The organism is Agrobacterium sp. K11 (assembly GCF_059429395.1).
The window spans coordinates 286,900-402,242 of the sequence record NZ_JCAHRB010000008.1 but is presented as its reverse complement, the minus strand read 5'-3'; the positions used below and the strand labels follow the sequence as shown (position 1 = coordinate 402,242).

Genomic DNA, 115,343 nt, shown 5'->3' with positions numbered 1-115,343 from the left:
GCCGTAGACTCATAACGATCTGATCCAGATTCTTGCCGCTGCCAATTTGACGGCGGCGAGAAAGTTCATGGGGTCTTTGTCGTAACGGGTAGCGATTCCTCTGAACTGTTTGAGTTTGCTGAAGAAACGCTCGACGAGGTTGCGCTGCCGGTAAACCCATTGGCTGAAAGGGAAGCTTTCCTGCCGGTTGCTCTTGGCAGGAATGTTGGCCCATGCCTGCCTTTGCTTTGCAAATGCTCTGATTGCGTTGGTATCGTAGGCCTCGTCCGCCAGCAGGATCGCACCCTTGGAGATTCTCTGTAACAATGGTTCCGCCATGCGGCCATCATGGGCTTGACCGGCTGTGAGTGCGAAACGGATCGGGCGGCCATCGGCATCGACAACGGCGTGGATTTTGGTGGTCAAGCCGCCACGGGAACGTCCCATGCAGCCATCGTCTTGATCCCCCTTTTTCCCGTCGCCGCATGTTGATGAACGCGGACACAGGAGCTGTCGATCATGACGATATCGCCATCGAAAGCCTTGGAAATCTCGCCCAGGACATGATCCCAGACACCCGCCTTGCGCCATCGCACAAACCGATTGTAGCAGGTGGTATATCGACCATATCGATCCGGAACATCGGCCCAGGGCGAGCCTGTCCGGAACCGCCACAAGATGCCATTGATCACCCGCCGGTCGTCAACCCGCGGCACGCCGCGCGGCTTATTCGGCAACAAGGGTTGAATAACAGTCCACTCGAAATCGGTGAGATCAAACCGGCGACGGGTCATCAAAGGCCTCCAAATCAAGGCTTCAGTGAATCAAAATCAAACCGATTTGCAAACCCGGTTTATGAGTGCGCGGCCTAGTCGATTCACTTCACTAATAATCGCGTCAATATGTTCAGTCACCAGATACATCTCCTAGAAATCGTTTGCTCGGTTTATCCAATACGTCCGCCGCCAGGAATTAAATTGGGTACGGTTGATGCCAGATGGAATTTCATTGGTATTGACATGAATAACCTTGGAATTTGTCTTATGAAAGGTTTGGGTCATTTCCGCGTATCAGTAAATCTGAGGCATTCCTACCGATGGTCGGCCGTACTGATCGAGCCGGGATAGGTTTCGGCCCTCCAGGTTGAATGTGTATCGATATCAGCGGATTTTCCGGAGACGCCCAAGATCAGGGAAGAAGAGCAAACCATAACCCATCATGATCAGGCACAAGTTTACCAGCCTTCCAATCACTAATGATTTGCATCGCCATTTCTTCATGAGATCCGTGATATTTCATTTCAGGAACCCAACCTGGGAGTTCTGATGAGCTTTTGACCGGAACCGCTCCTCGTTTAAGAAGAGCCACCACGCAAAGATATCCAAAATCTTCGAGTTGCTCGTCCGATAAACCAAAGCTATCAATGCCCACCGGAATAATCTGCCATAACCCGACGGCATCCACCTCCAATTCGTTCGCAACACGGGCGATCCACTCGCTGATCGGTGTTCCAAAATACTTTTCAACAGGCTCTTGGATCATTGCTGGTGTACCTTAAAACCCTTGGGATAGCCGGGAATATCAATATCCAACGTTACCCCGGAATTGTTGGAGGTTCGGATACCCACCCGTCCTCCGCTTGGGAGATCGTACCAAACGCCCTTCCCCCCCGCGTAGGGTCTAGACATTGTGGCTCCATTCAGCAAATCATTTTTCAGAGTGTTGAACTCACTTAAAGAAAGAGTTCGAATGTTTGGTGTGGCTCCTTTGTTAACGGTCCCAACAAAGTCACTATGCGGCCTTAAGATATCATCTATGCTTTTGACAGCTTGACCAGCGGTGCCATCAGACCCAGGGCTTCCTGGCCTCGTCTGCCCCAGCTTTTCCGCGATACCAAAAGTGAGGACAGCGATAGCTGCATTGGCAATTGATTGATTAACAAATCCGCTGAGAGCGGCTTGAACGGAATCAGGGTATCGCGTCAGCAACTCGATGGTCCGAAGGCGTTCTGCGTAGATGGCCGCGGCGAGCTCCTGGTTCGACAAGCCGCCAAACGCACCATTGACAATCGCTTCCTCTCCGGAAGTGATGACGAGATCGCCGCCGGCCGAGACGCTGAATCGGCCGCCCAGTCGTCGGTTCCCGCTCCGCTATTTCATGCGTAATCGCTCTTCTTCGTAAAAGTGGGTTAACGCCTCTGGCTCTCGCTCCAACAGGGCATCGTAGTGCGACGGATCAGTGATGAGCCGCTCATATCCCCAAAGAGCTTCCAAGCCGCTAGCCTCAGTAAGGCTTGCAGTAAATAGCCAATCGGGGGGGAGTCTCGGATGGGTATAAGAGAAAAGTTCGGCCGGAAACCAGTTGGGCAAATGATGATCATCTGCAAGTAACATCAAGAGCGTACCCTGCCATAACGCCATGGCAAAGATATCGTATTCCTTACCAATTGACACAGTAAAGGCCGAATTCACTGTGTATCCAATAGCGAAATGCCGATCCGACAGGACCCGGCCACAATTATCTAGGCACGTTACACGCATGGATCGTCACTTGAATTTAAAATCGTCGACATCGCCAGTCCTTGTATTTCGAACATAGTGGATTTCGATCCCGTTTACATTCTGCGTCATTTTCACCCACCCATTTGTCGCCGGCCAGCGGGAATCGGTCATACTTTTCCGTAGTGGAACGACCGTGCCTGCGGCTGGATTTGACATGGCCTGTTCCATCGCTAGTTTTTCGTTGAGGTTATTGGGGGTGGTTCTGCCAGTCGAGCCTATTCCAAGTGGCTTTAGTCCGCCAGTGACCCCACCCAGGATCGACATCGCAATAATGGTGCTGACGTCAATACCGGTCTTTTCGAGCTGGGCGGATTTTGCATCCCACGTTAGCGACGAGTCGTTCCAGATCGCCCAGCGCTCAGGTCCGAACTCTTCCGCGAACCGTGCACCTTCACCCGTTCCTTCAAGATAGGCCTTGAGACTGCCGCCATAAGGCTGCCCGTCAAGCTTGTCGATGGCGTTCAGCAGCCACCAAGACATCATTGCTCCCTCGCCACTCGAGGAAATACTGCTACCGGCCGCAAACCCGGCGGAGCGCAGGACTTGCACTCGTTCAGCTTGCGTCAGGTTATTCAAATAGGCGTAGATTGCATCCTTGCATTCTTCGTAGGTCTTGATCCCAAGCTGGATGAAGGTGCCGTCCGCCTGGCGGATCGTGCAGTTCGTCTCGTAAGCATAGGCGGGTGTGACGATCCAGTTGAACAGGTTGAACCCCTGCTTCTGGCCGCAGCCAACGAAGGAGCCACCATTGGCGAGCGCCTCGACACCTGCCTTGACCTGAGCCTGCTCCTCCGCTGTCAGTTCGCGGCCGAGCAGGTACTTGTCAATGAAGCCACCCGGCGCAACCATTTCCTTCAGTCCGGAGCCAATCGCATTGAGACTATTGGTCGACAGATAGACCTCAAGACCGACATGCTTGTCTTTGGTGATTTCGTAGGCGTTGTCGGGATCGCGGTTGAGTTCGTCGAGCGGCAGGGTGGAGGCGCCGTCCGCCTCCAGTGCCGCCTGCTGTTCCTTGTCGCGAATGACGATTTCTCCTGGGCCGACGGTGGCGCGCACCGTCTGGCGGGTATCGTCGAGCTGGTAGGAACCCTCCAGCGTCGAATTGCCGACTGGATTGGAGGTCGAGCCCTTGCCGCCGGTGAGATCGAGACCGAGATTGGCGCTGAAACCCTCATACTGCTTCTGGCCCTCGAAGTTCTCATAGGTCAGTGTGCCGGTGTCGAGCGTGAGATCGCCTGAACCCGAGACGATCTTTCCGGCGCCAAGATGGGTATTGCCGCCGACGGTCACGTCCATCGTATCCGCGGAAACGAGGCCCGACTGTTCGGAAACCCAGTTCGTAGACCCGGAGCCCGCGCCGCCACCAAGCTGGATGCCGGAGAGGAGGCTCTTCCCGCCGCCCAGGCTGAAGCCGCCGGAGGTGGATTTGTTCGTCGTCTCGCCGGTATCGGGAACGGAGACGATGGTGAGATCGCCGCCGATGTCGGCCGTCACCGTTTGACCGGCAATGACGGCGCCGGCGAGCGTCATGTTGTTGCCGGACTGGATGACGATGTCGCCGGTACCGGTGACGTGGCTGTTGACCTGGGTGGTTCCGTTGGCATTCGCCTTGGCCGTCGAGGCATTGGCTCCGCCTGTCAGACCGACGCCGACGCCGCCCGACAGGCTGACACCACTCCCGATGCCGATGCTGGCGCCTGCCGACGTGCTGCTGGACGACGAGCTTTGTGTCGCCTCGGCGCTTTCAAGGGTGATATCGTTGCCGGCTTTCAGCGTGATGTCGCCGGCCTTGTCGTCGTTACTGTCGACCGGCAGGCCATGGGCATCGTAGCCGGCCGAGATCTGCACGCCATGGCCGGTGATATCCCCGGATGTGGCTTCGATCGTCACCGAGCGGCCGGCATTGATGTCGGTGGTGACGGGAACGGAACTCGTTCCGGCGGCCTTGTCTTTTGTATAGTTGAAGCCAACCGTGAGCGAGGCCGAGGCGACATTGCCGTTGACGACAGTGTCGAGCGCATCATAGGCCCTGAGCGAGGCAAAGGCAGCGTTGGCCGCGGAATATCCGTCGTTGATGGTCGTAAGCTTTTGAGCTGCGCCGCTCACACTGGTGGCTGCATTTACCACGGAGGTTGACACCGAGAGGCTGATGCCCGCGAAGAGCTCCTCGTGCAGGCTTTCATAGTTGGACTTGTCCTGCGCGGAAAGCAGATTGACGTTGCGCTCCGCAAGGATGGCGACATCGCGGTCTGCCGACACTTGAGCCGCCTGCAGGTTGGCGTCGCGGCCCGCTGATATCGTGAGGTCACGACCGGCAAACAGGATGGATCTGGCGTTGGTCTGCGATGACTGGCTGGTCTGGTCGACAGATTTACCGTAGCCGATACCGATGGATGCGCTGCCATTGCCGGACTTCACCTGAATACCGAAACCGGAACGCTGCTCCTTCTGCGCCGACGCGAAACTTTCAGCGCCTGGCGTGATATTGACATCACGGGCAGCCTCCAGCGCGATGTCACGCCCCGCCATGATGGAAGAGCCGATGACATTGGCGTCGTTTTCGCGTGCAGTGAGCGTGACATCGGTTCCAGCGCTGAGCGCGGAGCCAACGTTGAGGGCGGACGACTGGCTCTTTTCTTTCTGCTCCTTGCCCCAGAGTGAAAGGAAGCCACCGCCAGACCCCGCAAACAGACCGGATTTCTTGCTGCTGCTTTCCAGCGCATGCTGCTCCTCGGCCCCGATGACGGCGACGCTGTCACCCGCGACGCTGATCGCATCGCCTGCCGTTATGTTCGAGCCGGCGATGACAGCGTTGCCGCCAGCATCCAGTTTGATGTTGCCAGACGCGGAAAGCTCGGAGCCGACTGTCGCTTCGTCGTAGTTGTACTGCGTGGAGCTTTTCTTGGAGAGGAAACCCTTGGCTGATGAACTCTGCTCGAACTCCGACGTATTCTTGCCCGACGCGATCAGCAGATCTCCACCTGCGCTGACGTTAATATCGGCTTTGTTGGTCTCATCGCCGGCAGTCACCGTCGAGGCCGAGAGGACGGTATCTCCACCCGAAGTAATGGCCACACCCTTCCCGCCGCTGACCGATGATCCGACAACGGTCTGCGTTTCCGTGTGGCTCGTCGTCTGTTTGCTTCCGCCGAACAGACCGCCCTTTTTCTTATAGGCGTAGTCAATCGTGGTAGTGTCGACAGCCTCAGTGATCGTCACATCACCGGTCGCTTTCAGACCAACGGTTCCATCGGCGGCAATCGTGCTGCCGATGACGTTAAGGTTGCCGCCTGAGTTGGCTGAGGCCGATCCGCCCGCAGTGATCTCGGAGCCCTGACTTGTGGTTCTCACAACGGTTGTCGAACTCCGCTTGTCGCGCAAGGTGCTGGTTGTCGACCGTTCGGTCACGGAGATGTTGATGTCTCCATTCGATGTCAGGCCCAGATTGCCACCTGCTTTCACCTTTGCATTGGCCAGCAGAATGCTCTCGTTCCCCGTCAGCGAGGCATTGCCACCCGCCGTGAAGGTGCCGCCGATCGCCGCAATCGACGAACCGGAAACGGTAAGATCCCCGGTCGATGCAATCATCCCTGATGTTGCAAGCAGACCAGTATCGATCGTCACCTGATTGCCCGCGATCAGCGCTCCCGCAGAATTCAATCTTTCCCTGTCATTGGCGGCAAGATGCAGTACCGGCGCAAGTACGGTCGTACCGTTCACCGTCTGCCATTCATAAACGACAACGGATTCGGTGAGGCTGGCGATCTCCTCAGCCGTAAGCGGTTGGCCGAGCGGGCGCTGCTGCGCTCCCAGATAGGCGGCTCCGTTGTCGAGCAATTGCTTTATCTGAGCGATTGAATCCTGCCCGGTGAAACTGGAGCCCGTCGCTAGTCTGAGCTGCTGTTCAATATATTGGTTCTCGAAATAAGCGTCGCCGAGGAACTGGATCTGGCGATCCGGTTGGTAGCCAATGCGGCCAAGGAAATAGCTGGAACCGTAGAATTTCGAGATGTCGAGGAAAGCAGCACGGGTCTCATAGAGGAAAGACTGACCGGGAACGGTGCCGCCAAAGCCGCCGGACTGCGGGCTGGCGACGGAGCCAAGTGTGAACAGCGCTCCGCTTGCCGTCATGCCAGCGAGCAATCCGGTGGGATCGCTCGAAGGCGCAGCCGCTGCTACGCTGACATGATCTGCGATCGTACCAGCGGCAGCGGTATTGTTAACGGCACCAAAACCGGTAATACCCAGCGCTCCGCCAGAGCGGATCGCCGCGGGAACACCGCCGATCGCCTCGACACTTTCCACGGTCCGTCCCGGCCCGATATCCTTTGACGCATCCCCCGTCCCAAAGGGACTGGGACCAGGCATAGAGACCTGCCATGAGCTCTCGTGGCCTCCAGTATCGCCCGTTGTCTTCGTTTCCTGCCACTCATAGATGACATCGGGAAAATACTGGCAGCCGCCTTGTTGGTTACAATTGAGCGAAGTGGTACGCTGCAATTGCAAACCGAGATTGTTAAGCGTGCCGGAGCCAACAAGTGTCATGCCGGAGCCGGCTTCGATGTTGCTATAGGCATTGGTAAGATCGACGGTATCGACAAAAAGCGTATTGCCCGCCTTGATTGTCGCTGCAGGGCTACCAGCCGATGTGAGACGGTCTTCAGTCACATCACGATAGACATGGCGAATGGGCGCACCAATGACGAACTGCTTGCCAGCAAAAGAGACGGGAGATGAACAATCTCCACATTCGCGTCCATAATAGGTGTCATAAGCCGACACGAGTGCGTTTGAGATTTGCTGGCTCGTATAGGTCGGGGCCACGCTTTTCTCGTTACGCAGATTTGCCGTCAGGATCGAGATATTGCGACTAGCGGAAATTAGACCTGAACTGTTGACCGTAGCAGCATTGCGCGCGCCAGAAACACTTCCAGCAATTGTGAGGTCACGACCTGCGACAATCGCCCCCTGATCATTGGCAAGCACGCCGCCCACGAAAAGTGCTGCGTCGTTACCGGCATAGATGAGCCCCGCGGCGGTGTTGGTGAGGTTGCCGGCGATATTGAGGGTAAGATCATTGCCAGCAGCCAGCTGACCGGCGTTGGCAAGTTGCGAAAGCGACAGCGTCAGATCATGGGCCGCAAGAATATTGGTGGCGTCATTCGCAATGAGGCTACCCGCTTGGATCGCGATGTCACCTGACCCCTGAACGGAACGAGCTGTGCTGCTCGCGGTGACAGCATTGAGCCGCGCACCCGTCAGATCTGTCGTTCCAGATGAGGTGAGATCAATACCACCTGACGTTAGCGTGCTGTTGGTGAGATTAATATTATTGGCATCGATGTAGAGCGTGCCGGATGTGGCAAGTCTGCTCCTGTTATTGGAAAGGTCGGCATTTTGCTGCCTGATCCTGATGTCGCCCCCGGCGGCCGTACGTTTGTCGAAGCTGATGACACCATTTGTCGAAGACAGCAAAACGTCTCCGTTTGCCTCGAGACTGTCATAGCGGATGTCGCTGCCAGCCGAAGCCTGCAAATTCCCTTCTGCAAGCACGAGCCCGGAAATCCCGAGATGAAGGCCGGAAAGCAGCGCCAAATCGCCTTTCGAAAGCAGCGAGCCCGCTGTGATCGCGCCTGAAGCCGCCGTTAGCGACATCGCCGTGCCAGACTGGGCCGTGCCGCTGATGGCAATGGAGCCAGCCCCGGACCACAGCGAAACGGGTCCGGTAGCCGACGCGTCGGCCAAGGCAATACGCCCATCTGCCAGAAGGTTGACTGCACCACTGGCCCCGAGAGTACCGGCGACATCTATGAAGCCGGCCCCACCATTGATCAGAATATCCTCTTCAGCACCGATCGAAGCAACCTTGGTGTCCTTGCCCGCCTTAACCGACACCGACTTTTTCGAGGTCAGACGACCAGTTGAAACACTTCCCTTAGAGGAAATGTTCACACCGTTATTGCCAGAGGCATTGCCGATCGAGATTTTGCCGTCGGCCGACAGCGAGAGCTCCCCGGCATTGGCGGCCATGTCTCCGCGCATGCGAACGCCAGCGCCCTTTTCCGTGACGACCATCTTGATACGGCCGGCCTGCATGGCCCCGAGTGCTGAACCGTCGATTGCGTATTCAGGTGTTCCGGAGGTCGCATCAAGTGGAGTTGCATCCCCCGTGGCATAATCGAACTTGCTCTTGCCGGCCGTCAGGCGCAAATCCTCGCCATAAATCGTGCCGTCAATATGGATGGTGCGGGATACGATATCGAACAGATCGACTCTCCCGTCCCCTGTCGCAAAATTCGCTCCCTTCGGACCAAACGTAACGTCTCCGCTATTGACCGTGAAGCCATTGAGACGTCCATCAGCGCCGATGTCAGGCACACCCGTCGTCAGCGTGGCGCGTGGCGTGTTGATGAAACCGCAGCCGTCGCAGGTGATCCCGTTCGGATTGGCGATAATGACGTCGGCGCGGCCGCCGAACACTTCGGTCGGCCCGACGAGAGAACTGCGATTTTGCGACGTCACCTCATTGAGGATGACCGTGGCAGCACCCCTGCCTTGAAGGTTTGGATTGCCAGGTGTCGCGCCACCCAGCTTCGACGTACCGATCTCACCATTGTAGTTGTTGAGAATAACGCCCGGCGTGCCGACGTTGAAATTGTTGTATTTGTTGTGCGACAGACCCTGGCTGTTGGGTCCGACGATATCGATGAGCGGCACGCCGTTCGGAGCAGCCCCTATCCCGGGGCGATTTGCAAAAGATCCTCCAACTTCCGGCGATATGTCCTGTGCGTGAAGAAGCACTGGCTGAAGCACGAGCGTAAAACTGACAACGGTGGCAATGAATTTTTGAGCCAGCGTCCCGGCATTGGCGAACAATGCGCGGTCGGTTGTTTTGCGTGGAAGACGCTTAAACTGTGATGTCATTGTTGTTCGCCTCTCGTGGCAGACGGAATTTGGGGCTTAGCGGTCTTTTCTGCTCGTGTCGGCCTGGGACGGCTTGGCGTCGAGTTTCTTGTAGACATCCGCCAGCTTCGACTGCGGGGCCGGGCATTTTTTGCTTTTGGCAATCTCGCCAAGGACCTGATTGCGGTTACGCAATGCGTCGATCTCCAGTTTCTCTGGCGATTTCGGATCCATAAAGAAAAGAGCCGGCCAAAACAGAAGAACACCTGTCGCACCGAGGACGACGTTTTTACCCTGCGCATCGGATCGTTCTTTCACCGTTGCCAGGACCTGCCGTTCGTTAGCCTCGAATTCGCGCTTGATGCCGGCGCAATCGAAAGCGCTGTCGGCAGGGTTTGTCGAGGCAACCGGATGCGCTGCCCGGCCACCGCAACCGGAAACGACACTGGCAGTCGCCACCAGCGCGAATAACAATTTGGGGGCGTGAAAAGAAGATCTGACCATAATATTCTCTTTTGAAGCCTACCAGCGTGCCGTCACGCTGGCGAAAATGAGATTGCCGCGTCCGTGACTGACGCTGCTGGAAAATGCCTGGGAGTAGCCGAAATCGGCACTGATGTTTCCGCCAACGAGTTTCGCACCAACGGTCCAACTCGCGAGATAGCCGTCTGGAATATCGAAGCGATGCTGCGAGAACACGCGGCCATAATCGAGGGCCAGATAGGGGCGTAATTCGCCCAGAACGGGCGCCAGACTTGTGCCCTCCCATGGCATTGTCCGCCAAACCAGTTCGTTGCGGCTGAAAAATCCGTTGTTACCGAATATGACGCTTTCCCTTGAGCCCCGTACGTTGCTGGAGCCACCAAGCCCGATCTGTTCTGCGCCAAACATGTTATCGGGCGAATATTGGGCATTGAGGAGCGTCGTTAACTCGAACCGCTGGCCAGCCGCCTCGAACGGCCGCGTCGCGCTGACGGTCGTGTTGAATTTCAAAAACCGGGGATCCGCCGTGCCCGCCCCCGGCTCTCCGGCCTCCACGGCGTCGAAGAGATCAAGACCCTTATCAAGGGCAAAATCGAGAGCGATGACGCCACCCAGAATTCTCTGTGAACGCGACAAGCCCAGACTGCCAATCGTGTATCGACGGCTTCCCACCTCAATTCGATTGCCGAGAAGAAAGTTGTCGGTCTGCTTGTAGGTGAGACCGCCTCTAAGGGTCGTGATAGAATCCTTGCCGCGCAGAATGACGCGATCTATGCCAAATCCAACCTGACCGGAATTGCCCGAGGTTTCGATCGGCCCAAAATTGCCGGGAATGGTGCTGTTATATTCGTACCAGGAGCCATTTGTTGAAAACGTCCAGTATCCATAAGGTACGCTTGTATTGACCGAATAGCTGTTGCTGTGCCCGCGGCCATCGTCGTCCCAAGGATAATCCGGGCCGCTCCGACCGTATGAGAACCCCAATTGATCATTGATGCCCAACAGGTCGTCGAAGCCGACGGAAACATTGGTCTGGGAGTAACCGGTACTCTCTTGACCGAGGTTGTTGTTGGAAATGCTCGCGTACCAGCGCTTGCGCGGCTTGTTCTCGACGTTGAGGATGGACGTGCCGTCCTCTTTGCCCGGCAACATGGAGGTTTTCGCGTCGTTCGATGACAGGCGGTTGATCTGGTCCAGCCCCTGTTCAATATCGCGAATATTGGCGACATCACCCTTCACGCCGGGAAAAGCCGTCGCGAATGCGCCGTTTCTCGCGACCGGGTGGCCATTAAGGTAGATATCCGAGATCGTGCCTTCGACTACCACCAGCCGCAGCAATCTTGTTCCGGCAATATCCTGTGGGGGAACATAAGCGCGCGAAGTCACAAATCCCTTGTCCAGATAGAGGTCGGTAATGGCCTTGAGCAACGTGGTAATATCCGCAACGCCGACGCAGCGATTATCGTAGCGCTTCGTGACTTTTCCGAGCGCAGCGCCAGACAGACTTGCAGCACCTTCTATCTCTACACGCGAGATATCGAAGCATGGACCAGCTGATTTTGCGTCGCCTCCCGGCGCCCGGCTGTCACGACCAGCGACGCTATCAGGAGTTATCTGTTTCAGGTTTTCAAGCCGCTGTAACTGCTGTTGCTGGTCCTGCCGGCGGGAAAAATCATCGGCGGGCGACTGTGCAGTTGCCTGCCCTGACGCGAGCAGGTTTGCAAAAATCGCAATGGCAAAGGTTCGCTTGAAACCATTCGCCGCGCTCCTCGGGGAATTGGCTGAGATTTGAGCGTCCGGCACAATTGCGAGACAAAAGTCAGGAGAGACTAGCCGTCGGAAACCAGGAATGAAAGCAGCAAGTGGCATATTTCGGAGGCCTGCATTTGAAATGAAGTTTGTCGCGGCAATGCCGCCCATGCTTCACTCTGCAGCTGTCCTTGCTGTCGATCCCCTACCGGGTACATAGATCAGTTCATCTGATCCAAGAAGCGTTAAAGTAGTAACTTTCTTTACGAGACGATAGCCTCTAGTCATCTGCTAAAAGAACCGTACACATTAAAAATTCGCGTAATAATCAATCCTGCCAACACCATGGCATGGATATTATTTTTCATCCGTGAATTTTAAGCGCGACCCGCCAATTTCATGCCCTTTGGTTCTTCGAGTCAAATAACAACCAGAAGTTACTGCAATGCGCATCTCCTTGCAAGACCGAGATGAAGACCAAAGTTAAGGAGAAACTAAAATTGTTTCTGGGATGGGTGTGAAAAGGCGATGAGACTCGCGACAACAGTGACTAGAACCGGTACGTCAACCCGACAACCGGTCCACTCAGCCGTGAATCGAAGACATAACCATCGCGCGAGTAATCAACGTCGAGCACCTTATAGCCTGCCGAGACCGACAATGTGTCGGTAAAGATGTAGTTCACCGTCGCGAGTGCTGACCAGGTGAGATCGGAACCCGCGCCGAAACCGCCGATATCCACCTGCCCCTGAACGGACAGCTTGTCCGTGAGGCTGAAAAATGCGCGCGCGCCGATGACGGGATCCACCCAGCCGAAACTCTCCCTATGACTGGCGGAAACGCTGCCGATCAGTGGGTGGCTGGCAGTAACCGCAACGTCATTGGAAATATGCCAGAAGCGCCCGCCGGCAAGCGCGTCGAGAGAAAATCCGTCCGCGTCGATAAGACGATAACCCGCCTGCAGTGTTGCCATGAATTCCTGTGTGTCGACAGTCGCATCAATGGCGGCACCGGCAGGCAAGGTTGGCAAACCCGGAATTTGCAGCGCCGGTAGCGGACCGGCTGCCTTGCTGTCGGTGGTATCGACATACATCAAATCGCCGGAAAGGACGAAACGGTCGTAACGTCCCCAGATGTTGAGAAACCCACCGAAATTGAGATCATCCATGACATCTGAAAAGGATTTCTCCACATGGAGGGTCGGGGCACGTTGGAACGGCGACACGTTGCCATTCAAGCCGGTCGCCCAGAGATAACCCGTCGCCTGAAATGCCCAGTCTGGTGCCACATCAACCGGCGCGGGTGTGGCAACAACGTCGTCCGCAGCTGTGGCCGCGGTTGCGGAAAAAGCCATAAGGGCCGAAAAAATTGGTAATTTTAGCAATGCCTTCCCCCCCGACAATCGTCCGCAGCTAAGCCTATTTGACTTCCGGCAACAAGTCCGATTTTCTATCATACGCTGTATCTTGTGCCGCGAACACCGGAGGCTTTTCCATGCACCTGAAGACCTTGCCGATTTTTTCCGCCTGCACCGCCGCGATATTGTCTGTCGCCACACTGACAACATCTGTGGCCGAAGCCTGCACGCGCTTCGTCTATCTGGGCGAAAATGATCAGGTGATGACGGCCCGGTCGATGGATTGGAAGACGGATGTCGGAACCAACATCTGGGTATTCCCGCGCGGCATGGAACGCTCCGGCGAGGCCGGGCCGAATTCGGTCAAATGGACCTCGAAATACGGCAGCGTCATTGCTTCAGGTTACGATATTTCGACGACAGACGGCATGAATGAGGCAGGCCTTGCTGCAAATGTTCTCTGGCTGGTCGAGTCGAGCTATCCCGCTTATGACGGGAAATCGCCGGGCCTCTCCATCGCCGCCTGGGCGCAATATGCGCTCGATAATTTCGCAACGGTGGACGAGGCCGTCAGCGCGCTCGAGAAGAACCCTTTCACCATTGTCACCGACAATGTTCCCGGCGAAGAACGTCTGGCGACCTTACACCTTTCCCTTTCGGATGCGACCGGTGACAGTGCGATCATCGAATATATTGACGGCAAGCAGGTCATCCACCACGGTCGTCAATATCAGGTCATGACCAATTCGCCGACCTTCGATCACCAGCTGGCGCTCAACGAATATTGGAAGCAGATCGGCGGCACCGTCATGCTGCCGGGCACCAATCGCGCCGCGGACCGGTTCGCCCGGGCTTCATTCTACGCCAATGCCATCCCCAAGAGCGAAAATCCGGTCGAGGCGATAGCCAGCGTCTTTAGCGTCATCCGCAATGTTTCCGTTCCCTACGGTATCACCACGCCGGACCAGCCGAATATTTCCTCTACCCGCTGGCGCACGGTGATAGACCACAAGCGCAAGCTCTATTTCTTCGAATCCGCATTGACGCCGAACATCTTCTGGATCGACATGACAAAACTCGACGTTTCGAAAGAGACTGGTAAGGTCAAGAAACTCGACCTGGGCCCCAATCAGATGCAGATTTATTCGGGGATGGCGAATGAGAGCTTGAAGGACACCAAGCCTTTTAAGTTTCTCGGGCTTTGAGGGCGGAAACCGCGCAGTTAGGCCGGGAGCAGCTGGCACGGTCTGTATCGACCATTCCTCGCCACCTCACTAACATCATGAACCCGAGAGCATCACGAGAAGCGGTAGTGCAATCGAACGCAGCCCTTTTCGATTGCCGTTGCGCTCACGAGAGTGGGACTGGCCCGATGCCCGGTGAGCGGAAAAAGGGGCTCACCTGAGCCAAGGATTTCCGGGATGACATAAATCTCGATCTCATCCAGTGCATCACGCTCCAGAAAGGCCATCTGCAGCTTTCCACCGCCCAGCATCCAGACATCGCCATCATCGAGTGCGCGCAATTCCTCGATCAACGAGCCCACATCGCTGCGCGCCTCCAGAGGTCCCTTGGGGCCTTCGATCGGCCTTGAGGTGACGACGATAACGCGTTGATCTCCGTAAGCCCAGGGCGCCTGTTCACCGGCGATGAAATCATAGGTCGCCCGCCCCATGACCACCGTTCGAATTCCTTTCAGGAAAAGGCGATAATCGTGTTCGCCGAGGACCATATCATCATATTTGTAGAGCCAGTCCAAGGAGCCGTCTCCAGAAACGATCCGCCCGTCCAGACTCGCCGCGATATATCCGCGAATGACCGCCATATTTTCCTCCTTGATTTATAAATGAATATACGTTTATATACATGTCATGCCAAGACACAAGTCGATTTCAGATGATCAGGTGCTGGATGTCCTGCTGCCCCTCATGTTGCAGACAGGCCCCGACGGGCTGACTTTTGCCGCAGCCGCCAAGGCCTGCGGCCTATCTGCGGCAACCCTGGTGCAGCGTTACGGCAAGCGCGAAGACCTTGTCGAAACCGTGCTTCTGCGCGCATGGGACAAGCTGCAGGCGGAAACGGAAAAAGCCGATGAGGAGGAACCATTGACGCCGCAGGGCGCCATATCCCTTCTCATGCGCCTCATGCCCCCCGAAGCCGCAGAACAAAACGCCAGTGACGGGTTGCTGCTGCTAAGAGAAGACATTCGCAATCCGAAGCTGCGCGCGAGAGGAGCACTCTGGGGCCACACCCTAGCCCAGGCGCTTGGCTGCCGCCTTACCCACGACAAGGCTAGAGAGGAACGGCTTGGCTGGCAGATGGCCGCCTTGTGGCAGGGCGCACATACATGGTGGGCATTCGTCCGCGGGGAAGATGCGAATTCGGCAATTCGCAGGGCACTCGACGAATGGGTCGCCGCGGTGAACGTCGACGAGCGATAATCCGCGCCATCGTGGCGCATGTTTCATAAGCCCGCCAGCTCGTGGATTTATCCCCCCAAAAACCGCTTGACCTCAACTGTGATTGAGGTCCTAGAATTATTGTCACCTTGTTTTCGCAAGGCTTTTTCCATGCTCTTGAGCAAACAGTGACAAAGGAATACCCCATGGCTTTCCAGCTTCCCGACCTCCCCTATGCCCATGATGCGCTCGCCCCTTCTGGCATGTCCGAGGAGACGTTGAAGTTCCATCATGATCTTCATCACAAGGCCTATGTCGATAATCTCAACAAGGCGATATCAGGCACAGAATGGGAAAACAGCAGCCTCGAGGAGATCGTGCGCGCCACCTATGAAAAAGGTGCGGTCGCGCAGTCCGGCATCTTCAACAATGCCTCCCAGCACTGGAACCACAATCTCTTCTGGGAAATCATGGGGCCACAAAAACATGCGATTCCCAAGGTGCTGGAAGATGCGCTGACGCAGTCTTTTGGCTCGGTGGCGCTGTTCAAGCAGAATTTTGCCCTCGCTGGCGCTTCGCAATTCGGCTCGGGCTGGGCGTGGCTGGTGGCGGATACCGATGGCACACTGAAGATCACCCGCACGGAAAACGGCGTTAACCCGCTGTGCCTCGGCCAGAAGGCGGTTCTCGGCTGCGACGTGTGGGAACACAGCTATTACATCGATTTCCGCAACAAGCGTCCGGCCTATATTGAGAACTTCCTCGACAATCTGGTGAACTGGCAGGCAGTGGCCGCCCGCCTCTGATTTGAGCCCCACCGATCCGACCGGTCCCGCTGCCCTGGGGGCCGACCGGGTCAGGCGCAGCCGGACAGCCGCCATCCGGCTGCAACTCCATGCGAGCATCCCCATGTCCTATGTCGTCACCGAAAACTGTATCGCCTGCAAATACATGGACTGCGTGGAAGTCTGCCCGGTCGAATGTTTTTATGCAGGCGAGAACATGCTCGTCATTCACCCGGATCAATGTATCGATTGCGGCATCTGCGAGCGCGAATGTCCGGCCGCGGCAATCCGGCCGGATACCGAGGCGGGTCTGCATGTCTGGCTTGACCTCAACCGCCACTATTCCGGCATCTGGCCGCGCGTGCACCAGAAAAGAACGCCGCCTGATGATGCCGACATCATGAATGGTGCTGCGGCCAAGTTTTCCATTTTTTCGAAGAACCCGGGAGCGGGCGAATAGCCCGGCACTGCATGTCTCATAATTTCATGCTGATCGATGGTGGTGTGGTCAATCACGTGCATGTCCCGCTGAAAGCACCCCCCTCTCCGACAACCTCGCCGCGTGAATTCAAGGACGCTATGGCGAGCCTCGTCTTCACCGTGGCCGTGGCCACGGCCTCCCATGCGGGCGAGCGGATCGGACGTACGATCACGTCCTTCATGCCGCTCAGCGCCGAACCGCCGCTTCTAATGATCTCCATCGATGCCAGCAGCCGTATGGTCGATCTTGTCGCAGCAAGCCGGCGCTTTTCAGTCACGGCGCTGTCCAGAGGGCAGGAGGAGATCGCCGATGTGTTCGCCGGAAAAGGAAACCTGCTGGACCGGTTTTCCGTCGGCCACTGGGATGTCTGGCCGTCGGGAAGCTCAAGGCTTGCTGACGCGCTGCTCTCGATGGATTGCGAACTCGTTGGCTCCATTGATGCCGCCGACCACGTCCTATTTGTTGGATCGATCATCGAAGCGAGCTTCGATCCGCTGCGCAAACCCTTGCTCTGGAGTGAACGCAATTATCTAGGTACGGAGGTAAGCCGTTAGCTAAACCATAGACTTACCTTCCCATGATCTCATGTGCGCAGCGTCTTTCTTCGCCTTCAAGGGCAAGGCCTTTCGAATTGGGGGCGATAGCGGACGACAAACACAGCCAACGAGCGGTGGAATTTTCGCGGTTGTCACTTCGAAAGACGGACAGCTTCGAAATACTTTTCGGCGCGAATATCTCTTCACCGCGCCTTCATGCACACCACGGTCCTGTCGTCGCTGAATTCGCTCGATGTTGACCCCTTCACCGACGGGTACTCGTTGATCTTGTGAAAATCTGCCGCCTCGACGCGGTCAAATTCCGCTTCCCAGTCAGCGACATCGGTTCCAGCCGGCAGAGACAGATAACCGTCGGAAAAGATTTCAAGGCTCACAAGCGTGTCCTTGGCGATGCTAAGATCGACCGTCCCCTCTTCTATGACCGTTCCGCCATTGACCGAGGCGTATCCCAGTACGTGTCCCTGCCTGTTTGCGAATTGCGGCTGGACGCGAATTCCTCCCATCAGGAATTCCTCGACCGCTTCGATATCGCTCTCAAGACCGCTCATGCGGGCTGCGGCAATGACAACATTCTCCGCCTCCTGCGCAGTCATGATGCCGTTTTCGACAGCGGAACGCAGGCCGGAAAAGATGGTCGCGCGCGTGCGTGCCTCGGCTGCATCACCATCCCCCATAAAGGCAAAAAGCTGCTTGAAGACAAGGATGCGCGCCGATGTACTTACCTTGTCTATAAGCTTGGCATGCTGCAGCAACCGGGAGCCGTTGATACGCACACCGGAATCGCCGGCCAGAAGAAGGCGGAAACTGTCTCCCAGGTCGGCAACGATTGCCAGGGTTGTCGACGGTGGATGGCTGGCATTGATGCGCTCGGCCTCCTGCTTCAAGATATCGCTGATGTTCTGAAAGAGCTTGGGCGCGGCAATTGTTTCCAGCGTGCCATCGAGGCCCATTTTCGCCACGGCATTTGCGGCAGCAAGTGCTGCGATACGGCCCGAGCTCAAGCCGCCGTAACTTGCACCGGTCGGGTCGGTCGCACCGTCAAAAACGGCCAGAACCCTTCCCGGTATGATCAGCGCCACATCGTCCCCGGGCGTTGCGGCGTTCTTGTATTTCGATTGCGAAAAGCTCGCGATATTCATCGTCGTGTATTCCTTGCAGAGGGAGGCTGGGCAGAGGGAGGCTGGCGGCGACACGTCTGTCGCCGCTCCTGCAGGCTTTTGGTGAGGGCTGGTATGGTTTCAGACGAAAGAGGCTTCTTTGTCTTCCGAGAGGCGGAACACGATGAAGACGCAAAGTCCGGTGCTGACCAGAAGGACGGTTGAAAGCGCCGCAGCCGTGCCAAACTCGCCGTCAATCACCTGAACATAGATGAGAACCGGCATGGTGATCGTTCGTGCCGTGTAGAGGATCAGCGTCGAGGACAGCTCGTTGATAGCCGTTATGAAGCTCATCAGCGAACCGATGATGAGACCGGGCAGCATCAGCGGCACCGTCACCGACACGAAGGTCTTTGCCGGCGAAGCCCCGAGATTGACCGCAGCCTCCTCGATGGACGGTTTGATCTGCCTGAGGATCGATGTTGTGGAGCGGACGCCGTAGGGCAGTCGGCGGATAAACACCAGGACGATGATGATGAGCGCCGTCCCAGTGATATCAAAGGGTGGATAGCGGAACGTCGTAACGTAGCCGATCGCCATGACAACGCCGGGAATGAGGTAAGGCACCATCAGCAGGAGATCGAGCGAGCCGGAGACCGCATTGTCGCGTCGCACCACGATGAAGGACAGCAGGCCGGAAACGATCGCAATCAGTACCACGGCAGCCAGTGCAAACGTGAAACTGTTGGCAATCGCCTGCGGTGAATCACGAAGGATACGGGCATAGCTGTCTAACCCGAAGCCGCCGGTAAAGACGGGACCGCTGGTTGCGAGGAACGAGGTGTAGATGACCGTGAGCGACGGCAGCATGGCGATGAAGACGACCAGATAGCAGAAGCCGTGCACGATGAACGACTTCAACGGGCGCATGGACTGCTTTACCGGCCTGTTGGTCAGTGAACTGGCGTAACGGCGCTTGGCAAGAATGTGCCGCTGCAACAGAAGTGCCGCCATCGAAATTGCAATCATCACCATGGAAATCGTCACCGCCATGGTTGGCGTACCGGCCATTTCGGAGGTGTATTGCGCATAGGCGATTGTCGAAAGCGTTCTGATGCCCTTGCCGAGGATTGCCGGCGTTCCGAAGTCGGCGATGGACAGCACGAAGCAGATGATCGCGCCGGTGCTGACTGCAGGAAAGACCAGCGGCAAGGTGATCTTGCGGAAACGCTCGAACGCCGTGCAGCCGAGATTTTCCGCCGCGTCCTCATAGGACTTGTTGATGGTGTTCAGCGCGTTCTCCGTCATCAGGAAGATGTAGGGAAAGAACTTCAGGCTGAAGACCATCACGATGCCCGGGATCCCGTAGATCGTCGGCAATGAAATGCCGGCGAAGGACAAGAGATTGGTGACAGCACCGTTGGCACCGAACAGCATAATCCAGGCGTAAGCACCAATGAACGGCGGTGCGCACAGAACCAGAACCGCGAAAGTGGCAATGAAAGTGCGCCCCTTGATGCGATAACGGGACGTGCAAAAGGCAAGCGGAATACCGAGAAGGCAGGCGCCCAGCATGCCCAGCACGCCGATCAGAAGCGTATTCCAGAGTGCGACGGTGTAAAAACGTCGCGTGAACACTTCCGCATAGTTGCTGAGACCGAAGGCCCCGGTTTTGGCATCGAAGAAACTGATGAAGAAGACGCTGAAAATCGGCAGGATCAGGAAGATCGCCAGCAGGATGACGGCAAATACCGTCACGCTTGTCCAAAAACCTGGCAGTCGCAGGCGGAAACCGCCGGGAGTTGCAGTCGCAGTCATATCCGTCATGACAGGCGCTCCCCGGTTACGCCCTCGCCGAACAGCTTCGCATCGGCCGCGCGCCAGGAGAAAGTGGTCTTCTGGTTGGGCTGCAGTGCAATGATCTCAGGCGATGGCTTGGTGATCGCCTCGATTTCCTCGCCCGACGAGAGAACGGCTGCAACGTTCATCTCACGCCCCGTGAAGCTGACCAGTCTTATGGTCACGGGCAGTTCGATGCGCTCGTCACCATCGATCGCGGCAGGACCGACAGAAATCGCCTCCGGGCGGATGGCGGCGACGATCTTCCGCTGAGGGGAAATCGCATGCGCCTGCGGCAATGCGACCTTGTGGCCGGAAATGGATGTCTGCCCACCTGCACGGTCAAGCGTCAGGAAGTTGTTTGCGCCCACGAACGACGCGACGAAGCGGTTGGCGGGATTGTTGTAGACTTCCCAGGGTGGTGCAGCCTGCTGAATGACGCCGCCATACATGACGCAAACCAGATCGGACATGGCAAGCGCCTCTTCCTGATCATGCGTGACATAGACCGTGGTGATGTTCATGGCCTGCTGGATTTCACGGAGTTCCCGGCGCAGGTCCACGCGAAGTTTGGCATCGAGGTTGGACAGCGGTTCGTCCATCAACAGCACTTTCGGGTTGATGACGAGTGCGCGTGCAAGACCCACACGCTGCTGCTGGCCGCCGGAGAGTTCGTGAGGCATACGCTTGGCATAGGGAGCGAGCTGCACGACATCGAGAATCTTGCCGACCCGTTCGCGGATCTCGGCTGAAGACGCCTTGCGCTGTTTCAGACCGAAGGCAATGTTGTCAAATACCGAAATATGCGGAAACACCGCATAATCCTGAAAGACCATGCCGACATCGCGCTTGTGGGCGGGCACATGTTCGATCGCCTGTCTTTCGATGCTGATGCTGCCGCTATCCTGCTGGTGAAAACCGGCAATCGTGCGCAAAAGGGTCGTCTTGCCACAACCGCTGGGTCCAAGAAGCGTAAAAAACGATCCGGAGGGAATGGAGATGTTGATGTCGGAGAGGGCAACGACATCCCGGTAACTTTTCTTGATGCTTGTAATTTCTACGGCGGCCATGTGCTGCTCCATGACATATCCTGCGCGGCACGCGACCACGGTGGACGGAACGAAAATGCTGTTGTGAAAGCGGTAAGCAGGGGACGGCTGCCTGACGCACCGCCCCCGGCAATGTTCTTACTGGACGTCGAGCAGGATCTCGTTCCACTTTTCCATCAGACGCGAGCGGTTGTCCGCAGCCCACTTGAAGTCGTATTTCGCATCCGGAACATCGGACAGCGGAACGAGCGCCGAATTGGCAGGAACATCGGTTCTGACCGAGCGACGACCGGCTTTCACCACGACTTCCTGCGCTTCCTTGGAGACGATGAAATCGATGAAGGCCTTGCCGTTTTCGGCGTTCGGCGCACCCTTGACGAGCGCCATGCCGTCAGGCGCGATTGCCGTGCCTTCTTTCGGATAAACGATCTCTACCGGGGCGCTGCCAAGCTTGTAGCGCAGGGCGGCGTCTTCGAGCGTGATACCAACCGCCTGCTCGCCATCATTGACGAAACGCGGAACAGCGCCTGAAGAGGTGGAAAGAACGGAGTTGCCGAGAATGCCGGTATAAACTTCCCAGCCCTTCTCCTCACTATCGAAATCCTGCAAAACCGTCGCCATCTGGATATAGGCGGAGCCGGACTGATCGGCACGGGCCGAGGAAATCAGACCCTTGTATTCAGGCTTGGCAAGATCGGCCCAGGATGTCGGAACCGGCGCGCCTTTCAGCGCTTCCTTGTTGACGATGAAGGCCGTAACGACTGCGGTAAAAGGAACCCAGTTGGTGCTCGGCGAAAAGGCAGGGTTGATCGATGCTGCCTCGACAGGCTTGTAAGGTTCGAAGAGGTCGGCGGAAAAGTCGATGACGGTGCCATCAACACTCCAGATCACGTCGCCAGCCGCCTTGCCGCTTTCCGCCTTGATGCGGTTCATCAGCTCGCCGGACCCGGCTTTGACAAGCTCGACCTTGGTGCCGGTCTTCTTTTCAAACATCGGCAGCAACTCATCCATGAGCTGCTGCGGCGCTGCCGAATAGACCACGACGGTACCTTCCGCATGGGCGAAAGCCGCACTGGCAAGGAAAGTTGCGCCAGCAACAAGGCGCGCGAAAATAGTGCATGATTGACGCATAAAGGGTGCTCCGTTTTTTTGTTCCCTGACTGGCAAGGCAGTACGACATAATTTCTTATTGATTTTGCGTGTCGCTACCCGCCGTCTGTTATTTATTTTCTTTACGTAAATTAATTAGTCAAGCTGCAATTTATCTTGAATACAAAAATCCAATATCCGTCTGAAAAAACTCAACATTTGAAGACAGCCGCGCTTAATCTGCGAACCTGAAAAGTCAGGACGTTCCGGAAAACAAGGTGCACAGCCCCTGAAATTGCGCTAATCATCCGACTTAACTTCTCGTGGGAGACTTGGTTGATCGACCTCGGCTACAATGAACGGCGTCTGCTCGAAATCCTGCGCGGCAAGGGAGGCATGTCGCGCATCGAACTGGCGCGCGAGATGGATGTTTCCGCACCGACCCTCACCCGCCTGACGGCCAATCTTCTGGAATCCGGCCTGATCCTGGAAGCCGAGGAAGCGCGCAGCGAAGGCAAACGGGGGAAGCCATCCACTGCCATCGAGATAAATCCGAACGGACTTTTCACGCTCGGGGTCTATTTCAACCCGGACGATCTGCGTGTCTGCCTGGCCGATCTCAACGGCACGATCAGGCAGGAAATCAGGTCCGAGCTTGAGGGACACAGTTTCGAGCATATCATGGAGATGGCCGAGACGGCCGCCCGACAGGTGGTTGAAAAGGCAAAGATCAAAAAGAAGGATGTGCTTGGCTGCGGCATCAGCTTTCCAGGCCACTTCAAACGTGATCGAGGCCATGTCTTTCGCATCAAGCAATTCGAGAGCTGGCGCGACATCGACGTGGACAAGGACTTCCAGCCCTATTTCGATTTCCCGGTCTTTCACGAAAATGACGGCAATACCGTCATCCTCTCGGAGCTGTATTACGGAGCGGGTCGAAGCATCCGCAATTTTGCGATGATCTGGCTGACATACGGCATAGGCGGCGCCGTTGTGGTTCAGCGCCATCTCTATCGCGGCACGAACGGCAATGCCGGCGAGTTTGGCGGCCTGTTTCCCAAATCCCATCCACGTCCCTCTGGACAGGACCTTTGCGACACGCTGGCCGCCCACGGAGTGGGCATCCGGCGTTTGAAAGATATTGATGAAAGCTATTGCGACCACCCCGCCGTGGTTGCCTGGCTGGAAAGGGCGACCGACCAGCTTCGTCTGCTGGCGCTGACGGTTGCCCGAACGATGGATCCCGGCGCCATCATTTTTGGCGGATCGCTACCCGACTGGGTTCTTGAACACATCGTGCAGCGCATCGGCTCGCTGGAAATGCTCGGCGAAGACTTTTTCGTCGAGCCGCCTGAAATACGCAAATCGATGATGAGCGACCTGCCCCATCTCGGTGCCGCCAGCATACCGATCTACCGCGCCACAACGCCCAGCTATTATTCCGGCCGGGCGCTGAAGGGTTGGGCATAACCGCCAGTCGTCAGAGGCTTTTCGGTCCAGTTGCCGGTGGAAGGCGCCGGGTGTATGGATCTCTCACCCGGCACCGGTTTTTATGGGAATTTCAGGCAAGTTCGGCCGGCACCAATTCCGCGATCTCCGGCCAGAGCGTTTCCGTCACGGCCATCAATTCAGGCGTTGCGGCGACAACCCAGGGAATGCCGGTTTCACCGCGCGTTCCAATCCGCACGTCAAGACCCGCCTCCCTTGCCAGAACAACGCCACCGGCGATGTCCCACATGGTCGTAAGTTTTTGCAGATGGCCATCAAAGATACCGCGCGCTGCAAAAACCAGTGAAATCGAGGTCGAACGGATGGATTCCACCACCCAGCCGGCATACCTCAAACCGACATTGAGCGCCGCCACCTCCGCGGCATCGGCAGACGCGCTGTCACCGAGCGACATCACCTGCACTTCCTTAAATGGAACATCGCGCGCGAGCGGCTTGCCGTTCAGCAGCAACCCTGTTCCTTCGGCAGCCGAATAGATTTCCTGGAAGACTGGCATGGCGACGACTCCGATTTCCGGGACGCCGTTGCGCACGAAGCCCAGCGAGATGCCCCAGAGCGGTGAGCCGCGCAAGAAGTTTGCGGTGCCGTCGATGGGATCGATGATCCAATAGGCGTCATCTGCGATCCCGCCCATCTCCTCGCCGAGAACGGTTTCACCCGGAAATGCCGCCGCCAGCCGGTCGCGCACCAGCCTTTCAACCGCGGTATCCGCTTCCGAGACGAAGTCCTGAAAACCCTTGGTGCGGGTGGCGATGCTGCCGCGCGCTTCGAAAAAGCGAAGGGCAAGCCCCATCGCCTCCTCTATGATGCCGGCTGCACGCTCGAGGCGCTGGTTCATCGTGTCCATGACCTGCCCGTCTCGCCTGCATCCGCCTTAAGCCAGCCCGTGAAGGCCTCGACTTCATCCGTCTGGATTGCACCGACGCCGACCTGCGCCAGTGCGCCCCACACACTTTCTGCATCGGAAAGTGCGCGCGTGTCGTTGAGATCGAGGCAATGGGAAACGTCGAGCGTGTTGATCCAGAGACGGATATTCTGACGCTCCATTTCGGCGCGGCCTTCGACCAGATCAGCAATATCGGTAAATTTTACCTCGATCATCGGCGCGCGCAACGCTTCGATGCGGCGCAGATCCTCGGCAAACTTGCCCTTTCTCACCGGAAACATCGGCATATGCGGGATTTTGCCGAACCAGTCGGTATCCAGCACATCGAAATGCGCGGCTTCAGGATCGATATCGGTTTTCACCAGAACCTGATCCGCGACGCCGAGGCGCAGTACGGTTTCCATGACCTGAGGCAGGTCACGGGTAAACTTGGTATCGATATTGACGGTGATTTTGCCACGCGCCTCTTCCAGCAATTCTTCCAGCGTCGGTACGCATTCCTCCGTCACATCGGCTGCATCGCCGCCAGCACCTGCCTTCAGCCGTGCGGAACGGACGACATCAAAGGCCAGTTCGCTCACTGTCCCCCGCCCCGTCGTCGTGCGGTCGAGCGTCTCGTCGTGAATGACGACCAGCCGGCCATCGGCTGTCGCCTGCGTGTCGATCTCGATCATCTCGACCCCGGCAGCGACCGCTGCGCGAACCGAAGCCAGCGAATTTTCAGCGGTCGCGGTCCAGAACCCACGATGGGCGATGGTGAGGATCGCGGGATTGTCGCGCGAGCAGAGGGCGAGAACGTTGCACGGACTGGAGACTTTTCGTTGGGCTGCAAGGGCTTGAGGCATTTTTTTCACTTTCGGATGTTGCGTTTACCGGAGTTGGGTTGCCCGGATCAGATTTTCCCCATGCCCGCCGCCATCAGGTCGTCACGCAGAATGCGGCCGGCGATGATGAAAACGACGAGTGCGGGAAGAAGCAGGATGAAGGAGACGATGGAGGCGAGCGGGATCTGCATCGAATAGGGGTCGAGATACATGTAGAGCTTGATCGGCAGCGTCTGCACGACAGGCGCACCGACGATGAAGGACTTGTCGAATTCCTCGAAGCTGCCGATGAAGGACATCAGGCCACCGGCCAGAAGGCCGGGCACCGCAAGCGGCAGGATGATGTGGATGACAATGCCGGCCGTTCCCGCGCCGAGCGAACGGGCGGCATGAATCAGGTCGTCGGGAATGGTTTCTAGCGTCGCCGTCATCAGCCGTATCATCAGCGGCAGCGTGCCGACGATCTGCACAAGGATGACCCCGGTCACCGAATAAGCGAGACCGAAAAGAAGAAACACCTGGCCGATGCCGACAGCGACGACCAGCCCCGGAATGATGATGGGAGCCAGAATGAAGATCTCCACCAGCCGTTTCAGCCGGAAGGGAAAACGGGCCATGGCCCACGCGGTCGGCAGTGCGATCGCGGCCGTCGAGAAAGTCACGACGATGGCGATGAGGATGCTGTTGGCGGCGGCCTGGATGAGGCTTGCATCGCCAAGAATGCTCGCCCAGCGCGTGGTGGTGTAATCCTCCGGCACGACCAGAGGCGGCGTCCATCCATCGGCAATGCTCCACAGGAACATCAGCGCCAGAGGCACGGCGATAGCGAGCGCCAGCGCGGTAAAGAGCCCGATGGAGACGAAAATCCGGTCGTCCGGCGTGAAGGTGCGGCGACGAGTCATGGTGACGGGATCGAGGGCAATGGCGCTCATTATGCGTCTCCTCGGGTTTGGCCGGGGCCGATGCGGGATGTCAGGGAGTAATACAGAAGCAGGACGGAGACCGCGAAGAGGCTCAGCACCATGCCCATGGCATAGACCTGATTGAACCGCCCCTGATTGAACTCCGTGACCATGAGAACCGAAAGCGGCCGGGCAGTGGGCGGACCGACAATATCGGGAATGGCGTAGGAGCCCATGGAGCCGATGAAGGTAAGAAGGATGGCGGCGGTGATGCCGGGCATGGCAAGCGGAACTTCGACGAACAGAAAGGTCTTCAGCCGCGAGGCGCCGAGCGTGCGCGACGCGTAACGGATGTCCTCCGGAATGGCGGCAAAGGCACTGGTGATGATCAGCGTCATGAAGGGTATCTGCTTCCAGACACTGGCGAGAATGACGCCAATGCCCCAGTCGTCACGCACGAGTTTGGGCAATTCAAGCCCGAGCGGCGCGACCAGCCGGTCGAGAAAACCGCCCCTTTCGAAAACGACGATCACCATCAGGCCGACGATGATGCCCGGCACCGCCATCGGGAGCTTGTAAAGGCCGCTGAACAGCTTGCGGCCGAGAAAGCTCTTGCGGATCAGAAGCGCCAGCGGCACCGAAGCCGCAAGCGACACCATCACCGGCACGACACCGTAATAGATGGACGTCGTCAGGCCGCGGATCATCGACGGACGTGTGAAGATCCGCTCGTAGAACATCAGCGTGAAGCTGCCATCGTCCTGCCTGAAGCTGCCGATCAGTGCCGAAAGCAGCGGACCGCCGAAGAAGATCAGCAAATAACCCACCCCCGGCGCAAGCAGGACCAGCAGCTGGGCGCGCCTGTCGCGAAGCACCCCGCGCATCACGCCGCCTCCCCTGCCTGCCCGTCATCGAGCAGATGCACCGATCCGGGAAAACGCAAGGCGACCCTGCGTCCCGCATCGATAAGATTTTCCGCACCGGACTGGCTGATCTTGATCTGGTGGCTGCCGATTTCGACCGTATAAAGCGCATTGGCGCCCATGAAGGAAACGGCAGAGACCGTGCCGGCACCCGCCTCGTCGGCGCTGATGTGGATGTTTTCCGGGCGAACCGAAATCTGTGCGGAGCCGGCAGCAGTCGCATCCAGCGTTACGGACTGCTCCCAGGGCAATTGCGCCTGCCTACCCTCAGCCAAAACCGGCAAAAGGTTGGTCTGCCCCAGAAAACCGGCAGTAAAGGCGTGTTTGGGCGCACGGTAAAGTTCGAGCGGCGTTCCCACTTCGACGACGCGGCCGGCATTCATCACCACGATCCGGTCCGACATCGCCATGGCCTCGGCCTGATCATGCGTCACATAAAGGCTGGTCGCGCCGATCCGGCGGTGAAGTTCAGTCAGTTCATGGCGCAGCGTGTCCCGGAGCTTGGCGTCGAGGTTCGAGAGCGGCTCATCGAACAGCAACAGACTTGGCTGCATGACAATGGCGCGCGCCAGCGCAACGCGCTGCTGCTGCCCGCCGGACAATTGCCGCGGCATGCGGTCCACCAGGCCGGCAAGATTACAGATTTCAAGCGCATGGGCGATGCGGCGCGCGCGCTCGTCCTTCGGGACCTTCTTCATCTTCAGGCCGAAGCCAAGGTTTTTGGCAACCGACATATGCGGGAAAAGCGCATAGGACTGGAATACCATGGCGATGTCGCGCGCTTCCGGCGGCGCCTGATCGATACGCTTGCCGCCCAGCCGGATTTCGCCTCCCGAAGGCTGGCTGATGCCGGTGAGGATGCGCAAAAGCGTGGACTTGCCGCAGCCCGAGGGGCCGAGAATGGTGACGAATTCGCCCCGCTCGACAGTGATCGACACGGGATGAAGCGCCCGGCTCAAACCGTAATCCTTGCTGATATTGCTGATCTCGAGTTCACTCATGGCGAGGCTCCCTCATGGTTTCGACCAAGGCTCCCGGACCGTTTGGCGGTTTCCAGCCCCACGGTCCGGTCGATCCGGGAAGGTGTTACTGGTTGAGCACTTTTTCATCGAGCGCTTCGGCAAGGGCCGTCGACATGTCCCAGAACGCCGGAACCGACAGGCGCGGATAAACGCTTTGCGGCAGAACATGCTCCTGTACGGCTTTGGGCATCAGGTCGTTGGTGACATCCGCCCGCGGAGAGCGCGAAGCCTTGTTCTCCAGCTTCCAGAGCTGGAACTCCTTGCTCATCGCCATATCGATGAGAAGGAGCGCGGACGCGACGTTCTTGGCATTTGCCGGCACGAAAATGGCATCGCCCGAGCCGACCTGGCCTTTTTCCAGCAGCGTGACGCGGAAACTCTCCGGCAGCTGCTTGGTGCCGAGGAAGCTCATGACCTGATCTTCCCAGACGGTGCCCATGTAGAGCTGCTGGTTATTGATCAGGTTGAGCGTGTCGGCGTTGCCGTTTGTCAGTTCAGCCACGGCAAGAAGGCGACGGTAATAATCCCAGACCGGCGTAAGGCACTCGGACGTCATTGCCCAGTCTTCGGCCTGCTGCAGCGTCTGATTATAGTCGGTAAGCTGCTTGCGGCAGTCGCCGGTGAGATAATTGAGCGCCACCGAATAGATGAAGCCGCCGCCTGAGCCGCCCTTGGCTGGCAGGGTGACGCCAAGGCGCTTCGGGTTCTTTTCAGCCCAGACGAGAAGATCGTCGAAGCTCTTCGGCACGTCTTCGGCTTTCACGAAGGCGGAATCGTAGCCGAGTGCGGTCTGGTTGAGATGCACAAGAGGGAAGCTGCCGCCATGCGCCTTGCCGAAGACGGTCTCGGCCAGTTCCGGATTGTAATTGGCCATGTTGGGCAAGATCTTCGTCAGCGGAATATTGCCGACGACGCCCTTGGAAGACAAAAGCGGATAACCGCCACCGCCAGCGAAATAGGCGTCGACGGGTGAATCCTGCCCAGCCGCCTGCACGGCGATGAGCTGCTGGTTCGCCTGATCACCCTTCACGTCGCTATAGGTAACCTTGATGCCATATTTGGCCTCGAACCGGGTGATCAGTTCCTTCCACGTATCCGCGAAACTGCCGGCGAAATTGTACATCGTCACCGTGCCTTCCGCTTTGGCAGCGGGAACGACGATGTCATAGAAATTTTCGCGCGTGACCTTCGACAGATCGAAGTCGAGGTTCTTCATGTTGGTATCCGCCGCAAGGCAAGGCGCTACCGTCGTCGCCAGCGCAAGCGCGGCGATCGCAATAAATTTCATGCTCATTGAATGGTTCCTCCTGGGGATCCGTTATTGACCGGCTTCTTATTACTACACTCTAAGTGTATTATTTGTGACAGTCCAGTGAAAAATGCCGTCCCCGGCGCGCGGCCCGAGTTGCGAAGGCCTTGTGCAGCCGCTATCCAAGGCCATGACAACAGAAAAGACACCGCGCCAGACCTTCGACCGCCAGCCGCTTGCCAGCGAGAATGAGCGCCTCATTCTCGATATCGTGCGCCGCCACGGCCCCATTGCCCGTGCAACAATCACTGGTCACACGAACCTGACGCAGCAATCCGTGCATCGGTTGATCGAAGGCCTGCTGGAACGCGGCCTTTTGCGTACCGGCGCACCGCTTAAAGGAACGCGTGGCCAGCCGAGCCCGACCATTGAACTGGTGCCTGAGGCGGCCTATTCGCTCGGAATTTCCATCAACACTGACTCCGTGGTGATCTGCATCGCCGATTTCCGCTGCATGGTGGTTGTCGAAGAAAAATTGCGGATGCTTCCCAGCGATCGCGAAATGACGCTTGCCGCATTGTCGCTCGCTCTGGAACGGTTGCTGGCGGACCACGGCATCCCGCGCGAACGCCTGCTCGGCCTCGGCTTTTCCATGTCGGGATTTTTCGTGTCGGAAGATCGGGCGTTCAACGCGCCGGAACCATTGCGCGACTGGTCGCTGATGGACCTGAAACCGATCCTTGAAGAGAAATTCAGTCTGCCGGTCTGGCTGGAAAACAACGCAACCACCGGCGCGATCGGCGAAAGCCTTCGCGGCGTGGGACTGTGGTGCCAGACCTTCGCCTATCTATCCTTCAACTATGGCTTCGGCGGCGGCCTCATTCTGGGAGGTCAGCCTTTCTACGGTTTTCACGGCAATGCCGGTGAATTCAGCGGCATCTTCAACCCGGATGAAGCCGACAGGCGGCCGGCGCTGCAATATCTGATCGCGACGCTGCAGAAACACGGGAGCGAGATAGATTCGATCGAAGCGCTCTATCAGCATTTTGACCCTGCCTGGCCGGGCGTCGAGGAATGGCTTGAGCGGACCATGCCGCAGGTGGACCGGCTGGTGGCGAGCCTGATTGCGGTTCTCGATCCACAGGCGATCGTCTTTGGTGGACAATTGCCGCGCGCACTCGGCCGGATGATGATCGAACGTGTACACATGCCCTCGCAACGCGAACACCGTTACGGCATCGGCCCGCAGGAAGCAAAACTGGTGCTCAGCGAGACAGAAGGCGATTCCTCGGCACTCGGCGCCACCCTGCTGCCGCTCAGGGTCCGTTATTTCCTGTAACCGGGCCGGCCGGGCGCGGCGATTAGACCGCGCCCGCGAAACCTTGGCCTCGCAGCCTATTCGACCACCACGGACAGCGACGAGCCGGTATAAACCGGCCGCACCTTCACATTGCCCGCGTCGATCGCAGCGAAGGTGCCAGTCAGGCCGTCTGCGGCGATGACGTTGAAGCGCGTGCCGGCAGCGGGTGCGGCGCCATCGAAGGCGAGCCGCAGGGTTGCGCCATCAAGCGTCGCGTTGCCCTTGACCAGCAGCGGAGCCTTTTGCGGATCAAGCGCCAGCGTGCCGCCCGTCTGGGCATAATCGCCGCCAATGACGATGTCACTTTCACCGTTCAGCAAAAGCGTTCCGCCGGAGACCAGCACGCCACCTGTACCAAGCGCATTGGCGGAGGATGCCACAAGCGTTCCGTCCTGCAAGACGGTGCCGCCGCTATAGCTGTTGGCGCCGGTGAGCGCGAGCGCGCCACTGCCTGATTTGACGAGACGCCCTGCCCCGGCAATATCGTGCGTCCAGCGGTCAGCCGCATTGAACCCGCCGGCCGCAGCATCCATCGTCACGTCGACATCGCCGTTAAAGGCACCGTAACCGGCAGCGGCGGCCACCAGATTGATCCGGCCCCAGCCATTGCTGTCGTCAAGCAGCGGATAACCGGCCTCGATACCAGTGGAGAACAGGACGGCGCGGCGTTGCGCGGCATCGAGATAAGGCAGGCGTGTCTCCAGCAGAACCTCGGCACCCTTCGGCACCACCATAGGCGCATCGCCAACGGTTTTGTCGCGGCTGAAGGACATGGTCATACGCCGGCGATAATCAGCCTCGTTGGTCGCCGCATCCGCAAAAGGGTCTACATCCGGTTTCGCGCTATGGGCAAAGTCGATCAGGGACTGTCCCGCTGGTAAGCGTTTGGCAAAATAGGCCTGCAATTCATCATGCGCGGCCTTCTTGAGATCGGCGTTTTTCGGATCTTGCAGAATAGCGGCGGCTATGGCGGTGGCCGTAATGCGGCCGCCGATCACGTCGACTGGCGAATGCATCCCTGCAACGATACGGCTTTCGCCGAGCTCGGAAGCGGCAGTCAGCAATTCGGAAAACCGCTCCGGCACTACGTAAGCATAAGTGATGGCAGCGAGATAGGCGGCATTGGTGTGACCGCTCGGAAAGCCGCCATCCTTGCCGCGTCCACGGTTCTCGCGCGCATATTTGAGCGCGGGCACAATGACGCCGGGATCGGTTTCGTAAGTTTCAAACTTGCGGTCGCCGATGGTCTCGGTGCCTGTCTCTATCACCTCGCCCTTGGCATTCATGCGCCATGGGCGCGGCGTGGAATAGAAATATTTCGCTGGCGACGTCGTGCCTTCCGGGCCACGCATTACCTTCATGAGGGCCACGACATCCTTCAGCTCGGAATCGGCCGCTCCAGCCTCGGTGCCCTTGTCCTCTTCCTTGCGCGTGATGACCTCGTTCGGATCGAAATCCGCCAGGGTGTGGTTGATGGTCGTCGTCGCGCCCGCGCCTTCGCGATACCACGGAGCAAGCGGCCCCATCCCGTCGATCATGCTGTAACCCTGCGAGCGGCGGTCTTTCATATAGGCGTTCAAGGCCGCGGCGGGGGTGCGGTTCTCACCGGTTACGGAAAGCACGTAACGCATGTTTTCCTGCCACACAGCGGGATTGACGGCCTTCACATGGCTGAAATCACTCGGACCGTCGCCATTGGCGCCGCCATCCGCCCATTTTTCATCGCCCAGCGTCCAGATGCGATTAAAACCCGAGAGGATTTCGATGACGGGATTGTCGCGGTCGTCATAGGCACGGACGTCTTCGCCCCTGGCGTTCTTGCCAGTCTGGTTGCGATAGGTGTCGGAAAGCGGCAGCGGATATCTTGCTGCGGGTTCGGGTACCGTAATGGCATAACCCTGACCTGCGGGTTGAGTGCGCTCGAATGCCTGTGCGTTCGGGACAAGAACCAGCAATGCGACGGAGGCAAGCAAGGCCGACCGCACGAACGGAAAAGACGACATCTTCAGTTTAGCCATGACGAATCCTATGATTTCAGCGGATGACGCGTGACGAAGCGCGCACGCAGTTTCCGGCGCGCCTAGCCGTCAGCTTTTATGCCGGGCGTATTGCAGTTTTTTTTCGACTTGCTGATTAAGTCAGATCGCATGTGCCACGACAGCCGGCGAACAAGCGGCGAAGTATGCCCGGAGCATAACTCCGGGCAGATCGAGAGCATCGTTATTTCGTGATGAAAGAACGGGCGCTCATCATTTCTTGACCGCAACGGCCTCATTGATCTTGGCGACATCGTCTTCCAGAACCTTGTAGGTCTGGTCGAGCGTCAGTTCGCCGACGATGAGCTGGCTCATGCGCTGGACGATCTGCTGATACATGGCAGTGCCACCCTTGGCATGCTCGAATTCGCGGGCGGCCTGCGGCACATTCTTCTTGTTGTCCAGGAAGACCTTCATCGCCGCCTTGGCGTTTTCGCTCTTCAGCTTGTATTGCGGATCGACGATTTCGGCGCCCGTCAGGATCACGTAATTTTCGGCGATTTCCCGCTGCACCTTTTCAGAGCCGAGAAATTCGACGAAATGGGCGACATCTTCGGGATATTTGGTGCGCTTGAAGCCGACAATCGCCGTGCCGCCGGGCATGGCATAGCAACCGGCATCGCCGCAGGGGGCGTTGATCGCGGTCCATTCGAAGCTGTCACCGATCTTGTTCTGGAATGGATTGACCATCCAGTTGCCGGCCAGATAGGTCACGACATTGCCGTTGACGAATTCATCGCCCATGTTCTTGTATTGCGAGCCACCCGCAGCACCCCACATTTCCTTTGGGAAGCTGCCGTTCTGCGTCCATGAATAGATGTCGGAGATGTATTTTTTCGCCGCGTCGTCGGGGAAGCTGAACTTGCCGTCCTTCACATAGGTCGCACCATAAGCGAAGGCGCCGCCGGAGAAGCGGTGGCCGGAGCGGTCCATGGTGAAGGGAATCTGCACGCCGGTCGACTTGGCAACGCGCGCGGACGCCTCGACAATCTCGCTCAATTTCGCGGTTGGGCCGGGCAAGGGTTCACCCGCCTGCTCGAACAGCGTCTTGTTGACGAAGGGCAGGTTCAGCGTCTGCGAGGCCATGTAACCGTTGATCGACTGCGGATCGTTGACACCAGGCAGACGAAGCTGGGCAAGGCTCGAACCGTGCAGTTTGGCAAAGCCATCCGCATCCTTCATGTAGGGGCGCATGTCGAGATAGTAGGAAGCGAGCTGCCAGTCGGTGATCTTGGCAACATCCGGCCCCTCGCCCACCGCAAGCTGTACCGGCAGTTGCTTGGAAACGGCATCATAACCGGAAGACACGAAGTTGATCTTCACGCCCGGATTGGCCGCCTCGAACTCCTTGCTGAGTTCAGACATGCGCTGCACATAACCCTGGTCGTCATCCGTAAAAAGGAACGTGATCGTTCTTGTCTCGGCCTCTGCGACCGAAAGGCCGGCGATAGAGGCCAATACGAGGGCACTGACGCCCGAAAACAGTTTCAGCATGCTCATCCTCCCAATGAAAAACTTTTCACAAATCGAATTGAAGCTCCTCGTCTTAATTCGATTTCGCTTGTTTTGCGACTTGACAGAATAAACGTCAAGCTGTTTGTTTCGGCTAAATCGCACAAATCGATGCAACAAAGCGAAAATAGATTTGTGAAAATAATTTCATAAAGATCGACGGGAGGCGATCCATTATGACGGATGGACCATTGGCGACGGGCTTGTCGCAGCCCACATATACCGTGCCGCCAGGCGAAACGGTTACCGCCTGGATCGTCTCGGATCTGGTGGAAACCTCATTTCCGGGAATTGCGGCACCGGCGGAAGACCGGGTCGATTATCGCTTCATCAACGGCTTTGTGGATGTTGGCGACCTGCCCTGCCGCAAGGCCTTTCAACAGACGATGATCGGCCGTGACATCGCGCCCGACTGCAGCTTTACGGTTTCGCACCTCAACCTGCCGGGTTCTAACCGACGCGTTGAATTCACCGGTTTCTGGCATGTTCCGACCCATGTGCAGCGCTGGCTGAAGGGCACGTTCCGCAGCGACACCACAAGACAGGCGCATTTCCGGCTGCGCACCTGCGGCGGCGTGCGCATCTGGGTGGGCGGCGTGGAGCAGGTCCGCTTTGAGCCCTTTATCCGCAATGTCGAAAGCAGCCGCGATATCACGCTCGAACTTGCGGCCGGCGATAACGAAGTGCTGCTGCTTTGCGAAGATCTGGCGGAACGTGACATCATCTGGTTCTTCGAGCTTGAGGTTACGGACGCCACGCCGCTCACCGTCGTGCTGCCGGTGCCGCTCGACCGGGAAGAAACGAAACGTCTTGCCGCACTGGTGCGCGATGTTCGCCCCGCACGCGACGTTTTTTCCGGCGCGGCCCTCGAGCTGGTTTTCGGGGCAGCACCTGCCAGCGACCTTCCCGTCCACATTGCGGTGAAAAGCCACGGCCACGAGCGCGCCGCCCTTGCCGAGGTCGATACCGTGCTGAAAGCCGGGCAATCGACCCTGACGATCCCCGAGACGGCAGGCATTTCGGACGGATATCATGGCGTCAGGATCACCATCGGCTCAGGTGCCGGAACCGTGACGCGCGTCATCGACGCAGCCTTCATGTGCGATATGGCGCCACAACCGGCCGCCACCGATATTGCCGAGCGAAAGAAAGCGGCATTGTCCTTCAGCGCCCGCTTTGGTGCATGGCGCATCGGCCGCGCGCTGGCCATGGTCGCTACCGGCAGCGGTGACATGAAGACGATTTCCGGCATCGTCGACGCAACGCTGCGGTCCATCGACCGGCGCGAGGATTGCTCCGATTTCGTGCTGGTGCCGCTTCTCTGGCTGGTGCGCGCCTATGGTGACCGGCTTCCCCCTCAGATGCTTGAGCGGATCAACTCTTCTATTCTCTCCTATCGCTACTGGGTGGACGAACCCGGCAACGACGTCATGTGGTTCTGGAGCGAAAACCACGTTCTGTGCTTCCATACCAGCCAGCTGCTCGCGGGAGACTATCTGCCGGACGCCATCTTCAGCGCCTCCGGGCGCACCGGCAGGGAGCAGGCGGCGCTGGCCGCAGACCGGCTGCAACGCTGGTTCGACAGCGTCGAGGCGCACGGTCTCGCCGAATGGAATTCGGCCGCCTATTACCCGGTGGATTTCATCGGCCTTCTCGCCATCGAACATTGGGCCGAACCGGAACTTGCCGCCCGCGCCCGCCACCAGCTCGATCTCATTTTCGAAATGATCGCTCTGCACACGCTTGGTGGCGTTCCCTCCGGTTCCCAGGGCAGAGCCTATGACAAGGAGCTGCGCGCCGGGCCGCTGACCGAACTTGCACCTTTTGCGCAAGTTGCCTTCGGTCAGGGCTGGCTCAACAATGGCGTCGCCTCGCTGCCGATGTTCTGCTGTGGAGATTACCTGCCGCCACCGCATCTTGCCGCCCTGTCGCAACTGACAGGCGGCCGCATGGTCGAGGCGCGTTATGCGCAGGGACTGGAGCCGGGCAAACTCGTGCTTTTCAAGAACGAAGCAGCCCAGCTTTCCACTGTGGTGGACCACAAGACAGGTCGCAAGGGCCACCAGCAGCACGTCATGGACATCAAGCTTGCCGGCCATCCGATGGCGCGGCTGTGGGTCAACCATCCCGGCGAAGATGATCCGTGGGGCACACAGCGCCCCTCTTATTGGGCCGGCAGCGGCATCCTGCCGCGCGTGGCGCAGCACCGGGATATCGCCATGATGATCTTCGATACGGATGATCACCGCAATGATTGGACCCATGCCTATCTCGGTCGCGACGGGCTGGACGAGGTGGTAACGAAGGGTAACTGGCTCATTACCCGCGCGGGCCGCGGCTTTGCAGCACTTTATGCGACCAATGGGCTTGAACCTGTAACAGCAGGCGCCACCGCCGACCGCGAGATCAGATCACCTGGCCGCCGCGCTGGCTGGATCGGCATTATCGGCTGCGGAGATACGAACGCATTCGCGCACTTCCGCGAAAGAATTCTCGCCACGCAGGTCATGTTCGACGCCGACAGGCGCCTGCTGTCTGTCACGCCACCCGGTGGCCCCGAACTCTCCCTCAACTGGGAGGGCAACTTCACCATCGGCGGGCAAGGCATGGCCTTCGACCACGAGCAGCCACAGCCACAGATCACCTTCGACAGTGCCAAAACCGCCGCAGGCAACGGCGTGGCACAGCCATTTTACTCCTAAGCGGAATGACCAGATGAACCAGCAAAGCATCGAGAAAGACACTCTCAGAACGACGATCGACAGCGTCGCCGCCGCCTTCAGCCGCCTCAAGGGCATACAGGAAGGCCTGGCAAGCGGTAGTTCCGACGGCAAGATCCAGTTCGATGAATGGGATTGGGAAGTGGGCGTTGGCCTTTACGGCTTCCTGCGCCGGGCGCTTGCCGCGAACGACCAGAAAGCTCTGGACGATCTCGTGACCTGGTACGGCTGGCAGATCGATCGTGGCCTGCCGCCACGCCAGATCAACAGTTCCGCGCCAATGCTGCCGCTCGTCATCCTCACCGAACATGTCGACCGGCCGGATTTCCGGGCGCTGGTAGAAGACTGGGCCGACTGGCTTGTGCACAAATTGCCGAAAACCGAAGATGGCGGCTTCCAGCATGTGGTCAAGGAGCGGCTTAACGAGGGTGAACTCTGGGACGACACGCTGTTCATGGCTTGTCTGTTCCTTGCACGCGCCGGTGTGGTCTGCAAACGTCAGGACTGGATCGATGAGGCAGTCTACCAGTTCATGATCCATGCGCGTTACCTGTCAGACCCCGTGACCGGGCTGTGGTATCACGGCTGGACCTTCATCGGACGCCACAATTTTGCGCATGCCTTCTGGGCACGCGGCAATTCGTGGATCACCGTTGCAATCCCCGAACTCTTCGAACTGGTGCCGACGCTTGCCGAAAAGGACAAACGTTTCCTCGCCAATGTGCTTGCAAGCCAGGTGCGTTCGCTGCGCCAGTATCAGCGCGAGGATGGCATGTTCCACACGCTCCTCGACGATCCGACTTCGCCGGTCGAGACGTCGGCAACCGCTGGCATCGCCTATGGCATTCTGCGCGGCATCGAGGCAGGTATTCTCGGCGAAGAAAACCGCGCCCATGCCGAGCGGGCGCTGAAGGCGGTGCTGGGCAATATCGATGATGAAGGCGTCGTGCACGGTGTGTCGGACGGAACGCCCATGGGCCACGACCTCGATTTCTACCGCCGCATTCCCAATTTGCCGACACCCTATGGGCAGGCGCTGACGATGCTGCTGCTGATCGACGTCTTTCTGAAGAGGCCGCAGGCATCATGAGTGCTCACACCAATATCACCATAGCCGCCGAGGGCCGTGACGCCACTGCCGATATCCAGCAGGCAATAGATACAGCATCGGCTGCAGGCGGCGGCGTCGTGTCGCTCTTGGCCGGACGGCATGTCAGCGGCGGCCTCCATCTTAGAAGCGACGTGGAACTTCACCTTGCACAAGACGCTGTGCTCGCGCCGATTTCCGACTACGACGCCTATGCCCATACGTCCGTTTCTGTCATCGCCGAGGATTCCGATCGCGGCATGATCGTCGCAAAGGGCGCGAGCAACATCGCCGTCACCGGCCCCGGCCGTATCGAGGCTGGCGGTGAGAACTTCATCATCGGTGACGACGAAGCCATGGGAACCTATGTGCCCGCGAAAAAGAGGCCGCGTGTCATGGTTCTGGAATCCTGCCGCGACGTTCGCCTTGAAAACCTCGTCGTCAGCGGTTCGCCAATGTGGACCCTGCACATGGTCGATTGCGAAGATCTGAGTTTCCGCAACATCCGTGTCGAAAACGATCGCCGCCTGCCCAACACCGACGGCATCGTGCTGGATGCCTGCCGGCGCGCACTGATCGAGGATTGCTCCATCTCCACCGCCGATGACGGTATCTGCCTGAAGACCAGCGCCGGACCGGATGGCAAGGCTGTTGGCGCCTGCGCCGATATCACGGTTCGCCGCTGCACTGTCTCAAGCATGAGCTGCGCCTTGAAGCTCGGCACGGAATCCTTCGGCGATTTCACCGATGTGGCGTTCGAGGACTGCAAAGTCATCGCATCCAATCGCGGCATCGGCCTTTTCTCCCGCGATGGCGGCGCCATGCGCAATATCCGCTTTTCGCGGATCGAGGCGGAGTGCCACGAAACGCCGGGCGGGTTCTGGGGATCGGGCGAAGCCGTGACTGTCACCGTGGTAGACCGCCGGCCGGAACGTCAGGCCGGTAAGGTTGAAAACCTTGTGGTGGAAGACCTGAGCGGCTCGATGGAAGGGGCGATAAACCTCGTCGCCACCTCGAGCGCCGGCATCCACAATGTCACGCTCGCGCGCATTTCACTGTCGCAGCAGCCCGGCAAACTCGGCACCGGCCTGCAATATGATCTTCGCCCGACCAATGCGGACATTGCACCAAGCCCGGAAGCTGCCGGCCGCGCCAATGCCTGGACACGCAGCGCCGACGGCAGGATCGTCGGACTTGAAGATTACCCCGGCGGCATGCCTGCGGTCTATCTGTCCGGCGTTCACGGATTTTCTGCGCGCGACGTTGCCATTGGAAGAACGATGCCCTTACCCGAGGGCTGGAATGCAAAAGAGATCGTCGCAGAGACGACCTTGCCCGAAGGGAGCAGGTAATGGGAAGTCTAAAGCTGGAAAACCTCAACAAGGCATTCGGTGCCGTTCATGTCCTGCATGATATCGATCTTCAGATCGAGAACGGGGAATTCGTCGTTTTCGTCGGTCCTTCCGGCTGCGGAAAATCCACGCTGCTGCGCATCATCGCCGGCCTTGAGGATGTGACGTCAGGCACCATCGGCATTGGCGGACGCGATGTCAGCGCGCTCTCGCCGGCCGAGCGCAAGATCGCCATGGTCTTCCAGTCCTATGCGCTCTATCCACATATGAGTGTGCGCAAGAACCTCGCCTTCGGCCTTGAAAACCTGCGTTTCAAGCGGGCGGAAATCGAAAGCCGCATCAACGAGGCGGCACGCATGCTGGCCATCGAACCCTATCTCGACCGCAAGCCGAAACAGCTTTCCGGCGGCCAGCGCCAGCGCGTCGCCATCGGCCGCGCCATCGTGCGCGAGCCTGACATTTTCCTGTTTGACGAGCCGCTGTCGAACCTCGATGCGGCGCTGCGCGTGCAGACCCGCGCCGAAATCACAAGGCTGCATCGCGATATCAAGACGACGATGATCTATGTGACCCACGATCAGGTGGAAGCCATGACCATGGCCGACAAGATCGTGGTGCTGCGTGCAGGCCGCATCGAACAGGTTGGCAGCCCGCTCGAGCTTTTCGACAATCCGCGTAACCTCTTCGTCGCCGGCTTCCTCGGTTCACCGCGCATGAACATACTGAAGGGCACATTCGTCGCTGGCAGCGACGGCGGTTTCGCAATCGACACCGGATACGGCGTGTCCCTGCCCTGCCTCGTCGATCCCGCCGTGGCTACCCCCGGAAAGGCAGTTCTGGCGGGCATCCGCCCCTCGCATTTTGTCATCACGCAGGAAAAGGGCCTGCCCTTCGAAGTGCAGTATCACGAGAGCCTCGGCACCGAGACCTATCTCTACGGCAATCTTCAGGGCCAGAAAGAGCAGATCATCGTGCACCAGGCTGGCCACTTCGCACCCGCTTCAGGCTCAGTTCTGAACATCATGCCGGCGCGCGAAAGGGTGCATGTCTTCGACCCCGAAACCGAACTGGCGCTGCCCCGCCTTGACAGCCACGGGAGAGATTAGCATGGCCAATCCGACGCTTGCGAGACTGTCCGACCGCGTGCTCGACGCCGTGATGGCGATTGCCGAAGTGCCGCTCAACCTCATAGAGCGGCTGATCGGCAAAAGACGCATGCCCTATATTTTCCTGATGCCGAACCTCGTTCTCTTCGGCATCTTCACCTTCCTGCCGATTGCCATTGCCGTCGGTTACGCCTTTACCGGCGGCACCGAGCTGCTGATCACCGACCGCCCCTTTGTCGGTCTGGAGAATTTCGGCAAGCTGCTCGATTGCCAGAGCTATATGGACCCCGGAAGCTGCCGGGAATCGCTGTTCTGGACAGCGATCTGGAACACGCTCTGGTTTGTCGGCTTCAACGTTGTCGCCACGCTGTTCGTCGCGCTGGTCACGGCCCTCATTCTTAACAGGGCGATTGCCGCGCGCGGCTTCTTCCGCGCCATGTTCTTTTATCCCGTGCTGCTGTCACCTGTCGTCATCGGCCTCATCTGGAAATGGTTTCTTGACCGCAACGGACTGCTGAACGCCTTCTTCCAGATGCTCGGCGTGCCGCCGGAAATCTTCCTGCTGGATGTCGGCTGGTCGCGCTTCTTCGTCGTGGTCGTATCCGTCTGGTTCCACATGGGCTTTTACACGCTCATCCTGCTGGCCGGGCTGCAGGCCATTCCCAAAGACCTTTATGAGGCAGCCGCAATCGACGCCGCTTCGCCCCGACGCACATTGCTGCGCATCACCCTGCCACTGCTGGCTCCCAACCTTCTCGTCGTACTGATCCTTTTGATGATCCGCTCAGTGCAAATATTTGACGAAGCGTGGGTTTTGACCAATGGCGGCGGGCCGGGCACGGCCAATACATTCGTGGTGCAATATATCTACCAGATGGCCTTCGGCAGCGATCTCAGGCTCTTCGGCCTCGCATCCGCCGCATCGGTTCTGATGGGCCTTGTTCTTCTCGCGCTGACGCTCGTGCAACTGCGCCTCGGCAAAAAGATGGAGTCCTGATCATGTCCGGCAATATGAACGCAGTCACTTTCCTGACGCGAACCCGCCGCCCCGGCAGGATCGGTCTCACCGATATTCTCTCCTGGGTGTGGCTCATCGGCGGCACGCTCGCGGTGTTGATACCCGTCGTCTGGGCCGCCATGTCCTCGCTGAAGCCGGAAGCCGAGATCACACGGTTTCCGCCGAGCCTTCTGCCGCGCGCCGCCGTGCAGGTGGAAGTTCCAGGTTATGACAGGCCGCTCAGCCTCTGGACCGTCACCATCGACGGCATGGAGCGGGAGATGGCCATGGTTCGGCGCGTTGGCATCAAGGCGCAGATGGTGGATCCGGCCAATCCCGGCCCGCCGGTCAGCGTCGACACGCGCGAAATGTCGCCCGTCCAGAAACTGACGATCGCGACGCAGAATTTCACCGATCCCTTGACCCAGTTCAACTTCCTGACTTTCCTGAAAAACTCGGTCTTCGTCACTGTTGTCGCGACGGTTTTAACCCTGATCGTCAACGCCATGGCGGCGTTTGCTCTCTCGAAATACCGCTTCCGCGGCGAGAAGGCGATTTTCGTGCTGATCATCTCCACGCTGATGATCCCTCTTACCGTCGTCATGGTGCCAGCCTATCTTGTTATCGTCGGTGTCGGCCTCGTCGACAATCTCTGGGGTGTCATCATTCCCACCGTCGCGACGCCAACCGGCGTGTTCCTGCTCAGGCAATACATGCTGACGATCCCGGACGAACTGATCGAAGCCGCACGCGTCGATGCGGCCAGCGAATTCCGCATCTTCTGGCGCATCATCCTGCCGCTGACGGCACCTGCACTAGCGGTTCTCGCAATCTTCTCGGTGCTGTGGCGCTGGAACGACTTCCTCTGGCCGTTGATCGTCCTCAGCAGCCGCGAGAACTTCACACTGCAGGTGGGCCTGAACGCCTTCCAGGGCGAGTTCTCGGTGCAATGGCACTATATTCTCGCCATGACCTTCCTCAGCCTGGCGCCGGTTACCGTCGTGTTCCTGTTCCTGCAACGCTATATCACGACAGGCATTGCTGGGACGGGCATGAAGTAAAAGCTCGGTATCACTTGGGGGGCGGTGCGATGCTGCCCCTCAGCACAAGTCGACAGCCAAGTTCCAGCCGGTGCGCAGGCCGGGTCGGGTCGGCGGCGACAAGCCGCTGCTCCAGCAGGGAAAGTGCCGCACCACCCAGCCTGTCGGCGGGCAATTGAATGGTGCTGAGCGGCGGCGCACTGAAGGCCGCCGGCATGATATCGTCAAAACCCAATACCGAAACGTCATCGGGAACCCGGACACCGGCTTCCGTCAGCGCTTTCAGACAGCCGAGTGCCAGATTGTCGGCCGCGCAGAAAATCGCCGTTGCATTTCTGAGCGGGCGCTCCTCGGCCAGCAGGCGACGAATGGCGGTTTCGCCCCATTGGGGTTCATAACTCTCCACCTCAATGACCATATCCGCAGGCACCGGAAACCCCGCCGCAAGAAATGCGTCGCTATAGCCGTCGTAACGGCGGCGGATCGTCGTGCGCCCCTTCCAGGTAATGTGCAGAATATTGCGATGCCCAAGGGAAAGCAGGTGCTCGATGCCAAGGCGGGCGCCGAAACGGTTCTCGGCCGTTACCGTATCGACGATCATGGCCGGGTCCTCGCCATTGATCAGCACCACCGGTTTGCCGAGCGCCGAAAGCGCCTGGACCAGTTGCGACCGGTCATCGTTCAACACCACGATGCCATCCACATTGTCGGCATCCGCCGCCTGCGCCACCGCGACAGGGTCAAGCCGGCTTGTGGCGCTGACGAAGGGAACGATGCGAATGCCGCGCCGTTCGCATTCGCGCCGGAAGCCGTTCAGCATCGTCCAGCTGACCATGTTGAGATCACTTTGCGGAGCCGCATCGTTGGTCATTGCCAGCAACACCACGCGCAGGGTCGCAATCGTCGCCTTCTGCCGGCGGTTTTCGAGATAACCGAGCGAACGGGCCGCTTCCAGCACCCGCTCGCGCACCAGCGTGGTCAGGGGGGCCGTGCCGTTAAGGGCGTGCGAAGCGGTGCTGAGCGAAACATTTGCCTGCTGCGCCACATCCTTAAGCGTCGTTTTCCTGTCTATTTTCATAAAAGGGAAATTCACCCGCTCTTTTAAGGATGGGGCGGGCAAGAAACCGGCACAAAGCAGTTGATTTCAAGAATACCCGAGCCCGATTGCTGCTCTGTTTTGTCATGCAAAGATTACAGCATCATCCGTAAAAGCGGAATTGATTTCTCTGTGTTTTCTACCAATCAGCGCGTATTCGAACGCAAGCACCGCCTGCAGCAAACCGCAGGCGGTGAGGCGGTCATAGCGCCTGGGAGATATGGTCGATACTGTCTCTGACGGCAGAAGCCGGGTCTTTCAGCTCGTGCACTTCAGCCGCGAAAGGCTCGAAGCTGTAAGGCCCCTTGTAGCCAGCGGCCTCCAGCGTCCTGATCTGGGCAAGATTCTCCAGCCGGTCGTCGCTATCCACCAGAACGCGGTGGGCGTCCAGCATGTCGGCGACGGAGACAGCGGGGTCTGTCACGCCTGATATGTGGACGAGGCCGGTGCGTTCGGGGAAAAACACCGTCTCTCCTGCCAGATGATGATGGAAAGTGTCGTGCACCAGCCTATAGACATCGCCTCCATCTGCCGTGTCAATCGCCTTGACGGCCTCAGCCTTGGTGCGCAGCGACGAGACGGGGAAACCGAGCGGTTCGACAAGGCCGGTCAGCCCACGTTCCTCGAGGATGGGCTTCATGGCCTTCAGCGCGGCCACGAGATCGTCGAAGGGTACCCGTCGGCCCTCGTTGAGCGGGCACATGACAAGCGCCTTCGCGCCACTTGCGGCGGCGTAATCAGCCATCACGACTGCCCTTTTTGGCAGATCGCCCGACCAGACGTTGAATGGGTATAGCGCGTTGATGGAGATGATCGTCACACCGGCCTTTTCGGCCGCAGCCTTCACGGCAGCCGGGTCCACCGTGCCGACGATGTCAGGCAGGTCGTTGCGGATTTCGACTTCGCTAAGGCCAAGATTGCGCGCTGTCGCGAAGAAGTCCTCGAGGGAGAGTTTTGGTGCGGTGATGTGGTTGATGGCAAAACGCATGAGATATCCTCACTTATAAAGGGCAGGACGCGCGGGAAGGTCGATGGCGACCGCAGCGCCACCGGTTTCCTGCGCGGCGACGCAGGCATCGGATGTGATGGCGGCCACGTAACCGTCCCAGGAATTAGGTCCGGCCGCGGTGCCCTTCGCCGCCGCATGGATGAAATCCTGCAGCTCGACATCATAGCTCGCGATAAAGCGATCCTTCCAGTCTGTCAGGATATCGTTCTGTAGCTTGGCGCCAAGGCGGGTCTGGACGGACATCGGTTCTGGCAGGCTGGCGATGCCATCCTCTCCCACCACCTGGCACTGAATATCATAGCCATAATGGCAATTGACGAAAATTTCGACGTCGATGAGCGTGCCCCTGGTGGTCTCCAGAATGACGATCTGCGGATCCTTCAGCTGCGCATGGCTTCTGGCCGCCGAGCGGGGAAAGAGAACCCGCGCCGAAACATAGTCATCGTCGAGCAGCCAGCGCAGCACGTCGATCTCGTGGATCATCGTGTCGTGGATGGCCATAGCAGTCACATATTGCTCCGGAACCGCCGGATTGCGATGGGCGGCGTGCACCATGATCGGTGCGCCGATCTTGGTGTCGACGGCCTGTTTCAACGCCACATAACCGGCGTCATAACGGCGCATGAAGCCCACCTGAACCAGCCGCTTGCCCTGCGCCACCTCGGCGTCAACGATGCGTTTTGCCCCTTCCGCCGTTGTCGCCAGCGGCTTTTCGCAAAAGCAGGGCTTGCCGGCGGCAATGGCGGCCAGCACATATTGCTCATGCGTGGCACCCCAGGATGTCACCAGAACGGCGTCCACATCCGGCGATGCAATCAGTTCCTCGCCGGTGGCGAAAATGACGGCGTCCGCAGCAATGTCGTTCTTCACCGCCTCGGCGGATGCAGGGTTGACGTCACTCAGCGCCACGACCTTTGCGCCTCCGAGGACCTTGTTGATGCGGCGGGCATGGTCACGGCCAATCGCCCCGGTGCCGATGACACCAATTCTCACAGTCATGGGAAAAACCTCACTTGCGGTATTTTTCGATATAGTTGTTGATCTCGGCGCACATGAACCTGCCCGATTCATCGGCCCTGTCCTCCCACGCGAAAACACAGGAGGTCATGATGCCGTCGAAGCCGATTTCGGAAAGCGTGCCGAAGAAGTCGTCCCACGGCACCTCACCCTGGCCGATGTTCAAGTGCTGGTGCACGCGCGCCTGCGTGCCGGGCGGGTTGAGAATGTAGCGCAGCCCTGAACTGGCCTTGTGATTGAAGGTGTCACCGACATGCACGTGGGCGAGCACATCCTTCGCTTCGCGCAGCATCGCCTTGGTGTCGTCGCCGAAATAGAAGGTGTGCGGGGCGCAATAGAGAAACTTCACATTCTTCGAATTGACGGTGCGGATGATGTCGAGCGCCGGCTGAAGTGTCTCGCACCAGTCTTCCGGATGCGGCTCGACATGCAGATTGATGCCTTCGCGCTCGAAGATCGGCACAAGTTCTTCCATTGAACGCCACCAGGCATCCTCGCAGGCCTCGATCATCGAGCCGGTATGGCAGCAATAGCAGGAACCCTTGTCGGGATGCGGTCCACGGCCAAATTCGGAGTTCATCGTGTCGACCTCCAGTTCGACGGCGATCTCGATGGCGCGTTTCCAGTGTTTTACTGCCGCCTGCCGCTCGGTCTCGTCATTGGAGGCCCAGCGATACATCGGCAGCAGCGAGGCAATCTTGACGTTTTCGGCCGCCAGCGCCTTCTTGAACGAGCGTATCCTTTCGGGAAACACGCGCGGCGCCTTGAACCATTCGAGGAAATCGGCGCGCGGGCTGAGCTCGATCCAGTCGTAGCCGAGCTCCCTAACTTTGGCGGGAAGGGCTTCGAGGCTGAGATGGCGGTGCATGAACGGGTCGATGGCGATGCGCATTTACGCTTCCTTGTCGTCGGTATCTGTTGAGGTCGTTGCGGACCGGTTAGGCCGCGGTCCGGGAGAAGAGACCGCGGCCTTGGGCCTGCTTTTCCATGAGCGGCCCCTGGTTTATTGCCGGCTTTCCCAGTGAATGCCGAAATCAGTTCTTCGCCTGATAATCCTTGAGGTTGGCGGGTGTAACGAGTTCGAAGGGCACGAAGACCTTCTTGTCGATCGTCTCGCCCTTGGCGAGTTTCAGCGCGGCATCCACCGCGCCCTTGCCCTGGCCGGCGGCATTCTGGAAAACACTGACATCCAGTTCGCCCGCCGCCATCGCGGCAAGTGCATCCTGGGTCGCGTCGATGCCAGCGATGATGACGCCATCCATCGGCCGGCCGGTCGCCTTCAACGACTGGATCGCGCCGATCGCCATCTCGTCATTGTTGGAAATCACCGCATCGAACTCAACGCCAGCCGAGAGCCAGTTGGTCATCAGGTCCGACCCCTGCGTGCGCGACCAGTTGGCGGATTGCTCCTCAACGAGCTTGATGAAGCTGCAATCCGGAGTGGCGACGACCTCCTTGATGTCCTCAGTCCGCATGCGCGCTGCCTGGTTGGAGAGTTCGCCCATCATCACCACGGCCTTGGCTTCCGTCTTGCCGGCAGCCTTCAGAAGCCGGCAGACTTCCTGCGTCTGCAACGTTCCCGACTGTTTTTCATCGGAAGCGACGAAGGCCTGCTTGTCCGGCAGGTTGTCGAGATTGACCGGCTGGCGGTTGACGTAGACAAGCGGAATGCCGGCTGCGGCAGCCGCCTGCGAAAGCGCCACCGTAGCATCCGTATCGACGGGATTGACGATGATGGCGTCGACGCCAGCCGCGACAAAGTTCTGCACCTGGCTCAATTGTTTGCCGACATCGTTCTGGGCGTCCTCGATCTGCAGCGAGACACCGTTCATGCCCTTCGAATAGTCGATCATGCCGTTACGCAGCACGGTCAGGAAATTGTCGTCGAACAGGGCCATCGAAACGCCGATGGTCTGAGCCGAAGCCGTGGTCGCCAGCATGGTGGCCAGAGCCGCAATCGCAAAATGTCTTTTCATGTCATCCTCCTCCGAAACTCTTGAAAAGAAACCGGTCGCACAGCCGCAAGTGCATCGCGCCACAGCCGATCGCCGGCAAAAGGATACCCTTCGCCGAAGATGGAAATCTGCGGCGTTTGGCAACCTTGAAACATCGTTATTGTCGTGGATCAGCCTCCTGCCCGCTCCACATGCCGGCAACATGATCCTAGTCCGGGGCCGGCGTCAACGCGTCTTCGGCGGGCAAAACCATCATGGCTGATAGAAATAGACGCGGCATTTATGATAGAATCTATCAAACGATCAAAGGCTCTCAGGAACCCATAGATGAGCGGGCACAAATCTCTGTCCCGGCGTTTCCGCCATGCCGTGTTCGATGGTGTGAACCATCGTGGCAACAAGGTCCGTGCATAGTTCGCGAAGCGGTGTCTGGAACACGCCGGTAATACGCCGCTCAAGCAGCGCCTGACGGGATTCCGGCGTCAACTCGTTGACGAGGCAGACGATGGTTTCCTGGCGGTTCTCCTGCTGCAAGGCCTCGATCACACCTTCCATGCCCCCGCCGATGCAATAGATGCCGACGAGATCTTGGTGTTTGGCGATGGTGTCCATGACAAGCTCGTAGGTCAGCCGCCGCGTTTCCAACGTGATCAGCGCATCCATCACCTCGAACTCCGGCGCATATTCCCTGATATAGCTGCGAAAGCCGGTTTCCCGCAGCGAATGACCGTGAAAACGGTGGCCACCGAGCAATAGCAGCACCTTGCCCTTGCTGCGCGCCAGCCGCGAGATCATCCACGCCGCCGTGCGCCCAACCTTCATGTTATTCGCGCCAAGATAGGCCTCCCGCACACCCTGCGCGAAATCGGAAAGCAGGGAAAAGGTGGGAATACCCTTCGCCTTCAGAGCCTCAACGGCCGCCGTAACGTCATGATGGTCAGGCCCGGTGGCCGCAACGGCCTGCACCCGACCTTTCATGGCCGTCAGAAGGCCCGCAAGCTCGCTCGGCTCGCCCGACTGCGCAAATTCGATGCGCAGGTTCAGATGGCGATCCCTCACGTTGCGCGCCGCAAGCTCCAGCTCGTCGGCAAATGCCTGGTAAAAGGAGTGCCGTTCTTTCCGCAGAATGATTCCGAGATTATATGACGGCAGATCGGCCAGCATGCGCTGGCGGATGATGTTGGTGGCATGAAAACCGATCTTTTCCGCCGCCTCGAACACCCGCCGCGAAGTTTCCTCCCGCACCGGCAGGCGACCATTCAATACCCTGTCGACAGTCGCAACGCTGACGCCGGCGGCGTTTGCAACATCTGTGATTGTGGGACGTTTCATGCGGGCACTCCCTAGGCGGAAAGAATCCTGTCATACCCCGCAAAACATGTCACGGATTATGATAGAATCCAACGCATACCGAGATTTCGGCGAGGGGTGCCATGGCACGCGGCATGAATATTGTTGGCTGGGGTGTCCGGTGCGAGGCCTGCTTTTCCACTTCCCTCATCTCTGCGCTTGTCACAGAGATCTAGCCAGCCCAAGTCCTTGGGCTGAAAAGACTCCCTCCGCCGCGCAGGCGCGCGTCGGCTGGATTCCTGCGACAAGCACAGGAATGAGGGTAATTGGAATGCACCAATGCGAGAAAATCGTGCGTGGAGTTCCTGAGCACCTTCCGACATAGGTGAAGACACGGCGGCAGCGGCATCCGGACCGTTCAACAGAACCGAATGCCGCGGTCCCGTCAGACCCGCTCGAGCGCCACGGCAATGCCCTGCCCGACGCCGATGCACATGGTCGAAAGCGCATAACGCTTGCCGGTCAGAGAAAGCTCGAGTGCTGCGGTGCCGGCAATGCGCGCACCGGACATGCCAAGCGGATGCCCAAGCGCAATCGCGCCGCCATTTGCATTCACCCGCGCATCGTCATCGGCAATGCCGAGCTGGCGAAGCGTTGCGAGACCCTGGCTGGCGAAGGCTTCGTTCAGCTCGATCACGTCAAGCTCTTCCTGTTTAAGGCCGAGACGCGCCAGAAGCTTGGCTGAGGCAGGCGCGGGGCCAATGCCCATGACGCGCGGCGGAACGCCGGCAGTTGCTCCGCCGAGAATGCGGGCAATCGGCGTCAGGCCGTATTTCTTTGCGGCTTCAGCCGAAGCGATGATGAGGGCCGCCGCACCGTCATTGACGCCGGATGCATTGCCCGCCGTCACTGTCGCACCGTCGCGCTTGTTGACCGGCTTTAGCTTTGCAAGGGCTTCAAGGCTCGTCGCGCGCGGATGTTCGTCTTTAGACACCACCAGCGGATCGCCCTTGCGCTGCGGGATCGTGACCGAGACGATTTCCTTGTCGAGGCGGCCATTGGCCTGCGCGTCGGCTGCCTTTTGCTGGCTGCGAACGGCAAAGGCGTCCTGATCTTCGCGGGAGACCTGATAATCGACGGCGACGTTATCACCGGTCTCCGGCATGGAATCGACGCCATATTGCGCCTTCATCAGCGGGTTGACGAAACGCCAGCCGATGGTCGTGTCGTAGATTTCGGCGTTGCGTGAAAAGGCGCTTTCGGCCTTGGGCAGCACGAAGGGCGCGCGGCTCATGCTTTCCACGCCGCCTGCGATCATCAATTCCGCCTCGCCGGATTTGACGGCACGGGCAGCGGCGATGACAGCGTCCATGCCCGAACCGCACAACCGGTTGATCGTGGTTCCGGTCACCGAAACTGGCAGGCCCGCCAGCAGCAGCGACATGCGGGCAACATTGCGGTTATCTTCGCCCGCCTGGTTGGCGCAGCCGAAGATCACGTCCTCGACGGCTTCCCAATCCACGGACGGGTTACGCTCGACAAGCGCCCGCAAGGGCACAGCACCGAGATCGTCAGCCCGCACTGAAGACAATGCACCGCCGAAACGGCCGATCGGTGTGCGGATATAGTCGCAGATGAATGCATCGGTCATCGGTTGTTCCTCAAAGTTCCGGCGCTACAAGATCGGCGACTTCACCATCGACATGGAGAGGCGCGCCGGTCATGGCCTGCAATTCATCGAAGCTCATGTCAGCCAGTTTTTCGCGCAAAACGAAACGGTCATCCACGACGTCAATCACCGCATGGCTGGTGTAGATGCGGGTGATGCAGCCGACGCCGGTCAGCGGAAAGGCGCATTTTTCGACAAGCTTCGGCTCGCCGTTCTTCGTCACGTGTTCGGTGATGACGAAAACCTGCTTGGCGCCATGCACCAGATCCATGGCGCCGCCAACGGCGGGCACGCCCTTGGAGCCAACGCGCCAATTGGCGAGATCACCATTCTGCGCCACCTGATAGGCGCCGAGGATCGCCACATCCAGATGCCCGCCGCGCACCATGGCGAAGCTGTCGGCATGGTGGAAGAAGGAGGCACCCGGCTTCAGCGTCACGGCCTTCTTGCCAGCATTGATGAGGTTCCAGTCCTCTTCACCTTCCGGCGGCGCTTCGCCGAAATTCAGGATGCCGTTTTCGGTGTGGAAGATAGCCTGACGGCCGGGCGGCTGGTAACGGGCGACCATTTCGGGAAAACCGATACCGAGATTGACGTAAGCGCCATCCTCGATGTCCTGCGCCGCGCGCCAGGCGATCTGGGCGTTGGAAAGCTTGATATCGTCGCGAGTGTTGATTGGCTGGGTCATGCGTAGGCTACTCCCGCGCGAATGAGAATTTCTTCCTGTTGCGGATCGGCGATCTCCACGACGCCGTTGACGAAAATGCCGGGCGTGACGACATGCTCGGGGTCGATCTCGCCGGCAGCGACGATCTTGGAGACCTGGGCAATGGTGGTGGCTGCCGCCATGCACATCAGCGGGTTAAAATTGCGCCCCGCCTTGTTGTAGGTGAGATTGCCGTAGGTATCGCCAAGCTCAGCCTTGACGATGGCGAAATCCGCCTTCAGCCAGCGTTCCTGAACATACGACCGGCCGTCGAATTCGGCGATCGGTTTGCCATTGGCAAGCTCCGTGCCGAAGGCAGTCGGGGTGTAGAATGCCGGAATGCCGGCGCCACCGGCACGGATACGCTCGGCAAGCGTGCCCTGCGGCACAAGTTCCAGCTCGATTTCGCCGGCCAGATATCTGTCGGTGAAAGCGCGCGGATCGGAAGAGCGCGGAAACGAGCAGATCATCTTCTTGACCATGCCCGCGTCGATCATTGCGGCAATGCCGATACGGCCATTGCCGGCGTTGTTGTTGATGACCGTCAGGTTTTGCGGTCCCTTGTCGATCAGGGCGTGGATCAGCTCGATGGGCGCGCCGGAGCCGCCAAAACCGCCGATCATCACCGTCGCGCCGTCGCCGATACCGGAAATGGCATCAGCCGCGCTTTTGATTGTCTTGTCCATATCAATCCTCCATCCAGCCCAGCAATGGGAACTCGCAAGGCTGCTTGGCGCAGAGCTAAATCCGAATCCGCCTCGACGGCAACAATTTTGTGCGTTATATGATTTTTGTTCGTATATCGCACAAATGGAGCGTGACATGGCCGTCAATGAAAGAGACATGATGGGCGGTCTCGCCAAGGGGCTGAAGGTGATCGAGGCGTTCAGCGCCGAGCGCCCGCGCCTGTCCATATCAGATGCCGCTGACATCGCAGGCCTTGACCGCGCCACCACGCGGCGCTGTCTGCTGACACTGTCGGAAATGGGTTACGCCGCCTATGACGGCAAGTTCTTCACTGTGACGCCCAAGGTGCTGCGGCTTGGCACCGGCTGTCTTGCCACCATGCCGCTGCCGCGCATCGTCCAGCCCCTTCTCGACCGTCTTTCGGAAGAGATCGGCCACAGCACATCAGTCTCCATTCTGGACGATACCGAAATCGTCTATGTGGCGCGCGCCGCCCAGCAGCGGGTCATGTCCATCGCCCTCATGCCTGGCTCGCGCCTGCCCGCCTATTGCACCTCCATGGGCCGCGTTCTCCTCTCAGCCCTTACACCGGAACGGCAGCGCGAGGTCCTGGAACACTCGCGGCTGGTGGCACGGACGGAAAAGACGATGACCGGTATCGACGCCCTGCTCGACGAACTTGAGGCGACCCGCAATCGTGGTTATGCCCTGATCGATCAGGAGGTGGAGATCGGCCTTCGCTCCATTGCCGTGCCGGTGAAAACCGTGCGCGGGCAGACGGTCGCAGCACTCAATGTCGGGCTTGCTGCCTCGGTAGCGTCCATGGAGGATCTGGTGGAACGTTATTTGCCGCCACTGCTTTCCGTCCAGCGTGAGCTGGGAAGAATGCTTGCCTGAGATGAGGCCGAAGCCGCGCCGTCATCTCCCATTTTCCGCCGTTCAGCCAATCGCCATGCCCGCGGTGTCATGCCTGTTTCCCGCTTGAAGAAGCGGTTGAAATAGGCCGGGTCGGCAAAACCGAGATCTTCCGCAATCATCTGCACGGTCGATACGGTGAAGATCAGTTCCTGCTGGGCGATCTCGATCTGGCGCCTGGCAACAAGCCGTTGCAGGCTGAGGCCGGAAACGGAACGGACGAGACGGTTGAGATGGGTCTCGGAAAGGCCGAGCTTCTGCGCATAAAACGCCGCCTTGCGCGGCTCGCGAATATGTCGGGCGATCAGTGACAGCAGGAGTTCGAAGCGCTGTTCCGCAGGGCCTTCCCCGGTTCTTTCCAGTAGAGGCCGCGCCGCTCGTGCAAGAAGTGCAGCCACGGTGGCAAGCTGACCTTCGATCATGGCCTCCCGGCCTATCTCGTGGCTTTCATACTCCGCGGAGATATGCTCGAAATCCCTGCGCAATCGCTCGCCCTCGGAGAAATCCTGTAACGGCAACAACACGGGCTGCTGGAAATTCCGCAGCAGCAGCGCCTGCACGGATGCGGCAAGCGCGCCGGGCAGCACGGTGACGACCACCCCGCCAATATCGCGCGAAAAACGAAAGCCATGCTCGAAACCCGGCGGCACGACAATGGCGACCGGTGGGCGGATAGCCTCGGTGCGGCCATCCAGCAATGCATCGCCCTCGCCGCCCCAAATGTACAAGATTTGCAGGAACGCGGCATGCCGGTGCAGGCCGATTTCAAAGCGATGCAGGCTGCTTCTGGAAAAAAGCGTCTCGCAATGAAAGCGGAAAGCGGTTCCTTGCGCTGTCTCCTCGCCATATAGGCCTTCATTCGCCGCAACCCGCATGTCACCCCCGGCTCCCCGCATCATGGTCGAATTGTGCAATTTACGGATCAGAAAGTCCATTGAGCTTGTCGCGCGCTTTGGTCAATTTCCTGACAGGAGACAATTCCGGGAGGAAACTAATGCGCACCAAGGTCGTCATCATCGGTTCCGGTCCTTCGGGTCTGCTGCTTGGTCAGCTGCTTGCCAATGAAGGCATCGATACCGTCATTCTCGACCGGGCCGGCAAGGACTACATCCTCGGTCGGGTCCGCGCCGGGGTGCTGGAAGAAGGCACAGTGCACCTTCTGGAAAAAGTTGGCGCCGACAAACGCCTGCACAAGGAAGGTCTGCCGCATGACGGTTTCTCGCTGGCCTTTGACGGGCGCGATCACCGTATCGACCTCTTCGATCTTACCGGCGGCAAACGGGTAACGGTGTACGGTCAGACGGAGGTGACGCACGACCTGATGGATGCCCGCGAAAAAGCGGGGCTTACCACAATCTATGAAGCCTCGAATGTGAAGCCGCATGATTTCGATGGTACCAGCCCCTATGTCACCCATGAGAAAGACGGCGTAAGCCACCGGATCGATTGTGATTTTATTGCCGGATGCGATGGGTTTCACGGCGTCAGCCGCAAATCCGTGCCTGAGCGCTCGATCAAGGAATTCGAAAAGATATATCCTTTCGGCTGGCTCGGTATTCTGGCCGAAGTGCCACCCGTCAGCCACGAACTCATCTATGCCAACCATCCCAGTGGTTTTGCGCTCTGTTCCATGCGCTCGCACACGCGCAGCCGCTATTACCTGCAATGTTCGCTGGAAGACCGGCCGGAGGACTGGAGCGATGAGCGCTTCTGGGATGAAATCCGCCGCCGCCTGCCGGAAAACCATGCCGATGACCTGGTGACCGGACCGTCATTTGAAAAATCCATCGCACCGCTTCGGTCCTTCGTGTGCGAACCGATGCGCTTCGGGCGATTGTTTCTGGCGGGCGACGCCGCCCACATCGTGCCGCCGACCGGCGCCAAGGGCCTCAACCTTGCTGCCAGCGACGTGCATTATCTCAGCGAGGCGCTCATCGAATTTTACCGTGAAGGGTCGGAAGCGGGCATCGATTCCTATTCGCAGAAAGCGCTATCTCGCGTCTGGAAGGCCGTGCGCTTTTCCTGGTGGATGACGACAATGATGCACCGCTTTCCCGATACCGGCGAATTTGGCCAGCGCATTCAGGAAGCGGAGCTGGATTACCTCGTGCATTCCCGCGCGGCCTCCACGGCGCTTGCGGAAAACTATGTCGGGCTTCCCTATTAGGAAACAGTTTCGGGCTTCGGGTCGAGCAGTTCGCGCGCAGCTTCGCGAATGGCCTGTATCAGTAGCGACAGCGGCAGTGAGGGCTGCGTATCGGCCCGCACCGTCAAGCCGACCGGACCGCTGGTATCGCCGGTATCGACCGGCAGGATCGCCAGAGTTCCATCTGCCACATCGCCTGCGACCACGCCTTCCGAAATGATCCAGACGGCATCACTGGTGCGCAGGAACGCGCGACCAAACGCATCCGATACCGTTTCGATGCGGATCGGCAAGGCCGGCACCCCATTGGCGATCAGGAACTGCTCGACGATGGGACCGATTACCGACTGGCGGGTGGGGATCAATACCGGGAACTCGTGCAGGTGATCGAAAACCGAAATGCCCGGCGACAGCAGCGGATGGCCGGCGCGCACGACGAACCGCACCTTTTCGGAATAGAGATGCTCGAAGGAAAAGCCCGCCATCTTTTCCGGCGCAGCCAGGCGCCCGACGACGAGATCCAGATCGCCGACGCGCAACTGCTCCAGAAGAACGGCATTGTCACCGGTGACGATCTTGACCGGGCTGCCGGTTTTTTCCGAAAGAAATCCCGCCATGGCTTTCGGCATGATCCTCACCGAAACGGTCGGCAAGGCACCGACGCGAACCGGCGGGCCGGCACGCGCCGCCTCCTGCGAGACGGAATCGACCGCATGGCGAAGTGCCGTCATCGTTGCCCCGGCATGGCGCAGGAACACCTCGCCATAGCGGCTGATGCGGATGCCGCGCCCCTCGCGGTCGAACAGCGAGACGCCGAGAATCTCCTCGAGTTCGCGGATGGTTTTCGTTACCGCCGGCTGGCTGACATGCAGGATTTCCGCCGCACGAATGACGCTTTTCTGGCGCGCCACCTCCACGAAGGTCTGAAGATGCCGGAACTTTATACGCTGCTCGACCATCGAACATATAATCCATTGGTTATATTTTTCACCGATAATGTCATTTTACTTAACCGGAACGCGCTTGCAATATCGTCAACAGGAGGACGTACATCATGCATTTTCTGCGCTGTGGCGAAAACGCGATCCATTATCGTGCGCACGAACTGGAAAGCGGCAAGCCGGTCATCGCCTTTATCAATTCACTTGGTACCGATTTCCGTATCTGGGATGCGGTGATTGCGGAACTTGGCGACAACTATGCTTTCGTCCTGCACGACAAACGTGGCCATGGCCTGTCCGATATCGGCCGCCCTGCCTATTCGATAGACGATCACGCGGACGACCTGATTGCCATCCTCGATCATCTTTCCGTCGACAATGCGGTCATCTGGGGTCTGTCAGTCGGTGGACTGGTTGCACAGGGACTTTATGCCCGGCGTCCCGATCTCGTGCGTGCCCTTGTGCTCAGCAATACCGCCCACAGGATTGGCACCACCGAGATGTGGAACGCGCGCATCGACAAGATCGCCGCAGACGGCCTTGCCTCGCTGATCGATCCGGTGATGGAGCGCTGGTTCACACCAGCCTTTCGCCAGCCGGACAACGTGGTTTATGCGGGCGCGCGCAACATGCTTTCCCAACAGCCGGAGGCCGGTTACAGCGGCACCTGCGCCGCCATACGCGATGCCGATTTCACGCACGAAGCGGGTCGCATCGCTGTTCCGACGCTCTGCGTGGCGGGCGATGAAGACGGGTCGACACCGCCAGCACTGGTGAAATCGCTGGCGGACCTCATTCCCGCAAGTCGTCTCGCCACCATTGCACGCTGCGGCCACATTCCTTGCCTTGAACAACCGCTCGCCTATGCGCAGGCGGTCGGTGATTTTCTGAAGACCTTGCCGGAGCACTGACAGATGGCGGACAATATCGACAAGAACGAGAGATTTGAGCAGGGCATGAAAACGCGCCGCGCCGTGCTCGGTGACGCGCATGTCGACCGCGCGCAGACGGTGACAACGGGGTTCGACCAGCCGTTTCAGCAGCTCATCACCGAAGCGGCCTGGGGCACGGTGTGGTCCGGTAACCACTGGACGAAGCGCGAGCGCTCGATGGTCACCATCGCCTTGCTTGCCGCACTCGGTCAGGACGAGGAGCTCGCCATGCACGTGCGCGCCACCGCCAATACCGGCGCCACCGAAGCGGATATTCGCGAAGCGCTGCTGCATGTCGCAATCTATGCCGGCGTTCCCGCCGCCAACCATGCTTTCAAGACCGCCAAGCTTGCTCTGGCCGGCATGAAAGCCGATAGTTCCCGCGACGAGGAGGAGACGAAATGAGTAATACAAAGCCCGAAACCGGGCCGTTCTTCGCACGCGACCGCGACATTCATCCGCTGGCCTATGCTCCCTGGTACAAGACCTCTGTCCTGCGTTCTCCGCAGCGCGCCCTGATTTCGCTGGAAGGCACCAAAAGCGAGATCACCGGGCCGGTTTTCGGCCACAGCCTGCTGAACGAGCTGGATAACGACCTGATCCTCAATTATGCCCGCCCTGGCGAAATGCCGATTGGCCCGCGCATCCTGGTCCACGGCCGGGTGCTGGACGAGCGCGGCCGCGGCGTGGACGGTGCGCTCGTGGAATTCTGGCAGGCCAATGCCGGCGGGCGGTATCGCCACAAGAAGGAAACCTATCTCGCCGCCATCGATCCGAATTTTGGCGGCGTCGGCCGCACGATCACGGATGAGAACGGTTATTACTGGTTCAAGACCATCCAGCCGGGCGCTTACCCCTGGCCGAACGGCGTCAACGACTGGCGGCCTGCCCATATCCACTTCTCGGTCTTCGGCCACGGCTTTGCCCAGCGGCTGATAACCCAGATGTATTTCGAAGGCGATCCGCTGATCTGGAAATGTCCGATCGTCAAAACCATCCCGGACGAGGATGCGATCAAGCGGCTGATCGCGCCGCTGGATATGAATTCAAACATTCCCATGGACATGCTGGCATACAAGTTCGACATCGTGCTTCGCGGCCGCCGCTCCACGTTTTTCGAAAATCGCAAGGAAGGCAACTGATCATGGTCCAGCCGCTCGGTTATCTCAAGGAATCAGCGTCGCAGACGGCAGGTCCATATGTCCATATCGGCTGCACCCCCAATTTCGTTGGCATCGAGGGCGTGTTCGAAAAGGACCTGGGCTCCGGCGCGCTCTATAACGACAAGGCTCGCGGCGAACGCATAAGCGTGCGTGGCACGGTCTACGACGGCGCTGGCATGCCGCTTAAGGACGCCCTGATAGAAATCTGGCAGGCGGATACGGACGGTTATTACAACAGCCCCAGCGAAACACGCGGCAAGGCGGATCCGAATTTCACCGGCTGGGGCCGCTCGCCCGGCGACATGGATACCGGCGAATTCATCTTCGACACCATCAAGCCCGGCAAGGTGCCCTTCCGCGACGGCCGGTGGATGGCGCCGCACATCACTTTCTGGATCGTGGCGCGCGGTATCAATATCGGCCTGCAAACCCGCATGTATTTTCCCGAGGAGCAGGAGGCCAATGCCGCTGATCCGGTCCTTGCCCGCGTCGAGCAGAAAAGCCGCATCGCCACCCTTGTCGCCAAAAAGGAGGAAGGAAACATCTATCGTTTCGATATCCGCCTTCAGGGCGAGGGCGAAACCGTGTTTTTCGATATCTGAGCGGAGCTGTAACCTGAGATGAGCCTTTCCCCCTTCGAACATCCGTTTCTCTCCGGCCTTTTTGGCGACAGCGAAATCGTTGAGCTGTTTTCGGCCAGAGCGGATATCGATGCCATGATCCGTTTCGAGACGGCGCTGGCGCAGGCGCAAGCCGGGGCGGGCGTCATTGAATCGGATGCGGCGGATGCGATCGTCTCCCGCCTTTCCGATTTTGCCGCCGATACCACCGCGCTTCGCCATGGCGTCGCCAAGGACGGCGTTGTGGTGCCGGAACTTGTCCGGCAGATGCGGGCGGCGGTTGCCGGTACTGCGGCGGAAAAGCTGCATTTCGGCGCCACCAGCCAGGATGTCATCGATACCAGCCTGATGCTGCGGCTGAAGGCGGCAGCGGAAATCATCGCGGCACGGCTCGGCCGCCTCATCGATACGCTGGGTGATATTGCGGTCCGCGATGGCAGCAACCCGCTGACGGGATATACCCGCATGCAGGCCGCCATCGCCATCACGGTCGGCGACAGGGTGGAAAGCTGGATCGATCCGCTGGAACGGCATCTGGTTCGGATCGACACGTTTTTGCAGCACGGTTTTGCCGTCCAGTTCGGCGGCGCGGCCGGCACGCTGGAAAAGCTCGGCGACAATGCCGGCACTGTCCGCGCCGATCTCGCAAAGCGTCTCGGCCTTTCTGACAGGCCGCAGTGGCACAGCCAGCGCGACGGTATCGCCGAGCTTGCCAATCTCCTGTCGCTCGTCACCGGCACGCTTGGCAAGTTCGGGCAGGATATCGCGCTTCTGGCCGAAGTCGGCGCCGAAATTCGCATGAGCGGCGGGGGTGGTTCCTCGGCGATGCCGCACAAGCAGAACCCGGTCAATGCGGAAACGCTGGTGACGCTGGCACGCTTCAACGCCGTGCAGATTTCGGCGTTGCACCAGTCTCTCGTTCACGAACAGGAACGTTCGGGCGCGGGCTGGATGCTCGAATGGCTGTCGCTGCCGCAAATGGTGACGGCAACGGGGTCCTCACTCCTGATCGCCGAGCGCCTCGCGGGGCAGATCGACCGGCTGGGAGCAAGCGAAGAATAAAGAGGGAATGACAGATTTTCGCTAGGACTGAGCGGCCTTCGGGCGCTTTTGCCAGCGAGATGGGAATGGCGCGGGCGCGCGATGAAAACGCTTGCCATTAGTCACATTAGTCGTTGATAAAAAACGACTTTCTTGAACAAGATGAATGAAGAAAAAGTGATCTCTAAGCTGTTTCTAACCGGAGTTGGCGCTTGACACAAAATTGAACTAACTGGTACAAACATTCAGGTTAACGCTATGCTGGCACAGAAGTGTGGAGCTTCGCCGGCACGGTAAAAACAAACGGAGGGCTTTGGAGCCACAGGGTTTCCAAAGCGATGCGAACAAGGCGAAACGTCTGTTCGGACCCGAACGGGTTGGGAGGAAATATGTCTTACAGTCTCGATTTTTCGGCGGTCATAGACCGTCTGCCCGAGCTGCTTCTGGCCTGTCTTGCAACGATCGGCCTTGCAATCGCCGGCATGTCGCTTGCCACCGTCATCGGGGTTCTCGGCGTCGTGGCCCGCCGCTCGCGCTTCAAGCTGCTGCGCGGTCTGGTCATCGGGTTCGTGGAAGCCATTCGCAACACGCCGTTTCTGGTGCAGATATTCTTCATCTTCTTCGCCCTGCCGCAAATCGGCATCAAGCTTAACCCCACGGTCACGGCCATCATTGCGCTTGCGTTGAACGGCGGCGCCTATGCCATTGAAATCATTCGCGGCGGCGTCGATTCCATTCCGAAGGGTCAGGTTGAGGCGGGATTGGCGCTTGGCTTGCACCGGGCGCAGATCTTCCGGCACATCATTCTGAAGCCGGCGCTTCGGGCGGTCTATCCGTCACTCACCAGCCAGTTCATCATGCTGACGCTGACCACTTCGGTCTGTACCTCGATTGCGGCTTACGAGCTGACCTCGGTGGCCCAGCAGATCGAAGCGGACACCTTCCGCTCCTTTGAGGTCTATTTCTCGATCACGCTGCTTTATCTGGTCATTTCCTCGCTGATGATGGGGGTATTTTCCCTCATCTCCCGCACATCGTTCAGCTATCCGGTCAAGTGAGGAAAAGACAATGGCATCCATCGGTTCCAACGAATTGTTCTTCCTGCTGCAGGGCCTGAAATGGACCCTTGCGCTGACACTGATCGGCTTCATCGGCGGCGGCATTTTCGGCCTTTGCGTCGCGCTTGGCCGCGTTGCCGAAACCCCGGCGATCCAGCGCGCCAGCACCGGCTTCATCGCGATTTTCCAGGGCACACCGCTCCTGATGCAGCTTTTCGTCGTCTATTACGGCGTGGCGCTTGCGGGCCTGAATGTGGATGCCTGGATTGCGGTCGCCATCGCATTCACCCTGCATGCCAGCGCCTTTCTGGGTGAAATCTGGCGCGGTGGCATCCAGGCTGTGCCGAAGGGTCAGACCGAAGCCGCCAACGCGCTTGGCCTGCACTACGTGTCGCGTATGAAGGACGTGGTTCTGCCGCAGGCCTTCAAGATTTCGCTGCCCGCCACCATCGGTTTTCTGGTGCAGCTCATCAAGGGCACGTCGCTTGCCGCCATTGTCGGCTTCGTCGAACTGTCCCGCGCCGGCCAGATCGTCTCCAACCAGACGTTCCGTCCGCTGACGGTCTTTGCCATCGTCGGCATCATGTATTTCCTGATCTGCTGGCCGCTTTCCCTGTGGGGCGCCAGTGTAGAAAAGCGGATGCAAGCCGCTTCCCGCTAATACCCATCAACATGTCATCAAGCTTTGTAAGGAGGAGCAAAAGATGAAATCCAACGGTAAATTCTCACGTCGCACCCTGCTCGCGCTCGCCGCAGCAACGGTCGCCCTGCCCTTTATCGCACCGGTCGACGCCTTCGCCGGCACGGTGGATGAGGCCAAGGCCAAGGGCAAGGTCGTAATCGGCATTCAGGGCGACAATTCGCCATGGGGCTTCGTCAATTCGAGCGGCGTTCAAGACGGCCTCGATGCCGATATCGGCAAGGCGTTTGCCGAATATCTCGGCGTCAAGGTGGAATTCGTACCGCTTGCCGTGGCAAACCGCATTCCGGCCCTTCTGACGGGCAAGGTCGACCTGCTGTTCGCAACCATGGGCATGACCGCCGAGCGCGCCAAGACCATCCAGTATTCCAAGCCCTATGCCGGTAACGTGCTTTCCGTCTACGGCCCCAAGGACAAGAAGATCGGCAACTATGACGATCTGACCGGCGTTTCCGTCGGCGTTCCGAAGTCCAGCGCCATGGACACGGCAATCACGGCAGGTGCAGGCTCCAAGGCCAAGATCCTGCGCTTTGACGATGATGCCGCCAACATTCAGGCGCTGATTTCCGGCCAGGTCGAGGTTGTCGGTGGCAACCAGTTTTATGGCGACCGCCTCAATCAGGCTGCCAACGGCAAATACGAGCCGAAGTTCGACCTGACGACGCTTTACAACGGCGCCGGCACCCGTCCGGGTGAAAAGGACTGGAACGAGACCGTCAACGCCTTCCTCGACAAGATCAAGTCGGATGGCCAGCTTGCCAAGATCTACGACAAGTGGATGAAGCGCGAAGTTCCCGCTTTCCCGGAAAGCCTGCCGGATATTCCTTTCACCGTGAAGTGAAGACCGGAAGAGGCTGGATTGGGAGGAGTAACCAATGGGAATCTTTAACAGACAGACGCGTTGGCGAACAGCCATCGCCATCGGATTGGCAGCAGCTTTGCTGCCAATCCTGACACCCGCAGGCGCAGAAGCCAGAACACTTGAAGAAGCAAAGTCCAGCGGCAAGATCATCATCGGCATTCAGGGCGACAACGCGCCCTGGGGCTTCATAAATTCCTCTGGTGTTCAGGAAGGTTATGATGCGGATTTGGCCCGCGGGTTTGCGGACTATCTTGGACTGAAAGTGGAGTTCGTACCGCTTGCAGTCGCCAACCGCATCCCGTCGCTTCGCACCGGAAAGGTCGATGCCCTGTTCGCGTCGATGGGGATGACGCCGGAACGCGCGAAAAACGTACAATATGCGCAGCCTTACGCGCATAACGTCATGTCGGTCTATGCCACCAAGGACAAGAAGATCGCCAACTTCGACGATCTCACGGGAATGACCGTCGGCGCGCCGAAATCCAGTCCGATGGACACGGCTTTGACCGCAGGTGCCGGCACCAAGGCAAAAATTCTGCGTTTCGACGATGACGCCGCCACCATTCAGGCGATCCTGTCGGGCCAGATCGAGGCAATCGGCGGCAACCAGTTTTATGGTGACCGTCTCGCAGCGGCTGGCGGCAAGGATTACGAGGTAAAGTTCGACCTCGTGACCCTCTACAACAGCGCCGCCACGCGCCCCGGTGAAAAGGACTGGAACGAGGCACTCAACGCTTGGCTCGACAAAGCCAAGGCCAATGGCGAGCTCGCAAAAGTCTATGCCAAATGGATGAAGCGCCCGGTTCCGGACTTCCCGGCCTCGCTTCCTGACATTCCCTACACCGTTAACTAACGCTGCTTCCCAGCATGAAGGAAAATTCCATGTCGCAATCCTCCGCCGCACAGGCTCCGCTGATCGCCCTTGAAGGGGTTGGAAAGTGGTATGGAGCCTTCCATGCGCTGAAAGGCGTCAACATGACGGTTCGCAAAGGTGAAAAAATCGTTCTTTGCGGCCCGTCCGGTTCAGGAAAATCCACCCTTATCCGCTGCATCAACCATCTGGAAGAAATCCAGGAGGGCAAGATCACGGTCGAGGGAACCACGCTTTCGGATTCGACCCGCGCCATCGATGCGGTTCGCCGTGAAGTGGGCATGGTGTTCCAGAGCTTCAATCTCTTCCCGCACAAGACCATCATGGAAAACTGCACCCTGGCGCCCATGCGGGTGAAGGGCCTGTCGAAAGCCGATGCGGAAGCGACCGCGCGCAAATATCTGGAGCGCGTGCGCATTCTCAATCAGGCCGATAAATATCCGGCGCAGCTTTCCGGCGGCCAGCAGCAACGCGCAGCGATTGCCCGTGCGCTCTGCATGGAGCCGAAAGCCATGCTGTTCGATGAGCCGACTTCGGCGCTTGATCCGGAAATGGTCAAGGAAGTGCTCGACACGATGATCGGTCTTGCCCGCGACGGCATGACGATGATCTGCGTGACCCATGAAATGGGCTTTGCCCGGCAGGTTGCCGACCGTGTGGTCTTCATGTCGGAAGGCGAAATCATCGAGGAAGGCCCGCCGGACGAGTTCTTCCGCGATCCCAAGCACCAGCGTACCCGCACATTCCTCGGCGAAATTCTCGCCCATCACTAAGGCTCACCCGGAGCCGACAGGCAGGCGGGGATGACCCCCGCCTCTCCCACCACGTTCGATGAGCGATGACCTGATCATGACAGACACCAAATCCTTCAAGGTCGGCCTGATTGGCGCCGACATCCAGCTTTCCAAATCTCCCGCGCTGCACATGCGCGAAGGGGCTGCCCACGGCCTCGATTATTCCTACGAGCTTGTCGATGTCGTGGCGCGCAAGCTGCCGGAAAGCGCGCTTCCCGATCTGCTCAATGAGCTGGAATCGCGCGGCTTTGCCGGCACCAACATTACCCATCCCTTCAAGCAGGCGGTCCTTCCGCACCTGCATGAATTGTCTGATGATGCCCGCATGCTCGGCGCGGTCAACACCGTCGTCTTCAAGGACGGACGTCGCATTGGGCACAATACGGACTGGTACGGATTTTACGAGAGCTTCATGCGCGGCCTGCCGGATGCGAAACGAGACCGGGCGCTGCTGGTCGGTGCTGGTGGTGCAGGCGTTGCGGTGGCCCATGCGGCGCTGAAACTCGGCATTACCCATCTCGATATCTGCGACCGCGATTTCAGCCGCGCCGAGCATCTGGCTGCCGAACTCAACGCCCGTTTTGGCGAAGGCCACGCCTTTGCCGTGAAAGACCCGGCAGATTCCCTGCCCTTCGCGGATGGGTTGATCCACGCCACACCGATGGGCATGCCCGCCCATCCCGGCATGCCGGTCAAGGCCGACCTCCTTGAACAACGGCACTGGGTGGCCGATATCGTTTATATGCCGCTGGTGACCGAGCTTCTGGCGACGGCGGCCCAAAAAGGCTGTCGCACCCTGCCCGGCGGCGGCATGACGGTGTTTCAGGCTGTTGGCGCGTTTCGGCTGTTCTGCGGCCGTGAACCTGATGCAGAGCGCATGACGGCACATTTTACCGAAATTTGCACGAAAGAGGGTGTGGCGTGAGCCTTTTCACCATACTTAACGGACCGAACCTCAACCTGCTCGGCCAACGCCAGCCGGAAATCTACGGCTACGAGACGATGGCCGATGTGGAGGCCAATTGCCGCGCGATTGCCGAGGCGGCGGGGCACGAGATATTCTTTGCCCAGAGCAACCGGGAATACGAGCTGATAGACTGGATCCATGCGGCGCGCGGCACATCGGCAGGCATCGTCATCAATCCCGGTGCCTTTACCCATACCTCGGTGGCGATCCTCGATGCACTCAATACCTTCGAGGCACCGGTGATCGAGGTTCACATTTCCAACATCCACAAACGGGAGATCTTCCGCCACCATTCCTATATCTCGACGCGCGCCGAAGGCGTGATCGCCGGTCTCGGCATCGAAGGTTACGGGGTGGCGCTCAGCCACCTCATCGGCCGTCTTTCCCGATCTTCGTGATATGGTCCGGGCTCAGCACATATCGCAACACCATGTCGCTGACGTGATGCGACAATGTTTGCTGACCCTTCTCGGTAAACAGCCCGTCGCCGAAGATGAAAGAGAAGGTTGCGACGTTCGAGACGTTGAAAAAGGACAGCGCGCTGATCTGCCAGTGCAGTTCCAGCGCATTGATGCCGTTGCGGAAAATGCCGCTCTTCTGGCCGCGCAGCAGCACGCTTTCCAGGGCATCGATGGCCGGCCGGTTGAGCTGGCGGATCGTTCCGGACGATTGCATGTGCCGGCCGTGATGAATGTTCTCGATCATCACCATGCGGATGAAAGCCGGGTTGCGGCGATGGTGATCGAAAGTGAACCGACAGAGCTTTTCGAGCGCCGCAACCGGCTCCAGACCGTCCAGCTCCAGATCGCTCTCGCCGCCACGCACCTTGGCATAGGCTTCTTCAAGAACGCGCTGGTAAAGCCCTTCCTTGTCGGTAAAATAATAATAGATCATCCGCTTGGACGTACGCGTGCGGGCGGCGATCTCGTCGATGCGCGCTCCCGACAGGCCGTTTTGCGAAAACTCCTCCATCGCAACGGAAAGAATGTCTCGGCGCACGCCTTCCGGATCGCGCTTCGCCTGCCGGGTTTCGCTGGTGCCGTTCGAAGTTGCGCTTTTTGTCATGATCCATCCATCAGCAGGGTATACGGCTTGCCGCCGCACCCCTATTATTAACCAATTAGTACATAACGCTGAAAAGGAACGCAATATGGCGAGCTATGACACAGGCAAACAGGGCGTGCCAATGCGTACTTCCATCGCCACCGTCTCCATCAGCGGCGAATTCCCGGAGAAACTGGCGGCCATTGCGAAAGCCGGTTTCACCGGCGTGGAGATTTTCGAGAACGATTTCCTGACCTACGATGCCTCGCCGCGCGAGGTGAAGGCCCTTGCGGCGGATCATGGGCTGGATATTACGCTTTTCCAGCCGTTCCGCGATTTCGAAGGCATGCCGGAACCGCACCGCGCCCGCGCCTTTGAGCGCGCAGGGCGTAAATTCGACATCATGGGCGAACTCGGGACGGATCTGATGCTGATCTGCTCGAATGTCTCGCCGGTGTCGCTGGGTGGCATAGACCGCGCCGCCGCCGATTTCCATGAGCTTGGCGAACTTGCGTCCAGGCATGGCGTTCGCGTGGGTTACGAGGCGCTGGCCTGGGGCCGGCACATCAGCGATCATCGCGATGCGTGGGAAGTGGTGCGCCGCGCCGATCACCCCAATGTCGGTATCATCCTCGACAGCTTCCACACGCTGTCGCGCAAGATCGATCCCAACTCCATCCGCTCCATTCCCGGCGACAAGATCTTCATCGTGCAATTGGCCGACGCACCGCTGATCGACATGGACCTGTTGTACTGGAGCCGCCATTTCCGCAACATGCCCGGCGAAGGCGATCTGCCGGTGGTGGATTTCATGCGCGCTGTCGCGGCAACCGGTTATAGCGGCCCGCTGTCGCTCGAAATCTTCAACGACCAGTTCCGCGGTGGCTCGGCGCGCCTGCTGGCTGAGGACGGCCATCGTTCGCTCATCAACCTCATGGATCAGGTGCGCCGTCTGGAGCCCGACATCCGCATCGAGGCGCCCGCCATGCCTGAGCGGGTGCAGACGGAAGGCGTGGAGTTTGTCGAGTTCACAACGGCGCCGGAGGAAAAGGCCAATCTGGAAGCGCTGCTCGCCACACTTGGTTTTGATAAAACCGCGAGGCACCGCAATCGCGATGTCGATCTCTATACGCAGGGCGACATTCGCATCGTCATCAATACCGGCGGTACCGGTGAGAGTTTCGCCGGTGCATCGTACTCCATCCACGGCACCAATGCCTATGCGTTCGGCCTGAAGGTCGATGATGCGCAGGCAGCGCTTGCGCGTGCGGCAGCGCTGGGCGCGCCGACATTCGCCGAACCGCGCAAATCCGGCGAAGTCGCGGTTCCAGCCATTCAGGGCGTGGGCAATGGCGTCATCTATTTCCTCGACGGGTCCACGGCGCTCGCCTCCATCTGGGACAATGAATTCGCACCGGTCGATGCGACGGCACCGGCAGGCAATACCGGACTGACCCGCATCGACCATCTTGCGCAAACCACGCATTACGATGAAATGCTGACCTGGCTTCTGTTCTACACATCGCTGTTTTCAACGCGCCGCACGCCGATGGTGGATGTGGTCGATCCCGGCGGTCTGGTGCGCAGCCAGGCCATAGAAAGCGTGCCCTCCCCGCGTTTTCGCCTGACCATGAACGGCGCCGACAACCGAAAGACCTTCGCCGGCAAATTTCTGGCGGAAGGTTTCGGCACCAGCATCCAGCACATCGCCTTCGCCACGGACGATATCTTCGCCACCGCCAAGGCTCTGCATGCGCGCGGCTTTCACGCCCTGCCGATCTCGCGCAATTATTATGACGATCTGGAGGCCCGCTTCGGGCTGGAACCGGAATTCTCCGACGCACTCCGGGAAGCAAGCATCCTCTACGACCGGGACGACAACGGCGAATATTTCCAGATATACAGCCGCACCTTCGGCGAAGGGTTCTTCTTCGAAATCGTCGAAAGGCGCGGTGCCTACGGCGGATATGGCGCGATGAACGCCCCCTTCCGCATCGCTGCGCAGCGGCGTCTTGCGCCACCGATCGGCATGCCGAAGGAATAGGCGCAGACACCAGTCCACTGGTGCTCCAAAAATCCAAACAGGCCGCAGCCGGCAGGAATGCCGCTGCGGCCTGTCTTTATTTACGCCAGCGTCACTATCTCATAGTCCCGTGGAATGGCGGAGGTGGCAACAAACCACTTAGATGCGCGCGTGCGCTGCTGATGAAAATCGAAAGCAGCGCGGTCCACAAAAAGCTCTTCCACCCTCCAGATCAGGGGGTCTTCGGTCTGCGATACCTCAAAGGAAATACAGCCCGGCTCCGCTCTGGTCAGGCGAATGTGATCGGGTAGATGGCTTTCTACAAGTTGGACATCCTGCACCGATGCGCAACGCAGGAAGCCAGATAGCCTGACCGCACCCGTTCTATTCGTCATACCCAGTATCCTTTTTCAATGGTCTTCGTCCGGCCTGTATCACGGGCAGCGGCACCCGCAACCACTGAAATCGATACATCCTCAATACAGACTAAAACCATCCCTTAATCGGGGTCCGGCCCTTCGGCACACCCGCGCCCAAAATAAATGCACTTGCGTATTTGTAGAGCAGTATACAAAAATTGTTCAACACTCTGGACATGATTGTCCTGTTTTGTTAGCTTTTTTGTAAAACAAGGGGTGGGGAATACAAGTTCATGCGCATCATCGATTCTGAGACTGGCAACAGGCATTTTACCGGCACCGGTGAGGTCGCCCGTAGCACTTCGACCAGGTCGCAATTCCCTTATCGACCGGCAGCAGCCAATCTACATCGCGCCTGAAACGCCATGCGCTTTCTTTTTGACACTCCCATCCTCCGGCACAGCGTTTTATCCCGCGCGCCTGCCCCACGCCCTTGCCCCCTCACTATTTCAGATGGCCGCGCCGGCATTGCCGCGCATGCCAAGCCGGAGACGCTGATATGACTGCCGCAAACCGCAACGCCCTCCTCTCGGTTGAAAACCTGAGCGTTGAGTTCGGCGACAGCCGCGTCGTGGACGATATTTCCTTTACCGTGGAAGCCGGCAGGACAGTGGCGATCGTCGGCGAATCCGGATCGGGCAAATCGGTCACGTCGCTCTCGACCATGCGTCTTGCGGATATGATGGGCGCGACTTACCCCGCCGGTCGCATCATGTTCGAAGGCAAGGATCTGCTGAAGGCATCGCAGAAGGAAATGCGGTCGATCCGCGGCAAGGAGATCGCCATGATCTTCCAGGAGCCGATGACGTCGCTGAACCCGGTCTTCACCATCGGTGACCAGATCTGCGAAGTGCTTGTCCTGCACGAGAAAATGGGCAAGGCGGCGGCCATGGCCGAGGCAAAAAAGTTGCTCGACATGGTGCGGTTGCCGGATGCGGCCGAGCTTCTGCACCGTTATCCGCATCAGCTTTCCGGCGGCATGCGCCAGCGCGTGATGATTGCCATGGCGCTTGCCTGTCGGCCGAAGCTGCTGATCGCCGACGAACCGACGACGGCACTTGATGTCACCATTCAGGCGCAGATCCTCAACATCATGCGCGACCTGCAAAAGAAGCTCGGCATGGGCATGGTCTTCATCACCCATGACATGGGCGTGGTGGCGGAAATGGCGGATGACGTCGTCGTCATGTGGAAGGGCAGGAAGGTTGAGGAAGGCCCGGTCAAGGACATCTTCGCCAATCCGCAGCATCCCTATACGCGGGCGCTGCTTTCCGCCGTTCCGCGCCTCGGCAGCATGACCGGCGAAGAGTTTCCCAAGCGCCTTCCGCTCACCGTCCTGCAGGATGGCCAGCCGGTCGTGGTGGGCGAGGAACGGGTGCAGAACACCGCAAAATACGACGAGAAGCCGCTGCTTTCGGTTCGCGACCTGTTCGTTCGCTTCGATATTCGCAAGAACCTGTTCGGCAAGGCGACGCACCGTTGCAGCGCCGTGCAGAAGGTCAGCTTCGACATCCACGCCGGAGAGACGCTGGCGCTGGTCGGTGAATCCGGTTCGGGCAAATCCACCATCGGCCGCACAATCCAGCAGCTACAATCGGCGGTATCAGGCGAAATATCCTTCAACGGCCGCAGCTATTCTGAGATGTCGGCAGCGGAACGTTTCCGTATGCGGCAGGAAGTGCAATATATCTTCCAGGATCCCTTCGCCTCGCTCGATCCGCGCAAGACGGTAGGTTTCTCGATCGCCGAACCGATCAACACCCACGGCCTGATCAACGATGCCAAGGCGGTGCGCCGCCGGGTGGATGAACTGCTGGAACGGGTGGGTCTGAGTTCGGAACATGCATCGCGGTATCCGCACGAGTTTTCGGGCGGCCAGCGGCAGCGTGTCTGCATTGCCCGCGCGCTCGCCTCCGATCCCAAACTCATCATCGCCGACGAAGCGCTGTCGGCGCTCGATGTCTCCATCCAGGCGCAGATCATCAATCTGTTCATGGATTTGCAGGCGGAACGTGGTCTTGCTTACCTGTTCATCAGCCATGACATGGCGGTGGTGGAAAAGATGAGCCACCGCGTCGCGGTGCTTTATCTCGGCCAGATCATGGAAATGGGCAGCCGCCAGCAGGTCTTCGAAACGCCCACGCATGATTATACGCGCCGGCTGCTTTCCGCAGTGCCGGTTGCCGACCCCCTGATCGAGCGCCGCATCGCCATGATCGAGGGCGAAATTCCCAATCCCGTGCGCCGCGTCGGCGATGAGCCCGCCATTCTCGCCCATGAGGAAATCAATCCAGGCCACTTCATCGCGAAGAGTGCCTGAACAATAACCAAAACCGTAACCATCTGAAGAGGAACAGGTAGATGACAAAAATCAAAAAGGGGATGACGGCAACGTTCGTCGCGCTTGCGCTGGCCGGCACGGCCTTCACCGCAGCGCCGGCTTTCGCCGCTGGCAAGATGACCATTTCCAGCCCGCAGGACCCCGGCAGCTGGGATCCGATCGACACCTTCCTGGTGCAATGGGCAGCTGTCGCCACCAACATCTTCGATGGCCTGACCTATCGCGGTCCGGACCTGAAACTTGTGCCCGGCCTTGCCGAATCCTGGGAAGAGCTGGATGAAGGCAAGCGCATCCGCTTCAAGCTGCGCCAGAACGTCAAGTTCCATAATGGCGAGCCCTTCAACGCCGCCGCCGTCAAGTTCACCTTCGAGCGCCTTCTCGGCGAACAGGGTGCCAAGGGCCCGCAGCGCTCCAACTATGTCGCCATCGAAAGCGTCGACGTCATCGACGACTACACCGTCGACATGAAGCTCAAGGCGCCCGATCCGGTGCTTCTGACCAAGCTTGCCGGTTATGGCGGCATGATCGTTCCGCCGAAATACATTCAGGAAAAGGGTGAGGACAACTTTAACCTCAACCCGGTCGGCACCGGCGCGTTCAAATTCGTCTCCTATGCGCCGAAGACCAACATCAAGCTGGAAGCCAACCCGGATTACTGGGGCGGCGCACCAAAGCTCTCCGAACTGGAATTCCGCTTCATCGCCGAGCCGGCGACCGCAGTTGCCGAATTGCAGGCCGGCCGCGTCGATCTCGTCATTCCGCCCACCATCCCGATCGGCATGATCCCGGTCATCGAAGGCGATTCCAAGCTGGAGATCGTCAGCGTTCCAGGCCCGACGGTGGATGCGCTGCGTTTCAACACTCGTGACGGCATCACCGCTGATCCCAAGGTGCGCAAGGCCATCATCATGGCCGTTGATCGCGGCACGATCGTCAAGTCGATCCTTGCCGGTCAGGCCTCGGAAATCGCCAGCTTCCAGAGCGCGCTGTCCTTCGGCTACGACGCCGATCTGAAGCCGCTGCCTTATGATCCGGAAGGCGCAAAGAAGCTGCTCGCGGAAGCCGGCGTCAAGCCGGGTGCGGCGCTGCAGATCGATATCAGAGGCAACGATGCGACGATGAACGAAGTCGCGCAGGTCATCTCGAGCTATCTGTCCATGGTCGGCATCACCGCCACCATCAAGCCCTATGAGACCAACGTTCTCCTGAACGACATCATCCCGCAGGGCAAGACCGGCGCGATGTTCCAGCAGAAATGGGGCGGCTGGACCTTCGATTACGACAACACGGCCTATTCCATGTACCACTCGGGTGAAAAGTGGAATCCTTACGACAAGGACGAGAAGCTGGACAAGCTGCTGGAATCCCAGCGCCCACTGACTGACCGAGCCGAGCGCGAAAAGATCCTCAAGCAAGTCGGCGCCTATGCCGCCGAGCGCGCGCTGGAAATTCCGCTTTACAACACCAATGCCATTTACGGCATTAACAAGCGGGTCAAGGGTTTCGTGGCACCGCCGGATAACCGCCTGAAGCTGACCGACGTCACCGTCGAATAATCAGGCTTATCCTCCCAAAAAGCGCCTTGCCCGCCATCCCGCGGGCAAGGTCGGGTCTCTCTTCAAGGTAAAAAACGTGGCCGGTTTCCTCATCAAGCGATTGCTGCAGGCGATTTTCGTCGTCATCGCCATCACCCTTCTCGTTTCCTTCGCCATCCGCCTGACAGGCGATCCGGCTGTCACCATGTTCCAGGGCGGCGGCAGCATGACGGAAGACGATCTGGCGCGCATTCGTGCGGCGCTTGGAACCGACCGGCCGTTCTTCGTGCAATATTTCAGCTTCCTGAAAGGCCTGGTTACGCTCGATTTCGGCCGCAGCTTCACCGGCAGCACGCCGGTATCGCGGCTCATCGCCGATGCCCTGCCCGCCACGCTGCTTCTCGCCTTCATATCCATGGCGGTGTCGATTGCGCTTTCCATTCCGCTCGGCATCAAGGCCGCGACCTCGCGCGGCAAGACGGCCGATCAGGTGATCCGTATCTTCTCGCTCGTCGGCCTGTCATTCCCCAACTTCTGGCTGGCCACCATGCTGGTGCTGCTTTTCTCCATCACGCTCGGCTGGCTGCCGCCAAGCGGCATGGGCGGCTTTGCAAGCTACATCATGCCATCGGTCACCATGGGCGTTATCCTGACGGCTACCAATGTGCGCCTGGTGCGCACGGCCATGCTCGATACGCTGCGCTCGCAATATGTCATGGTGGCGCGCGCCAAGGGCCTCAGCGAAAACAAGGTGCTTTACAAGCATGCGCTGCGTAACTGCGCCATTCCGCTGATTACCTATTTCGGCCTGCAATTCGGCGGACTTCTCGGCGGCATCGTCGTCATCGAGCGCGTCTTCAACTGGCCGGGTCTCGGCACGCTCGCCTTCGATGCGGTGGGCGCGCGCGACTATCCAGTGCTTCAGGCCGTCATCACCGTGCTGTCGCTGATGATCGTCGGCATCAACCTTCTGGTCGATATCGCCTACGGGCTGGTCGATCCGCGCATCCGCACGGAGTAATTGACGATGGCTGCCAAAACCTCGCGCCTGTCGCGCTTCAACAATCTCGAATTCATCCTCGGCGCCCTGCTTACCGTCGTCATCTGCCTTGCCGTTCTTCTTTCCGACGTGCTGTTTCCGGGCGGTGCCGAAAAGATCGACCTGATGGCGCGCCTTGCCAAGCCCTTCACTAGCGCCGCCCATCCGCTCGGCACCGATCCGCTCGGCCGTGACGTACTGGCCCGTGTCGTGGCCGGCGGCAAGATTTCGCTGCTCGTCGGTTTCACCTCGGTCATCGGGGCCGTGGTCTTCGGCGTGATCGTCGGCCTGGTCGCCGGTTATTATCGCGGCTTCTGGGACATGCTGGTCATGCGCTTTGCCGATATCCAGCTCGCCATGCCCTTCATTCTCTTGGCCATCACCTTCATCGCAATTGTTGGCGGCAGCCTCACCAACACCATCATCCTCCTGATCGTCTCGCAATGGGTACAATATGCCCGTCTGGTGCGCGGCTCGGTGCTGACGCTGCGCGAACGGGAATTCATCCTGTCCGCCCGCGCCATTGGCGTGAAGGACTGGCGCATCATTCTCCAGCACCTTTTGCCGAACCTGATCGGCCCGGTCATCGTGCTGATGACGCTCAACGTCGCCAACAACATCCTGCTGGAAAGCAGCCTCACCTTCCTCGGCCTCGGCGTAGATCCGACCATTCCGAGCTGGGGCGGCATGCTGGCGGATGGCCGCACCTATCTGCAAACGGCATGGTGGGTCAGCGTCTTCCCCGGTCTTGCCATCCTTCTGACCGTGCTTGGCCTCAACCTTCTCGGTGACTGGCTGCGCGACAGCCTCGACCCCACCGGCAGAACCTCAAGGTGATCGTGATGAGCCAGATTTTCGACCAGACCTTCAAGCGTACTCTGGATGTGCTTCTCGCCAATGCCGCGCCCGGCCAGTCCTTCGAGGCATGGACGTTCGATGACGCCAAAAGCCGCCGCGAGGCCGAAGAAAGGCTGAAGAAAAAAGGCGTCAGTGCCCGCATCCGCAGCGCCTACAAGCCACTTCTCTTCACCTTTCTGGAAGAGATCAATCTTGGTGGCGTCGATGCCATCGAGGTGCATTACCCGGTGCACGCCAATGCACCCGCCAATCGTTTCCGGCTGGAGGCCTATCCGCTGGCGGCACTAGCCGGCGACGCGAAGATCGATTTTATCGCCCGCGACGACGACGCCCTTCATTATGACGTTACGCTGAGCCGCAACGGCAAGATGGAAACCCTGAAGGTTCTCGCTCCCAACCGGGTTCATACCGATATCGTCGGCGAAACCAATGTCTCGCCAACCGGCTGGTTCCGTCCGGCCGGTGACGCTACGGGCGAGCGGCTGGAGACGGATTACGAGCAGCTTTTCGAAGCGGCAATCAATGCCGTTGCCAATCACGGCTGGGGCGATGAAGAACCCTATTTCGAGGAATTGAACATCCACGTCACGCACCCGTCCGAAGACATGGCGCTGCCGGTCGGGGAAGAGGTGGTCAGCCTGCGTGAAGCGCTGCATGAGGATTTCTATTTCTCCCTCCTGGAATTCTTCCAGAAGAAGTCCGGCCGGCCGCTGGGCGACCGGGGCCTGAAACCCGGCCAGATCGTTCCGGAAGTCGTCAAAAGCAACGGCGACGTTTCGGTCCGTATCGAGACCCGTGCACTCACCACCACTTTCCTGGATGGCGGCGAACAGCGGATCGACGAGGCCCGCGAACCGGTGGCGGCGGGTCAGATCGCGCGTATGCTTGCCGAGATCGGCGGCGAGGCGTTCGAGGCCCGCTCCCGGTCGGGCCGCGTTCTTGCCGCCCATTATGTCGCGGGCAGCGATGCCGCCGTGATGATCAGCGGCGGCCAGCATCCCAATGAAACCACCGGCATCGTTGGCGCCGTCCGCGCCGCCCGCAAACTTGCGGAAAGACAGGGCGCGCATTTCACCATTTCGCCGCTGGAAAACCCTGATGGTTATGCCCTGCACCAGCGGCTGCGCGCCGACAATCCACGCCACATGCACCATGCGGCGCGGTACACGGCGCTCGGCGACGATCTCGAATATCGCACGCGGGAAAATTCGGGCGTCCATCTCAACGAGAAGGCAATCCGTTTCAGCGCGCAGGAGATGAGCGGCGCGAGCCTGCATGTGAACCTGCACGGTTATCCCTCGCACGAATGGACCCGTCCGCTTTCCGGTTATGTGCCGCGCAATTTCGCCATGTGGACGCTGCCGAAGGGTTTCTTCCTCATCATCCGCCACCATGCGGATTGGGAAAAGCAGGCGGAAGCCCTGCTCGACCGGGTTACCCGCCATCTCGGCGCCATTCCGGGCCTGCTGGATTACAACAATCGCCAGATCGCGCTTTACGAGATTCACGCCGGTGAAACCGGTTTCCGCATCATCAACGGTTTCCCGTGCCTGTCGTCCATCGACGACCGCCACACAGTGCCGATGACGCTGATTACCGAATATCCTGATGAGACGATCTACGGCGATGACTTCATCACCGGCCACACGGCGCAGATGGAAACGGTTCTTTCCGCTTACGACGCCTGGCAGGATATTTTCGTCGCGGACGTTGCCTGATTTCGAAGCGCCCCCGATTGGGGGCATCAGAATGATGACGAAGTCCCGAAGCCCTCGTCCGTCATGCTTGGGCTTGTCCGGAGCAGCTGCAACGTCTTGATCTAGTTGGACGTGATTGGATCCTTGGGGCAATCCAGCGATGACGCCGGGTGTGAGGGAGCTTTGTCATCACCCTCAGTTGCCCTTGTACGGCTTACTTCTCAGCCGTGGCGGCAAGCTTCTTTTCCTGCTGCTTCTGCAAAAGCCGCTTGCCCTTGCTCAAAATATGCAGATTGGCGGCATCAAGTTTGTTATATCCGGCCTGGATAATATCGAGATCGGCGACGTGACCGATTGCTGCCAGTTCATGCATCACGTCGCCAACGGCGACATCGACGCTCGGCTTCGGCAGGTGCACAACATCTTCCACCGCGGCGCGCATGTCATCCGCCGCGCCGCCCATGACGTGATACAGCGCCAGCGCCTTGCGGAGAAAAGCTTCGCGGCGCTCGATCTTGTTGTTGAGTATACTGTCGCCAACGCGATTCCGCATAAGATCAACGGCTTTATTCTGATATTCGCCCATCAAGACACCAAATGAAATTCAAAATATGCTTCGGGAGACTACGGACAATCCCCTTAGAACTGGTTAAGGCACCGGGATTACGTGCATATTATCGTCATTTTCCGGCCGCGTGGCGCAGGGCATTTTTCATAACGGCGGCATTTGGAAGCAGCATGCTGAAACGGGACCATTCGTGATGGCTGCAGCGGCTGCGGCAATTGAGAATCGCCAGACTATCCCTATTGTATGATCCAATATCGGGCAGAACCGGATAAGGCGGCGATCCATAACCATCAGGTTATTTATTGCCCCCTTTTTTTCATTTTACTTTGGCCATCGCACTTACCAGTTTGACTGGCTGGATCGGTGGAGGGAGCCACGGATCAATTGGGAGGAAATCATGAAATTACGGATCACCGCCGCAATCGCGGCCATCTGCTTCAGTTCCGTTGCCTATGCCGAGACGATCAAGGTCGGCGTGGTCGGCCCGTTCTCCGGCCCCTTCGCGCTGCAGGGCAAGAACTTCAAGGCCGGCATAGACGCCTGGTTTTCGCTTCACGGCAACAAGGTGGGCAATGACACTGTCGAAGTCGTCTACCGCGATGTGCCGCAGGCCGATCCGGCGCAATCCAAGGCGCTGGCGCAGGAGCTGGTTGTAAAGGAAGGCGTGCAATATCTCGCCGGCTTCTATTTTACGCCCGACGCCATGGCGGTTACGCCGCTTCTGAAACAGGGCAATGTGCCCATGGTCATCATGAATGCGGCCACATCGGCCATCGTTACCAAAAGCCCCTATGTGGTGCGCACCTCGTTCACGACATGGCAGACATCTACGCCGATAGCCAAGGTGGCTTTCGATGGCGGCGTCAAGAAGGTCATTTCGCTGGTCAGCGATTACGGCCCGGGCGTTGACGCGGAGAACGCCTTCAAGGCAGCCTTCACCGCCGCTGGCGGCGAAGTTGTGGAAAGCATTCGCATGCCGCTTTCCACCAATGATTTCAGCCCCATCATGCAGCGCGTGAAGGATTCCGGCGCACAAGGCGTCTTCGCCTTCCTGCCCTCCGGCCCGACGACGCTCGGCTTCGTGAAGGCCTTCAACGACAACGGCCTGAAATCATCAGGCATCAAGCTTTTCGCGCCGGGCGATCTTACACAGGAATCGGATCTGCCGGCCCTTGGCGAAGCAGCACTCGGCATGCAGACTACCTTCCACTATGCCGTCTCCCACGATTCACCCGAAAACAAGACCTTCGTGGAGGCCGCAACCAAGGCCATTGGCAATCAGGCGGAACTGTCCTTCCCCGCAGTCGGCGCGTTTGACGGCATGTATGTCATCACCAAGATGATCGAGGCGACCGGCGGCAAACAGGATGCGGAAAAGGCTGTCGAGGCGGTGAAGGGTCTTTCCTGGACAAGCCCGCGCGGCCCTGTCAGCATCGATCCGCAGAGCCGCCACATCACGCAGAACATCTATCTGCGCGAAGTCTCCAAGGGCGATGACGGCAATTATTACAACAAGGAAATCCAGACTTTCGAAAAACAGGGCGACCCGGGCCTTGCCGCCGCCAAGTAAGCATTGAGACGGAAATGACCGGCGCCGCCTTTTGCGGGCGGCTCCGGCACGGGCGTAATCGCATCGGGAGGAGCTTTCGAACATGCAGACGGTCTTCAGCATCCTTGTCGATGCGCTTGCCTATGGCATGGTGCTTTTCATCATCTCCATCGGCCTATCCGTGACAATGGGGCTGATGCGTGTGGTCAATCTCGCCCACGGCGCCTTCGCCATGATCGGCGGGTATCTCGCCTCCTATGCCGCCCATGGCCTCGGCCTTGGTTACGCGGCGGCAATCCTCGTTGCGATTGCCGGCACCATCGTGATCGCCATACCGCTCGAACGGTTTCTCTACCGGCGCATCTACGGCGCACCGGAACTGACGCAGGTGCTGATGACCATCGGCATCACCTTCTGCATCATCGGCATCGCCAATTTCGTGTTCGGGCCAACGCTCAAAACCATTCCGCTGCCGCAGGAACTGGCCGGTCCCACCGATCTCGGTTTTCGCACCATCGCCACCCACCGCATCTTCGCCATCGTCGCTGGCCTCGTGGTGGCGGCGGCAATTTGGTTCACGTTCGAAAAGACCGCCTTCGGCATCAAGTTGCGGGCAGCGGTGGACAATGCGGCCATGGCAGCAGCCCTCGGCGTGCGCACCGAAATCATCTATGCCGTAAGCTTCGCCATCGCCGTCGGCCTTGCGGCCATGGGCGGCGTCATCGGCGCAGAATTGCTGCCGGTCGAACCCTATTATGCGCTGCGCTACATGGTCACCTTCCTGGTGGTCGTATCCGTCGGCGGCGCAGGCTCGATCCCCGGCGCGCTGATCGCCTGTCTGCTGCTTGGCGCCATCGATACGACCGGGCGGTATCTTGCCCCCGAATATGGCGAATTCTTCTTCTATCTGGCGGTCATCGTGATCATCACGCTGTTTCCGCGCGGCCTTCTTGGAAGGGCGAAATGAGATGGCGGTGCTCATGAACGACCTCACTGAAACGGCAAAACCGCCGAAGGCCCGCTCGCCCCTGCGCGCGATTGGCGGTCCGGTGCTCATCATCATCGCCGCCATCGCCGGTTACTTCCTGTTTCCGGATAATCTGGCGCTGTTGACGCGCATCATCGCGATAGCGCTTCTCGTGCTCTCCATCGATCTCGTTACCGGCTATTGTGGCGTGGCGACACTCGGCCATGCGGCCCTGTTCGGTGCCGGCGCCTATGCCGCCGGCATTGCCGCTGCCCACTACGGTATCACGGACCCGCTTCTCATGACCCTCATCGGCGCAGCAGTGGGCGGCATCGCGGGATTGCTGTCCGGCACCATTCTGTTGCGCGCGCACGGCCTGCCGCAACTGGTGCTGTCCATCGCCGTTGTCCATCTTTTCCATGAGGCGGCCAACAAGGCGTCGGACTGGACGGGCGGCAGCGACGGGCTTGCCGGCGTCTCGCCCGATGCGCTGTTCGGCACCTTCGAATTCGATCTCTACGGCCGCACCGCCTATATCTACGGCGTCTGCCTGCTGCTTCTGGTTTTTCTGGCACTTCGCGTCGTCGTCAATTCGCCCTTCGGCATGCTGTGTCGCGGCGTCAAGCAGGACAGCATCCGCATTCAGGCCATGGGCGGTTCGGTCAATGGCACGATTTTGAAGATGTTCGTGATATCAGGCATCGTCGCCGGAATCGGCGGCGCGCTGAACGCCATCTCCACGCAGGTGGTCGGCCTCGACAGCCTCAGCTTCACGCTGTCTGCCGAAGCGCTGGTCATGCTGGTTCTCGGTGGCGCGGGCTCGCTTTATGGCGCGCTGATCGGCACCGTCACCTTCATGTGGTTCGAAGACGTCGTTTCCGCCGCCAATCCGTTCCACTGGCTCACAATCGTAGGCCTGCTTCTGATCGCCGTCGTGCTGTTTGCGCCGCGCGGCCTTTATGGCGCGGGCGAACAGATCATCGCGCGCCTGCGGGGAGATCGCAAATGAGCGCCATTTTCGAAGTTTCCGGCCTGCAGAAAAATTTCGGCGGTCTCGTCGTTACCAACAATGTCTCGCTGTCGCTTTCGCCCGGCGATCGCACCGTGCTGATCGGCCCCAACGGCGCCGGCAAGACCACATTCGTCAACCTCGTTACCGGAAACATCAAGCCATCCGCCGGAACCGTGCGGATTGCCGGAGAAGACGTGACGGGGCTCAGCGCCAGTCAGCGCGTGAAGCGCGGACTTGTCCGCTCGTTTCAGGTGACGCGGCTGTTCCAGGACATGACGCCGGAGGAACATGTCGCACTCGCCATTCTGCAAAGGGAAGGCAGAACGGGCCGGATTTTCGGCCGTTACCGCTCCATGCCAACGGTGATGAGCGAGGCGCGCGACATTCTCGGAACGCTTGGCCTGCTTGCCATCGCCGAAACCCGCGTCCGTGAAATCGCCTATGGCCAGCAGCGGCTCATCGAGATCGCACTTGCCATGGCGCTCAAGCCCAAAATCCTGCTGCTTGATGAACCTGCCGCCGGCGTTCCCTCGACGGAAACGGCGCGTATCGAACAGGCGCTCGATCGCCTGCCCGCCGACCTCGCCATATTGATGATCGAACACGACATGGATCTGGTCTTCCGTTTCGCCAGACGTGTGGTCGTGCTCGCCGCAGGCGCCGTCATATTCGACGGTTCGCCTGGCGAAGTCACCAGCAACGCAGAAGTCCGCCAAGCCTATCTCGGAAGTTACGCCAATGCCCGCAGCGCCGCTTGAAATCGCCAACCTGACCGCCGGTTACGGCCCCACCCGTGTCATCGAGGGTCTGTCGCTCTCCGTTCCCGCCGGTTCGCGTTTCGCGGTGCTCGGACGTAACGGCGTTGGCAAGACAAGCCTGTTTGCCACGCTTGCCGGGCAGACGAAACGATTTGCCGGTGATATCCATCTCGGCGGGCAGGACATCACCGCCCTGCCGAGTGCTGCCCGCGCCCTCGCCGGTCTCGGTTACGTGCCGCAGACCCGCGATGTCTTTCCGACACTCACAGTCGAAGAAAACCTCTTCGTCGGCCTCAAGGGCCGGCCGAAATCGGCCATCGAGGAAGCTTACACGCTGTTTCCGCGCCTGAAGGAAAGACGCCGCAATCTCGGCTCGCAACTCTCCGGTGGCGAGCAGCAGATGCTTTCCACCGCCCGCACCATCCTCGGCCAGCCGCAGGTGCTGCTTCTCGATGAACCCCTCGAAGGTCTCGCCCCTGTTATCTGCGAGGAACTGATGGCGGCCTTCTCGAAACTCGCGCAATCGGGCGAAATGACCATTCTTCTCATCGAACAGCGCATCCAGATGGCCATCGACTTCGCCGACCACGCCATCATCATGGAACGCGGCCGCATCGTCTGGTCAGGACCGTCCGACGATCTTGCGGCGAACCCGGATATTGTTGATACGCATCTTGGCGTGGGTGGATTGCACTGATCCAAAAGCGTCAATCACCCCCTCTTCGTCGTTCCGGCCTCGAGCCGGAATGACGAAAGTTAACCCGATCACACACCGCAACAAACCCCGATCCCACTTCATTGATCCGTTCGTAAAAAACACAATGGAATAAAAATTCCATTGCAGTTAAAGTGCACACGATTTCAATCTGCACAAAGGAACGACAATGACGGCAATCGATGCGCCAGACTCCGTGAAGGCTTTTGAGGAGCGGTTGCTTCAGGTCGCGGAAGGCCTGCCGAAACGATTACGTCAATGTGCAGATTATGTCGCGTCCAATCAGGATCGCATTGCCGTTTCCACCGTCGCCGAAATGGCAGAAGGTGCCGGCGTGCAGCCGTCTGCATTCATGCGCTTTTGCCAGATCATGGGTTTTTCCGGCTTTTCGGAGATGCAGCGCCTGTTTCGCGATTCCTATGTCGGCGGCTGGCCGGATTATGCGACCCGGCTGGACCACCTGCGCGAAAAGGGCGACGAGAGCGCGTCGGGCCTGTTGGCGGAATTCGTGGAGGCTGGCCGGTCCTCATTGGAAATGCTGCTGAAATCGGTCGATACACGGCAGCTTGACGAGGCGGTCTCGGCGCTGGCACAGGCGCGCACCGTGCATATCATCGGTTTGCGGCGCTCCTTCCCCATTGCCAGTTACCTCGCTTACGCCTTCGAGAAAATGAAGGTACCTGCGGTTTTGCACAGCGCCGTCGGTGGCCTCGGCAACCTCAGCGCCATCTCCCGCGACGATGCGCTGATTGCGATCACCTTCTCCCCCTATTCGGCTGAAACGCTGGAACTGGCGGAAATGGCCCGCGCCAATGGTATTCCTGTCGTCGCCATGTCCGATTCGGCCGTCAATCCGCTACGCAAGTCCGGCGCGACGCTGCTCACGGTAACGGAAATCGATTTTGGTGCATTCCGCTCGCTTTCCGCCACGCTCTGTCTCGCCATCACACTCGCTGTCGCTGTGGGAACACGCAAAACAGCCTGAATATTTTTATTGAAAACATAAAAAATAGAATTTATGATCCAAATTCATGAAACGGGCATTCCATAATTGTCCGTCTCGTGAATGCACCCGAAGGTGGTGAGACAGAAAGTGGGCGGAGGAGGCCCACTGGCATCAGGCTCCCTCAATGCGGGGTCCGAAGGAGGAAGCTTTTGAAAAAACTTGACCTTATCACGATCGGGCGCTCGTCGGTCGACCTTTATGGTTCGCAGGTCGGCGGCCGGCTGGAGGACATGGCCTCCTTTGCCAAATATATTGGCGGCTCCCCCACCAATATTGCGGCCGGCGCTGCGCGGCTCGGCCTTGCCAGTGCCGTCATCACCCGCGTTGGTGACGAGCATATGGGCCGCTTCATCCGTGAACAGCTGGTGCGCGAAGGCGTGGACGTACGCGGCGTGAAAACCGACCCGGAGCGGTTGACGGCGCTGGTGCTTCTCGGCATTCGCGACCAGAACCAGTTTCCGCTGATTTTCTATCGCGAGAACTGTGCCGACATGGCGCTCAGCGAAGACGACATCGATCCCGCCTTTATTGCCGAAGCAGGCTGTGTCTGCGCCACCGGCACGCATCTGTCGCATCCGAAGACGGAAGCGGCCGTACTGAAAGCGCTGACACTTGCCCGCGAAAACGGTGCGAAAACAGCGCTCGACATCGACTATCGACCCAATCTCTGGGGTGTTGCCGGCCATGGCGATGGCGAAAGCCGCTTCGTGGAATCGCAGAAGGTCACCGCCAAGCTGCAATCCACCCTGCATCTCTTCGATCTGATTGTAGGCACGGAAGAAGAATTCCACATTGCCGGCGGCTCGACCGATACGCTGGCCGCGCTGAACGCCGTACGCAAGGTGTCGAACGCGACGCTGGTGTGCAAGCGTGGCCCGATGGGTGCTTCGGTTTTCGCCGGCGAAATTCCGGCAAGCCTGGACGATGGCGAGACGGGCGAAGGTTTCCCGATCGAGGTCTTCAATGTTCTCGGCGCGGGCGATGGTTTCATGGCCGGGCTTTTCCGTGGCTGGCTGCGCGGCGAGGACTGGCCGACGACACTGAAATACGCCAATGCCTGTGGCGCCTTTGCCGTTTCCCGCCACGGCTGCACTCCCGCCTATCCGAGCTGGGAAGAGCTGCAATATTTCTTCAAGGCCGGCATCCGCAACAAGGCGCTGCGCAAGGACGAGGCGCTGGAACAGGTGCATTGGTCAACCAATCGCAAGGGCGAATGGGACACAATGCGCGTCTTCGCCTTCGACCATCGCATGCAACTGGAAGCGATCGCCGACGAACTCGGCATTAAACATGAGCGCATCGGCGCCTTCAAGAAGCTCTGCCTTGAGGCCGCGCAAACGGTCGCCGGTGGCAAGGCGGGTTACGGTATCCTCTGTGACGGACGCCTCGGACGCGATGCGCTTTTCGCAGCCAGCGGCTCCGGTCTGTGGATAGGCCGGCCGGTGGAATGGCCGGGTTCGCGCCCGCTGACGCTGGAACCGGAACTCGGCAAGGATTTCGGCGGGCTTTCCGAATGGCCGCTGGAAAATGTCGTCAAGGTTCTGTGCTTCTATCACCCGGATGATACCGACGAAATGCGCGCCGCGCAGGAGGAGACGGTGATGCGTCTGTTCCAGGCGACACGCCGCAACCGGTTGGAAATGCTGCTCGAGGTCATTCCCTCCAAGGTCGGCCCGACCGACGATCTGACCGCCGCGCGCATCATCGAACGCTTTTACGAGATCGGCGTTTATCCCGACTGGTGGAAACTGGAGCCGATGAAAACCAGAGCCGCCTGGAAAAATGCCTGCGACGCCGTGCATCGCAACGATCCTTACGTGCGCGGCATCGTCGTTCTTGGTCTCGACGCACCGCAAAGCGAGCTGGAGGAGAGCTTCCGCCTTGCCGCCGGTTTCGATCTGGTCAAAGGTTTCGCGGTTGGCCGCACGATTTTTGCCGACGCCGCGCGGGGTTGGCTCGGTGGCAAGATCACCGATGAGGAAGCGGTGAAGGACATGGCGCAGCGCTATACCAGCCTGTGCCGCATATGGGATGAGGCGCGCGCCAAAAAGGGAGAGGCAGCGTGAAGACAATCAGATTGACGGCTGCGCAGGCTATGGTTCGTTACCTCGCCGCGCAGATGAATGAGCATGGCGAGACCTATATTGCCGGTGTCTGGGCCATCTTCGGCCATGGCAATGTCGCCGGCATCGGCGAGGCGCTTTATGGCATTCGCGAGGAACTGCCGACCTATCGCGGCCAGAACGAGCAATCCATGGCGCATGCGGCGATTGCCTATTCCAAGCAGCTGCGTCGCCGGCGGGCAATGGCGGTCACCTCCTCCATCGGCCCCGGTGCTGCCAACATGGTAACGGCGGCAGCGCTCGCCCATGTCAACCGCCTGCCGGTTCTTCTCATCCCCGGCGATGTCTTCGCCAATCGCGGTCCCGACCCCGTGCTCCAGCAGCTGGAGGATTTCGGCGACGGCACGATGACGGTGAATGACTGCTTCCGCCCGGTTAGCCGTTATTTCGACCGTATCATGCGCCCGGAACAATTGCTGACCGCCCTTCCCCGCGCCATGCGCACCATGACGGACCCTGCCGATTGCGGCCCGGTAACGCTTGCCTTCTGCCAGGACGTGCAGGCGGAAGCTTACGATTATCCCGTCAGCTTCTTTGAAAAGCGCGTCTGGCGGCAACGCCGCCCGGAACCGGATGTGGCGGAATTCGAAGAGGCCGTCGCCGCGCTAAAGGCTGCGAAGAACCCCGTCATCGTTACCGGCGGCGGTGTGCATTTTTCCGGCGCCACCGAAACGCTGAAGCGTTTTGCGGAAACCCATTCCATCCCGGTCGTCGAAACCCAGGCCGGCAAATCGGCACTGGCGTGGGATCACGATCTCAATTTCGGCCCGGTCGGCGTCACGGGTGCCGAAAGCGCCAATATCATAAGCGAGAAAGCCGATCTGGTGTTCGGCGTCGGCACCCGCTTTCAGGACTTTACCACCGGTTCCTGGGCGCTGTTCAAGAACCCGGACCGCAAGATCCTCGCCCTCAACGTGCAGCCCTATGACAGCGCCAAGCATGATGCGATCAGCCTGACGGCGGATGCGAAGATCGGTCTCGAAAAACTGTCGGCCGCCCTTGGCAGCCACCGCTTCACGGCACCGGATGCCAAGCTCAAGGCGGCATGGTTCGAGAAGGCCGATGCCGATACGGCAGCACCGGGCGAGGACAATGCCAACAGCCTGCCCACCGACATGCAGGTGATCGGCGCCGTACAGCGCCAGTCACGCGACAATACCGTCGTCATGTGCGCGGCGGGCACCATGCCTGGTGAGCTGCATCAGTTGTGGAAATCCAAGCTGCCGCTTTCCTATCACATGGAATACGGCTTCTCCTGCATGGGCTATGAGGTTGCCGGCGGCCTCGGCATCAAGATGGCGGAACCGGACCGGGACGTGATCGTCATGGTCGGCGACGGCTCCTACATGATGATGAATTCCGAGCTTGCGACATCGGTTGCCATGGGCGTCAAAATCACCCTCGTCATCACCGATAACCGCGGTTACGGCTGCATCAACCGGCTGCAAATGGAAACCGGCGGCGCGGAGTTCAACAACCTCTACGCCCACACCAACGTCAACCCCATCGCCATCGACTTCGTCGCCCATGCCGGCTCTATGGGCGCGGATGCGCGCAAGGTTTCCACCATCGCCGAGTTGGAAGCGGCGCTTGCGTCCGCTCGCGAATCCAGCCGCACGACTGTCATCGTCATCGATACCGACCCCTATCCAACCCCGCAGGCCGGTGGCCACTGGTGGGATGTGGCGGTACCCGAAGTTTCCGACCGGGCCGAAATCGGACCGGCGCGCGCGCGCTACGAAAACCATATCAAGGAAAGACAATAAGATGATCCGTTACGGAACCAACCCGATAGCCTGGTCCAACGACGACGACCGCACACTGGGCGCCAATATCAGCCTTGAACAATGCCTCGACGAAACCGCCAAGATCGGCTTCGACGGCATCGAGAAGGGCCACAAGTTCCCGACTGACCCGGAAGGCCTGAAGGGTGTGCTTGCGCCGCGTAGCCTCTCCTTCGTCTCCGGCTGGCATTCGCTGAACCTTCTGACCGACAGCATCGAATCCGAAAAGAAGGCCATGCAGCCGGCGCTCGATCTGCTGAAAGCCATGGGCTCGAAAGTCATCATCGTCTGCGAGACCTCGAACGCCATTCACGGTGCCGACGACACGGCGCTGGTCGACCGTCCGCGCCTTGCGGCCGAGGACTGGGCGAAGTTCGGCGCGGGTGTGGAGGCGCTGGCGGCCTATGCTGCCGAACAGGGCATCACCCTCGTCTACCATCACCACATGGGAACCGTGGTCGAGAGCGAAGACGAAATCGACCTTCTGATGAAGCATACCGGGCCGAAGACCCATCTGCTCCTCGATACCGGCCATTGCCTGTTCGGCGGCGGAGATCCCGTGCGCGTCGCGCAGAAATACATGCACCGCGTCGGCCATATCCACGCCAAGAACGTGCGGCCGGTGATTGCCGATCAGGTTCGGAACGAGCGGCTTTCCTTCCTCGAAGGCGTTCGCCGCGGTGTGTTCACCGTGCCGGGTGACAGCGAGGGCGGGGTGAACTTCCCGCCGGTTCTGAAAATTGCCGCCGAGCACAATTACAGCGGCTGGCTGGTCATCGAGGCCGAACAGGACCCGGATGTGCGCAACCCCTTCGAATATCAGAGCCTCGGCCTGAAATCGCTGAAGGCTTTTGCCCGTGACGCCGGACTGGACAAGGCTCAGGCGGCTTGAGGCCCTTTACTCCCTCATCCCTGTGACAAGCACAGGGATGAGGGAAACGCGGGAATAGCCGCCCGATAAATTGAACGACTGACCAAAAAGGAACACCACCATGACCTCACTTCTGCGCAAGCCGGTCGCGACAAGCGGCAAGGTGCACGACATCACGCCCCAAAGCGCGGATTGGGGTTATGTCGGTTTCGGCCTTTATCGTCTGAAGCCCGGTGAAACCGCAGCCGAGAAGACTGGCGATACGGAAGTCATTCTGGTGCTTGTCGAAGGCAAGGCGAAGATTTCCGCCGGGGGCAAGGAGTTCGGTGAACTCGGCGACCGCATGAACGTGTTCGAGCGCAAGCCGCCGCACTGCGTTTATGTTCCCGCCGGCTCCGAATGGTCGTTGACGGCCACGACGGATTGCACCGTCGGTGTCTGCACCGCACCGGGTGAAAAAGGTAGCCGCGAAGCGCAACAGATCGGTCCCGATGGCGTGCAACTGACCGAGCGCGGCAAAGGCGCCAATACGCGTTACATTTTCCCCATCGCCATGGAAGAGCGCGATGTCGCCGATAGTCTCCTGGTGACGGAAGTGTTCACCCCGTCGGGCAACTGGTCGTCCTATCCGCCGCACCGGCATGACGAAGACAATTACCCCGATATGACCTATCTGGAAGAGACCTATTATCACCGGCTCAACCCGGCGCAGGGTTTCGGTTTCCAGCGCGTTTTCACCGAGGATGGGTCGCTGGACGAGACCATGGCTGTAGCGGACGGCGATGTCGTGCTGGTTCCCAAGGGACACCACCCCTGCGGCGCGCCTTATGGCTACGAGATGTATTATCTGAACGTGATGGCCGGGCCGATGCGCAAATGGCGCTTCAAGAACCACCCCGATCACGACTGGATTTTCAAGCGCGACAATCCCTGAGGCATGCCAGCGTCCACGGCACCCTCCTCATCCCTGTGCCTGTCACAGGAATGAGGGGCGAGGAAGGTCCGCGTCGCGATTGCCGTAGAGAAGAAAGCAATCGAACGTATTGATTTCATCGTAATAATTTAGGGAGAAGAGACCATGGCCGCTCTTGGCGTTGGCCTTATTGGCACGGGTTACATGGGCAAGTGCCACGCTTTGGCGTGGAACAACGTCACCAGCGTTTTTGGCGATGTGGAGCGTCCACGACTGGTCACACTGGCAGAGGTCAATCCCGAGCTTGCGGCGAAGAAGGCCGCCGAGTTCGGTTTCGCCCGCTCGACCGGCGACTGGCGCGATCTGCTTGCCGACCCTGAAATCGATGTGATCTCGGTCACCACACCCAATGCCTTTCACCCCGAAATGGCGATTGCCGCCCTTGATGCCGGCAAACACGTCTGGTGCGAAAAGCCGATGGCGCCTGCCTTCACGGATGCCGTGAAGATGCGCGATGCGGCCCGCCGTTCGGGCAAGGCGGCGGCCATGGGCTACAACTACATCCAGAACCCTGTCATCCGCCATATGCGCCGCCTTATCGACGAAGGCGCGATCGGCAATGTCTACCATGTCCGTGCGGAAATGGATGAGGACTTCATGGCGGATGCCACCCAGCCCTTCTACTGGAAGAGCGAAGCCTCCTCCGGCTATGGCGCGTTGGATGATTTCGCTGTTCATCCGCTGTCACTTCTGTTTTCCCTTTTCGGCCATGCCGAAAGCGCGATCACCGATATGGTGAAGCCTTACGAGACGCGGCCGCTAAGTGGCGGCGGCGAGCGCGCTGTGGAAACGCATGATCTTGCCAGCGTGCTTCTGAAGCTCGAAGGCGGCATTTCGGCGGTGCTGATCGCCAACCGCTCGGCCTGGGGCCGCAAGGGCCGTATCGCCATCCAGATTTACGGCTCTACCGGCTCGATCCTTTTCGACCAGGAGCGGATGAACGAATTCCAGCTCTACACCACGGACGGGCGCCCGGAGGAGCAGGGTTTCAGAACCGTTCTCGCCGCCCCTCACCACAAGCCGTATGACCGCTTCATCCCCGCACCCGGCCACGGGCTCGGCTTCAACGATCTTAAGGTGATCGAGTGCCGGGAACTGATCGCGGCCATCGAGGGCAAGACGGCGCATATCATCGACTTCGAGGAAGGCCTGAAGATCGAGCGCAGCATTCATGCCATGGCCCGGTCCTTCGCCGAGGGACGATGGGTCGCGACGAGTGAGATTGCGGAATAGGCAGAGGCGGGGTTAGCGCGGAACTTTGCCTCTTTCGTCATGCTCGGGCCTGTCCCGAGCATCTGCAACCGATTGATTTAACGCTACCTGGTTGAATCCTCGGGACAAGCCCGAGGATGACGGCGGAGAGGTGTTATCCCTTAACCGGCGTTTCCGGCACCGGCGTCAGCACCTTGCCATCCCTAAACCAGCCGAGAATATTGTCGGCCACCAGATCGGCCATCGCGTTGCGCGTCGGGATGGACGCAGAGGCGACGTGCGGCAGCAGGGAAACGTTCGGCAGTGACAGGAACGCTTCCGGCACCTTCGGTTCGGCGTAGAACACATCGAGACCGGCGGCACCCACCGCACCGCTCTTGAGGGCCTGCAAAAGCGCATCCTCATCGACGCTGGAGCCGCGTCCGACATTGATGAACACGCCCTGCGGACCAAGTGCCGAGAGGATTTCCGCATTGATCGCCTTGTGCGTTTCCGGGGTGCCGGGCACGATGCAGATCAGCGTGTCGACAGCCTGCGCCATCTCCTTTAGCGAACCGTAATAGGTATAGGGCAGGCCATCGCGCTTGCTGCGGGTATGATAGCCGATCTCCACCTTGAATGGCTCCAGCCGCTTGGCGATTTCCTGGCCAATGCGGCCCATGCCGAACAGGCCGACCTTGCGGCCGCGCAGGGAAAACGGCGAAAGCGCGAAGGGCCCTTCGCCAACCCATTTTCCCTCACGCAGCCAGGTTTCGGCCTGATAGAGACGACGAACCGTGTTGATCAGCAGCGCAATCGTCGTGTCCGCAACTTCGTCGTTCAGCACATCGGGCGTATTGGTCACCACGATCCCGCGCGTGGCGGCATGTTTGGCATCAACGCCATCATAACCGACGCCGAAATTGGCAATGATCTCGAGTTTCGGCAGCGCATCGATCCATTTGGCGTTGACGACGCCAGAAACGGCGATGGCATTAATGCGCTCAGCCGCACCATCAGGCAGAACCGGCTCAGCACCGGCGGGCACTGTCACGATCTCGACCTTGCCTTCGAGGCGTTCGAGCACGCGCGGGTTGATCTTGCCGGGAACGAGAACGACGGCTTGTCTGTCAGACATGGGTGGATATTCCTCCTGATTGCATTCCGATATCGTCAGAGCGGATTCATGGGCGAACCACTCGCCATCCCGCTCTTCTGGGCCGCGATCTTTTCAAACAACGGCGGCCGTGAAAAGGGCAATAAGGGGAAGCTATGGGGGCAGACGGAAGTTTCATGCCGTTTTTTTACGCGCCCGCCTCCGTCATGCCGGACTTGAGGCGCGCGTCGGCGGGGCGCAAAGAGTCTTTCCAGCTCAAGGGCTTGAGCTGGCTGGCTTTAGGCTGAAGGCCGGAATGACGAAAGAGAGAGAATCGCTGCTCAAACCCTCGGACGCACCGGCCCTGTCGACTGGCGGATGCGCATTTCCGGCTTGATGAGGTGCACGCCATCCGGCTCGTGGCTGCCCGCCAGCCTGTCCAGAAGCGCGCGCGCCGCAAGGCGCCCCACCTCGGCCTGTCCGTTGGACACCGTGGTCAGCGCCGGCGTGGCGATGGCCGCCTCCTCCAGATCGTCGTAACCCGTCACGGAAATATCCACGCCCGCCACCAGTCCGGCGCGCGAAATGCCGTTCATCAGGCCGATGGCGACCAGATCGTTCCAGCAGACAGCAGCGGTGGGCTTCTGCGGCAGCGACAGGAAATGCACTGCGGCCTCGAAACCGCCCTGCTTGGAGCGTGGGCCGGGAATACGCAGGTTCGGATCGACCTCGATTCCCGCCTTGCGCAGCGCGTTGACATAACCCTGATAACGATCGCGGCCGGTCGAGGTCTGGTCGGTACCACCAACCATGGCGATGGTGCGATGGCCAAGACTGATCAGATGATTGGTCGCAAGCGAAATGCCATAGCTGTCGTCGCCGCGATAGGTCGGCATGTCGACGCCCTCGAGCGAGCGGGCCACCAGAATGGCGGGCATGCCGTTTTCCTCAGCCAGCGTCATGTCCTCGATCGGCGTGCCGATGGCGGGCGACATGATGATACCATCAGAACCAAGTTGCAGCAGCGTTTCGATGAAGGTGCGCTGTTTTTCAACCGAATCATAATGGTTGGACAGAATGAAGGTCTGGCGGCTGCGATCCAGCTCGGTTTCGATGGCCTTGAGAATTTCACCATAAAACGGGTTCATCACATCGTGGAACACCACGCCGATGATGCCGGAGCGCGAGGTGCGCAGGCTGGCGGCCCGGCGGTTGTAGATGTAGCCGAGCGCCCGTGCCTGTTCCTTGATCTTGTCGCGGGTGTCGGAGGCGACCAGCGGACTGTCGCGCAATGCAAGGGAGATGGTGGCAGTCGATAGACCGAGGCTTTCGGCGATTGTCGACAGTTTGATCTTTTGTGCCACGGCATTTCTCCCCAAACCCATGTCATTGACAGACGTTTCTGTTTAAATCGCAATTAAACAATTTAAACAAAATCCGCAACCGGTTTAAGGAATATCAACAAAAAGACAGTGGTTTTTAAAAACTCAACAAATTATTGAAGGTTGGTATCGATCACCTTGAGAAGTTTAACCACCGTCCTGATGTCCTTGGCCGAAAGCCCCGCAATCGCCCGCGCACCGCAATTTGCGATGGAGACGTTGATATGTTCGACGCTTTTCAGGCCTGTCTCCGTCAGTTTCACCAGTGTTACGCGGCCATCTTCGTCATCGCCGCTGCGCTCCACGAAGCCCTGGGCTTCCATGCGGCCGATGGTTCGCGTCATGGTCGGCGCCTTGACACCAAGTTTCTGGGCGATCTGCCCAGGCGTGAGGCTGCCTTCCTGCGCCAACGCCAGAATAACGCCGTCCTGCCCGGCATAAAGGCCGCTTTCGGCAAGGCTGTGGCTCAACGCCGTGCGCATGGAACGGGCGGCCTGGGTGATGGATTGCGCCAGTTCCTCAGGGTTGAAATTCTCATCCCTCTTTTTGGCGTCCTTTACTTTCTTGGTGCCCTTGTCCTTTTTGGCGCCCTTGTCCTTATGCCCAGTTTTGTCCTTGCTCATATGCGAGTGCCTTTTACCCTGTGGCGGAACCGATATATGTTGCTGGAAATCCTTACCGAATGCACGCGCGGACTGCCAGATGCCAAACTCATACACGCATTATCACGACGAAAACGTAACAGACCCACATCTTCGCGCAACAGGTGCAATTTCAGTGCTGCCGCTCGGTGCGCACGAACAGCACGGGCCGCACCTGCCCTTCGAGACAGACACGCTGATTGCGACGGGCATTGTCTCCCGTTTGGCTGCTGTTTTGCCCGCCGGTCTGCCGGTCTCCTTCCTGCCGGTGGAGCCCGTTGGATATTCCATCGAGCACATGAATGTGCCGGGCACGAAGTCGTTGCGTTACGATGAGGCCGTTGAGCGCTGGCTCGGCATTGCTAAGGCCGAATATGAAAAAGGCGTGCGCAAATTCGTGATGTTGAACGCCCATGGCGGCAATTCGCCATTGATGACCATCGTCGCCACCGAGGCGCGCGCCCGCTTCGGTATGCTGGCGGTCGCCACCAGCTGGACTCGTTTCGGCGTGCCAGCGGATATCGTGAAGCCTGAAGACAAGGCGATCGATATCCATGGTGGCGATATCGAGACGTCGGTCATGCTGGCGCTTTGCCCGGAGCGGGTGGCGATGGAAAAAGCCGTCAACTTCCCCTCCCGCCAGAGCGATTTCGCCAGCCGTTTCAGGCATCTGCGTGCCTATGGTCCACACGCTTTCGGTTGGCTGATGAGCGACCTGAACCCTGATGGCGTTGCCGGAAACGCCGCCGCCGCCTCAGCCGAGAAGGGCGAAAGGATCATTTCCCATGCCGTTTCGGGCCTTGTCGAACTGCTTGAAGACGTCCACGCTTTTGACATAACGTTATTTCATAACAAAATTTGAAAAACTGCGCCGAAACCAGCCAGAATCCCTTTGAACTGCCCGAACGTCGCGCCTATATGGACGTCGACACTTATTCCTTGAGGCCTCAACCGGCCTTTCTCCACGCGAGGTTTCCATGACCGAAACAGCACCAGCCAAGCCCATTCCAGTCACCGTCCTGACGGGATATCTAGGCGCCGGCAAGACGACGCTTCTCAACCGTATCCTGTCCGAGAACCACGGCAAGAAATACGCTGTCATCGTCAACGAATTCGGCGAGATCGGCATCGACAACGATCTGATCGTCGAATCCGACGAAGAAATCTACGAAATGAACAATGGCTGCGTCTGCTGCACGGTGCGCGGCGACCTCATCCGCGTGGTCGAAGGCCTGATGCGCCGGCCCGGCCGATTCGACGGCATCATTGTCGAGACCACTGGCCTTGCCGATCCCGTTCCGGTCGCCCAGACCTTCTTCATGGATGACGACGTGCGCGCCAAGACCGAGCTTGACGCCGTGGTCGCACTTGTCGATGCCAAGCACCTGCCGCTACGCCTGAAGGACAGCCGCGAAGCCGAAGATCAGATCGCTTTTGCCGATGTCGTTATCGTCAACAAGACCGATCTCGTTTCGCCGGAAGAAGTTGCCCGCATCGAGGATATCGTGCGCGCCATCAATCCCTCTGCGCGCATCTACAAGACCACCCGTTCCGGCGTCGATCTTGCCCGCGTTCTCGACCAGGGCGCCTTCAATCTGGAACGTGCGCTCGAAAACGATCCGCACTTCCTCGAGCACGGCCACGAGGATCACGCGTGCGGTCCTGATTGCGACCACCACCATCATGATCATGGGCACGATCACGGCCATGACCACCATCATCACGACCATGATCACGCGCACCACGATCATGACCACGGCCACGATCACCACCACCATGGCGCCGCCTCCCCGATCCATGACGTAACGGTGCAGTCGGTGTCGCTGCGCGGCGGCGAAATGAACCCGGAGCGCTTCTTCCCGTGGATCCAGAAGGTCACCCAGACGGACGGCCCGAACATCCTGCGCCTCAAGGGCATCATCGCATTCAAGGGCGATGCGGAACGTTACGTGGTGCAGGGCGTGCACATGATCATCGAGGGTGATCACCAGCGCCCGTGGAAGGAAGGCGAAAAGCGCGAAAGCCGCCTTGTCTTCATCGGCCGCGAACTCGACCGCGAAAAGCTGGAAAAGAGCTTCAACGCCTGCCTTGCCACGGCTTGACATCCTTGACGGGGCACCGTGTCACCTTTGGCGTTTTCGGTGCCCTTCCTCACTTTCGACGTCATCCTCGGGCTTGACCCGAGGAGCCATTGCCGCCAGCATATGGATGGTCGAGTGATCCCCGGGCATGACCCGAGGACCGACCTTGACGCCACGGGTTGAAACCGCACCAACGGGTCTTCCCGACCTGGTCTGCGACCGAAATCCATCAATGACAAACACATAGACGAAAGACCGATGCCCCATGCCGACTGTTGCCCCGCTTGATATCGAAGGCCACGTGGTCTCGACCCATTTTCTCGGCGACATTCCGCTGTTTGCCACCGCCGCCGGCACCATTCACCGGCTGGATGGCGGCGAGAAGGTCACTGAGGCGCATGAGGGTCTGCTGACCTGCATCCGCGACCCCTATAGCGCCACGCTGCTTTCCGGCGGCGAGGACGGGCGCGTGCTGCGCATTGGCCATGATGGCAGCCTCAGCGAGATCGCCAATGTGCCGCGGAAATGGGTCGGCGTTGTTGCCGGCGGTCCGCAGAAGGCGGTCGCTTATGGTGTCGGCAAGTCCAGCTTCGTGCGCCTCTCGGACGGCACGGTCAAGGAATTCAAGGAAGAACGCACGGTGGAGGCAATAGCCTTCGCGCCCAAGGGCCTGCGCATTGCCGTTGCACGCTATAACGGCGTGACGCTGCATTGGGTGGCGAGTGCAGGCGATCCGGTCGATCTGGAATGGAAAGGTGCCCATACCGGCGTCACCTTCTCGCCTGACGGTAAGTTCCTCGTCACCACCATGCAGGAAAACGCCCTGCATGGCTGGAAGATGGAGGCCACCAAGGGCGGCATGGAAGCCCGCCATATGCGCATGACGGGTTATCCCGCCAAGGTGAAATCCGTTTCGTGGTCGGCAAAGGGCAAGTGGCTCGCCTCATCAGGTGCCCCGGCCGCGATCGTCTGGCCGTTTTCCGGCAAGGACGGCCCGATGGGCAAGGCACCCGAAGAACTTGGTAGCCGCGCCAACATCATGGCTACCAATGTCGCCTTTCACCCGCTGGAAGATGTGCTGGCCATTGGCTTCATTGACGGCATGATCCTTGGCGTGCGGCTTGCGGATGGCAAGGAAGCCCTGCTTCGCCGCCCCGGCAAGGGCGCCATTACCGGCATGGACTGGAGCGCCACCGGCAAACTGCTCGCATTTGCCTCCGAGGCAGGCGACTGCGGCATTGTCGATATTTCGGCGTAAGGACAGCAACAGGCGCACGTCCGGTTTCGACGGATGGCTGGATACGGCTCAATCTCCGCCCTCATTCCTGTGCTCGTCACGGGAATCTAGACAGCCCAAGTCCTTGGGCTGCAAGGGACTGTTTTCGCCACGCAGACGCGCATCGACTGGATTCCTGTGACAAGCACAGGCATGAGGGCTGGTAGGTGTCAGCGCCAGAAAACCTCGGCGTTGTCTCGCTATTCGCTGACCTGACGCCGCGTCAGGAACAGCAGCAGCATGGCTGCCCCTGCACCAACCGAAGCAAGTCTGATCGACGTACCGAAGCTTGCATATTGCGACACAAACCCCATAAGCGGCACTGCAAACAACCCGGCAAGGAAGATGGAATTCATGTAGAGCGCGGTCGCCCGCGCGGTGCGGCCGCGCGCAAAGCCCTGCACGAAGGTGAGGCACGTTCCGGCGCAAAGCCCGTAATAGGCCCCTTCAAGTGCTGCTCCGAACAACATGGCCGGAAGGGTCTGGACCGAGGCTATGACGTTGAAGGCGACGATTGCCATCACCGCAGAGATACAAAGAAGGATGCGGGCGCTGACCCGGCGCATGATCCTTGGCGCAAGCAGGATCAGCAGAACCTCCATCGCGCATTTGACGCTGAGCGACAGGCCCGGCACATAATCCGGCAGGCCTACCTCGCGCACCAGAAATACCGGCAGGGCCGAGGCGCACAGGGCGTGGGCGAAAGACATGCAGAAGCTGGCCGCCGCCGCCATCAACAGCGGCAGGTTGCGCCGCGTATCGTTGTCGCCCTCTTTCCGTCGCTCCATCGGGCATGTCTGGCCGCGCGGCACGAAGGCAAGGGCAAGCCCGCCCCAGATGGCCGCCATCAGCATGGCATTCATGAACACGGCCTGCGCACCGGCAAGATCGAGGATCAGATAGGCGGCGGCCGGAAGCAGCATCCATGCCAGCGACACCATTGTCCGCAGAAAGGCGTTATAGGCAGGCGCATCCAGTGCTTTTACCCGGCCATGGTAGCGACCATAACTGAAAATCAGGGTACTGGCGGCGTTGGAAAGCCCCATCCCCGTTGCCGTCACCGCCACGAGCAATGCGAGATGCCCGGAGGTCGCCGCCGCCGCTGCGATAAAAGCACCAAACACAGAGAGCAGCAGCAATGGCCGCACCCGCACACCGGCATCGACACGTTCGCCATAAGTGCGGCTGGCGATGATCGAAGCAACCATTGCCGTCACGCTGTAGAGACCAAGCGTGGCCGGCGGGTGACCAAGGACCTGTATGATGTAAAAACCGATAAATGGCACAACAGCCGCATTGGTGCCGCCGGCGATGAAGACCAGCACGGCGATCATATAGGCCTGACGATCAAAAACGCCCGGCGAGGTGTTTTTCTGTAGCATGGGGGAATCGACTGGAGATCGGCAGCGGGAAGTGGATTGATGCCACCATCACACCAAAAGGGTATGCTGTTCAAGCCCGAGCGGAAGGCGATGTGTGTTTTCGTTCGTCACGAAGCACACCACCCCTGTTTCCTTAAGCACCGGGGCGTCGCAGCGCTTGCGCCGCCCCTTGTCGAAGACGGAAAAACCGTCAGAACTTCACGCCAAGGCCAACCTTGACGACGTGTTCGCTGACATCGCCGGTCGAAGTGATCGGACCGGTATGGTAGGTTGCCTTGCCGAAGTCGTTGTAACGATATTCGACGCGTCCAAACAGGTTGTTGGTAAAGGCATAGTCTACACCCGCGCCGACCGTCCAGCCGTGCAGCACCTTGCTGTCCTCACCGAAGGGCGCCTTCACTTCGCTGTCCGTCGCGGTGTAGCCGGCAGCGGTGTAGATCAGCGCCCGGTCGATTGCATAACCGGCGCGCAGACGCGCGGAGCCGTTCAGGCCTGCGGAAACCTCGCTGGTGACGATGGTCTTGTCGCCCCAGGCATAACCGAGATCGCCCTCGACACCCAGAATGATGGAGGGGGCCACTTCAGCGTTATAACCAGCGAAACCGGAAAAACGGCCGCCGTCAAATTCATGCTTCGTGGTGACACCGAAAGTGGTCGACTTCACGCGGTTCCAACCATAACCGGCGGAGGCACCGACATAAACACCGTCCCAGGAAAAGGCAGGCGCAACATCGTTGACGACCGGTGCCGCTGGAATATCGCCGACGGCGTCGGCGGCAACGGATGCGTCAGAAAGAATGCCGAGCAGGCCGAGAGCGAGAAGAGATTGTTTCAACATGCGATAGCTCCTTGAAAATACCATCCCGGCACCTGCGTGATGCGAGTTTTCGCGACCAGAAACGCAGCGTAATGACGGGGTTGACGCACCCCTAGATTGAAGAACATCGTGGTTAAAATCGCGTAAACGGCACGGACAAAAAGGCCCTTGCAGAACGTATTCCCGTTAACATTGCCAATATTTATCAAATATAAATCAGAACTCACGCGGATGATCCCGAACCGTGGGTCCCGACATATGACGACAGCGATCGCGTCACAAAACCCTCATGAGTAGTGGCCATCCCGCAGTTTTGTGTGTGCAGTCATTGGCGGCCACACAAACAAAAAAAGGGAGCCCGAAGGCCCCCTTGCAGTCATGCGATGCGCCGTTTGTTATTTCCGGAAGCACCGTGTGTCATACACACGTAGCTGGAGGACTGCTTCCGGCTTATATCCTGCGCGCATCGTTCACGCCGAAAATCCCTGTCGATTTTCGATCTGCACCATTAGTGGCGACGCTTTTTGCCGCCATCGTTCTTGTTGTCGATGACATCGACGGAAGTCTTGTTGCCGTTGAGAAGGCCATTCAGGATACCGGTCTTGTTGCCGTTCAGAATCCCGTTATTGGACAGGATACCGCTGACACCCAGATCGATGCTTGGCGACACGACGACGAGTGCGCCGCCCTTGTTGCTGTTTCCGGACAGGATACCGCCCAGCAGACCACCGGCATTGGCTTGACCAACGGAAGCGACAGTAAGAACAGCGGCTATGCAAGCAAATTTGGCAATCATTTCTCTCTCCTCTTATGTTTGATCACGCCCCATGGCGTAGTCGAACTGTATATTTAGAGGATTCTAATTCAAGCAAAGCCTAATATTACAATAAATAATTAACTTTAATACTGGTGATTTTAATCAAGTTTTACGCGACTGGCGCCGGTATATTCTTCTCGAATTTCCGTGGAATACACCATGACTTCCGGCCTCGACAATATGTCGCCCCTGAAACTTTATTAACCATCCAAATATAAGATATTGCTTAATTAGAGACCGGAGATGCAAATGCGGCTGGGAGGATACATCGCGCTTGTTCTTGGGCTTGCCTGCACCTGCGGTGCGCAGGCGGGGGAAAACGCCGATGAACACAATATCACCTATAAAACCGGCATCGGCTACGACACCAATTACTTCGGCGATACCAACCGGCTGAAGGCGATTTCGCTGCGCGCGGGCTTCGGGCTTAACGGAAAGTTCGTGCTTGATGGCACGGAACTGCGTTATTCGCTCGAGCATGAGGAGGTTCGCCTCCCCCGTTACCGTTTTGCCAATGAACACAACACCATTGCCAGCCTGGGGCTGACCAGGCGTCTGTCGGAGCGGCTGGAATGGGCCGTGGAGCTGCGTGGCACACGCAGCGATGCCGGCGATATCTTCCTGCATCTGCCGGAAGAAGACATCGGTTACCGGCGACTGGACCACAAGCTGGAGGCATCGACACAGCTCGGCATCCTTGCTCTTGGCGGAAAGAACACGCTGACGGCGGGTTTTGCCAGCCTGATGAAAGGCAGGGCGCGTTTTCGTCCGGCCTATTTCGAGCCCACCCGCCTGGAGGCCAATGAAGCGCTCTTGTCGCTCAAGGCCGAACATGTGCGCCCGCTGGCCGGCGGCGAGGCCGGACTGACAATTGCTTATGACCGCATTGTCGTGCCGGAAAGCCAGCAGGAGAAATACGAGCGTTTTCCGGCCAGCACGTTGCGGGGATCACTTGCCTACGGTTTCAAGTTCTCCGAACACTTTGCCGTTCTGGCCGAAGGGGGCCTGACGTCCATTTCCGGCGACGATATCAGCGACAAGGTGAAGCGCACCCGGCCCTATCTCAGGGCCGAAGCCGAGGTGAAGGCTACCGACCGCATCGCCTTCGGTGCTGGCTTCTCCCAGGATTATGCGCTTTTCGACCCTGATGATCCCATTGCCGAGTTCCACCGCCGTTGGCAGTTCGTGGTTACAAGCAAGCTCACCGACAAGGTGGGGCTGGACCTGGCGCTGCAGCGTGTCCACAAGGACTGGATCTATTACAATTACGATACCAGCGAACGCAGGCTGGTGGCCACACTGTCCTTCGATACCGGCAAGAACAGCAAGCTGGAGGTGGAATTCAACCGCCTTCTGCATGGCGAGCGCGACACCGACCTGTCCTATAGCGGATCGAGCGTCACCTCGCGTTTCACCGGCACCTTCTGAAACATAGGGCAGCCACATCACCAAAGCGCATATCAGGTCGAAATTCGGTCCCAATTTCTGCTAGAATCCAGCTCCGAGATTCGAAGGCAGGACAGACCGGATAATGAACAGACGACTTTTGCTCCTTGCGGCTGGCCTGACCTCCATTCCCGTTGCCGCCGCGGCACATCCGCATATTTTCGCCGAAGCGCGCATGGAAATCGTCGAGGGGCCGAACGGTACCATCCAGGAGGTGCGCAACATCTGGCGTTTCGACGAGATGTTCTCGGCAAGCGTGGTGATGGATTACGACAAGAACGGCGACCTGAAGCTGGACAAGAATGAGCTGGCCGAAATCGGCAACACCGTGCGTGAATCGCTCGGCGAATATTCCTACTACACCTTCATTACCGCCAACGGAAAACAGGTGGATTTCGCAAAGCCCGACACCATTCATGTGGACTACAAGGACAAGCAGATCCTGATGTTCTTTTCCGTCAAGCCAAACACGCCGCTTTCCATCAAGGGCAAGCTCAGCTTCGGCGCGTGGGACCCGACCATGTATACGGCGATCGATTTTGCGAAAGACGGCGATCTGGCGACCGTCGGCAAGGATCTCGCCGCCTGCAAGCACCATGTCGTGCGCCCCGACCCGGACGAGGTGATCTCACAAAACCAGAGTTCGCTCACCGACGCTTTCTTCAACGACCCGACCGGCACCGACATGACCAAACTCTTCGCCACCCGGCTGGAGGTGACATGCTGAGCCGAAGCGGGCGCCTTTGCGGACACCTGACCATCGCCGCGATCTGCGTGCTGGCTGTGGCAGGTGCTGCCCATGCGCAATCGCCGCTCGGCATAGGCTCGGCCGAGCCGTCCTTTGCCCCTGGCGGGCCGTTCGCGCCGCTGATGCAATGGATCAACGTGCACCAGCAGATGTTCTACCGGGCGCTGACCGGTGCCCTGAAAGCCATGCGCGAAGACAATTGGGCGATGGCATCGCTGGTTGGCCTCTCCTTTGCATACGGGGTCTTTCATGCCGCCGGTCCTGGCCACGGCAAGGCTGTCATCTCTTCCTATATGATCGCCAATGAAACGCAGCTGAAACGCGGCATTCTCATTTCCTTCATTTCAGCACTCATTCAGGGCGCAATGGCCATCGGCCTCGTTGTCGCAGCCTGGCTCGTGCTGCGCGGCACCTCCATCACCATGACGAAAGCCACGCAGGCAATGGAGATCGCCAGCTTTGCCATGGTGGCGCTGTTCGGCGCCTGGCTTCTGCTACGCAAGCTCTGGTCGCTGCGCATCCGGCGCGTACCTGTTGCCGCCTTCGCCGTTGCAGGGGAAGCAACAGCAGTCAGAACCACGGGCATGGGCACGGGCCTCAGGTTTCAGGGCAAGCCGGTTTTCGCGGACCACGCCCATAGCGGCACAGGTGATCTTTGCGTCTCCTGCGGAAAATCGCACGCGCCCGATCCGCTGCTCCTCAAAGGCAAGAATTTCAGCCTGCACGAAGCGTGGTCGGCCATCATCGCAGTTGGCCTGCGGCCATGCTCCGGCGCCATCATCGTCATGAGCTTTGCGCTCTTGAACGGGATTTTTCTCGGCGGCGTGCTTTCCGTGCTTGCCATGTCGCTGGGTACCGCCATCACCGTATCGCTGCTTGCCATCATGGCCGTCTCGGCCAAGGGGCTTGCCGTGCGCTTCGCCGGCCCCGGAAGCCGCAGGGCAGCGGGCATCAGCCACGCGATCGAGATTGCCGGTGCGCTGTTCGTGCTTTTGATGGGCCTTATGCTGCTTGGCGCGTCGCTTCAGTTCTGACTGTCGCGGCGGCGCTGGTAGCGGGCGCGCAGCCAGAACAGCAGGAAAAAGCACAGCACCACCACCGAGCCAAACGCCGCCGCAAGAAAGGGCGAATAATCCCCCAGCCACAGCATGATTTTCGGCATCACGTAAAACACCAGCCCAAAACCAAGGATGATGCCAGCGGCTGCAAGGCCCGGCGACCAGTCTTTACGGCCAGAGCCAGCCTTCTTTTCAGGCGTGGTCATGGGCGAGCTCCGCGCGGATATCCTCAAGCTTGCGCTTCTGCGCGCCATCGGCCGTAAAATTCTCCGGCGAAAGCCAGATTTCAAACGCCTTGCCAATCAACGGCCATTCGCCGTCGATCATGGAAAACCACGCCGTATCGCGGTTGGCACCCTTGGAGATCATGTGCTGGCGGAACACACCCTCGAAGGTGAAGCCGTAACGCTTCGCAGTGATCTTGGAGGGTTCGTTTTGATTGTGGCATTTCCACTCGTAGCGGCGGTAACCCAGATCCTCGAAAACGTGTTTCGCCATCAGATAATGCGCTTCGGTCGAAAGCGGCGAGCGCTTCATCCTGGCGCCATGGGCAACCGAACCGACCTCGACCACGCCATTGGCGGGATCGGGCCGCATGTAGCTTGCCATTCCGACGACGTCACCGGTGGCATTTTCAACGAAAACCAATGTCACCCAGTTGAGTTTATCACCCGCGTTGACAAGCCAGTCACCAAAGGCTGCAGCATCGGCAAAGCCGCTTTGCGGGAAATATTTGAGAAGCGCATTGACCCCCTCACCACCAAGCGCAGTCCAGAGCCTTGCAAGATGCCTGTCGCGATCAAACGTTTCCGCCGTCACATAACGGCCCTTCAGCGTCACCGGCTGCGGCGCCGGACATCCCTTAAAATCACTCAGATCGCGCATTCTCTTCCCCATTGTCTGGGAGAAGGATTAGGCCAAGCGGGGCTGGATGACAACAGTGCATATACGGCAGGGGGGCGTGGTTCACCCCCCTGTTCTAACCTCAAACCTTCGCCGCCACCACCGTCGACTCGATATGATCGACCAGCGCATCGGGCAATCCCAACCGCCCGGCAAGCAGATCGAGATAACCGCGCTCAGCCCGCGTATCGGCCTCTATGGCAAGACGCGAGGCGGTGTAGATTTCCACCTTCTGCTCCTCTGTGCGGGCAGCAGCCACCAGTGCGTCGATATCCAGAGGATCGGCCAGTTCCTTTTCGAGGAACCGCTCGGCTTCAGTGTCGAGGCCGGACACCTGCACCTTATCCATGATGTTGGCGCGCTCTTTTTCGTCGATATGGCCGTCTGCCTTGGCAGCGGCAATCATCGCCTGGATGAGTTTCAGCGCAAAATCGTTGGAAAGGGCGGGAGATTGCGGATGGAAGGCGGAATCGGCGGGCGGGGCGAGAAGCTCCGGCTCGGGTTTTGGAGCTACTTCAGGCGCCTGCCCGGATTTGTAATTCTTGTAGGCGAGATAACCGAGACCGGCGATGGCCGCGACGCCGCCGATGGTGGCGACATTGCCGGCGAGCTTGCGGCCGGTCTTTGTGCCCAGAATGGCGGCGGCAAGCGCACCGGCCTTCATCGGATTGTTCTTGGCGATATCGGCGGCCTGCCCGGCTCTGTCACGGACGCTTCCCGAAAGGCCCGGCACCTGTGAGCCGAGGAATTGTTCAAGAAGCTTCTTGGCGTCGAACATCAAAATCTCCTGTGAGGGTAAAGTCTACACGGGAAGATAGGGAGCCATGGCACGAATACAAATGACAAACCCGCTCACGCCTTCGTGAACGGGCTTGAAGAAGTGGTAGATCAGCCGCGCAGCGCTGCGGCTTCGGCGGCGAGCCTGGTGATGCCGGCCCAGTCAGCCGTTGCCACCAGTTCGCGCGGAGCAACCCAGGAACCGCCGACACAGACGACGTTCGGCAGGGAAAGATAATCATTGGCATTCTTCAGCGAGACGCTGCCGGTCGGGCAGAACACCGTGCCGGCGAGCGGCGAGGAAAGTGCCTTGAGGTATGGCGCGCCACCGGCCTGTTCCGCCGGGAAGAACTTCAGCACCTTGTAGCCTTCGTCGCGCAGCGCCATGACTTCGCTTGCCGTGGCGGCCCCTGGAAGCAGCGGCACGTTGGAGGCGCGCGCAGCTTCCAGCACGCTTTTGTTGATGCCGGGGCTGACGATGAAGGTTGACCCGGCTTCAGCGGCCGCCTCGAAATCTTTGGCGTTGAGGATGGTGCCAGCGCCGACATGGGCGCCCTCCACTTCCGCCGCAACCGCTCGGATGGCATCGAGTGCCGCCGGCGTGCGCATGGTGATCTCGATTGCCTTCAGGCCACCTGCGACCAGAGCGCGCGCGAGCGGCACGGCGGAAGCGGCATCATCCACGATCAGCACCGGCACGACCGGCTGCAGCTTGAGGATGGAGAGCAGTTTTTCGGAGTCCTGGGCCAAGATAAGCCTCCCTTGCGCGATTGAAACGATTGAAATCCGGTTTATCGATTAGCCTGCCCCGGCCTTGATGTCGAGGCATGGCAAGACCATTTTTATCCAGATACTTCAATCTATTCGCTTCTTTATGACGTCTTCATGCGATAATCTGGCGCACCGGTTTACGGAGACAGCATGGCCAAGGAAATCGAGCGGAAGTTTCTGGTTGCAGGCGATGAATGGCGTAATGAAGTGACGCGTAGCATGGCTTTCCGGCAGGCATATGTCGCCTCGCTGGAAAATCGTTCGGTCCGGGTCAGGATCGTCAACGGGCTTGACGCGACACTGACCATCAAGATCGGCGCGAGTTCGCTCGTCCGCGATGAATATGAATATTCCATTCCACTGAATGACGCGGAAGAATTGATGGCCAGCGCCCCCGGCGTGGTGATCGAGAAGATGCGCCACACGGTTGATCACGGTGGATTCACTTGGGAAGTCGATGTTTTCGAGGGTAAATACAAGGGGCTGATCGTGGCGGAGGTAGAGATGGACGACGAGAACGCCAACCCCGATCTGCCCTCCTGGCTTGGCAAGGAGGTAACGGGCGACCGTCGATTCTCCAACCAGTCGCTCGCCATGGACTGTCCCCACGGAGACTTGGCGGATGCCCTTCAGGATTGACCCGAACAAACCGTTCGACGATGAAATCCGCCGCGCGGGACTGGAACTCATCGAAGAGGCGATAATCAGCCTTCGCGACCAGCCTTCCGGGCGCCATGAGGCGGTGCACGATGCCCGCAAGCGGTTCAAACGGCTGCGCGCCCTCTACCGCCTCATCGCCAGGGCAGCACCCGATTTCAGCAAAGAGGAAAACGCCCGCTTTCGCGACATCGCCCGCTCGCTCGCTTTTGCGCGGGAAGCGACGGCGCTGGTGGAGACGGTGGAGTATCTCGAGACTTTCGCGGCCTCCACGACGCAAGGGAAGGCGCTGCGATCGATCGCGACAGTCCTGCGCAAGCGCCGTGACCACGCCATCGAACATGAGGCAGGTCTCAACGAGGCCATTGCGGCCGCCATCGCCGGCTGCGAGGAAGCACGCAAGAGGCTGAAGGCAGTGTCGCTGCCGGACGAGCTTAAGGATGTGACAAGGCTGGTGAAAACCGGGTGGGCGAAGCAGAGGAAGAGGGCGCGTAAAGCACTTGCCGACTGCCATGAGCAGGCCGACGTCGAACATTTCCACGAATTGCGCAAGGCGGGTCAGGCCTACTGGATGCATCTCGGCCTTCTGCGCCGCCTCTGGCCATCGGCCATGCGCGCCAAGCGGGCCGACACCAAGCGGCTGGTCGACATCCTCGGCCACGAGCACGATCTTTCGGTCCTTGCAGCCTTTGCCGACCGGGAACCGGAGCGTTTCGGCAATGGCGAGCGACTGGCTCTGCTTCTCGATGCAATCATTCAGAGGCAGCAGGCGCTGCGCGGAGATGGCCTTGAGTTGGCAAACGAAGTCTTCTCCGAATCCGCCAGAACCGAAAGCCGCATCGTCGGCCTTTTATGGCGGCAGGCGGCGAAGTAGACCGGAAAGCCCGAAGAGACTGAGAATTTGACGATTTTCAAAATACCGGCAGCGGCGGATAAATATTGATTTGCGGCCGCCGCCGCTGTATTTCAGCGCCCATGACCGACACCACCATTCTCCCCCGCCCGGAAGCCGCCCCTCACCCCACTGGCGATTTTCTCGTGGCTGCGCTTTATCATTTCGCCCGCCTGCCGCGGTTTGAAAGCCTGCGCGACGAGCTGTTTCAGCTTTGCCGGGAAAACGGCGTCAAGGGCACGCTGCTTCTGGCGGCGGAAGGCATCAATGGCACCATTGCCGGGCCGGATGCGGGTGTGCGCGCCATACTTGCCTTCCTGCGTGCGCAGCCGGAATTTGCGGCGCTGGAACATAAGGAAAGCCGGGCATCGAACATGCCCTTCGTGCGCATGAAGGTGAAGCTCAAGAAAGAGATCGTCACCATGGGCGTGCCGGATATCGATCCCAACCGCATCGTCGGCACCTATGTCGATCCGCGCGACTGGAACTCGCTGATCTCCGACCCGGACACCATCGTCATCGACACCCGCAACGACTACGAGACCGCGATCGGTCTCTTCAAGGGTGCGGTGGACCCGAAGACCAAGACCTTCCGCGAGTTTCCCGACTGGGTAAAGAACAATCCCGGCCTGCACAACAAGCCGAAGATCGCCATGTATTGTACCGGCGGCATCCGCTGCGAAAAGGCGACCGCCTTCATGAAGGAACAGGGGTTCGATGAGGTCTATCACCTCAAGGGCGGCATCCTGAAATATCTGGAAGAGGTGCCGGAAGAAGAGAGCCTGTGGGAAGGCGCCTGCTTCGTGTTTGACGAGCGCGTCTCCGTCGTCCACGGTCTTGCCGAAGGCGATCACAAGCTCTGCCACGCCTGCCGCAACCCGATCACATCGCAGGTGCGCCAATCCCCGTTGTTCGAGGAAGGTGTGTCCTGCCCGAGCTGTTACGACGACCGGACAGAAGAGGACCGCCAGAGGTTCCGCGACCGGCAGCAGCAGATCGAACTGGCAAAGAAGCGCGGCGAGCGCCATCTGGGGCGCTAAAGCGGATCGGCGGCCAGCCACGGCACGTCTTCACGGTGAGAAGGCTCTTACGCGATTAACGACTTGATCGCTCTGCCCCCGGATGAGGTCCGGGGTGACGGAGTGTGGATCACCCTTTTGCCCCTGCCCGAAGCGCAAACAGCGGCGCCGTCTGCTCCTCCAGCATGGCGGTAATCTCTTCAGCGGCGACGGGTTTTGAGAACAGGTAGCCCTGCAATTCGTCACAGCCACACAGATGCAGGATAGCCGCCTGTTCTTCGGTCTCGACGCCCTCCGCCGTGACCGGAATATCGAGAGATTTCGCAAGCGCCACGGTTGCCTGCAACATTTCCAGCGACCGCCCGCCCTGTTCCAGGGCCATGACCAGCGACCGGTCGATCTTCATGCGGTCGAAACCGAAGCGGCGCAGATATCCGACGCTGGCGAAACCGGCTCCGAAATCGTCGAGCGCTATATGCAGGCCAAGCTGTTTCAGCTTGTCGATTGCCGCACTTGCCCGCTCCGGATTCTGGATGAAATAGCCCTCGGTCATTTCCAGCCGCAGCCTTGCGGTCGGCGTCTGCGTGGCGGCGAGAATATCCGCCACGTTGCCGGAAAAGGCCGGATTGCGGAACTGAACGGGTGAAATATTCACCGAGAGCTTGATGGAGGGCCATTGACCCGCCGTCTCGCAGGCCTTGCGCAGCACCAGCAGGCCGAGCCGCTCGATAAGGCCACTGGTTTCGGCAGCGGCGATGAAGATATCCGGCGGCACGAAGCCGTATCCCGGCCTTTGCCAGCGGGCAAGTGCCTCCACCCCGGTTATACTGCGCGTGGCGGCATTGACGACCGGCTGGTAGACCACCGATATCTCGTCATTCAGGATGGCATAACGCAGATCGGCCTCAAGCTGCAGCTTCTCCTCGCGCAGCGCATCCATTTTCAGCTCGTAGGCGACATAACGCCCACGCCCGTTTTCCTTGGCCTGATACATGGCCATGTCGGCGCGGCGCAGCAGTTCCTCACCGTTGATATCACCGGCTCTGGAGACGGAAGTGCCGATGCTGCAACCGATGCTCGCCACCCGCTCGCCGATGCTGAACGGCTCGGTGAACAGTTCGAGCAGCGCCTGGCAGAGCTTGCGGCCTTCCGACCACACGTCGTTGCCCTGAATGGCGATGGCGAATTCGTCGCCGCCGAGCCGCGCGAGCACGGCATCTTCCGGCACAAGCACCCTGAGCGCCGCCGCAACGCCCTTGATCAGCCGATCGCCGGCAGCGTGACCGTAGGAATCGTTGATCTCCTTGAAACCATCAAGATCGAGGTAAAGCAGCTTGATATCGGTCTTGTCGTGGCGGGCCTTGCCCACCATGCGGTTCAGCTTGGAAAACAGCCCGGCGCGGTTGCTGAGCCCGCTCAGACGATCGCGCAGCGCCTCTTCCCTCGCCGCCGCTTCATCAGCCTTCAGCCGGTCGAGCGTCGCCGAACCGATGATGAGAAGTACGAGAAAGAACGTTCCGGCAATGCCGAGTGCCGTGAAGACGACCGGCCGGGCCTCATGGAAGCTCACGTCCCCCGGCAGCTGCGAGCGCCAGACGAGCCGCGCCAGCACATCACCAAGCGGATTGACGACATCCACATGGTTGGTCGCCGGTCCGTCGCCATATTGCAGTTGCAGACCATCGATGACGTAGTTGCGGGCCAGCTTGTCTACCGTCGCCTGTTTGAGATGACGCGCGAAAATCAGATATCGCCGCTCGGATCCAACCGGAGGCAAGACCCCGGATTTGAGCCGCACCAGCGCGACACCCGTAGCCGCGACGCCGTCGCGGGTTTTCACGAAACCGGTGACCTGCGACGCGATGCCGGGACGCATGGAGCGCACCCGTTCGATCATCTCCTTGAGGCCTTCTGCAAAGTAGTCATGGGGCTTCCAGGCAACCGGCTTGCCGTTCTGGTAGGCCATGCGGACCTTGCCGTCTTCGTCGAGGACGACGGCGGTATCGAAAAGATCGCTGTTGACCGTCATCTCGCCATAATTGCTCGCCACCCAGTCGAACCTGTCGGGGGCGTAGACATAGTCGGCGGCATCGTCCCAGGCGGCGTAGTCGTTCAGCGTCGCGCCAAGCTGGTCGCGGAAGGTGACAAGGGCGCCCGCCGTTGTCTCTCGCGAGCGGGCATTGTCGAGCGAGTTCGCCCTTTCCCTGACCTGGCTCAGAGCAGACAAGACCAGCGCGGTGACGATGAGAAGCACCAGCGCAAATGTGGACAACACGACGCCGACGGCGGTTCTACGCCCGACCGGCAAATATTCCCCAATGTTTCGCGGCGCAATCCGCATAAAATCCCCTTCGAAAGCATCATCTTGCGAAGGAAACATTCAAAAGCCGTTAAGTTGGATTGTGGCGACGCCACAAAAAACAACGGGTATAAAACGACAGTAGGTGTGAAAAAGAGAAAAATTCTCCCCACAATGGTGGGGGATTTTCATAAAAAGCGCGGATGCGTTCGCCCCGCAAACAAAAAACCTCCCCCGCGAACGGGAGAGGCTGCAACTTCAATCGTGTCAGGCCTGATTACCAGGACGGAATGACCGTGCCGTTGAACTTCTCCAGAATGAAGGCCTTCACTTCCGGGCTGTGGTAGGATTCCACCAGCGTCTTCACCCACGGCTTGTCCTTGTCCTGCGCACGAACGGCGATGACGTTTGCGTAAGGGGACTTTTCGCTTTCGATGGCGATGGCGTCCTTCTTGGGGTTCAGGCCTGCTGCCGTGGCATAATTGGTGTTGATGACCGACGCGTCGGTGTCATCCAGCGAGCGCGGCAACTGCGCAGCGTCAAGTTCGACGATCTGGATGTTCTTCGGGTTTTCGGTGATGTCGGCAGGCGTCACCTTCAGACCGGCTTCTTCCTTGACCTTGAGCACACCCTTGGAAGCGAGAACGAGAAGCGCACGGCCGCCATTGGTCGGGTCGTTCGGAATACCGACCGTCGCGCCGTCCTTCAGCTCGTCAAGGCTCTTCACCTTCTTCGAATAAACGCCCATCGGGGTGGTGATGGTGGTGCCGACGCTGACGAGATCGAACTTGCGGTCAGCGATCTGGTTGTCGAGGTAAGGCTGGTGCTGGAAGGAGTTGGCCTGAAGCTCACCGTCTGCCAGTGCCTGGTTCGGCACGACGTAGTCGGAGAACTCGACGATATCGATGTCCAGTCCCTTGGCGGCGGCGATCTTCTTGACCTGTTCCATGATCTGCGCGTGCTCGGCAGGTGTAACACCAATCTTGATGGTTTCGGCCAGCGCCTGACCGGCGGTAAAGAGAGCGGCGAGCGAAGCCGCGAGGATGATTTTCTTCATGGATGTCTCCTTGGGTTTGTTGTTCTTGGGTTTGTTGTTCTTGAACGGTTTTATCAGTTCTTGCGGGTGCGCTTGTCGAAGCTGCGGGCAAGCCGGTCGCCGGCGCTCTGCACGAGCTGCACGAGCACGATCAGCACCAGCACCACGACCAGCATCACGTCAGGCATGAAGCGCTGGTAGCCGTAGCGAATGCCGAGATCACCCAATCCGCCGCCGCCGACAGCACCGACCATGGCCGAATAACCGATGAGGCTGACGAGCGTGAGGGTAAGCGCCAGCGTGATGCCCGGCTTTGCTTCCGCAAGCAGGACCTTGGTGACGATCTGCAACGGTGTTGCGCCCATGGCGCGGGCCGCTTCGATCAGGCCCTTGTCGACCTCGCGGATCGCCGCTTCCACCAGCCGCGCGATGAAAGGCACAGTGGCAACCGTCAGCGGCACGATGGCCGCACTGGTGCCGATGGAAGTGCCGGCGACCAGCCGCGTGAAGGGAATGATCGCCACCACCAGAATGATGAAGGGCGTGGAGCGCGCCGCATTGACGACAAGGCCGAGGATGCGGTTCGTCATCGGCGCGGGGAAGAGTTCGCCTTTGCCGCTGGTGGCAAGGAAAACGCCCATCGGCACGCCGATGATGGAGCCGACGATGCCGGCGACCGCGACCATGTGCAGCGTCTGCAGAAGACCCTTCGACAGAAGGTTGAAAAGCATATCAGGCGACATAACCGAGCACCTCCGTGTGAAGACCGGTCTCAGTATAAAAGCGGCCGGCGCGGGCGGTGATTTCCGCCGTGGCCGGATAGGACACAACCAGCGAGCCGAATGGTTCGCCGGAAATTTCCTCGATGGTGCCGGCAAGGATGTTCACGTCAGGACCGATTTCCGCAACAAGACGCGCGGTCAGCGGCTGGAATGCCGTTTCGCCGAAGAACACCAGCCGCACGAGAACGCGGTCACCTTCCGCGGCTTCCGGCTTCAACCCTGATGTAACCCAGTGCGGCAGCTTAACCCCGACCGAGGACGACAGCAGGCTGCGGGTCGTCTCGTGTTTCGGCGCGGTGAAAATATCGAAGGTGCGCCCCTCCTCCACGATCAGGCCCCTGTCGATGACGGCGACCTGCGAGGCGATGGTCTTCACCACCTCCATCTCGTGGGTGATGAGCAGCACTGTCAGCCCAAGTTCGGCATTGATCCGCTTCAGGAGTTCAAGGATGGACTGGGTCGTCTCCGGATCGAGCGCGGACGTCGCCTCGTCCGACAACAGCAGCTTGGGTTGCGTCGCAAGCGCGCGGGCGATGCCGACACGCTGCTTCTGCCCACCCGACAGTTCCGCCGGATAACGCTTCGCCTTGTCGGAAAGGCCGACGAGTTCGAGCAGCGGCGTTACCCGCGTTTCGATCTCTTTTTTACCGAGACCGGCAATTTCTAGCGGCAGCGCCACATTGTCGAAAGCGGTGCGCGACGACAGGAGATTGAAGTGCTGGAAGATCATGCCGACGGAACGGCGAAGGGTCCTCAGACTCTTCTCATCAAGGGCGGCAACATCGACGCCGTCGACGACCACCCGGCCGGACGACGGTTTTTCAAGGCCGTTGGCGAGGCGGATGAGGGTGGATTTGCCGGCACCAGAGCGGCCGATGATGCCAGTGATGGAACCCTTCGGCACGACATAGTCAATGCCGGCGAGGGCTGCGAAGCCCGGCTTGCCATCGCTGCCGCCAAAGGTCTTGGTCACGCCTTCAAACGTGACCATCGCGTCCTTGGCAGTCTGCGGTGCGCGCGCGAGCGATGTCGCGTTGGATGAAAAACTCATTGGGAACTCTGCGAAAACTCTTGACGGATCGGGTCTCAAAAAATCCTGTTGCGGTGCTGAACCGCTCTCTTCATGCAGCCTTCCGGCACATTCGATGACAGCTGATTTTCCGGGTCATTTCGTCAGGCTTTCACTCAGAAATGCCGGGGATCGGCAATTCGATGGCGCATACTTGCCCGCAGGCGCCATCTTTTAACAGGGATGATTTTTCAATTATCTGAAATCAGAGAAAAAATCTACCGCAAAGCCGTCTGTACGGCCCTGCGGCAGTCAAGACTTCGCGAGTGCGTGAAAATCAGACGCGGCTGACGAATTCCTCAAGCGGGCGGCGGACCTTCTTCAGGTTCACCAGCCAGTCGCCTTCCGGCTCGCGGTATCCGAGCGGCAGGATGGTGACGGAGCGCAGGCCCTTTTCACGCAGGCCGAGGATTTCATCCAGCTTGGCCGGATCGAAACCTTCCATCGGTGTGGAATCCACACCCTCGAAAGCAGCCTGCGCCACCGCCATGCCGAAACCAATATAGGCCTGACGGGCTGCGTGTTCGAAATTCACCTGCTCATCACGCTGCGGATAGGAGGAGAGAAGCTTCTGACGATACGCTTCCCAGCCCTCGTTCTTGACGCCACGCTCTTCGTTGACCAGATCGAACATATGGTTGATCCGCTCTTGCGTGTAGTTATCCCACGCCGCAAACACCAGAAGATGCGAGCCTTCAGTCACCTGCGCCTGGTTCCAGGCGATCTCGCGGATCTTTGCGCGCACTTCCGGATCGGTAACGACGATGACTTCGAACGGCTGCAACCCGCTGGAAGTCGGCGCCAGCCGGGCGGCTTCGACGATGCGCTCGACCTTGTCTTCCGCAACAGTCTTGGAAGGATCCATTTTCTTGGTGGCATAACGCCAGTTGAGTTTTTCGATAAGCATGTTCGTTTTCCCTGGGAGGACCAGCCCGCACCGCTCCGGATGAGGCAGCAGCAGGCGCTACGTCTGCGTAGCCTGCCTGACATAGGAGACAGGATGGCAGGCGCAAGCAGGCACCGCCGGGTAACTGGCAAAAAAGTTTGGAAAACTGATAGTAAGGTGGAAGAACTTTATTGGGGAGAGCGATCGTGTGCTTTCCTGGTGAGGAATACGGCAGGTAAAGTTCACACACGAGCCAGCCTCTCCACCCTCATTCCTGTGCTTGTCAGAGGAATCCGGCCGACACGCGTCTGCGTGGCGGAAATACTCATCCCAGCCCAAGGACTTGGGCTGGCTGGATCCCTATGACAAGCACTGGGATGAGGGAGAAAGCCTCACCCCTTCATCACACCGTGGTTCCCCTTCGGAAAACCCGATGCCAGCGCGCTGTACCATTTGCCGCTGTTCTTCAACGTACGAACCTGCGTTTCGTAATCCACGTGAACGAGGCCAAAGCGCATGCGGTACCCTTCCGCCCATTCGAAATTGTCCATCAGGCTCCAGGCGAAGTAACCCCGCATGGGGTAACCGTCCTTCACCAGATCAGCAACGATACCAAGATGTTCGGCGTAATAGTCAAGACGGGGTTGATCATCCACCTCGCCGTTTTCGACGCCCATATTGTAGCAGGCGCCATTTTCGGTGATGTAGCAATCGGGCAGCTCGTAGCGCTCGTAGAGCGTCTCCACCAGCGAGTGCAGCGCCGGCGCATAGACTTCCCAGCCGATATCGGTTTTGACATCGCTGACGGCCGGGGCTGGTTTGGTGGCAGGGAATTCCGCACCTTCGGTGGCGTCGTCGGCAACGCGCATCGGTGTATAATAATTCAGGCCCCACCAGTCGAGCTTCTGGCTGATGATGGACAGGTCTTCCGCCTCCACCACCGGCATGCGTGAACCGAGCGCTTCCATCATCTCCGCCGGATATTCGCCCTTGAAGACCGGATCGAAAAACGCGCCGTTGTGGAACTGGAATGCCCGTTCAGCTGCCTTCAGGTCGGCGTCGCTATCGGAGGCCGGGATGACGGAATGGGCGTTCAGCACCAGTCCGACCGGCACCTTGGGCGCAACATGGCGGGACGCCTCGACGCCGAAACCATGGGCAAGGTTGATGTGGTGCATGGCCGCAAGGGCTGCATCCATGTTGCGCTCGCCCGGCGCATGAATGCCATAGAGATGGCTGAGCCAGACCGCACACCAGGGTTCATTGAAGGTCGCCACCGCATCCAGCCGGTCGCCCAGCCGTGCCATGACGGTCTTGGCGTAACGCTGGAAGGCATGGGCGGTGGAACGCGAGGCCCAGCCGCCGTCGCCCATCAGTGTCAGCGGCAGGTCCCAATGGTAAAGCGTCGCATAGGTCTTGATGCCGCGCGCCTTGCAGCCATCGACGAGGCGGTCGTAGAAATCCAGCCCCTTCTCGTTGATCGGACCGAATCCATCGGGAATGATGCGCGGCCAGGCAATGGAGAAACGATAGGCCTCGACACCCATTTCCTTGATGAGATCGAGATCATCCTCCCAGCGATTATAGTGATCGCAGGCAACGTCGCCATTGTGGCGCCCGAAGACATGGCCCGGCATGTTGCAGAAGGCATCCCAGATGGATGGCTTGCGGCCGTCAACCTTGGTGGCACCCTCGATCTGGAACGAGGCGGTCGCCACGCCGAACAGGAAATCGCCGGGG

104 protein-coding genes (1 of these 104 running past the window's edge) are annotated in these 115,343 nt (G+C 59.3%); 53 read left to right on the top strand and 51 right to left on the bottom strand.

The genetic code is table 11. From position 1 onward, the window contains the following. Positions 1–9: 9 nt before the first annotated feature. The 8 genes from AC5SEO_RS16660 to AC5SEO_RS16625 all read right to left on the bottom strand — a co-directional run bounded on the left by AC5SEO_RS16660 (position 10) and on the right by AC5SEO_RS16625 (position 13,032). Positions 10–773 (bottom strand): IS5 family transposase gene (locus AC5SEO_RS16660; protein WP_112200615.1). Its coding sequence is split into 2 segments (ribosomal slippage): positions 10–458 and positions 458–773, totalling 765 coding nucleotides; the frame shifts between segments, so codons are not numbered across the junction. 132 nt (positions 774–905) lie between these two features. Continuing rightward, a complete protein-coding gene (locus tag AC5SEO_RS16655) occupies positions 906–1,040 on the bottom strand; it encodes an HNH/ENDO VII family nuclease (RefSeq protein ID WP_112200616.1) in 135 nt (44 codons plus the stop codon). Positions 1,041–1,167: 127 nt separating this feature from the next. Continuing rightward, a complete protein-coding gene (locus AC5SEO_RS16650; protein ID WP_112200617.1) occupies positions 1,168–1,521 on the bottom strand; it encodes a hypothetical protein in 354 nt (117 codons plus the stop codon). A gap of 608 nt (positions 1,522–2,129) precedes the next feature. Beyond that, entirely contained in the window at positions 2,130–2,450 is a 321-nt protein-coding gene (locus AC5SEO_RS16645) for a hypothetical protein (RefSeq protein WP_162691750.1), read from the bottom strand. A gap of 75 nt (positions 2,451–2,525) precedes the next feature. Beyond that, positions 2,526–9,467 carry a hemagglutinin repeat-containing protein gene (locus AC5SEO_RS16640; protein WP_236772240.1) on the bottom strand — a complete coding sequence of 2,314 codons (6,942 nt, stop codon included), beginning with the start codon at positions 9,465–9,467 and terminating at the stop codon, positions 2,526–2,528. A gap of 36 nt (positions 9,468–9,503) precedes the next feature. Further along, the gene (locus tag AC5SEO_RS16635; RefSeq protein WP_112200620.1) at positions 9,504–9,950 is read right to left on the bottom strand and encodes a hypothetical protein; all 447 of its coding nucleotides are present in this window, start codon (positions 9,948–9,950) and stop codon (positions 9,504–9,506) included. 18 nt (positions 9,951–9,968) lie between these two features. Beyond that, positions 9,969–11,849 carry a ShlB/FhaC/HecB family hemolysin secretion/activation protein gene (locus AC5SEO_RS16630; protein ID WP_174041255.1) on the bottom strand — a complete coding sequence of 627 codons (1,881 nt, stop codon included), beginning with the start codon at positions 11,847–11,849 and terminating at the stop codon, positions 9,969–9,971. A gap of 379 nt (positions 11,850–12,228) precedes the next feature. After that, positions 12,229–13,032, bottom strand: a complete 804-nt coding sequence (locus AC5SEO_RS16625; protein ID WP_060642635.1) for a hypothetical protein — start codon at positions 13,030–13,032, stop codon at positions 12,229–12,231. Positions 13,033–13,172: 140 nt separating this feature from the next. Here AC5SEO_RS16625 and AC5SEO_RS16620 point away from each other — a divergent pair, with 140 nt between their 5' ends. Beyond that, a complete protein-coding gene (locus AC5SEO_RS16620; protein WP_112200622.1) occupies positions 13,173–14,240 on the top strand; it encodes a linear amide C-N hydrolase in 1,068 nt (355 codons plus the stop codon). Between the two features lie 92 nt (positions 14,241–14,332). Here AC5SEO_RS16620 and AC5SEO_RS16615 read toward each other — a convergent pair whose 3' ends face one another. Further along, positions 14,333–14,860 carry a dihydrofolate reductase family protein gene (locus AC5SEO_RS16615; RefSeq protein ID WP_112200623.1) on the bottom strand — a complete coding sequence of 176 codons (528 nt, stop codon included), beginning with the start codon at positions 14,858–14,860 and terminating at the stop codon, positions 14,333–14,335. A gap of 46 nt (positions 14,861–14,906) precedes the next feature. On the opposite strand from AC5SEO_RS16615, the gene AC5SEO_RS16610 reads away from it, so the two are divergent. The 4 genes from AC5SEO_RS16610 to AC5SEO_RS16595 all read left to right on the top strand — a co-directional run bounded on the left by AC5SEO_RS16610 (position 14,907) and on the right by AC5SEO_RS16595 (position 17,254). Then, positions 14,907–15,476 (top strand): TetR/AcrR family transcriptional regulator, encoded by a 570-nt coding sequence (locus AC5SEO_RS16610; RefSeq protein WP_112200624.1) that lies wholly within the window; start codon positions 14,907–14,909, stop codon positions 15,474–15,476. Positions 15,477–15,640: 164 nt separating this feature from the next. After that, positions 15,641–16,240: a superoxide dismutase gene (locus tag AC5SEO_RS16605; protein WP_112200625.1), complete on the top strand. Its 600-nt coding sequence runs from the start codon at positions 15,641–15,643 to the stop codon at positions 16,238–16,240. Between the two features lie 103 nt (positions 16,241–16,343). Further along, entirely contained in the window at positions 16,344–16,679 is a 336-nt protein-coding gene (gene fdxA / locus AC5SEO_RS16600) for a ferredoxin FdxA (protein ID WP_112200626.1), read from the top strand. Positions 16,680–16,690: 11 nt separating this feature from the next. Continuing rightward, on the top strand, positions 16,691–17,254 hold the full coding sequence (locus tag AC5SEO_RS16595) for a flavin reductase family protein (RefSeq protein WP_162691749.1): 564 nt from the start codon (positions 16,691–16,693) through the stop codon (positions 17,252–17,254). 185 nt (positions 17,255–17,439) lie between these two features. Here AC5SEO_RS16595 and AC5SEO_RS16590 read toward each other — a convergent pair whose 3' ends face one another. From AC5SEO_RS16590 to AC5SEO_RS16575, 4 genes are all read right to left on the bottom strand, one after another. Beyond that, positions 17,440–18,396, bottom strand: a complete 957-nt coding sequence (locus tag AC5SEO_RS16590; protein WP_112200627.1) for a hypothetical protein — start codon at positions 18,394–18,396, stop codon at positions 17,440–17,442. A 99-nt stretch (positions 18,397–18,495) separates the two neighbouring features. Then, the gene (locus AC5SEO_RS16585) at positions 18,496–20,181 is read right to left on the bottom strand and encodes an ABC transporter permease (protein ID WP_035200257.1); all 1,686 of its coding nucleotides are present in this window, start codon (positions 20,179–20,181) and stop codon (positions 18,496–18,498) included. Further along, positions 20,178–21,263 carry an ABC transporter ATP-binding protein gene (locus AC5SEO_RS16580; RefSeq protein ID WP_495363897.1) on the bottom strand — a complete coding sequence of 362 codons (1,086 nt, stop codon included), beginning with the start codon at positions 21,261–21,263 and terminating at the stop codon, positions 20,178–20,180. The genes AC5SEO_RS16585 and AC5SEO_RS16580 overlap by 4 nt, the downstream gene beginning before the upstream one ends. Positions 21,264–21,380: 117 nt before the next feature. Further along, positions 21,381–22,373, bottom strand: a complete 993-nt coding sequence (locus AC5SEO_RS16575) for an ABC transporter substrate-binding protein (protein WP_013762397.1) — start codon at positions 22,371–22,373, stop codon at positions 21,381–21,383. 294 nt (positions 22,374–22,667) lie between these two features. Between AC5SEO_RS16575 and AC5SEO_RS16570 the strand changes: the two genes are divergently transcribed. Continuing rightward, the gene (locus AC5SEO_RS16570) at positions 22,668–23,801 is read left to right on the top strand and encodes an ROK family transcriptional regulator (RefSeq protein ID WP_112200628.1); all 1,134 of its coding nucleotides are present in this window, start codon (positions 22,668–22,670) and stop codon (positions 23,799–23,801) included. A gap of 91 nt (positions 23,802–23,892) precedes the next feature. Here the strand turns inward: AC5SEO_RS16570 and AC5SEO_RS16565 are convergent, their stop codons facing one another. From AC5SEO_RS16565 to AC5SEO_RS16540, 6 genes are all read right to left on the bottom strand, one after another. Continuing rightward, entirely contained in the window at positions 23,893–24,687 is a 795-nt protein-coding gene (locus tag AC5SEO_RS16565; protein WP_162691748.1) for an inositol monophosphatase family protein, read from the bottom strand. Then, positions 24,675–25,571: a glycerophosphodiester phosphodiesterase family protein gene (locus AC5SEO_RS16560; RefSeq protein WP_112200629.1), complete on the bottom strand. Its 897-nt coding sequence runs from the start codon at positions 25,569–25,571 to the stop codon at positions 24,675–24,677. Before AC5SEO_RS16560 ends, AC5SEO_RS16565 begins: the two co-directional genes overlap by 13 nt. A 47-nt stretch (positions 25,572–25,618) precedes the next feature. Then, complete coding sequence (locus AC5SEO_RS16555) at positions 25,619–26,482, bottom strand: ABC transporter permease (protein ID WP_112200630.1); 864 nt, start codon at positions 26,480–26,482, stop codon at positions 25,619–25,621. Next, entirely contained in the window at positions 26,482–27,336 is an 855-nt protein-coding gene (locus AC5SEO_RS16550) for an ABC transporter permease (RefSeq protein WP_019567020.1), read from the bottom strand. The genes AC5SEO_RS16555 and AC5SEO_RS16550 overlap by 1 nt, the downstream gene beginning before the upstream one ends. Then, positions 27,336–28,376, bottom strand: coding sequence for an ABC transporter ATP-binding protein (locus AC5SEO_RS16545; RefSeq protein ID WP_112200631.1), 1,041 nt, complete (start codon positions 28,374–28,376; stop codon positions 27,336–27,338). Before AC5SEO_RS16545 ends, AC5SEO_RS16550 begins: the two co-directional genes overlap by 1 nt. A gap of 85 nt (positions 28,377–28,461) precedes the next feature. Next, positions 28,462–29,691 carry an ABC transporter substrate-binding protein gene (locus tag AC5SEO_RS16540; protein ID WP_065660248.1) on the bottom strand — a complete coding sequence of 410 codons (1,230 nt, stop codon included), beginning with the start codon at positions 29,689–29,691 and terminating at the stop codon, positions 28,462–28,464. Positions 29,692–29,836: 145 nt separating this feature from the next. Between AC5SEO_RS16540 and AC5SEO_RS16535 the strand changes: the two genes are divergently transcribed. Continuing rightward, the gene (locus AC5SEO_RS16535; protein ID WP_112200663.1) at positions 29,837–30,985 is read left to right on the top strand and encodes an ROK family transcriptional regulator; all 1,149 of its coding nucleotides are present in this window, start codon (positions 29,837–29,839) and stop codon (positions 30,983–30,985) included. 56 nt (positions 30,986–31,041) lie between these two features. Here the strand turns inward: AC5SEO_RS16535 and AC5SEO_RS16530 are convergent, their stop codons facing one another. After that, positions 31,042–33,024: a phosphatase PAP2 family protein gene (locus tag AC5SEO_RS16530; protein ID WP_112200632.1), complete on the bottom strand. Its 1,983-nt coding sequence runs from the start codon at positions 33,022–33,024 to the stop codon at positions 31,042–31,044. Positions 33,025–33,255: 231 nt separating this feature from the next. Then, on the bottom strand, positions 33,256–34,536 hold the full coding sequence (locus AC5SEO_RS16525; RefSeq protein ID WP_004431072.1) for an ABC transporter substrate-binding protein: 1,281 nt from the start codon (positions 34,534–34,536) through the stop codon (positions 33,256–33,258). A 194-nt stretch (positions 34,537–34,730) separates the two neighbouring features. Between AC5SEO_RS16525 and AC5SEO_RS16520 the strand changes: the two genes are divergently transcribed. The 6 genes from AC5SEO_RS16520 to AC5SEO_RS16495 are packed head-to-tail and all read left to right on the top strand — an operon-like array spanning position 34,731 to position 42,877. Further along, complete coding sequence (locus AC5SEO_RS16520) at positions 34,731–37,256, top strand: hypothetical protein (protein WP_495363896.1); 2,526 nt, start codon at positions 34,731–34,733, stop codon at positions 37,254–37,256. A 13-nt stretch (positions 37,257–37,269) separates the two neighbouring features. Further along, positions 37,270–38,364 carry a beta-galactosidase BglB gene (bglB, locus tag AC5SEO_RS16515; RefSeq protein ID WP_013762386.1) on the top strand — a complete coding sequence of 365 codons (1,095 nt, stop codon included), beginning with the start codon at positions 37,270–37,272 and terminating at the stop codon, positions 38,362–38,364. Then, positions 38,361–39,713 carry a polygalacturonase PglB gene (gene pglB, locus AC5SEO_RS16510; protein WP_112200635.1) on the top strand — a complete coding sequence of 451 codons (1,353 nt, stop codon included), beginning with the start codon at positions 38,361–38,363 and terminating at the stop codon, positions 39,711–39,713. The genes bglB and pglB overlap by 4 nt, the downstream gene beginning before the upstream one ends. Further along, positions 39,713–40,819 carry an ABC transporter ATP-binding protein gene (locus AC5SEO_RS16505; RefSeq protein ID WP_035200237.1) on the top strand — a complete coding sequence of 369 codons (1,107 nt, stop codon included), beginning with the start codon at positions 39,713–39,715 and terminating at the stop codon, positions 40,817–40,819. The genes pglB and AC5SEO_RS16505 overlap by 1 nt, the downstream gene beginning before the upstream one ends. 1 nt (position 40,820) lies before the next feature. After that, on the top strand, positions 40,821–41,816 hold the full coding sequence (locus tag AC5SEO_RS16500; RefSeq protein WP_004431062.1) for a carbohydrate ABC transporter permease: 996 nt from the start codon (positions 40,821–40,823) through the stop codon (positions 41,814–41,816). A gap of 14 nt (positions 41,817–41,830) precedes the next feature. Next, the gene (locus AC5SEO_RS16495) at positions 41,831–42,877 is read left to right on the top strand and encodes a carbohydrate ABC transporter permease (protein ID WP_004431060.1); all 1,047 of its coding nucleotides are present in this window, start codon (positions 41,831–41,833) and stop codon (positions 42,875–42,877) included. Positions 42,878–42,887: 10 nt separating this feature from the next. On the opposite strand, the gene AC5SEO_RS16490 is transcribed toward AC5SEO_RS16495, so the two are convergent. From AC5SEO_RS16490 to AC5SEO_RS16450, 9 genes are all read right to left on the bottom strand, one after another. Next, on the bottom strand, positions 42,888–43,934 hold the full coding sequence (locus tag AC5SEO_RS16490) for a LacI family DNA-binding transcriptional regulator (RefSeq protein ID WP_013762382.1): 1,047 nt from the start codon (positions 43,932–43,934) through the stop codon (positions 42,888–42,890). A 220-nt stretch (positions 43,935–44,154) separates the two neighbouring features. Beyond that, positions 44,155–44,940, bottom strand: a complete 786-nt coding sequence (locus tag AC5SEO_RS16485) for a TIM barrel protein (RefSeq protein WP_112200637.1) — start codon at positions 44,938–44,940, stop codon at positions 44,155–44,157. A gap of 9 nt (positions 44,941–44,949) precedes the next feature. Continuing rightward, on the bottom strand, positions 44,950–45,960 hold the full coding sequence (locus AC5SEO_RS16480; RefSeq protein ID WP_111800741.1) for a Gfo/Idh/MocA family protein: 1,011 nt from the start codon (positions 45,958–45,960) through the stop codon (positions 44,950–44,952). Positions 45,961–45,970: 10 nt separating this feature from the next. Beyond that, positions 45,971–46,870: a sugar phosphate isomerase/epimerase family protein gene (locus tag AC5SEO_RS16475; RefSeq protein WP_004431052.1), complete on the bottom strand. Its 900-nt coding sequence runs from the start codon at positions 46,868–46,870 to the stop codon at positions 45,971–45,973. 142 nt (positions 46,871–47,012) lie between these two features. Next, positions 47,013–47,954, bottom strand: coding sequence for a sugar ABC transporter substrate-binding protein (locus tag AC5SEO_RS16470; RefSeq protein ID WP_013762379.1), 942 nt, complete (start codon positions 47,952–47,954; stop codon positions 47,013–47,015). Between the two features lie 282 nt (positions 47,955–48,236). After that, entirely contained in the window at positions 48,237–49,265 is a 1,029-nt protein-coding gene (locus AC5SEO_RS16465; RefSeq protein WP_111799925.1) for a LacI family DNA-binding transcriptional regulator, read from the bottom strand. A gap of 403 nt (positions 49,266–49,668) precedes the next feature. Beyond that, on the bottom strand, positions 49,669–50,874 hold the full coding sequence (gene pcaF / locus AC5SEO_RS16460; RefSeq protein ID WP_019567006.1) for a 3-oxoadipyl-CoA thiolase: 1,206 nt from the start codon (positions 50,872–50,874) through the stop codon (positions 49,669–49,671). A gap of 10 nt (positions 50,875–50,884) precedes the next feature. Then, positions 50,885–51,580, bottom strand: a complete 696-nt coding sequence (locus AC5SEO_RS16455) for a CoA transferase subunit B (RefSeq protein ID WP_112200638.1) — start codon at positions 51,578–51,580, stop codon at positions 50,885–50,887. Continuing rightward, a complete protein-coding gene (locus AC5SEO_RS16450; protein ID WP_112200639.1) occupies positions 51,577–52,284 on the bottom strand; it encodes a 3-oxoacid CoA-transferase subunit A in 708 nt (235 codons plus the stop codon). The genes AC5SEO_RS16455 and AC5SEO_RS16450 overlap by 4 nt, the downstream gene beginning before the upstream one ends. Positions 52,285–52,420: 136 nt before the next feature. On the opposite strand from AC5SEO_RS16450, the gene AC5SEO_RS16445 reads away from it, so the two are divergent. Continuing rightward, positions 52,421–53,182: an IclR family transcriptional regulator gene (locus AC5SEO_RS16445; protein ID WP_060642653.1), complete on the top strand. Its 762-nt coding sequence runs from the start codon at positions 52,421–52,423 to the stop codon at positions 53,180–53,182. On the opposite strand, the gene AC5SEO_RS16440 is transcribed toward AC5SEO_RS16445, so the two are convergent. Then, positions 53,128–54,075 (bottom strand): helix-turn-helix domain-containing protein, encoded by a 948-nt coding sequence (locus tag AC5SEO_RS16440; protein ID WP_495363900.1) that lies wholly within the window; start codon positions 54,073–54,075, stop codon positions 53,128–53,130. The two genes, AC5SEO_RS16445 and AC5SEO_RS16440, sit on opposite strands and share 55 nt — an antisense overlap. Positions 54,076–54,194: 119 nt before the next feature. On the opposite strand from AC5SEO_RS16440, the gene pobA reads away from it, so the two are divergent. Beyond that, positions 54,195–55,367, top strand: coding sequence for a 4-hydroxybenzoate 3-monooxygenase (gene pobA, locus AC5SEO_RS16435; RefSeq protein ID WP_112200640.1), 1,173 nt, complete (start codon positions 54,195–54,197; stop codon positions 55,365–55,367). Here pobA and pcaQ read toward each other — a convergent pair. Beyond that, positions 55,364–56,305, bottom strand: a complete 942-nt coding sequence (pcaQ, locus tag AC5SEO_RS16430; protein ID WP_019567002.1) for a pca operon transcription factor PcaQ — start codon at positions 56,303–56,305, stop codon at positions 55,364–55,366. The genes pobA and pcaQ overlap by 4 nt on opposite strands. A gap of 95 nt (positions 56,306–56,400) precedes the next feature. Here pcaQ and pcaD point away from each other — a divergent pair, with 95 nt between their 5' ends. The 12 genes from pcaD (at position 56,401) to aroQ (ending at position 65,693) form a co-directional block, all read left to right on the top strand. Then, complete coding sequence (gene pcaD, locus AC5SEO_RS16425; RefSeq protein WP_421418058.1) at positions 56,401–57,198, top strand: 3-oxoadipate enol-lactonase; 798 nt, start codon at positions 56,401–56,403, stop codon at positions 57,196–57,198. A 3-nt stretch (positions 57,199–57,201) separates the two neighbouring features. Next, positions 57,202–57,624 (top strand): 4-carboxymuconolactone decarboxylase, encoded by a 423-nt coding sequence (gene pcaC / locus AC5SEO_RS16420; protein ID WP_004431033.1) that lies wholly within the window; start codon positions 57,202–57,204, stop codon positions 57,622–57,624. After that, on the top strand, positions 57,621–58,361 hold the full coding sequence (gene pcaH / locus AC5SEO_RS16415; RefSeq protein ID WP_060642656.1) for a protocatechuate 3,4-dioxygenase subunit beta: 741 nt from the start codon (positions 57,621–57,623) through the stop codon (positions 58,359–58,361). Before pcaC ends, pcaH begins: the two co-directional genes overlap by 4 nt. A gap of 2 nt (positions 58,362–58,363) precedes the next feature. Next, positions 58,364–58,984, top strand: coding sequence for a protocatechuate 3,4-dioxygenase subunit alpha (gene pcaG / locus AC5SEO_RS16410; RefSeq protein ID WP_025595017.1), 621 nt, complete (start codon positions 58,364–58,366; stop codon positions 58,982–58,984). A gap of 18 nt (positions 58,985–59,002) precedes the next feature. Beyond that, positions 59,003–60,064, top strand: a complete 1,062-nt coding sequence (locus tag AC5SEO_RS16405; RefSeq protein ID WP_111784041.1) for a 3-carboxy-cis,cis-muconate cycloisomerase — start codon at positions 59,003–59,005, stop codon at positions 60,062–60,064. A gap of 368 nt (positions 60,065–60,432) precedes the next feature. Next, positions 60,433–61,101, top strand: a complete 669-nt coding sequence (locus AC5SEO_RS16400; protein ID WP_004431026.1) for an amino acid ABC transporter permease — start codon at positions 60,433–60,435, stop codon at positions 61,099–61,101. Between the two features lie 10 nt (positions 61,102–61,111). Next, positions 61,112–61,762 (top strand): amino acid ABC transporter permease, encoded by a 651-nt coding sequence (locus AC5SEO_RS16395; RefSeq protein ID WP_004431025.1) that lies wholly within the window; start codon positions 61,112–61,114, stop codon positions 61,760–61,762. A gap of 43 nt (positions 61,763–61,805) precedes the next feature. Then, a complete protein-coding gene (locus AC5SEO_RS16390) occupies positions 61,806–62,642 on the top strand; it encodes a transporter substrate-binding domain-containing protein (RefSeq protein ID WP_004431022.1) in 837 nt (278 codons plus the stop codon). Positions 62,643–62,676: 34 nt separating this feature from the next. Continuing rightward, the gene (locus AC5SEO_RS16385) at positions 62,677–63,516 is read left to right on the top strand and encodes a transporter substrate-binding domain-containing protein (RefSeq protein WP_019566997.1); all 840 of its coding nucleotides are present in this window, start codon (positions 62,677–62,679) and stop codon (positions 63,514–63,516) included. A gap of 29 nt (positions 63,517–63,545) precedes the next feature. After that, positions 63,546–64,307, top strand: coding sequence for an amino acid ABC transporter ATP-binding protein (locus AC5SEO_RS16380; RefSeq protein WP_004431018.1), 762 nt, complete (start codon positions 63,546–63,548; stop codon positions 64,305–64,307). A 58-nt stretch (positions 64,308–64,365) separates the two neighbouring features. After that, the gene (locus AC5SEO_RS16375; RefSeq protein ID WP_013762364.1) at positions 64,366–65,253 is read left to right on the top strand and encodes a shikimate dehydrogenase; all 888 of its coding nucleotides are present in this window, start codon (positions 64,366–64,368) and stop codon (positions 65,251–65,253) included. Then, positions 65,250–65,693 (top strand): type II 3-dehydroquinate dehydratase, encoded by a 444-nt coding sequence (gene aroQ / locus AC5SEO_RS16370; protein ID WP_004431014.1) that lies wholly within the window; start codon positions 65,250–65,252, stop codon positions 65,691–65,693. Before AC5SEO_RS16375 ends, aroQ begins: the two co-directional genes overlap by 4 nt. Here aroQ and AC5SEO_RS16365 read toward each other — a convergent pair. After that, on the bottom strand, positions 65,665–66,360 hold the full coding sequence (locus AC5SEO_RS16365; RefSeq protein ID WP_004431011.1) for a TetR/AcrR family transcriptional regulator: 696 nt from the start codon (positions 66,358–66,360) through the stop codon (positions 65,665–65,667). The two genes, aroQ and AC5SEO_RS16365, sit on opposite strands and share 29 nt — an antisense overlap. Before the next feature lie 121 nt (positions 66,361–66,481). On the opposite strand from AC5SEO_RS16365, the gene AC5SEO_RS16360 reads away from it, so the two are divergent. Next, entirely contained in the window at positions 66,482–68,383 is a 1,902-nt protein-coding gene (locus tag AC5SEO_RS16360; protein ID WP_111804070.1) for a bifunctional sugar phosphate isomerase/epimerase/4-hydroxyphenylpyruvate dioxygenase family protein, read from the top strand. An 80-nt stretch (positions 68,384–68,463) separates the two neighbouring features. On the opposite strand, the gene AC5SEO_RS16355 is transcribed toward AC5SEO_RS16360, so the two are convergent. Continuing rightward, on the bottom strand, positions 68,464–68,757 hold the full coding sequence (locus tag AC5SEO_RS16355) for a putative quinol monooxygenase (protein ID WP_013762362.1): 294 nt from the start codon (positions 68,755–68,757) through the stop codon (positions 68,464–68,466). 523 nt (positions 68,758–69,280) lie between these two features. Here AC5SEO_RS16355 and AC5SEO_RS16350 point away from each other — a divergent pair. From AC5SEO_RS16350 to AC5SEO_RS16330, 5 genes are all read left to right on the top strand, one after another. After that, positions 69,281–71,101: an ABC transporter ATP-binding protein gene (locus AC5SEO_RS16350; protein ID WP_421460882.1), complete on the top strand. Its 1,821-nt coding sequence runs from the start codon at positions 69,281–69,283 to the stop codon at positions 71,099–71,101. A gap of 41 nt (positions 71,102–71,142) precedes the next feature. Beyond that, complete coding sequence (locus AC5SEO_RS16345; protein WP_004431003.1) at positions 71,143–72,678, top strand: ABC transporter substrate-binding protein; 1,536 nt, start codon at positions 71,143–71,145, stop codon at positions 72,676–72,678. A gap of 76 nt (positions 72,679–72,754) precedes the next feature. Then, entirely contained in the window at positions 72,755–73,678 is a 924-nt protein-coding gene (locus AC5SEO_RS16340) for an ABC transporter permease (protein WP_003499197.1), read from the top strand. A 6-nt stretch (positions 73,679–73,684) separates the two neighbouring features. Beyond that, positions 73,685–74,533, top strand: coding sequence for an ABC transporter permease (locus tag AC5SEO_RS16335; protein ID WP_004430999.1), 849 nt, complete (start codon positions 73,685–73,687; stop codon positions 74,531–74,533). A gap of 5 nt (positions 74,534–74,538) precedes the next feature. Further along, a complete protein-coding gene (locus AC5SEO_RS16330) occupies positions 74,539–76,272 on the top strand; it encodes a M14 family metallopeptidase (RefSeq protein ID WP_174069106.1) in 1,734 nt (577 codons plus the stop codon). A gap of 193 nt (positions 76,273–76,465) precedes the next feature. Here the strand turns inward: AC5SEO_RS16330 and AC5SEO_RS16325 are convergent, their stop codons facing one another. Beyond that, positions 76,466–76,837, bottom strand: a complete 372-nt coding sequence (locus tag AC5SEO_RS16325) for a hypothetical protein (RefSeq protein ID WP_174069104.1) — start codon at positions 76,835–76,837, stop codon at positions 76,466–76,468. A 379-nt stretch (positions 76,838–77,216) separates the two neighbouring features. Between AC5SEO_RS16325 and AC5SEO_RS16320 the strand changes: the two genes are divergently transcribed. From AC5SEO_RS16320 to AC5SEO_RS16270, 11 genes are all read left to right on the top strand, one after another. Continuing rightward, positions 77,217–78,389 carry an ABC transporter substrate-binding protein gene (locus tag AC5SEO_RS16320; protein WP_174069102.1) on the top strand — a complete coding sequence of 391 codons (1,173 nt, stop codon included), beginning with the start codon at positions 77,217–77,219 and terminating at the stop codon, positions 78,387–78,389. A gap of 82 nt (positions 78,390–78,471) precedes the next feature. Next, a complete protein-coding gene (locus AC5SEO_RS16315; protein WP_495363895.1) occupies positions 78,472–79,335 on the top strand; it encodes a branched-chain amino acid ABC transporter permease in 864 nt (287 codons plus the stop codon). A gap of 1 nt (position 79,336) precedes the next feature. Then, complete coding sequence (locus AC5SEO_RS16310; RefSeq protein ID WP_174069099.1) at positions 79,337–80,344, top strand: branched-chain amino acid ABC transporter permease; 1,008 nt, start codon at positions 79,337–79,339, stop codon at positions 80,342–80,344. Further along, positions 80,341–81,105: an ABC transporter ATP-binding protein gene (locus AC5SEO_RS16305; RefSeq protein ID WP_065660227.1), complete on the top strand. Its 765-nt coding sequence runs from the start codon at positions 80,341–80,343 to the stop codon at positions 81,103–81,105. Before AC5SEO_RS16310 ends, AC5SEO_RS16305 begins: the two co-directional genes overlap by 4 nt. Continuing rightward, positions 81,086–81,802: an ABC transporter ATP-binding protein gene (locus AC5SEO_RS16300; protein ID WP_004430985.1), complete on the top strand. Its 717-nt coding sequence runs from the start codon at positions 81,086–81,088 to the stop codon at positions 81,800–81,802. Before AC5SEO_RS16305 ends, AC5SEO_RS16300 begins: the two co-directional genes overlap by 20 nt. A gap of 187 nt (positions 81,803–81,989) precedes the next feature. Next, positions 81,990–82,805 carry a MurR/RpiR family transcriptional regulator gene (locus tag AC5SEO_RS16295; RefSeq protein ID WP_004430982.1) on the top strand — a complete coding sequence of 272 codons (816 nt, stop codon included), beginning with the start codon at positions 81,990–81,992 and terminating at the stop codon, positions 82,803–82,805. Positions 82,806–82,975: 170 nt separating this feature from the next. Further along, positions 82,976–84,892, top strand: a complete 1,917-nt coding sequence (locus AC5SEO_RS16290) for a bifunctional 5-dehydro-2-deoxygluconokinase/5-dehydro-2-deoxyphosphogluconate aldolase (protein ID WP_111800730.1) — start codon at positions 82,976–82,978, stop codon at positions 84,890–84,892. After that, positions 84,889–86,715, top strand: coding sequence for a 3D-(3,5/4)-trihydroxycyclohexane-1,2-dione acylhydrolase (decyclizing) (gene iolD, locus AC5SEO_RS16285; RefSeq protein WP_112161306.1), 1,827 nt, complete (start codon positions 84,889–84,891; stop codon positions 86,713–86,715). Before AC5SEO_RS16290 ends, iolD begins: the two co-directional genes overlap by 4 nt. A 1-nt stretch (position 86,716) precedes the next feature. Then, positions 86,717–87,625: a myo-inosose-2 dehydratase gene (gene iolE, locus AC5SEO_RS16280; RefSeq protein WP_112161307.1), complete on the top strand. Its 909-nt coding sequence runs from the start codon at positions 86,717–86,719 to the stop codon at positions 87,623–87,625. Positions 87,626–87,725: 100 nt separating this feature from the next. Further along, positions 87,726–88,538, top strand: a complete 813-nt coding sequence (iolB, locus tag AC5SEO_RS16275; RefSeq protein ID WP_013762346.1) for a 5-deoxy-glucuronate isomerase — start codon at positions 87,726–87,728, stop codon at positions 88,536–88,538. Positions 88,539–88,682: 144 nt separating this feature from the next. Continuing rightward, a complete protein-coding gene (locus tag AC5SEO_RS16270; protein WP_038495038.1) occupies positions 88,683–89,810 on the top strand; it encodes a Gfo/Idh/MocA family protein in 1,128 nt (375 codons plus the stop codon). Between the two features lie 133 nt (positions 89,811–89,943). On the opposite strand, the gene AC5SEO_RS16265 is transcribed toward AC5SEO_RS16270, so the two are convergent. From AC5SEO_RS16265 to AC5SEO_RS16255, 3 genes are all read right to left on the bottom strand, one after another. Then, the gene (locus AC5SEO_RS16265) at positions 89,944–90,906 is read right to left on the bottom strand and encodes a 2-hydroxyacid dehydrogenase (protein ID WP_013762344.1); all 963 of its coding nucleotides are present in this window, start codon (positions 90,904–90,906) and stop codon (positions 89,944–89,946) included. Between the two features lie 299 nt (positions 90,907–91,205). Continuing rightward, a complete protein-coding gene (locus AC5SEO_RS16260; RefSeq protein WP_004430963.1) occupies positions 91,206–92,228 on the bottom strand; it encodes a LacI family DNA-binding transcriptional regulator in 1,023 nt (340 codons plus the stop codon). A 131-nt stretch (positions 92,229–92,359) separates the two neighbouring features. After that, positions 92,360–92,869, bottom strand: a complete 510-nt coding sequence (locus AC5SEO_RS16255; RefSeq protein WP_174006310.1) for a MarR family winged helix-turn-helix transcriptional regulator — start codon at positions 92,867–92,869, stop codon at positions 92,360–92,362. 79 nt (positions 92,870–92,948) lie between these two features. Between AC5SEO_RS16255 and AC5SEO_RS16250 the strand changes: the two genes are divergently transcribed. The 3 genes from AC5SEO_RS16250 to AC5SEO_RS16240 all read left to right on the top strand — a co-directional run bounded on the left by AC5SEO_RS16250 (position 92,949) and on the right by AC5SEO_RS16240 (position 96,226). After that, entirely contained in the window at positions 92,949–93,749 is an 801-nt protein-coding gene (locus AC5SEO_RS16250; RefSeq protein ID WP_111788551.1) for a creatininase family protein, read from the top strand. 115 nt (positions 93,750–93,864) lie between these two features. Continuing rightward, entirely contained in the window at positions 93,865–94,989 is a 1,125-nt protein-coding gene (locus tag AC5SEO_RS16245; protein WP_004430957.1) for a CobW family GTP-binding protein, read from the top strand. A gap of 244 nt (positions 94,990–95,233) precedes the next feature. After that, positions 95,234–96,226, top strand: a complete 993-nt coding sequence (locus tag AC5SEO_RS16240; RefSeq protein WP_013762340.1) for a WD40 repeat domain-containing protein — start codon at positions 95,234–95,236, stop codon at positions 96,224–96,226. A gap of 218 nt (positions 96,227–96,444) precedes the next feature. Here AC5SEO_RS16240 and AC5SEO_RS16235 read toward each other — a convergent pair whose 3' ends face one another. From AC5SEO_RS16235 to AC5SEO_RS16225, 3 genes are all read right to left on the bottom strand, one after another. Beyond that, positions 96,445–97,626 (bottom strand): MFS transporter, encoded by a 1,182-nt coding sequence (locus AC5SEO_RS16235; protein ID WP_174006307.1) that lies wholly within the window; start codon positions 97,624–97,626, stop codon positions 96,445–96,447. A 190-nt stretch (positions 97,627–97,816) separates the two neighbouring features. Beyond that, the gene (locus AC5SEO_RS16230) at positions 97,817–98,464 is read right to left on the bottom strand and encodes an outer membrane protein (RefSeq protein ID WP_004430952.1); all 648 of its coding nucleotides are present in this window, start codon (positions 98,462–98,464) and stop codon (positions 97,817–97,819) included. A 487-nt stretch (positions 98,465–98,951) separates the two neighbouring features. Continuing rightward, a complete protein-coding gene (locus AC5SEO_RS16225) occupies positions 98,952–99,239 on the bottom strand; it encodes a hypothetical protein (protein WP_004430950.1) in 288 nt (95 codons plus the stop codon). Between the two features lie 270 nt (positions 99,240–99,509). Here AC5SEO_RS16225 and AC5SEO_RS16220 point away from each other — a divergent pair, with 270 nt between their 5' ends. From AC5SEO_RS16220 to AC5SEO_RS16210, 3 genes are all read left to right on the top strand, one after another. Further along, positions 99,510–100,688 (top strand): hypothetical protein, encoded by a 1,179-nt coding sequence (locus tag AC5SEO_RS16220; RefSeq protein ID WP_174006306.1) that lies wholly within the window; start codon positions 99,510–99,512, stop codon positions 100,686–100,688. Positions 100,689–100,791: 103 nt separating this feature from the next. Then, positions 100,792–101,433 (top strand): DUF1007 family protein, encoded by a 642-nt coding sequence (locus AC5SEO_RS16215; RefSeq protein ID WP_004430943.1) that lies wholly within the window; start codon positions 100,792–100,794, stop codon positions 101,431–101,433. Continuing rightward, the gene (locus AC5SEO_RS16210) at positions 101,427–102,488 is read left to right on the top strand and encodes a nickel/cobalt transporter (protein ID WP_035200192.1); all 1,062 of its coding nucleotides are present in this window, start codon (positions 101,427–101,429) and stop codon (positions 102,486–102,488) included. Before AC5SEO_RS16215 ends, AC5SEO_RS16210 begins: the two co-directional genes overlap by 7 nt. On the opposite strand, the gene AC5SEO_RS16205 is transcribed toward AC5SEO_RS16210, so the two are convergent. From AC5SEO_RS16205 to AC5SEO_RS16190, 4 genes are all read right to left on the bottom strand, one after another. Then, positions 102,479–102,718: a hypothetical protein gene (locus AC5SEO_RS16205; protein WP_003516247.1), complete on the bottom strand. Its 240-nt coding sequence runs from the start codon at positions 102,716–102,718 to the stop codon at positions 102,479–102,481. The genes AC5SEO_RS16210 and AC5SEO_RS16205 overlap by 10 nt on opposite strands. Continuing rightward, positions 102,705–103,397, bottom strand: coding sequence for a GNAT family N-acetyltransferase (locus AC5SEO_RS16200; RefSeq protein WP_019566970.1), 693 nt, complete (start codon positions 103,395–103,397; stop codon positions 102,705–102,707). Before AC5SEO_RS16200 ends, AC5SEO_RS16205 begins: the two co-directional genes overlap by 14 nt. Before the next feature lie 100 nt (positions 103,398–103,497). Further along, positions 103,498–104,193 (bottom strand): tellurite resistance TerB family protein, encoded by a 696-nt coding sequence (locus AC5SEO_RS16195; RefSeq protein WP_003516244.1) that lies wholly within the window; start codon positions 104,191–104,193, stop codon positions 103,498–103,500. A 110-nt stretch (positions 104,194–104,303) separates the two neighbouring features. Then, positions 104,304–104,942, bottom strand: a complete 639-nt coding sequence (locus AC5SEO_RS16190) for a 2-dehydro-3-deoxy-phosphogluconate aldolase (RefSeq protein ID WP_003516242.1) — start codon at positions 104,940–104,942, stop codon at positions 104,304–104,306. Between the two features lie 171 nt (positions 104,943–105,113). Here AC5SEO_RS16190 and AC5SEO_RS16185 point away from each other — a divergent pair, with 171 nt between their 5' ends. The 3 genes from AC5SEO_RS16185 (at position 105,114) to trhO (ending at position 107,552) form a co-directional block, all read left to right on the top strand. Further along, the gene (locus AC5SEO_RS16185) at positions 105,114–105,602 is read left to right on the top strand and encodes a CYTH domain-containing protein (protein WP_003516240.1); all 489 of its coding nucleotides are present in this window, start codon (positions 105,114–105,116) and stop codon (positions 105,600–105,602) included. Then, positions 105,586–106,494, top strand: coding sequence for a CHAD domain-containing protein (locus tag AC5SEO_RS16180; RefSeq protein WP_174006300.1), 909 nt, complete (start codon positions 105,586–105,588; stop codon positions 106,492–106,494). Before AC5SEO_RS16185 ends, AC5SEO_RS16180 begins: the two co-directional genes overlap by 17 nt. A gap of 101 nt (positions 106,495–106,595) precedes the next feature. Continuing rightward, positions 106,596–107,552 carry an oxygen-dependent tRNA uridine(34) hydroxylase TrhO gene (gene trhO / locus AC5SEO_RS16175; RefSeq protein WP_111790033.1) on the top strand — a complete coding sequence of 319 codons (957 nt, stop codon included), beginning with the start codon at positions 106,596–106,598 and terminating at the stop codon, positions 107,550–107,552. 109 nt (positions 107,553–107,661) lie between these two features. Here the strand turns inward: trhO and AC5SEO_RS16170 are convergent, their stop codons facing one another. From AC5SEO_RS16170 to AC5SEO_RS16145, 6 genes are all read right to left on the bottom strand, one after another. Then, the gene (locus AC5SEO_RS16170; protein ID WP_003516234.1) at positions 107,662–109,911 is read right to left on the bottom strand and encodes a bifunctional diguanylate cyclase/phosphodiesterase; all 2,250 of its coding nucleotides are present in this window, start codon (positions 109,909–109,911) and stop codon (positions 107,662–107,664) included. Between the two features lie 196 nt (positions 109,912–110,107). Then, the gene (locus AC5SEO_RS16165; protein WP_003516232.1) at positions 110,108–110,887 is read right to left on the bottom strand and encodes a MetQ/NlpA family ABC transporter substrate-binding protein; all 780 of its coding nucleotides are present in this window, start codon (positions 110,885–110,887) and stop codon (positions 110,108–110,110) included. Between the two features lie 53 nt (positions 110,888–110,940). Next, entirely contained in the window at positions 110,941–111,609 is a 669-nt protein-coding gene (locus tag AC5SEO_RS16160) for a methionine ABC transporter permease (protein ID WP_003516230.1), read from the bottom strand. Then, positions 111,599–112,699, bottom strand: coding sequence for a methionine ABC transporter ATP-binding protein (locus tag AC5SEO_RS16155; protein ID WP_013762329.1), 1,101 nt, complete (start codon positions 112,697–112,699; stop codon positions 111,599–111,601). Before AC5SEO_RS16155 ends, AC5SEO_RS16160 begins: the two co-directional genes overlap by 11 nt. A gap of 295 nt (positions 112,700–112,994) precedes the next feature. Next, on the bottom strand, positions 112,995–113,624 hold the full coding sequence (locus AC5SEO_RS16150; RefSeq protein WP_003516226.1) for an NAD(P)H-dependent oxidoreductase: 630 nt from the start codon (positions 113,622–113,624) through the stop codon (positions 112,995–112,997). 371 nt (positions 113,625–113,995) lie between these two features. After that, positions 113,996–115,343: the 3' portion of a GH1 family beta-glucosidase gene (locus AC5SEO_RS16145; RefSeq protein ID WP_076844785.1), read on the bottom strand. 32 nt of this gene lie beyond the right edge of the window; the window shows 1,348 of its 1,380 coding nt (coding positions 33–1,380); its start codon lies off the right edge, out of view — the gene reads right to left on this strand; the stop codon is at positions 113,996–113,998.

Coding starts and splice junctions, on each gene's coding strand:
- AC5SEO_RS16655 (WP_112200616.1), bottom strand. CDS start 1,040: ATGACCCAAACCTTTCATAAGACAAATTCCAAGGTTATTCATGTCAAT.
- AC5SEO_RS16650 (WP_112200617.1), bottom strand. CDS start 1,521: ATGATCCAAGAGCCTGTTGAAAAGTATTTTGGAACACCGATCAGCGAG.
- AC5SEO_RS16640 (WP_236772240.1), bottom strand. CDS start 9,467: ATGACATCACAGTTTAAGCGTCTTCCACGCAAAACAACCGACCGCGCA.
- AC5SEO_RS16635 (WP_112200620.1), bottom strand. CDS start 9,950: ATGGTCAGATCTTCTTTTCACGCCCCCAAATTGTTATTCGCGCTGGTG.
- AC5SEO_RS16630 (WP_174041255.1), bottom strand. CDS start 11,849: ATGGGCGGCATTGCCGCGACAAACTTCATTTCAAATGCAGGCCTCCGA.
- AC5SEO_RS16625 (WP_060642635.1), bottom strand. CDS start 13,032: ATGGCTTTTTCCGCAACCGCGGCCACAGCTGCGGACGACGTTGTTGCC.
- AC5SEO_RS16620 (WP_112200622.1), top strand. CDS start 13,173: ATGCACCTGAAGACCTTGCCGATTTTTTCCGCCTGCACCGCCGCGATA.
- AC5SEO_RS16615 (WP_112200623.1), bottom strand. CDS start 14,860: ATGGCGGTCATTCGCGGATATATCGCGGCGAGTCTGGACGGGCGGATC.
- AC5SEO_RS16610 (WP_112200624.1), top strand. CDS start 14,907: ATGCCAAGACACAAGTCGATTTCAGATGATCAGGTGCTGGATGTCCTG.
- AC5SEO_RS16605 (WP_112200625.1), top strand. CDS start 15,641: ATGGCTTTCCAGCTTCCCGACCTCCCCTATGCCCATGATGCGCTCGCC.
- fdxA (WP_112200626.1), top strand. CDS start 16,344: ATGTCCTATGTCGTCACCGAAAACTGTATCGCCTGCAAATACATGGAC.
- AC5SEO_RS16595 (WP_162691749.1), top strand. CDS start 16,691: ATGTCTCATAATTTCATGCTGATCGATGGTGGTGTGGTCAATCACGTG.
- AC5SEO_RS16590 (WP_112200627.1), bottom strand. CDS start 18,396: ATGAATATCGCGAGCTTTTCGCAATCGAAATACAAGAACGCCGCAACG.
- AC5SEO_RS16585 (WP_035200257.1), bottom strand. CDS start 20,181: ATGACGGATATGACTGCGACTGCAACTCCCGGCGGTTTCCGCCTGCGA.
- AC5SEO_RS16580 (WP_495363897.1), bottom strand. CDS start 21,263: ATGGCCGCCGTAGAAATTACAAGCATCAAGAAAAGTTACCGGGATGTC.
- AC5SEO_RS16575 (WP_013762397.1), bottom strand. CDS start 22,373: ATGCGTCAATCATGCACTATTTTCGCGCGCCTTGTTGCTGGCGCAACT.
- AC5SEO_RS16565 (WP_162691748.1), bottom strand. CDS start 24,687: ATGGACACGATGAACCAGCGCCTCGAGCGTGCAGCCGGCATCATAGAG.
- AC5SEO_RS16560 (WP_112200629.1), bottom strand. CDS start 25,571: ATGCCTCAAGCCCTTGCAGCCCAACGAAAAGTCTCCAGTCCGTGCAAC.
- AC5SEO_RS16555 (WP_112200630.1), bottom strand. CDS start 26,482: ATGAGCGCCATTGCCCTCGATCCCGTCACCATGACTCGTCGCCGCACC.
- AC5SEO_RS16550 (WP_019567020.1), bottom strand. CDS start 27,336: ATGCGCGGGGTGCTTCGCGACAGGCGCGCCCAGCTGCTGGTCCTGCTT.
- AC5SEO_RS16545 (WP_112200631.1), bottom strand. CDS start 28,376: ATGAGTGAACTCGAGATCAGCAATATCAGCAAGGATTACGGTTTGAGC.
- AC5SEO_RS16540 (WP_065660248.1), bottom strand. CDS start 29,691: ATGAGCATGAAATTTATTGCGATCGCCGCGCTTGCGCTGGCGACGACG.
- AC5SEO_RS16535 (WP_112200663.1), top strand. CDS start 29,837: ATGACAACAGAAAAGACACCGCGCCAGACCTTCGACCGCCAGCCGCTT.
- AC5SEO_RS16530 (WP_112200632.1), bottom strand. CDS start 33,024: ATGGCTAAACTGAAGATGTCGTCTTTTCCGTTCGTGCGGTCGGCCTTG.
- AC5SEO_RS16525 (WP_004431072.1), bottom strand. CDS start 34,536: ATGCTGAAACTGTTTTCGGGCGTCAGTGCCCTCGTATTGGCCTCTATC.
- AC5SEO_RS16520 (WP_495363896.1), top strand. CDS start 34,731: ATGACGGATGGACCATTGGCGACGGGCTTGTCGCAGCCCACATATACC.
- bglB (WP_013762386.1), top strand. CDS start 37,270: ATGAACCAGCAAAGCATCGAGAAAGACACTCTCAGAACGACGATCGAC.
- pglB (WP_112200635.1), top strand. CDS start 38,361: ATGAGTGCTCACACCAATATCACCATAGCCGCCGAGGGCCGTGACGCC.
- AC5SEO_RS16505 (WP_035200237.1), top strand. CDS start 39,713: ATGGGAAGTCTAAAGCTGGAAAACCTCAACAAGGCATTCGGTGCCGTT.
- AC5SEO_RS16500 (WP_004431062.1), top strand. CDS start 40,821: ATGGCCAATCCGACGCTTGCGAGACTGTCCGACCGCGTGCTCGACGCC.
- AC5SEO_RS16495 (WP_004431060.1), top strand. CDS start 41,831: ATGAACGCAGTCACTTTCCTGACGCGAACCCGCCGCCCCGGCAGGATC.
- AC5SEO_RS16490 (WP_013762382.1), bottom strand. CDS start 43,934: ATGAAAATAGACAGGAAAACGACGCTTAAGGATGTGGCGCAGCAGGCA.
- AC5SEO_RS16485 (WP_112200637.1), bottom strand. CDS start 44,940: ATGCGTTTTGCCATCAACCACATCACCGCACCAAAACTCTCCCTCGAG.
- AC5SEO_RS16480 (WP_111800741.1), bottom strand. CDS start 45,960: ATGACTGTGAGAATTGGTGTCATCGGCACCGGGGCGATTGGCCGTGAC.
- AC5SEO_RS16475 (WP_004431052.1), bottom strand. CDS start 46,870: ATGCGCATCGCCATCGACCCGTTCATGCACCGCCATCTCAGCCTCGAA.
- AC5SEO_RS16470 (WP_013762379.1), bottom strand. CDS start 47,954: ATGAAAAGACATTTTGCGATTGCGGCTCTGGCCACCATGCTGGCGACC.
- AC5SEO_RS16465 (WP_111799925.1), bottom strand. CDS start 49,265: ATGAAACGTCCCACAATCACAGATGTTGCAAACGCCGCCGGCGTCAGC.
- pcaF (WP_019567006.1), bottom strand. CDS start 50,874: ATGACCGATGCATTCATCTGCGACTATATCCGCACACCGATCGGCCGT.
- AC5SEO_RS16455 (WP_112200638.1), bottom strand. CDS start 51,580: ATGACCCAGCCAATCAACACTCGCGACGATATCAAGCTTTCCAACGCC.
- AC5SEO_RS16450 (WP_112200639.1), bottom strand. CDS start 52,284: ATGGACAAGACAATCAAAAGCGCGGCTGATGCCATTTCCGGTATCGGC.
- AC5SEO_RS16445 (WP_060642653.1), top strand. CDS start 52,421: ATGGCCGTCAATGAAAGAGACATGATGGGCGGTCTCGCCAAGGGGCTG.
- AC5SEO_RS16440 (WP_495363900.1), bottom strand. CDS start 54,075: ATGCGGGTTGCGGCGAATGAAGGCCTATATGGCGAGGAGACAGCGCAA.
- pobA (WP_112200640.1), top strand. CDS start 54,195: ATGCGCACCAAGGTCGTCATCATCGGTTCCGGTCCTTCGGGTCTGCTG.
- pcaQ (WP_019567002.1), bottom strand. CDS start 56,305: ATGGTCGAGCAGCGTATAAAGTTCCGGCATCTTCAGACCTTCGTGGAG.
- pcaD (WP_421418058.1), top strand. CDS start 56,401: ATGCATTTTCTGCGCTGTGGCGAAAACGCGATCCATTATCGTGCGCAC.
- pcaC (WP_004431033.1), top strand. CDS start 57,202: ATGGCGGACAATATCGACAAGAACGAGAGATTTGAGCAGGGCATGAAA.
- pcaH (WP_060642656.1), top strand. CDS start 57,621: ATGAGTAATACAAAGCCCGAAACCGGGCCGTTCTTCGCACGCGACCGC.
- pcaG (WP_025595017.1), top strand. CDS start 58,364: ATGGTCCAGCCGCTCGGTTATCTCAAGGAATCAGCGTCGCAGACGGCA.
- AC5SEO_RS16405 (WP_111784041.1), top strand. CDS start 59,003: ATGAGCCTTTCCCCCTTCGAACATCCGTTTCTCTCCGGCCTTTTTGGC.
- AC5SEO_RS16400 (WP_004431026.1), top strand. CDS start 60,433: ATGTCTTACAGTCTCGATTTTTCGGCGGTCATAGACCGTCTGCCCGAG.
- AC5SEO_RS16395 (WP_004431025.1), top strand. CDS start 61,112: ATGGCATCCATCGGTTCCAACGAATTGTTCTTCCTGCTGCAGGGCCTG.
- AC5SEO_RS16390 (WP_004431022.1), top strand. CDS start 61,806: ATGAAATCCAACGGTAAATTCTCACGTCGCACCCTGCTCGCGCTCGCC.
- AC5SEO_RS16385 (WP_019566997.1), top strand. CDS start 62,677: ATGGGAATCTTTAACAGACAGACGCGTTGGCGAACAGCCATCGCCATC.
- AC5SEO_RS16380 (WP_004431018.1), top strand. CDS start 63,546: ATGTCGCAATCCTCCGCCGCACAGGCTCCGCTGATCGCCCTTGAAGGG.
- AC5SEO_RS16375 (WP_013762364.1), top strand. CDS start 64,366: ATGAGCGATGACCTGATCATGACAGACACCAAATCCTTCAAGGTCGGC.
- AC5SEO_RS16365 (WP_004431011.1), bottom strand. CDS start 66,360: ATGACAAAAAGCGCAACTTCGAACGGCACCAGCGAAACCCGGCAGGCG.
- AC5SEO_RS16360 (WP_111804070.1), top strand. CDS start 66,482: ATGCGTACTTCCATCGCCACCGTCTCCATCAGCGGCGAATTCCCGGAG.
- AC5SEO_RS16355 (WP_013762362.1), bottom strand. CDS start 68,757: ATGACGAATAGAACGGGTGCGGTCAGGCTATCTGGCTTCCTGCGTTGC.
- AC5SEO_RS16350 (WP_421460882.1), top strand. CDS start 69,281: ATGACTGCCGCAAACCGCAACGCCCTCCTCTCGGTTGAAAACCTGAGC.
- AC5SEO_RS16345 (WP_004431003.1), top strand. CDS start 71,143: ATGACAAAAATCAAAAAGGGGATGACGGCAACGTTCGTCGCGCTTGCG.
- AC5SEO_RS16335 (WP_004430999.1), top strand. CDS start 73,685: ATGGCTGCCAAAACCTCGCGCCTGTCGCGCTTCAACAATCTCGAATTC.
- AC5SEO_RS16330 (WP_174069106.1), top strand. CDS start 74,539: ATGAGCCAGATTTTCGACCAGACCTTCAAGCGTACTCTGGATGTGCTT.
- AC5SEO_RS16325 (WP_174069104.1), bottom strand. CDS start 76,837: ATGGGCGAATATCAGAATAAAGCCGTTGATCTTATGCGGAATCGCGTT.
- AC5SEO_RS16320 (WP_174069102.1), top strand. CDS start 77,217: ATGAAATTACGGATCACCGCCGCAATCGCGGCCATCTGCTTCAGTTCC.
- AC5SEO_RS16315 (WP_495363895.1), top strand. CDS start 78,472: ATGCAGACGGTCTTCAGCATCCTTGTCGATGCGCTTGCCTATGGCATG.
- AC5SEO_RS16310 (WP_174069099.1), top strand. CDS start 79,337: ATGGCGGTGCTCATGAACGACCTCACTGAAACGGCAAAACCGCCGAAG.
- AC5SEO_RS16305 (WP_065660227.1), top strand. CDS start 80,341: ATGAGCGCCATTTTCGAAGTTTCCGGCCTGCAGAAAAATTTCGGCGGT.
- AC5SEO_RS16300 (WP_004430985.1), top strand. CDS start 81,086: ATGCCCGCAGCGCCGCTTGAAATCGCCAACCTGACCGCCGGTTACGGC.
- AC5SEO_RS16295 (WP_004430982.1), top strand. CDS start 81,990: ATGACGGCAATCGATGCGCCAGACTCCGTGAAGGCTTTTGAGGAGCGG.
- iolE (WP_112161307.1), top strand. CDS start 86,717: ATGATCCGTTACGGAACCAACCCGATAGCCTGGTCCAACGACGACGAC.
- iolB (WP_013762346.1), top strand. CDS start 87,726: ATGACCTCACTTCTGCGCAAGCCGGTCGCGACAAGCGGCAAGGTGCAC.
- AC5SEO_RS16270 (WP_038495038.1), top strand. CDS start 88,683: ATGGCCGCTCTTGGCGTTGGCCTTATTGGCACGGGTTACATGGGCAAG.
- AC5SEO_RS16265 (WP_013762344.1), bottom strand. CDS start 90,906: ATGTCTGACAGACAAGCCGTCGTTCTCGTTCCCGGCAAGATCAACCCG.
- AC5SEO_RS16255 (WP_174006310.1), bottom strand. CDS start 92,869: ATGAGCAAGGACAAAACTGGGCATAAGGACAAGGGCGCCAAAAAGGAC.
- AC5SEO_RS16250 (WP_111788551.1), top strand. CDS start 92,949: ATGCCAAACTCATACACGCATTATCACGACGAAAACGTAACAGACCCA.
- AC5SEO_RS16245 (WP_004430957.1), top strand. CDS start 93,865: ATGACCGAAACAGCACCAGCCAAGCCCATTCCAGTCACCGTCCTGACG.
- AC5SEO_RS16240 (WP_013762340.1), top strand. CDS start 95,234: ATGCCGACTGTTGCCCCGCTTGATATCGAAGGCCACGTGGTCTCGACC.
- AC5SEO_RS16235 (WP_174006307.1), bottom strand. CDS start 97,626: ATGCTACAGAAAAACACCTCGCCGGGCGTTTTTGATCGTCAGGCCTAT.
- AC5SEO_RS16230 (WP_004430952.1), bottom strand. CDS start 98,464: ATGTTGAAACAATCTCTTCTCGCTCTCGGCCTGCTCGGCATTCTTTCT.
- AC5SEO_RS16225 (WP_004430950.1), bottom strand. CDS start 99,239: ATGATTGCCAAATTTGCTTGCATAGCCGCTGTTCTTACTGTCGCTTCC.
- AC5SEO_RS16220 (WP_174006306.1), top strand. CDS start 99,510: ATGCGGCTGGGAGGATACATCGCGCTTGTTCTTGGGCTTGCCTGCACC.
- AC5SEO_RS16215 (WP_004430943.1), top strand. CDS start 100,792: ATGAACAGACGACTTTTGCTCCTTGCGGCTGGCCTGACCTCCATTCCC.
- AC5SEO_RS16210 (WP_035200192.1), top strand. CDS start 101,427: ATGCTGAGCCGAAGCGGGCGCCTTTGCGGACACCTGACCATCGCCGCG.
- AC5SEO_RS16205 (WP_003516247.1), bottom strand. CDS start 102,718: ATGACCACGCCTGAAAAGAAGGCTGGCTCTGGCCGTAAAGACTGGTCG.
- AC5SEO_RS16200 (WP_019566970.1), bottom strand. CDS start 103,397: ATGCGCGATCTGAGTGATTTTAAGGGATGTCCGGCGCCGCAGCCGGTG.
- AC5SEO_RS16195 (WP_003516244.1), bottom strand. CDS start 104,193: ATGTTCGACGCCAAGAAGCTTCTTGAACAATTCCTCGGCTCACAGGTG.
- AC5SEO_RS16185 (WP_003516240.1), top strand. CDS start 105,114: ATGGCCAAGGAAATCGAGCGGAAGTTTCTGGTTGCAGGCGATGAATGG.
- AC5SEO_RS16180 (WP_174006300.1), top strand. CDS start 105,586: ATGCCCTTCAGGATTGACCCGAACAAACCGTTCGACGATGAAATCCGC.
- trhO (WP_111790033.1), top strand. CDS start 106,596: ATGACCGACACCACCATTCTCCCCCGCCCGGAAGCCGCCCCTCACCCC.
- AC5SEO_RS16170 (WP_003516234.1), bottom strand. CDS start 109,911: ATGTTTCCTTCGCAAGATGATGCTTTCGAAGGGGATTTTATGCGGATT.
- AC5SEO_RS16165 (WP_003516232.1), bottom strand. CDS start 110,887: ATGAAGAAAATCATCCTCGCGGCTTCGCTCGCCGCTCTCTTTACCGCC.
- AC5SEO_RS16160 (WP_003516230.1), bottom strand. CDS start 111,609: ATGTCGCCTGATATGCTTTTCAACCTTCTGTCGAAGGGTCTTCTGCAG.
- AC5SEO_RS16155 (WP_013762329.1), bottom strand. CDS start 112,699: ATGAGTTTTTCATCCAACGCGACATCGCTCGCGCGCGCACCGCAGACT.
- AC5SEO_RS16150 (WP_003516226.1), bottom strand. CDS start 113,624: ATGCTTATCGAAAAACTCAACTGGCGTTATGCCACCAAGAAAATGGAT.